Here is a 115,343-nt window from a genome sequence, read left to right as displayed (position 1 = left end):
CCTTTTGCGACGTGCCGACGTCCATGCCGATGTGAGAACCGGATATCAACGTGCCGATGCCCGATACCGTGCCTGCGGTAATGCGCGGGCGCACGACCCAGAAGCGGGTATCGTCGACGAGCATGCCGGCAGCGCCGCGAGTCATTTCAGCACGGGCAAGCACTGTCTTGTGATCGTCGGAAAGTGCAAGACGCTTGATTACGCCAACGTCGACGTTCTTGAACTTGATCTTTGTCTTGCCGGCCTCGATGCCCTCACCTGTGGCGAAGCGGATGGTGATAGTCGGGCCTCGTTGCATCAACGCCTGCACGGCCAGGCCGCCCGCAATCAAAACGGCCCCCACGGGCACAAGCCATACCATCCGTACCTGCCACCCCGACCGCTGCACGGCGACTGCCGTCGGAAAGTCTGCCGCGCCTTCGCTATTTTTCTGTCTCGACACCTTATTCACCTTCTGACTCCACAGCGTCCCATATCAGCCGGGGATCGAACGACAATGCAGCGAATAGGGTCAACACGACTACCGCTCCGAATGCGATCGCGCCAGGACCCGCATCGATCGTCGCCATCGAATCGAATCGGACGAGTGCGACCAGGAGGGTAATGACGTAGATATCGAGCATCGACCAGCGGCCCACGAGTTCGACCACCCGGTAGATCCGCGTTCGTTTTCGCGTGACCGCACGGGAGCGCAACTGCGTACTCCAGGCGAGATACGTGAGCGACAGGATTTTCAGCAACGGCACCACGATGCTGGCAATGAAAACGACCATGGCGAGCGCCCACGAGCCGGAGGCCCAGAGCAATACGACGCCGCTCAAGAGTGTGTCGGATCGAGTACCGAACACGGTACGAGTGACCATAACCGGCAGGAGAACAGCCGGGACGTAGAGAACCGTCGCGGCTGACAGAAATGCCCAGGTGCGCGCGAGACTCTGAGGTTTGCGCAGATGCAATATCGCGCCACATCGTGGGCAGATCCCGACATGGACACGAGCGAGCGGCTTGGACACGAGGCCGCAGTCGTGGCACACGAATAGACCGGCGCGAGCCGCGGTCAGGGCCGTTGTACCTGCCTCCGGCACGTGCGACGCGGGGTGATCACCTGACAAGCTGTGGATACGTGCCCTTATGTCAGCCGGATCGAACGAAACTGCCGCGGCTGCGAGCAGCACCATCACCGCACCGAACGCCCAGATCCCAAAGCCGGGAACGACGGTCGCGAAATACTCGAGTTTGACGAGCGCGACCAGCATGGCGAGCATGAGCACTTCGACCATTGACCAAGGCGCAACGTGCTTGAGCACACGCAGAACCAGCTCGAATCGCCAGGGCGAATGACCCAAATGCAACGGCAAAAGCAGATAGATCACTGCTGCGATGTTCACTGAAGGCATCAGGATCGTCGTCACGAACACAAGGCCGGCCAAAGGCCACATACCATCGTTCCACAGCGACGAAACCGCCCCGAACAGCGTCGCTTCGACAAATGCGCCCTCGACCCAAAGTGCGATGATCGGAAAGCAGTTGGCAACCGCAAACATGACAGCGGCAGCCAATGAAAGCGCAAGCGCCTGATCGTACGTTATCGGCAGGCTTCGATAGAGGGTCGCGCTGCAGCGTCGGCAGCGAGCCGTTCCGCGTTCGGATAAGGGGGCGTTCCATTGGAGCAAATCACATTCGTGACACGCGATCAGTTTCGCTTCATTCATCTTCGACATCCGGTGTTCGGGTACGCCCCTCGCTACGGACAGCACATTCGAGGCGTCAGATTGATATCGCAATTAAAATTAACAAACCGGGTAGACGGCTTGTTAATTGATCAAACGTTGGAGCAGACGGATTCCGTCCCCTCCAACCGCGCCGTTCGCCGGTCAGTCCGCGCGGCGCTTGGAACGACGTTTGGGAGGCGACGTCTGAGCCGGCCAACTTGCTTCGTCGAGGAGTCGGACGAAGAGTCTGTTGCGAGCCGATTCGCTCAACGGCGACGTACCCAACAGCGTGTGAAATGCGATACCGCTAGCAGCGAAGTATCGCAACAGCGATAAATCCGGGTCGGCCGCTTGGTCTTGCAACGCCTTGATGGTGACTGTGTCAGTCGTCTTGATGTCTTCTAGCAATGCCGGACTTTCGATCAGCGCGGCAAGACCGGCCCGTGCCACCGAACGCGGCTGCTTGATGGCTTCTCGGTAAATCGCGATGTGGGCCGCCAGAATCGGTTCGGCCTTGGTCGCGCCTTCCTTCTCCAGATAGTTCCGCCCAATCTGCTCGAACTGCTGCCGTTGGTAATCGAGCAGCGCACACAGCACACCGTGCCGCGTACGAAATTGATGCAGGAGTCCGCCCTTGCTGATGCCGCTTTCGCGCGCCAGCGAATCGAACGTCAGTCCGCCGACCCCCTCTCGCGACAGAATGGTCAGCGCGGCGTCAATGGCCTTCTTACGAGAAATCTCTGAACGGGTCTGGTTATCCATTATCGATAGTGATGATGTCGCGACGATTGCGGCCGGGAGTGTTGGATCTCACCGAACTGGGCAGGGAATTGTAGCGCGTCGGTCATTCAGAAAGCAAACCGGATAGACGGTTTACAAAAAATAGATGCGATGCTACTGTTCGGTCCCGTCGGCTCCGACCAGAACAGAGAGCCGCCCTGGCTCGAACTGCCCCTTACGGAAATGCAAAATGTCCAAGAAAAACGTCGCCCCGCTTCTTTTCACCGCTGCGGCGGTGCTGACCCTGGCCGCGTGCGCCGGTGTGCAGCCCGTCCCCTATGCGGGCATTTCGTCTTCCTCGCAGTTGCAGCAGAACCACGATGGCGATTCGGGCAAGGTGCCCTACCGATATACGGCCCCCGTGGTCTGGTCGCGATACACGCAGGTGCTACTGGACCCGGTCGTCGTGTACCAGGGCAGCGACAATCAGTTCGGCGACATGAAGAATGACGACCGGGCCGCGCTTGCCGAGTACATGGGAAAAACGTTTTCGGAGAAATTGGCCACGCGGTTCCAACTTGCGAAACAGCCCGGCTCTAACACGTTGCGCGTCAAGCTGACATTGACCGGCGCTGAAAAGACCACATTCCTTGTCGGACAGTTCATGCATTTCGACCTCGCGGGCAATCTCTACAACGGCGTGCAGTCGGTTCGCGGCGGCCAGGGCGCATTCAGTGGCTCGGTGTCCTATGCCGTCGAAATCTATGACAGCAGTAACGGCCACCTGCTGAAGGCCTATGTTTCGAAGCAATATCCGAATGCAATGAACCTCGCAGCAGCCTTCGGATCATTGGGTGCGGCGAAGACCGGCCTGGATAAGGGCGCTGACGGGTTGATCGCCCAGTTTCACTAAAACGAGTCGCGCAAACGCGTCAGCTAAAGGAAAAGCCTGGAGTCAGGCGGCACCCAATGCGCCTTTCGGGATATGCTCGCACCAACAAAAAACCCGCGGAGCGAATAGCCACGCGGGTTTCAGGGTGCGACAGCAGATCACAGTGGACCTGCTTGGAGCCATCTTGGGGCGATCTTGAAAGCCATTCGCGAACGATGGTGGGTGCTGAGAGGCTCGAACTCCCGACCTACGCCTTGTAAGGGCGCCGCTCTACCAACTGAGCTAAGCACCCGTTCGCGACGCTTTGCAGCTTTATTTCCTTGCCGCTTGCGAACGTCAGGACATTCGAACGTCAGGACATTCACTAGCTAGCGAGCCCGCTAGTTTAGCGCATCTTTCAGCGCTTTGCCAGGCTTGAATTTCGGCACCTTTGCCGCCTTGATCTTGATCGCCGCGCCGGTGCGCGGATTGCGGCCCGTGCGTGCCGTGCGTTTGCCCACGGCAAACGTGCCGAAGCCAACGAGCGTCACGGTACCGCCTTTCTTCAGCGCGCCTTTGACGCCGCCGAGCACGGCGTCGAGCGCCCGTCCCGCCGCCGCCTTCGATAGATCCGCTTGTTCTGCGATATGGTCGATCAGTTCCGTCTTGTTCATCCGAGTCCCCGATGATGAATGTTGGGCAATCGCGAAAGCGCCTGGAAGCGCCGGAAAGAAAGCGCAGTCCATGCTGCGCGTGCCCATTAAAAGTGGCCGAAACGGCAGTGTCAACAAGGGTTGCGCCTGATTCGGCCATCCGCGTCGCGTGCATGCGGGGACAAGCATGCGCTCGACGCCGTTCGATCGTCGTCTCTAGTCTTTGCTGGCGACCTTGGTGACCATCGCGCAACGGCGCAGATCCGATTCGCCTTCGCGCACTTCGGACAGCGTCGCGACGAATGCTTTCATGTAAGGCTGCTCGAAATGCGCCTCGAGATCGGATGGCGCCTTCCAGTTTTCGTAGAGAACCCAAACGTTCGGGTCATCGTTCGAGCGGTGCAAGTCATAGTTGATGTTGCCTGGCTCGGCGCGCGCGGGTTCGACCAAGCTGGCGAGACGGCGGCCCAGTTCATCGCTCAAACCAGGCTTGGCCCGAAGAAATGCAATGATAGTGAGTTGCGTACCATTCGCAGCAGGTGTTGCGTTAGACGCCGTTTGTGCAGTCATGTCGCTTTCCTCAAAACTTCAGGTCGTAGGTTGGAAGCGTTCTTTCGTGATGACATTGCGCTGCGCGCAGCGAAATGATGCCATCGCCCTGCGGATCTCGCTCGCAAGCGCGCGCCCACCGATCACGCAATCGAATATCCACCGTCGATGAGTAGGCCGTGGCCCGAGACGAATGAAGCGTCGTCCGACGCGAGGAAGGCGACGACCGCTGCGATCTCTTCGGGCGAGCCGGCGCGACCGGGCACGGTCGACGCTGCGAAGGCATTCTTCGCTTCGGCGCTCGGCCAGATGCGGTCTTGAAATGGCGTGTCGATGATGCCGGGATTGACGGCATTGACGCGCACGCCTTGCTTGAACAATTCGATCGACGCCGTCTTGGTCAGGCCGAGAACGGCATGCTTACTGGCAATATAGAGGCCCGCGTTGGCAAAACCGATGATGCCGCCCATCGACGCGTTGTTGATGATGACGCCGCCGCCTTGAGCCAGCATGGCCTTCGCTTCATGCTTCATCGACCAGAAAACGCCGCGCACATTGGCGTTGAAAATCGTGTCGTAGACTTCATTCGATTGGTCCACGAACGGCGTGAACGCCCCTTCGGTGCCCGCATTGTTGAAGGCCACGTCGATCCGGCCGTAAGTCGAAATCGCCTTCGCAACTAGATCAATCACGTCGCGTTCGATATTGATGTCGACGACGACGGCCGTGGCCTCATAACCCTCCTGCTTGACCTCGGCGACAAGCGCCTCGATTTCGGTTCGACGCCGCGCGCCGGCGATCACTTGGGCGCCACGACGGGCCAGCTCGATAGCCGCCGCGCGGCCGATACCGGAGCTCGCGCCGGTAACGAGTGCGACTTTTCCGGAAAGCGTTTGGGGCAAGACACAGCGATTCATTTATTTCTCCAGTTTCGATACGTTGGACTGCGGAAAGCAGTGGAAGAAATCCCCGCTCATTGCGTCTCAACCATTCTGGAGCCGTGCATTGATATGATAAAGTCGGCAATCTTCCTCAAAGTATTGAATAAGGCTCATCAATGGAAAGTGCCGAATTGGCTGAGCTTGCCGCGTTTACCGCGGTGGCCAAGCATCTGAGCTTTCGCCAAGCCGCTATCGAACGAGGTACCTCCGCCTCAGCAATGAGCCATTCGATACGCAGCCTGGAAACTCGCGTGGGCGTACGTCTTTTTCATCGCACGACCCGCAGCGTTTCACTGACGGAAGCCGGGGACATGTTGTTTGCTCGATTAGGGCCGGCACTCTCGGATATGCGCGCCGCCGTGGACGAACTGAATACGTTCCGCGCCACGCCGTTCGGTACGGTCAGAATCAATGTGCCCAACTCGATTGCCCCCTACGTCCTTGGCGATGCCATCGAGCAGCTACTGAAGCGAAATCCGGGTTTGAAGCTGGATGTGGTCGCTACCGATTCACTGGTCGATATCGTCGAAGAAGGCTTCGACGCGGGAATTCGCTTCGGCGAGCGTCTTTCGCAGGGCATGATCGCGGTTCGCCTCAAATCGAACCTGCGCTTCGCCGTTGTTGGCGCACCGAGCTACTTTCAGGACAAGGGGACGCCGACCACCCCGCATGAACTGCAACACCATACGTGCGTCCGATATGCGTTTCCCAGCGGAACGATCTTTAATTGGGAATTTTCGAAAAACGGCGAAAGCGTCCAAGTAGAAGTCGACGGTCCCTTGACCGTTGATAGCCAAGAGTTGATGGCGGACGCCGCGGCGCGCGGTCTAGGGCTCGCCTATGTCTGGGAAGACAGAGCCGCGCCTTATCTACGCGACGGACGACTCAAAGCCTGCCTTGAAGACTGGTGCGTCGTCGAAGAAGGTCTCTTTCTCTACTTCTCCAGTCGCAAACACCAATCGGCCGGACTGAGAACGTTAATCGCTGCAATGAAAGCGTGACAATAAAAAACCGCGAACGGCGTTTGTCGCATCGTTCGCGGTTTCATTGGCCGCCCGCGTCGGGCGACCCTTCTCGTCAATGCTTGACGACTTCGGACGTCGTAGCCGCATCCTTCGCCGCCTCGGCGACGGGCGTGGCTTTCGGCTCTTCCTCCACTAGCGGCTCGGGCACACGCTCGAGCGCGAGTTCGAGTACCTTGTCGATCCAGCGAACCGGTACGATCTCGATCGCGTTCTTCACGTTGTCGGGGATATCCGGCAGATCCTTGACGTTCTCTTCCGGGATCAGCACGAGCTTGATGCCGCCGCGGTGAGCTGCCAGCAGCTTCTCCTTGAGCCCGCCGATCGGCAGCACCTCGCCGCGCAGCGTGATCTCGCCCGTCATCGCCACGTTAGCGCGCACCGGAATGCCCGTTAGCACGGACACCAACGCGGACGTCATCGCGATACCGGCGGACGGACCGTCCTTCGGCGTCGCACCCTCGGGCACGTGGATGTGGATGTCCTGCTTCTCGAACGCTTCATCCTTGATGCCGAGACGCCGCGAGCGCGAGCGCACCACCGAACGCGCAGCTTCGACGGATTCCTTCATCACGTCGCCGAGCGAACCCGTGCGAAGGACATTGCCCTTGCCCGGCATCACCGCCGCTTCGATCGTCAACAGATCGCCGCCGACTTCCGTCCATGCGAGGCCCGTGACCTGACCGATCTGGTTTTCCTTCGCGGCCAGACCGAAATCGTACTTGCGCACGCCGAGGAACGTATCGAGATTGCTGCCGTCGACCTTGACCGCGCCGTCGGCCTTTTTCAGCAGCAGCATCTTCACGACCTTGCGGCAGATCTTCGACACTTCACGCTCGAGCGAGCGCACGCCCGCCTCACGCGTGTAGTAGCGAATGATGTCGCGGATCGCTTGTTCCATCACCACGACCTCGCCGTCGCGCAGACCGTTGTTCTTCTTCTGCTTGGGCAGCAGATAACGTTCCGCGATGCTGACCTTCTCGTCTTCCGTGTAGCCCGACAGGCGGATGACTTCCATCCGGTCGAGCAGCGGCGGCGGGATGTTCAGCGAATTCGACGTCGCGACGAACATCACGTCCGACAGATCGAAATCGACCTCGACGTAGTGATCGGCGAACGTATGGTTCTGTTCCGGATCGAGCACCTCGAGCAGCGCCGATGACGGATCGCCGCGGAAATCCATGCCCATCTTGTCGACTTCGTCGAGCAAGAAGAGCGGGTTGCGCACGCCGACCTTCGTGAGGCTTTGCAAAATCTTGCCCGGCATCGAGCCGATGTAGGTCCGGCGGTGGCCGCGAATCTCGGCTTCGTCGCGCACACCACCGAGCGCCATGCGCACGAACTTACGGTTCGTTGCACGAGCGATCGACTGGCCCAGCGACGTCTTGCCGACGCCCGGAGGCCCGACGAGGCACAGAATCGGCGCCTTCACCTTTTCCACGCGCTGTTGCACGGCGAGATACTCGAGAATGCGTTCCTTGACCTTTTCGAGGCCGAAGTGATCTTCGTCGAGCACGCGCTCGGCGTTCGAGAGGTCGTTGTTGACCTTGCTTTTCTTGCGCCACGGCAACGCGATCAGCGTGTCGATGTAGTTGCGCACGACGGTCGCTTCGGCCGACATCGGCGACATCAGCTTGAGCTTCTTCAATTCCGAATCGGCCTTCTTCTTGGCCTCCTTCGGCATGCGCGCGGCTTCGATGCGTTTCTCGAGTTCTTCGAGATCCGCACCCTCTTCGCCTTCGCCGAGCTCCTTCTGGATCGCCTTGACCTGCTCGTTCAGGTAGTACTCGCGCTGGCTCTTTTCCATCTGGCGCTTCACGCGGCCGCGGATGCGCTTTTCGACTTGAAGGATGTCGATCTCGGCTTCGAGCTGGGCGAGCAGATGCTCGAGCCGCTCCACGACCGGGAACATCTCGAGAATGTGCTGCTTCTGGTCGAGCTTGAGCGGCAGATGCGCCGCGATGGTATCGGCCAAGCGACCCGCTTCGTCGATCCCCGCGAGCGACGTCAGAATCTCGGGCGGGATCTTCTTGTTCAGCTTCACGTATTGGTCGAACTGCGACACGATCGCGCGGCGCAGCGCTTCCGTTTCGGCGCCGTCAGCGTGATCGGGTTCGAGCGGCATCACTTCGCAGGAAAATTGCGTCTCTTGCTCTTCGATCGAGAGCGTTTTCGCGCGCTGCAGCCCCTCGACGAGCACCTTCACGGTGCCGTCAGGCAGTTTCAGCATCTGCAGGATGTTGGCGATACACCCTACTTCGTACATGTCCTTTTCGGTCGGCTCGTCCTTGGCAGCGGTCTTTTGCGCGACGAGCATGATGTGCTTGCCGCCCTCCATCGCGACTTCGAGCGCCTTGATCGACTTGGGCCGTCCCACGAACAGCGGGATAACCATATGCGGGAAAACGACGACGTCGCGCAACGGCAGCAACGGGAGCGTAATGCGCTCCGAAGGAAGGAGTTGGGTTCCTGACATTTCATTTCCCCATGAGTGGAATCAGTTCGTTCGATAGTTGAGGCCCGCGGTACCGATTGCAAGCCTGCGTGTGTGGGAAAAGTTCGATGTATTCAGAAGCGGTCAGTGTTACCCACAAGATAAACGAAAAAAGCCGTTCACGTCTCCATGAACGGCCGTTCCTGGGAAAGCTTTAGGGTCAATCAATTCGAGCCTGCGACCTTGGGCGCTTCTTCATAGATGAGCAAGGGCTTGCCATCGCCGTCGATGACGTTGTCGTCGATGATGACCTTGCTGACCCCTTTCATTGCCGGCAGTTCATACATGACGTCGAGCAATGCCTGTTCCAAGATCGAACGTAGGCCGCGCGCGCCGGTTTTGCGGCGAATCGCCTTGCGCGCCACGGCTTGCAGCGCCGCGGGGCGGATCTCGAGCTCGACGCGCTCCATCGCGAACAGTTTGTTGTACTGCTTCACGAGGGCGTTTTTCGGCTCGACGAGGATCTTCATGAGCGCCACTTCATCGAGCTTGCCGAGCGTCGCCACCACGGGCAAACGGCCGATCAATTCGGGGATCAACCCGAATTTGATCAAATCCTCGGGCTCGACTTCGCGCAGCACCTCGCCTGCGTCGCGCTCCTGTTTGCTCTTCACGCTCGCGCCGAAACCGATCCCCGTTTTTTCCGTGCGGTCGGTGATGACCTTTTCGAGCCCGTCGAACGCCCCGCCGCAAACAAAGAGAATGTTCGTCGTGTCGACCTGGATGAAATCCTGGTTCGGGTGCTTGCGACCGCCCTGCGGCGGCACCGATGCCATCGTGCCTTCGACGAGCTTGAGCAGCGCCTGCTGCACGCCCTCGCCCGAGACGTCGCGCGTGATCGACGGGTTGTCCGACTTCCGGCTGATTTTGTCGATTTCGTCGATGTAGACGATACCGCGCTGCGCTTTCTCAACTTCGTAGTTACAGTTTTGCAGCAGCTTTTGAATAATATTCTCGACGTCTTCGCCGACATAGCCGGCTTCCGTGAGCGTCGTCGCATCGGCGATGACGAACGGCACGTTCAGCAGCCGGGCGAGCGTCTGCGCGAGCAATGTCTTGCCCGAGCCGGTCGGCCCGATTAGCAGAATATTGCTCTTGGACAGCTCGACGTCGTCTTTTTTGTCGAGATGCTTGAGCCGTTTGTAGTGGTTGTACACCGCCACGGCCAAAATCTTCTTCGCGCGCTCTTGCCCGATTACGTACTGATCGAGGATGTCGCGGATTTCTTGCGGGCTCGGCAGGTCGGATTTCGACAAGCCTACGTCCGTGCCAGCTCCCGCGGCTTCGTCGCGAATGATCTCGTTGCACAAGTCGATGCATTCATCGCAGATGAACACCGACGGGCCCGCAATCAGCTTTTTGACCTCATGCTGGCTTTTGCCGCAAAACGAGCAATACAGCAGCTTTTCGCTGCTCGAACCTTTCTTGTCCGCCATGGATATACGAGCCTCCGGACACTCGAATGACAGGCACGCCGCTTACCGCCCTACCACAGGGTCGGATCAAATCGGCCGGCCGGCGTAACGGGAAATGCACGTTGGCATCTCCGCCGTCGGCGCCCAGAACTATTATCGACCATTTATGACATCGCTTGAGTCGGGCGTCGCACCTATTGGACACAACGGACCGGCACGCGATGCTTCATGGACGCTTTTGCAGGACTTGATCGATGAGCCCATACGCCTGCGCGTCTTCACTCGACATGAAGTTATCGCGGTCGGTATCGCGCGCAATACGCTCGACCGGCTGCCCCGTGTGGTGCGCGAGGAGCTGGTTGAGCCGTTCCTTCAGGTAGAGAATTTCACGAGCTTGGATCTCGATGTCGGACGCCTGGCCGCGCGCGCCGCCCAGCGGCTGGTGAATCATGACGCGTGCGTTCGGCAATGCGAAACGCTTGTCCTTCGCGCCCGACGCGAGCAAGAACGCACCCATGCTGGCCGCAAGCCCCATGCAAAGCGTCGATACGTCGGGCTTGACGAACTGCATCGTGTCGTAGATCGCCATCCCCGCCGACACCGAACCGCCCGGGCTATTGATGTACAGGCTGATGTCCTTGTCGGGGTTCTCACTCTCGAGGAACAGCAACTGTGCCACAACGAGGTTGGCCGTCTGGTCGTTGACTTCCCCGACCATGAAAACGACCCGCTCCTTGAGCAGGCGCGAGTAGATATCGTAAGAACGCTCGCCGCGGCCGCTCGTTTCGACGACGATCGGAACGAGCCCCAGCGCTTGCGTCTCGAAATCGCGCGGCGCGTGAGAGGCCAACGTGTCCAATAATTGAGCACGAGAGATCATGCAATGGATCCTTGTTCGGAATGGGTCTTGAAACGGCCGGAAGGGGGCCTGCACCACCGCCGCGACGCGGTAAACGCGTACGACATGAAAAACGGCGTGCAGGCCGTCGCTTCGACAGCTCGCACGCCGTTTCGGGCAATGCCTTACGCTTGCGCCGAGGCGCTCGCCAGTGCTTCGAAGCTGACTTCCTTATCCGTCACCTTCGCCTTGCCGAGAACGAATTCGACGACGTTGCTCTCAACGACGTAGGCTTCCATCTCAGCGAGGCGCTGCTTGTCGGAATAATACCAGCGGATCACTTCCTTCGGGTCTTCGTAGCTCTTCGCGAATTCCTCGACCTCGGCGCGGATTTGTTCGGGCTTCGCCTCGAGGCCGTTTTCCTTCACGAGTTCGGCGAGCACGAGGCCGAGTTTCACGCGGCGCTCAGCCTGTTCCTTGAACATCTCGACCGGGATCGGCGCGTTTTGCGCGTTGGGCACGCCGCGCTGAGTGAGATCCTGACGCGCCATTTCGACCAGACGCTGTTGATCCTGCTCGATCAGCGCGTTCGGCACGTCGAGTTCCGCAACCTTCAGCAGCGCATCCATCACTTGATTCTTCACCAGCGATTGCGTGCGGCGCTTCGCCTCGCGCTCGAGGTTTTCCTTGATCTCGCCACGCATCTTAGCCAAATCGCCGTCGGCAACGCCAAGCGACTTCGCGAAATCGGCGTCGATTTCGGGCAGGTGCGGCCATTCGATCTTCTTCATCGTGATCGTGAATCGAGCCGTCTTTCCGGCAACGTCCTTGCCGTGGTAATCGTCGGGGAATTTGAGGTCGAACTCGCGTTCCTCGCCCACTGCGAGGCCCGTCGCGGCCTGTTCGAACTCGGCCAGCATGCGGCCTTCGCCGAGCACGAAGGCGAAGTCTTGCGCCGTGCCGCCTTCGAACGCGACACCGTCGAGCTTACCGACGAAGTCCACCGTCACGCGATCGCCGCTCTTGGCGGACGCGTCCGCGCCGCCGTCGCCGTGCTCGCCGGCTTCGCCGCGCGCGTGGTAATGCACGCGCTGCTTACGCAGGATGTCGAGCGTGCGGTCGACTTCGGCTTCGGAGATTTGCGTGACCGAACGCTCGAGCTCGGCGCTCGCCAAATCGCCGAGTTTCACTTCAGGGTACACCTCGAACGTCGCGTCGAACGCGTAGGCGTCGTCGGCCGCGTTTTCCTTCGGGCTGAAGCTCGGCTGGCCGGCCACGCGCAGATTTTCCGTGCGGCTGATGTCGAAAAATTGTTTGCCGACCTTGTCGCTCAGCACTTCGGCCTCGACCTGCCCGGCGTACTGCTGCGTCACCATCTTCAGCGGCACCTTGCCGGGGCGGAAGCCCGGCATGCGGACGTTCTTCGCGAGTTGGCGGATGCGCGAATCGATTTCCTTGCGCACGGTGTCCTTCTGCAGGGAAATCGTCACACGGCGTTCGAGCTTGCCGAGGTTTTCAACAACGTTAGCCATGACTTAAATCGTCCTAAATTATTCAAGCGAATCGGTTATCTTCGCCGTGCCCACGCCTTGCGCCGCGCCCTGGGGGGGCCGCAATCACCGCCCCAGGCTGCCTTGCGTCCACTGCCGACGGCACGGATCGGGTCGGAAGAATCGGACATTCTAGCAAACTATTGATCGGTACAACCCCGATTTGGCGACGCACGCGCGAGCGGCTCCATCGCGCCTCGCTCGCGCGGCGCATGCCGCGTTTCGAGGCGAGCGGCATCGGCGCGACGCGATGCCTGTCATGCGCTCGCATATATCCAACGAGGCGTGCGCACTGATAAGCTCGCATCCGAGCACACCGCGAACCACCGAGCGCCGGCCTCGCCGCCGAGCGCTCCCCTATCCGGAGACACCATGCCTGGCAGCACACCCACCGTCGTCATCGCCCCCGACTCGTTCAAAGGCTCGCTGAGCGCGCAAGCGGTCGCCATCGCCATCGCCGACGGCGTGCGGCGCGTGCTGCCCGCAGCGATCGTGCGCCTGTGCCCGATGGCCGACGGCGGCGAAGGCACGCTCGATGCGATGCTCGCGGGCGGCGGCGAGCGACGCCTGCTGCGCGTACGCGGAGCCAGCGAGGCCGAGCGCAATGCCGCCGTCGGCTTGCTGTCCGACGGCAGCGCCGTGATCGAAACAGCCGAGATCGTCGGCATCACCGATGCGGTTGCGATGCGCATCGATGTCGAGGCGCGCAGCACGCGCGGCATGGGCGAGGCCATCCGCATGCTGCTCGATGCCGGCGCGCGGCGATTCTTCGTCGCGCTCGGCGGCAGCAGCACGAACGACGGCGGCGCGGGGCTGCTCGTGGGCCTCGGCCTCAAGCTGTTCGACGCCGCCGGGCACGAGCTCGAGCCGACCCCCGAGGCACTTGGCGCGCTCGCGCGCATCGATGCGTCCGGGCTCGACGCACGGCTTGCGCAAGCATCGTTCGTCGCGATGTCCGACGTCGACAATCCGCTGACGGGCGAGCATGGCGCCACGGCCGTGTTCGGTCCGCAAAAAGGCGTTGCGGCCGAGCGCGTCGGCGCACTGGATGCAGTGCTCGCGCACTTTGCCGAACTCGCGGAAAGCGCGCTCGGACGACACGCTCGCGCGCTGCCGGGCGCGGGAGCAGCCGGCGGGCTCGGCTTCGCGCTGCACCTGCTCGGCGCACAGTTCGAACCCGGCGCCGAAGTCGTGGCGTCGCAAGTGGGGCTCGACGCCGCGCTCGACGGCGCCGACTGGCTCATCACCGGCGAAGGCCGATCCGATGCGCAGACGCTGCACGGCAAAGCGCCGTTCATCGCGTGCCGACACGCGCGCGCGGCCGGCGTACCGGCCACGCTGCTCTCGGGCGGCGTCGACCCGAGCGCGCTCGCCCGCCTTGGCGAGCACTTCAGCGGATGCTTCTCGCCGGCGCCCGGCCCGATCACGCTCGACGTCGCGATTCGCGATGCGGCGCGGCTCCTGGCCAACGAAGCCGAGCAACTCGCACGCTTGAAGTTCGCCTGAGCGAGGAACCGCGCCGGCCTGTGAGCCGGCGCGCACAAGCGCGAATGACCTCGTTGACCCTCGCGCCGGATGCGGCAACAATCGCGCGGATGCGTTTTTTCCCTCTTTCGACGAGATCGACAGGACCCCTATGAAGGCCGCAGCCAAAGCCGGGCTCGAGCAATTCTTGACTTACCGCATGCATGTGCTGAACAAGCTCTCGGATCGCGGGATCAGCGAGCGCTATCAGACCAAGCTCGACATCACGCTGCCCGAGGCGCGCGTCATCGCGTCGGTCGGCTCGTTCGGCCCGTTCTCGATCATGGACTTGGCCAAGCACGCGAATTTGGACAAGAGCCAAGCGAGCCGTGCGGCCGAGGCGCTGATCCAACGCGGGCTTGTCGGCCGCGAGCCGAGTGCCGAGGATGGCCGCGTCGTGCTGATCTCGCTAACCCCGGAAGGCCGCGCGCTCTTTCGCAAAGTAATGCCGATCGCACGCAAGTGGAACGCCGATTTGTTCGATTGTCTCGACGACGCAGAAAAGGAAGCGTTCGGGCACGCGCTCGACAAGGTCATCGCGCATGCGCTCGCCGATGACCGATGACCGATGACCAATAGCGCGCCGCATCGACACCGTGCGCCACCCGCAAACGATCCTCGACACAACGGCGCGCGAATGAGTTAGAATCTCGCGCTTACGCTTTCGATCGCATGACGCGCGCTGTCTCCCAGCGCCATGAAAGCAAGCCACACATCGAAGCGCGCGAAATGCGGTGCTTCGGCGCGAGGATGGCGAAATTGGTAGACGCACCAGGTTTAGGTCCTGACGCCAGCAATGGTGTGCGGGTTCGAGTCCCGCTCCTCGCACCATCTCACTCATCGGTTTTATACGACGCATTCCCACGGGAAGCCGCCACGGCGGCATCCTGTCGGCTTTCTGCCGCCGCGGGCGTTTCAGCCCTTTCTACGCGCATCGCCCATCGTCTCCGTAGTCGCACCGTTGCGCTGCGAGCGCGTGCCGCATCTCCGTCCGCTTCACACGCCAAATTGGTTGTGTGCACAACTAGTTTGAACTATGCTGACTTGGACGAACGCGCGCCGACGGCACGCAAGGAGACAGGCATGAGCGAGATCGAACGCGCGCTGCGCATCCAATTGGCCGGCACCTACCGCATCTTCGCGATGCTCGGCTGGACCGAGCTCATCTACAACCACATCACGCTGCGCCTGCCGGGTCCGCCTACGCATTTCCTCATCAATCCGTTCGGGCTTCACTACACGGAGGTCACGGCATCGAATCTCGTGAAGATCGACCTCGACGGCAATCTCGTCGAGCCGTCCGCTCATCGCGTGAATCCCGCGGGATTCGTCGTCCATGCCGCCATCCATCGCGCGCTGCCCGACGCCCATTGCGTCATGCACACGCATACGACGGCGGGGCTCGCCGTCGCCTGCTCGGAAGCGGGCCTCGAGAACACGAACTTCTACTCGGCGCAGCTTCACGGCATGGTCGCCTACCACGACTTCGAAGGCATCACCGTGCATGGCGACGAGGGGCCAAGGCTCGTTGCCCATCTCGGTGAGAAGCGGCTCATGATCCTGCGCAATCACGGCTTGCTCGCGGTCGGCCAGACGATCGCGCAGGCCTTCGCTCGCCTATGGACGCTCAATCGCGCATGCGAAATTCAGGTGGCAACGGCCTCGCTCGGCCGCGCGCGCGCTATTGCGCCCGACATCGCCGCCCGCTGCACGCGCGATTCGCTGCAATTCGATCCGGCCTACGGCGCGGGCCAAGACGTGCTCGATGCCCTGCTGCGTCAGATCGACAAAATCGACCCGTCCTACAAGGAGTAATGCGTTGAAGGTCGAAACTCAGGACAGCGCGCCCCGTGTGCGCACCACTGTCGTCGGAGCGGGCGCGATCGGTGCGCTGCTTGCCACGGCACTCGCGCGCGCAGGGCAGCAGGTATCGGTGCTCGCGCGCGGCGAAACGCTCTCAGCGGTCCGCGCGCACGGCCTACGAATCATCGCCGGTGATGCACCGGCCGAAACCGTGTCCGTCCAGGCGATCGAAGCGAGCGACGACGCGGCCGCGCTCGGCGAGCAGGACGTCGTCGTGCTCGCGCTGAAGTCACAGGCGCTGCCGGCACTCGCGGCTTCGCTGCGTCCGATGATCGGGCCCAGCACCCTCGTCGTCAGCGCCATGAATGGTCTGCCATGGTGGTTTCTGCAGGGGCTCGTCGGCATGGGGGCAAACGAGCCGGAGCCGCTCGAAGCCGTCGACCCCGGCGGCTGTGTCTCCGCCGTCCTGCCGGCTGCGCGCGCGATCGGCTGCGTCGTCCATCTGTCGTCGGCGTCCGTCGCACCCGGGGTCGTCAAACGCGGCCGCGGCAATCGCCTCATCGTCGGCGCGGCTCACACGCAATGCGCGAGCGCGGCGCGCGCGTTCGCCCATGCGCTGGCGCAAGGCGGCTTCGATGCCGAAGCGACCGACGATATTCGCACCGATATCTGGGCCAAGCTCTGGGGCAACATGAACATGAATCCGCTCAGTGCGCTGACAGGCTCGACGGCCGACCGGCTGCTCGACGACCCGTTCACTCACGCGCTCGCACTGCGGATGATGGAAGAAGCCGATGCGATCGGCCGTCGCCTCGGCCTATCGACAGGCATGTCGGCACCGCAGCGCGTGGCCGTCACGCGCGAACTCGGCGCATTCAAGACATCGATGCTGCAAGACGTCGAAGCGGGACGTCCGCTCGAGATCGATCCTATCCTCGGCGTCTTTCCCGAACTCGGACGCAGGCTCGGCGTGCCGACGCCGTTTTGCGACGTCGTGCTCGGACTATTGCGTCAGCGGGCCGCGAACAGCGGACTGTAATTGTCGCTCGGCGCTATGCGCCAAGGTACTCGTAGGCGTCGCGTCCGGCGCGCGCCAGGTCGCGCCACATCGCCGAGGGGCTGGCGTGGCCCGTCGCCCACCGCTCGAGCAGGTGGTCGCAAAGCGTAGACAAACGGCGAAACGCCGCCAACGTATCGCTCTCGCCGTCGTCATGCCCTGGCAGCGCGGCGCTCGCACTGCGCGCCGCGCTCGCAAGTGCTTGCCATTGGGCGTCTTGCACTTGCAAGCCGCTCGCACCGAGTTGCGCCGCGGCCCCGGACACGAGATACAACGCCTTGAACGCCGCGCGTGCCTGACCGGCAAGCGCAGCGTCCCGTTCCGTCCCGATCGATTGGGTAGACGATGTCGCGAGATGCATGGGATAGACGTAAGTGAGAGGCAGTCTCAGAGGCGCGCAAACGTTAGCGCGATCGTGCCGAGCCCGCCGGCCGCCGCAACTGCTCCAGTGGATTACGGCGTCAGGCCCCTTTACTTTATATAAGTGCAAACCCTAATCAACACCAGATTCGTCGCCCTCGCCATCCAAACCGTGACGCATCGCGTAGCGAATGAGTGCCGCATCGTTGGCCAGTGCGAGCTTCTCGAGAATGTGCTTTTTGTGTGTGCTGACGGTCTGCGGCGTGAGGTCGAGCACGTCGGCGATGCGCCGGCTCGTCTCGCCTGCCGCGAGATGACGTAAAACCTCTCGTTCGCGGCTGGTGAGCGCATCGTGCGGCTGCGGCGTCAACCGTTCGAGGCGTTGCGGGCTACGTTCCGCATGGCCAAGCCCTGCATACGCTTCGCCGTGCGCGACTTTGCGCACGGCGAGGACGAGGTCGGTACCCGCGCTCTCTTTCGTCAAATAACCATCCGCCCCGGCCTTGAAGGCACGCTCCATGACATGCGGCTCGGCATGCATGCTCAAAACGAGCACGCGAAGTCGCGGATTCGCGGCGCGGATGCGTTCGATCAGACCGATGCCGCCGCCCGCCGGCATCGTCAAGTCGAGCACGAGCACGTCGGCGTTCGTACTGCGCACGAGTGCGAGCGTCGATTCGCCGTCGCTCGACTGACCTGCAACGACGAACGACTGCGCAGCCTCCAGAATGTGCAGCAAGCAGTCGCGCATGACTGCATGGTCATCCGCCAGGAGCACGCGAATCATCTGAGGACTCCTAACCAATTGCCGCTCGGGCTTTTGCCTCCATTCTAGGTTTCGCGAAGGGAAAGCGGCGCGCTGCACGCCATCTACTGCGACCTTTTGACGGCGCAATGCGATAGAGCGCATAGATCCGATCGTACGACGACTCGAATGATTCCTACCGCCGACGGGAGAATTGCCGACGCAATGTCAGCCGACCGACCGATGGTTCGGCGCCGGCGTTTCGGAGACACTGCATCGACGCTTCGCTGAAAGACTGTTGCAAGGCTGGATAGCCGGCCCGAAGCGCCCTCTTCGCTTTCAGGAGTCCGCCCCATGCTGTCGCCGCACGAACTCGCTCAGCTCTTCGTCATCGTTCATGCACCCGAGACTGCCGATATCGAGAGCCCGGATCTCGAAGCGCTGGTCGAGCGCGATCTCGTCCAGTGGGTGGCACGCAGCGGCGACCGTACCGAGTTTCGTGTGACACCGCACGGTGCCGATGTACTCGCGCGTCTCATGCGTACCGGCTCGGGCTCGTGCGCGACGACTAAGCATGCGTAGCGAAGCGAGCGCCCGATTCCCGGCTAGATGGCGATGGGCAATAGACAGGCCGTACGTTCAGCGCCGATTGATGCGCGCATCGTAGCCCGCTTCGTATAGCGCGATCAGAAACTCCTCCGGATAAAGCCAGGAATCGACGTCGATCGTTCGAGCGCCCGCATCGACTGCGACCTGCGCTTGCGGATCGACACTGCTAACGGCAGTCGCAATCCGCCCCGTGTCGTCCGTTCCCGCCATCTCCCGCACCACGAATCTCATCACCGCTCCCTCGCATCGCGCGTCTGCCGCCCCGGATATGCGCATCCAGGGCATGCCTCACTCTATATCACGTTGTGATATAAACAAGCGACGCATCGACGCAGGTCATGCGTGACGCAGCAAGCGGCTCACCGAGCAACCGAACCACCCGCGAAGCAGCGGGGATCGACGCGTTCGCACGAGATCGTCGTACCGGCCGTTCCTTCGACGAGTCGCCCGACGTCGGCCAGTGCGCCGATGACGGCACGCCGCCCGGTGCGCTCGGCGAAGTGCGAAGCGGCCTGAAGCTTCGGTCCCATCGTCCCCGCTGCGCACGCGAGTTCGCGCAGCGCGCTCGGGTGTCCGTGGCGCAGCAGCTTGGAATTGGCGGTGCCCCAATCGAGAAAGACGCCGGCCATGTCGGTGGCGATCACGAATAGATCGGCTTCGATGGCCTCCGCCACGAGTGCCGCCCCGCCATACGGATCGATGATGGCCTCCACGCTATGCAGCGCCCCGTCCGCGGCGGACACGACCGGGACGCCCCCGCCCGCGCACATGACGATCGTGCCTTGCTCGATCAGCCTGCGCAACGGCTCCGATTGCAGAAGACGCATTGGGCGCGGTGCCGGGACGACGCGTCGATAGCCGACACCGTCGTAGGCCATGCTCCAATGCTTCGCCCGCGCCGCGGCGAGCGCACGCTCCCCCGCGAAGACGGTGCCGACGGGCTTGTCGGGGTGCTCGAACGCGGGGTCGGCGAGATCGACTTCCACCATCGTCAGCAACGTCGCGCACGCACGGACACTCGGTAGGCAGTTGCGTAATTCGAGCTCGAACCGACAGCCATGCCTCACGTGCGGCTCGGCATCGAGCACGCAGTGCGAATCGTCCGCATTCGCGCGCCGCCCCTGATCTTGCGACACTGGAATCACGGCTCGGTGCCCCTCGGCATGCATGATGACGAGATCGTTACCGTCCGCGACACCCGCCAATCGTGCAGCCGCCACCCGGACGCTGCGTGCCTCTTCGTCGGCGCTGGCCTTCTCTCCCCGCTTGTGCAGCGCGTTCTCCGCCAATGCGATCACGATGCGCATGTCTCGATTCCTCCCGCCATCGTTACGTCGTCCGTCACGGGTCGCCAAGCGCGCCCTTCGCTCGCCGACATCCAATCCACGATATAGAGGAAGTCGCGGGTCCTGACTGCGTCCTGGAGCACATCCGGCGGCGAGCGGTGCGCTTCATATCTGACGAAACGAAGGTGCAAACACGCGCAAAACCTTCATACCAACTTGATCCACGTCAAGCGAGAACCGACCGCGTAGTCGTTACCATGTGGGCTGTGCCGATCGTCCGACCGCGAACGGGTACGCCAACGCTTCGTCATGTCACCCTAACGAAGACCAGCATGAGCAACGCCCCCGTCCGACTCCCCGCCCGCGTGCGCCGCCGGCTGCCGCCCGACGTTCGCATCGGCCAAATCCTCGATGCGGCGTACGAGGCGTTTTCGACGCATGGCTTTGCGCACACGCGGATCGACGACATCGCCGCACTCGCGGGCCTGTCAAAAGGCGGTATCTATGCGCACTTCGCCAGCAAGGACGAAATCTTCCAAGCATTGCTCCATCGCTCGCTCCAGCCGATCGGCATCGGCAAGCGCGCCTTGCTGCGAGACCCGGTCACGATCGAGCGGATGGTCGATTTGCTCGCGTATCGTCTTTACGCTTGGGCCGTCAGCGAACCGGCCGTGGCGACGCTTCGCCTGCTGATCGCGGAGCGCGCGCGGGTACCCGATGCCGTCGAACAATGGCGACGCTATATGGAGCGAACCGTCGTTGCGTCGATCCGCAAGCTCATCGTCAAGGGGGTACGCGAAGGCACGTTGCGTGACGGGATCGCTGCGCAATCGCCGGCGCTGCTGATCGCGCCGATTGCTCATGCTTGTTTGCGCGAGGTATTGCGGACGACGGCGCAAAATGCGGCCGAAATCAATCGGGCACGCAGGGAATACGTGAGCCTGCTACGCGAGTTGCTCGCGACGCGTGAGATCTAGTTTCAAGAACGAGCGCCTATGGCCGCCCTTTGGCCGAATGCGGAGTCTTGCGCCTCATCGTCGATGCCGCCGCGGCCGGATTTTTGTGCAAAATCCTTCAGATCATACGGTTTGTTTTCACCAAATCGTCCTGACATGAGCATAGGCGCGAATCTTGTCGTCGCGCGTCACGAGTGGCGCGGCGAGCTTGCGTGCAGTTGCGACGATCATACGGTCTGCCGGGTCTTTGTGAAACTCACCAGGCAACTCGACCGATTTGATCGCTATTTCGGCATCTACCGGCGCAAAACGCACCGCGTCGATCTCGCCTACCATCGAAAGCCAACTACTGACGTCCATCGAAAGTACCAGCTTCTCACGCTCGACCAACATCGTCACTTCCCAGGCGGATATGCTTGAAACAACGATTTGACCGCCATCGAGTTCGCGCCCGATGGCGGCCTTCGCCTTTTTGCTTAATGCACTGTCGCCATTCACCCACCACACCAGCGCGTGTGTATCCAGGACGATCACTGCGCCGCCTCCCACTCCACGTCAACGGGAGCGGTAGGATCGTCATAGCGAACAACAGAGCCGCGTAGCACTTCCAGCGGGCTGCGCTCCACGCTTTTGTACCGTCGAACCTCCAGCGTAGGTCGGCCGTGATCAGTCACGACGACACTTTCGCCCGACGCCTCGACTTGCCGAAAGAACTCCAACGCCTTCGCCTTGAATTCAGACTTCGATACCTGATTTCCTTGCATATCGCACCATGGTCATTTGCCTATGGTCATCAAGGTATCATAAAATGACTATGCCTACAAGTCACATTGACTAAGACGATTCCTGCTTTGACGGCCTATTAACGTTAAGCAGACCTACCGACGCGTGCCCGCCGGCGCTATACCGCCGCGTACCTTCAAACCCCACGCCGCGCCCCGTTGCGCCGCGCCACTGGCCCCAAGCGACGCGAGCGTACGAGCTGATACGGCCGCAGCGCATAAGCCAGCGTACCGAAACCGCTCCAGATATGCACGAGGCGCGTGAACGGAAACAACAGAAACACCGTCATCCCCAATATCAAGTGCAGCTTGAACGGCCAAAGCACGGCGGCCATCGCGCTCGCATCGGGACGCAACGTCACGATGTGCTGCGCCCAATCGGCAAGGACCAGCATCTCGTGCGCATCGGCGCGCTGCGCATACGAGAACGGCAGCGTCGAAAGCCCCAGACACAATTGCACCCACAACACGATCAGAAGTGCGATATCGGTGCGGCGGCTCGTTTTGCGAATGCGCGGATCGAACAGGCGCCGATGCAGCAGCATTGTCAATCCGATGAAGCACAGCGTGCCGGCAAGGCCACCGGACACGATCGCAAGCATCTGCTTTTGCGACGCCTTAATGAACGCCGAGTAGACAACGTGCGGGGTCAACAAACCCACCGTATGACCGAACAGCAGAAACAGCACGCCGATGTGAAAGAGGTTGCTGCCCCATCGCAACTGCGCACGCCGCAACAACTGCGACGAATCGCTTTTCCACGTGTACTGCGCTCGCTCGAATCGCGCGAGGCTGCCGATCAGGAAGATCGAGAGGCAGATATACGGGTAGACGGAAAAAAAGAACGTATCGAGTGAGGTGCTCATGCCCGTTCTCCTCGTGCGGCGCTATGCGCTGCGTGTGAATCGACCGCGGGTGCGCGACGCACGACGTGCACCGGTTGTGCTTGTCCCGCTCCTTGCTGACCTTGGTTGCCGCAACCGTCGAAAGCGGCGGGCTCCTCCCATGCCGCGTCGAGATCGGGCTCCGGCTCGTGGGCGTGCCCGCCCGCCGTGTCGACGCGCACGCCCGCTAGATCGAGTAGCGCACCGAGCACAGCGGCATAAGCATTGCCGCGCTTGTCCACCGCGCCGTGAATGCGCTGCACGATATGCGCGACTTCGCCAAGCAAAGCGAGCGCCGCCTCGCGCGGTTGCGTCGACGCATATTCGAGCAATACCGTGAGATGGTCAGGCAATTCATCCCCCCGCAACGTCAGGCCGGCCTGCTCGTAAGTGGCAATCAGATCGAGCATGGCGGGCCCACGCTCGCGCGAATCGCCATGCACGTGCTCGAACAAATGCAATGCCGTGCCGCGTCCCCGGTCGAACAGTTCGACGTAGGCCGCCTCGGCATCGAGTTCGTCAGCAGTCCTAATCGTTTGCGCGAGCGATTCGATTTGCTCGAGACGATTGCCGCTGAGCACACGCGAATCGCGCAGCGTGCCGCAAACGTCGTTCAGATGCGCGCGCCACTCGGCGTCGGGGTAACGCAACAAGTAACCGAGCGCGCGCAGCGTCAGCGCGAAAGCGTGTTGTCGTCTGTCGAATTGCGCCATCTCAGCTCTCCACCTTGATCGGAATCGTGCGCTTGCCTTCGCCGCCGAACAGGCTCGGCTCATCACCGTGATGACAGCCGTTGCCGAAGCTGAAGCCGCACCCGCCGCGCAGGTCGAATGCGTCTTCGGCATACTCACGATGCGAAGTCGGAATGACGAAGCGGTCTTCGTAGTTGGCAATCGCCATCACACGGTACATGTGTTCCATCGTCGCGACGCTCAGGCCGACTTGTCGCAGCACCGTATCGTCGGTCACGCCGTCGACGTGCTTCGCGCGCTGATAGGCTCGCATGGCCAGCATCCTTTCGAGCGCGCGCACGACGGGCGCTTCATCGCCGGCCGTCAACAAGTTGGCAAGATATTTCACGGGAATGCGCAGTTGGTTCACATCGGGGATCGCGCCGTTTGCGCCGATATGTCCCGCTTGCGCCGCACCGGTGATCGGCGAGAGCGGCGGCACGTACCAGACCATCGGCAGCGTGCGGTATTCGGGGTGGAGCGGCAGCGCCACGCGCCATTCGACGGCCATCCGATACACGGGGCTGTTTCGCGCCGCCTCCAGCCAGTTCTCGGGCACGCCGTCACGGCGCGCCGCCTCGATCACGATCGGATCGTGCGGATCGAGAAAGACGTCGAGTTGCGCGCGGTACAGATCCTTTTCGTTTTCGACGCTCGCGGCCGCCTCGATGCGATCGGCGTCGTAAAGCAGCACGCCGAGATAACGAATACGCCCGACGCAGGTCTCGGAGCACACGGTAGGCTGGCCGGCTTCGATGCGCGGATAGCAAAAAATGCACTTCTCCGCTTTGCCCGTCTTCCAGTTGTAATAGATCTTCTTGTACGGGCATCCGCTCACGCACATGCGCCAGCCGCGGCACTTATCCTGATCGATCAGGACGATGCCGTCTTCCTCGCGCTTGTAGATCGACCCCGACGGGCACGAAGCAACGCAAGCAGGATTGAGGCAGTGCTCGCACAAGCGCGGCAGGTACATCATGAACGTGTTTTCGAATTGTCCGTAGATGTCCTTTTGAATCGCTTCGAAATTGCTGTCCTGTCCGCGCTTGGCAAATTCGCCACCGAGAATTTCTTCCCAGTTCGGGCCACCCGTGATCTTCTCCATCGGCTGCCCCGTGATGAGGCTGCGCGGCTTGGCCGTCGGCGCCGCCTTCATTTCCGGGGCGCTGTGCAAATGATCGTAGTCGAACGTATAGGGCTCATAGTAATCGTCGATCTCCGGCAAATTCGGATTGGCGAAGATGCGCGAAAGCACCTTGAGCTTGCCGCCCTGGCGCGGCTCGATCGAACCGTCTTTCTTGCGGACCCAGCCGCCGTTCCATTTCTCCTGGTTTTCCCATTGTTTCGGATAACCGACGCCAGGCTTGGTTTCCACGTTGTTGAACCAGGCGTACTCCACGCCGGGACGGTTCGTCCATACGTTCTTGCAGGTCACGCTGCAGGTATGGCATCCGATGCACTTGTCGAGATTGAGCACCATGCCGATTTGGGCGCGCACTTTCATTGTCCCGCTCCTTCCGTTTTTGCCGCGTTCACCGCGACAGCGGGCTCGTCGAGCCAATCGACACGCCGCATCTTGCGCACGACCACGAACTCGTCGCGGTTCGTGCCGATCGTTCCGTAATAGTTGAAGCCATAGCTCAATTGCGCGTAGCCGCCGATCATATGCGTCGGTTTGAGCACGATCCGCGTGACCGAGTTGTGAATGCCGCCGCGGACCCCCGTGATTTCAGAGCCCGGCGTATTGATGATCTTTTCCTGCGCGTGATACATGAGCACCATGCCTGGATTGACGCGCTGGCTGACGACGGCCCGCGCCGCAATCGCACCGTTGACGTTGAACAGCTCGATCCAATCGTTGTCCTCGATGCCTGCACGGCGCGCATCGTCTTCGCTGAGCCAGACGACCGGGCCGCCGCGATTGAGCGTCAGCATCAGCAGGTTGTCGCTGTAGGTGCTGTGTATTCCCCACTTTTGATGCGGCGTGATGAAGTTCAGCACGATCTCGGTGTTGCCGTTCGGCTTGACTCCTTTCATGACGTCCGTGGCTTTGAGATCGACGGGCGGGCGGTAGCTCGAAAAGCCCTCGCCGAACGCGATCATCCACGGATGGTCTTGATAGAACTGCTGACGGCCCGTCAGCGTGCGCCAAGGAATCAGCTCATAGACGTTCGTGTAGCCGGCGTTGTAGCTGACCGTCTCGCTCTCGATACCGCTCCAGGTCGGTGAACTGATGATCTTGCGCGGCTGCGCTTGGATGTCGCGATAGCGGATCTTTTCGTCTTCGCGCGGCAAGGCCAGATGAGAATGATCGCGGCCCGTCGCTTTCGATAGTGCCTCCCACGCCTTGACGGCCACGTGCCCGTTCGTTTCCGGCGCGAGCTGAAGAATGACTTCGCAGGCGTCGATGTCCGTGACGATGCGAGGCATCCCATGTGTTACGCCGGCCTCGGCCGTCAAACCGTTTAGCTCTCCTAACTGATCGACTTCGACCTGCGTTTCCCAGGCAATCCCCTTACCCCCGTTGCCGATCTTCGTCATCAGCGGGCCCAGCGCCGTAAAGCGCTTGTACAGATTCGGATAGTCGCGCTCGACCACATTCACTTGCGGCGCCGTCTTGCCAGGCACCGCCGCGCATTCGCCCTTGTGCCATTCGCGCACGTCGAACGGTTGCGCCAACTCGCCCGGTGTGTCGTGCATGAGCGGCGTCATGACGACGTCCTGCTCCATACCCAGATGACCGCCGCAAACCTCGCTGAACGCCTTCGCGAATCCCTTGTAGATCTCCCAATCGGAACGCGATTGCCAGACCGGGTCCACGGCCGCAGACAGCGGATGGATGAACGGATGCATGTCGCTCGTATTGAGATCGTTCTTCTCGTACCAGCTTGCCGTCGGCAGCACGATGTCGGAATACAAGCACGTCGTGCTCATGCGGAAGTCGAGCGTGACGAGCAAGTCGAGCTTGCCTTCAGGCGCGGCTTCGTGCCAATTCACTTCGTGGGGCTTTGCGTCACTCGGGCCGAGATCTTTGCCCTGTACGCCGTTGCTCGTGCCGAGCAAGTGCTTGCAGAAGTATTCGTGCCCCTTGCCCGACGAACCAAGTAAGTTCGAGCGCCAGACGAACATGTTGCGCGGCCAGTTCTCCGGCGCGTCGGGGTCTTCGCAGCTCATCTTCAGGCTGCCTTCCATGAGGCCCCGTGCGACGAAGTCGCTTATATCTTGCTCCGCCGCCGCTGCCATTTGCGCGAGATGCAGCGGGTTCGTCTTCAATTGAGGGGCGCTCGGCAGCCAGCCCATGCGTTCGGCACGAACGTTGTAGTCGATCATGCTCGACCCGAAGCGCGATGCATCGGCGAGCGGCGAGGCGATCTCGCTAGGGCTCAGCCGCTCGTAGCGCCATTGATCGGTATGCGCATAAAAGAAGCTCGTGCCATTCATCTGGCGCGACGGACGTACCCAGTCGAGTGCGAACGCGAGCGCCGTCCAGCCCGTTTGCGGACGCAGCTTTTCCTGGCCGACGTAGTGCGCCCAGCCGCCGCCGTTGCGGCCGATGCAGCCGCACATCATCAGCAAGTTGATGACGCCGCGATAGTTCATGTCGGCGTGATACCAGTGATTCATGGCCGCGCCGATGATGACCATCGACTTGCCGTGCGTTTTGTCGGCGTTGTCGGCGAATTGGCGGGCCAACGCGACGATCTGCGAGCGCTCCACGCCCGTGATCGATTCGGCCCATGCCGGCGTGTAAGCGGTGTCTTCGTCGTAGCTCGATGCACCACTGCCCAAGCCGCGATCGACACCGTACTGCGCGGCTTGCAAATCGAAGACGGTCGCAACGTACGCTTCGTGCGTACCGTTCTCGTCCGCGAGCGAAACGCGCACGGCCGGCACACGCGCGACGGTGATCTTGCCGCTTTGCTCGTTCGCCGGAAAATGCGGGTTGTGCGCGCCGCCGAAGTACGGAAACGCGATATCCACGATCTCGTGCGGCTGCGGCCCGTCTTCGATGACCGACAATTTCAGGCTCGTGTCTTGCCCGCTTTGCGCGTCCTTTTCCTCGAGATTCCATTTACCCGCATCGTCGCGGCCTTCGTCGCCCCAGCGAAATCCGATCGAACCGTTCGGCAACACGACGCGGCCTGCGCGATCGAACGCGACCGTCTTCCATTCGGGGTTGTTCGTCTGCCCCAGGTGTCCATCGAAGTCGCTCGCGCGCACGTAGCGATCGGGCACGAGCGTCGTGCGGCCGTCCGGCAATGTGCGCGGCTCGAGCATCACGAGCAACGGCATGTCCGTATAGCGGCGGACGTAATCGTCGAAATACGTGCTGCGTTTGCGGAAGAAGAACTCGGTCAGCACGACGTGGCCCATCGCCATCGCGAGCGCGGCGTCGGTGCCTTGCTTCGGATGCAGCCATTGATCGGCCAGCTTCGCGACTTCGCTGTAGTCGGGCGTGATGGCGACGGTTTTCGCGCCCTTGTAGCGCACTTCGGTGAAGAAGTGCGCATCGGGCGTGCGCGTTTGCGGCACGTTGCTGCCCCACGCGACGATGAACGTCGAGTTGTACCAGTCGGCCGATTCGGGCACATCCGTCTGCTCGCCCCACACTTGCGGACTTGCCGGCGGCAGATCGCAATACCAATCGTAAAAGCTCATGCAAACGCCGCCGATGAGGCTCAGATAGCGGCTGCCGGCCGCGTAGCTGACCATGCTCATCGCGGGAATCGGCGAGAAACCGATGATGCGATCGGGCCCGTGCCGCTTGATCGTATAGACGTTGGCCGCGGCGACGAGCCGGTTGACTTCGTCCCACGAACTGCGCACGAAGCCGCCCATGCCGCGCACCTGCTGATAGTCGCGCCGGGCATCGTCATCTTCGACGATCGACGCCCATGCGTCGACGGGATCGGCGTGCACGGCCAGCGCCGCGCGCCACCGCTTGAGCAGACGAGCGCGCACCATCGGGTATTTGACGCGGTTCGCGCTGTACAGGTACCACGAATACGAGGCGCCGCGCGCGCAGCCGCGCGGCTCGTGATTAGGCATGTCCCAGCGGGTGCGCGGGTAGTCGGTCTGCTGCGTCTCCCACGTCACGATGCCGCCCTTCACGTAGATCTTCCACGAGCACGAGCCCGTGCAGTTGACGCCGTGCGTGCTGCGCACGATCTTGTCGTGCGACCACCGATTGCGGTACGCATCTTCCCACGTGCGGTCTTCGCCCGTGGTCACGCCGTGGCCCTCCGAAAAGCGCTCGGACGGCAGCGCGAAGTGAATCAGTCGATCGAGAAAATGACCCATGGATGCTCCGAAATCAGCAAGGCATCGGTGCGTCGCGGCGTGCGTAGTGCCACCACGTGACCGCAATGCAGACGATATAAAAAGCGATGAAAAGATAGAGCGCCGCTTGCGGGCCGCCCGTCAGCGCGATCGCACTGCCGTAGCTCTTCGGGATGAAGAAGCCGCCGTAAGCCGCCATCGCCGCGGAGAAACCGAGCGCGGCTGCCGCTTCGGTATTGCCCTGCTTCGCGGCGCGCTCCATGGCCGTGCGATCACGCGGGTCGACTTCGCGCAGGTTCAACGCCAGAAAAATCACCGGGATCATGCGGAACGTCGAGCCGTTGCCGATGCCGGTTGTAAAGAAAAGGAAGAGGAAGCTCGCGAAGAAGCCGCCGAAGCTCCCGCCCGACGGGCCGGACGGCAGGAAGAACAGTACGCCGCCGACCGCCAGCGCCATCACGACGAAGTTCCACAACGTGACGCGCGCACCGCCGAGCTTATCGGCGAGCCAGCCGCCAAACGGCCGCACGATCGCGCCGATCAACGGTCCGAGCCAGGCGTACGCGAGCGGATTGACGCGCGGAAACTCGTTCTTGATCAGCAGCGGGAAACCGGCCGCATAACCGATGAACGAACCGAAGGTGCCCAGATAAAGCAGGCACATGAGCCAGTTGTGTTTGCGCCGGAAAATCGCCGCCTGCGCGGCGAACGAGGCTTTCGCTTGCGCGATGTCGTTCATGCCGAACCAGGCCGCCAGCGAAGCGGCCGCGATCCAGGGCACCCAGATGAACGCGGCGTTTTGCGTCCAGACTTGCGCGGTATGGCCCGCCTTGACGATCGTTTGCGGTGCGCCGCCGAAGATGCCGAGCACGCCCGCCGTCACGACGAGCGGGCTCAAGAATTGGACGACCGACACGCCGAGATTGCCGAGCCCCGCATTGACGCCGAGCGCGGAGCCTTTACGCTCCTTCGGAAAGAAGAAGCTGATGTTGGCCATGCTGGAACTGAAGTTGCCGCCGCCGAATCCGCAGAGCAATGCCAGTACGAGCATCGTCGTGTAAGACGTCGTATTGTCTTGTACGGCGAAGCCGATGCCGAGCGCGGGCACGAGCAACGACGCGGTAGAGATCGCCGTCCACCGCCGACCGCCGACGAGCGGCACCATGAACGAGTAGAAAATGCGCAGCGTGGCGCCGCTCAGCGCCGGTGCGGCGGCGAGCCAAAAGAGCTGATCGGTGCTGTACTTGAAGCCGAGCGAGGGCAAGCTTACGGCCACCACGCTCCAGACCTGCCAGATCGCGAAAGCGAGGAACAGCGCCGGCACCGAGATCCACAGATTGAGCTTGGCCACGGCCTCGCCTTCACGCTCCCAAAACGCCTTGTCTTCAGGTGTCCAGATTTCCAGCGTGTGGCCGCTTCGCTCAGTCAGCGAACGCAGGTTCATGACGTTCCCCTATCGATTCGGTTTGGCGTCGGCGCGACGCGTTCGAAGATTGGGTGTGAACGTTCGAGTGCCGACGGTTCACAAACTAACCGGTCCACCCGCTGGCGAGGTTGATGCCGATCAAGCACAGCACAGAGTGATATTTCCCGCGACAACGTGTCCGCTCGGCATGGGATCCGCGCTCGCATCGTGTTGATGTGAATCAACCACGAAGCACGTCGGAACCGGGAGAGTGGGAAAGGGGAAGAGAAGCCGGGAAGCGGTGGTAGGTCAACATCGATCGATGACGATCAATGTTGACCTAAAGCATTCATTGTCGACGAGCAAAAAAGATTAGCGACGCATCAACATGATCGCGGTCGGCTTGTCGGTATTGAGCTTGACTTTACGATGCACTGGCAAAACGAAATAGCAGCTCGACAAACCGGTGTCGTTGCTTGCCTCGCTGTCAAATCTGCCGAAAGCGATGACATGACCGGTAAAGCAACTGATCAGCGCCACGGTTCCGTCCGATTCGATCACGACATCGCCCATCTCGCGGGTAGCCTGCAGCGCGTACTCGGTGTAGGCCGGACCATACGTTGCCAGCAGCGCATTCATCAATAAGGGGCGATGCTGCAAATGCGTGCGTACGAACGTGTCGAGCCCGCGCCGGCCAAGTTTACCGTCGCCTTCAAATAGCGCTGCTTCAGCACCGTTCGGGCCGGGATTTTGCAATTGGACGAGGTTGAGCTGGATACCTAGTGCGCGCCACCACCACGCGGTTTCTTCGGGATAGGCTCCGGTCGAATTGCACACGTGCTTCTTGAAATGCTCCTCGTAGTTATCCTGCGGCGTGCCGTGATTACCCGGCCCCCAACGAGTGAAACCGGAAAACCGCCAACCGGGGTACTTGTTCTTGATCTTGATGAGCTCGGGTATCGAGGTAGGCAGAAGTCGCCCCAAGCGAGCGGTCGCTTTGACGCGGTCCGCTTGAGCGATCGGCGCAGTCGGCAGTTGAGCCGTCACCTCATCCAGCACGTCGAGTACGTCCGCCGCGTCGTTGTCCAGAAATAGTTCGACGATCCGCACGACACGTTCGATGTCGGCGAGCGGATGAACGACCTGCGCCGCGGCGAAAAAAGCCTGCAAGCGCAATTGATCCGGTTGCGGCAGGCGCTGTAGGTACAAGCACTTATTGGTTAGCCGCGGGGAGGTCAGCAGCCTGGACACATCGTCTATACGCCATAGATGCAGGTTGAAAACTTGGTTGATTGCCATCAGCACGTCGCCGCGCTGGTAGAGGGGAAATCCTTTGTCAAGAAACTGTAGCAATTCGCGCATTCGGCGAAACTGGCCACTGATGGCATTGGCCATAGCAGCTTGATTGCGCGTGGCGTAATTTCCCGTTGCGACGCGGATGGCTGCTAGGTGTGCCGGATGGACGGCATCGGTAAACACGAAGTTGGCGACGAAATTCTGTGCCTCGCCTAGGTTCATCTAGGTATCCCCGTAGAAAATGTTAATCGCTTCGATGTCATCCGGCCGTTGACCGTAGTCTGCCTGCCGACCTCGCGCTTTTCTGCGTACTTGAGCGTACCAAAGAAAAGTAGATTTCTTGGCTTGCTGCGGAAAATAGCTCGCCGCCGTACCAAATGCAACATTCATGATTCAAGAGGCGCTTCGATAAGCGGACAAACCGGGGAGCCCACCGCTCATAGCGAATAAAACACTACGCCCGCCCGCTATTCGGGCGGGTGAAACGGCTCAATGCGCTCGCGGCTGAAAGCCCGCGGCGCCGACTTGCCACAGCGCGAATGCCCATTCGTCGGCATAGCGATCGGCCGTCTGCGCAACGCTCGAGCCGATGCCGTGCCCCGCATCGTAATCGACCCGCAGCAGCACGGGATGCCCGCTCGAGGTCGCGGCTTGCACGCGCGCGGTCATCTTCAGCATGTGCCACGGCGAGACGCGCGGATCGTTCGCTCCCGTCGTGAACATGACCGCCGGATACGGCGTGCCGTCATGAATGTGCGCGTAGGCACTCATCGTGTAGAGACCATGGAAGCCGACCTCGTTCGACGTCGACCCCATCTCGGGCACGTTCGGCGGGCCGTTCGGTTCCGTCTCGAAGCGCAGCGTATCCGATACGCCCACATCGTCGAGCACGACGCGGAACAAGCCCGGATCGATCGTCAGCGCCCCGCCCATCACGATACCGCCCGCGCTGCGGCCGTTGGCCACCAGGTATTGGCTCTGCGTATAGCCGTGGTCGATCATGTAGTGCGCGCCGGCGAGGAAGTCGAACATCGTGTTGATCTTCCAGAGCTTCTGCCCGGCGCGATGCCATGCGTCGCCGTATTCGCCGCCGCCGCGCATGTGCACAACCGTCATGATGCCGCCTTGCTCGAACCAGGCCCGCCAAGCAGGCTGGTAGCTCGGATCCATCGAGAAACCGTAGCTCCCGTAACCGTAGATGATCGTCGGGTGTGTGCCGTCGAGCTTGATGCCCTTCTTCGAGATGATCGATACCGGTACGCGCGTGCCGTCGTAGCTCGTGGCAAACGTCTCTTGCGCTTGCAAATCGTCCGATTCGGTCTTCGACGGCGGAATCAAACTCGTATCGGTCGCCGCGGCCGCGCCTGGCGCGTAAGCGAGCTCGCGCGGCGACTCGACCCAGCCGTGCAGCTCGAACATCACGCCGGGCAACTTCGCGTCGGGCGCGAGATCGTGGATCGCCCCTGCGAACGGCAGCGAAATCGTGCGATCGTCCTTGCCGTCGAAACCGGTTCGATGCAATTCGAACGTGGCCCCGGCGCGCTCGGCCAAGTAGATGCCGTCGCTGCCGAGCGCGAACGAATCGATGACGTTGGCCCCCTCGGGCACGATCACGTCCGCTTGTGCGAGATCGGGATGCGCAAGCGGTGCCGAAACGACCTTGAAGCGCGAGGCATCCTTGCCCGTCAGCGCATACAGGCGATCGCCGTGCAATTGCACGTCGACGACGCCGTCCGCGGGGCTGGCGATTTTCTTCCACGGCGTATCGGCGCCGTGGATGTCGGCCAAGCGCGCGACGTAGAACGTGTTGGGGTTGTCGTCCATGTTGTGATTGGCCACCGCGACCGCATACGGCGAACCCGGCGACACGAGGACATAGGCGGCCTGCCCCTCGGGCACGTCGATCTTGGGCGAAACGCCTCGCCCGAACACCGCTTCGTCGCCGTCGCCGTCCACGTTCTGCCCGAGCACGTGAAGATGCGCCACGGCGTTGTATTCGCTTTGCGCAAGCGGCGTATCGGGGCCGACCTTCGGATAGCGCAGGTAGAAGAACGAGCGGTTGTCGCTGCGCCAGGACACGACGCACGAACTCGTGCGATCGATCGATTCGCTCAACCGACGCCCCGTTTGCACGTCGAGGACGTGCAATACGCTCTGCTCCGAGCCGCCCTCCGAAATGCCGTAGGCAACGTAGCGGCCGTCCCACGACGGCGCATACCAATCGAGTGCGAAATGACGCGTCGTATCGGTCGAGAGCTTTGCCGGGTCGACGAGCACGTGTTCTTGGCCGTCCACGCCGTCGCGGTAGGCCAGCTTGAGTAAGTTGTCGCCGGCGGCGGCCGTTTGATAGAAAAGACGATGGCCTCGGCGCGTGAAGTCGGTGCGCCGCAGATCGCCGCTCATCAGCGTTTCGACGCGCTTGGCGAGTGCGTCACGGCCGGGAATGGCGGCCAACACGCCGCGCGTGTAGCTGTCCTGGGCTTTCATCCAGGCCTGCACCTCGGGATCTTTGAGGTTCTCCATGTAGCGATAGTCGTCGACGACCGGTGTCCCGTAATAGACGGTGGTCACGGCGTGGACGGGAGCGACAGGGGGGTGATCGGCAGACCAGGAGGCACTCGAGGCAAGGCAGGACAGAAGCGCTACGGCTATCAGAGGCTTGTTTCGTTTCATTGTCGTGTTCGCTCCAAGTAACGACGCGCAAGATTAACGCGCTGCGCGAACGACGATAGTAGAGAACTTGCTCGAATATCGGCGCGAAGCGCGCATCGGCTCACGGCGCCTGCTCGAATTCGCGGGCGATGGCCTCGATAAATGCTTGAATGCGCGCCGTCTTGTACAAATCCGCGTGCGCCACGAGCCATACGTCGAAGCAATCGCGTCGATCACGCATCACGCGCACGAGCTCCGGCTCGGAGTCCGCCCTGAAGCACGGCAGTTCCGTGACCCCGAGGCCAGCGATCGCCGCTTCGAACAGCATCATCGTCGACGAGGTTTGGAACGCCACGCGCCCGCGTTGAGTCGGCTCGCCGCACAGCGCATCCCACATCGACGGCACGAGCGGCTGCTGGTACATGACGAGGTCGTGCCCCTCGAACGCCCCGCCTTCGCTCGGCTCGCCGCGCGCCGCCAGATACGCGCGCGAGGCATAGATGCCCGATTCGAGCTGGCCGAGGCGGCGCACGATCAGATCGGGCGATTCGGGCCGCAACGTGCGGATGGCGATGTCGGCCTCGCGCCGCGTCAGGTTCGCGATGTCGGGCGACGTGACGCACACGACGTCGATGCCGCGATGCGCGGCGCGCAGCTTCGCGATCGCGGGCACGACGAAACGCCTGCCGAGCGTATCGGTCGTGGCAATCCGGATCGTCCCGCACAGTTGATCGTCCATGCCGACGATGCGACGTTCGATTTGATGGACAGCCTGCTCCATCGCCTCGGCCGGCGCGATCAACGCCTCGCCGGCCGACGTCAGCACGTACATGGTTGGCGTGCGCAAAAAGAGCCGCGCCGACAATGCCTCCTCGAGCAAAGCGATGCGCCGGCCGACCGTCGCTTGATCGACGCCCAAACGCGTCGCAGCGCCACGCAGCGTGCCTGTGCGCGCGACGGCCAAGAAAAAACGTGCATTGTCCCAGTTAGTCATCGGCGTGCCTTCGGGTTCTCGTACGGATCGTCGCATGATGCATTTTTGCATCGGTGTCGTGCAGATTCACTGCTTTGACGCAACAGCACCAGTCTATAGACTTTGGGGATCCGCTGCGTTGCAGCATGCTAGAAAATAGGAGCCCGTCGTGACCGACTGCGCTGTCGAATCGCTTACCCCGAACCGTCTGCTCGAACGCCGCCAGGCGGCTCGGCAGCGGCTGACGCTCGTGCTCGTCGCCAGCGGCATGTTCATGGCGGTGCTCGATACGACGATCGTCAACGTCGCCCTGCCCGCGATGCGCGCGCATCTCGGCGCTTCCGTCGCGGGCCTCGCATGGATCGTCGATGCCTATACGCTCAGCTTCGCCGCGCTGATTCTTGCCGGCGGCGTGGCCTCGGATCGGTTCGGCGCGAAGGCCGTCTATCTCTGCGGCCTCGCGCTGTTCGTCGCGGCCTCAGCCGGATGCGGGGCGGCTCCGTCGGTCAGCACGCTCATCGCGGCGCGCTTCGTGCAAGGCATGGGGGCGGCCTTGTTCCTGCCCGCGTCGCTCGCGATCGTGCGCGCGACGTTCGACGATCCGGTGCAGCGGGCCAAGGCCATCGCAGCCTGGGCCGGCATCGCATCGGTCGCCGCATCGATCGGACCTGTGGCGGGCGGGCTGCTCGTGGACGGGTTCGGCTGGCGCAGCGCGTTTCTCGTCAACGTGCCGACGGGTGCGGTCGCATTGGTCGGGGCGTGGATCGCCGTGCGTGCCACGGCGCCCGCCCGCGCGCGCGGCTTCGATTGGGGCGGCCAACTCACGAGCACGATCGCGCTCGCAGCGCTGTGCTTTGCCGCGATCGAACTGCCCACGCGCGGAATCGCCGCGCGGGAAGTGCTTGCGGCCATTGCCGTCGCCCTCTTCGCGGCATTCGCGCTGATCGCCATCGAGCGTCGCGTGTCCGACCCGATGGTCCCGCTCGCGTGGTTCCGAAATGCGAAGTTCGTCGCGATGAATGCGAGCGGCACCCTCGTCTATGTCGGCTACTTCGCTTTGCTGTTCCTGTTGAGCCTGTACCTGCATGGCGTGCGCGGACTCGATGCGCGGCATACGGGACTCGCGATGCTGCCGATGGCCGCCAGCCTCTCGCTCGGCAACGTGCTGGCCGGCAAGCTGCACGGGCACATGAACGCGACGCGCTTGATGACGATCGGCCTCGGGATGGCAACGATTGCCGGCCCGGCGACGACGGTGCTGTTCGAATCGAACGCCGCGTGGGGATTCGTGATCGTGGCTATGGCGGCGTTCGGTGCCGGTACGGCCTTGTCGGTGCCGCCGATGATCTCGACCATCCTCGAGCAGGTGCCTGCCGAATCGGCGGGTGTCGCATCGGGCCTGCTCAATGCGCTGCGTCAATCGGGCAGCTTGCTCGGCGTCGCGTTTGCCGGGGCGGCCGCCATGCTCGCGACGCATTTGACGACGGCGCTCACCGCCGTGGGCGTCGTGGCGGGCATCACCTACGCCTGCGCCGCCTGGTTGGCCGCAAGATCGGCCGGCACTGCGCATCGTGAGGCACGCAGCGCAAGCATCGCATCTCGTTGAAGCGGCGATCGCGCCGTTACCTTGCCGCCCCAACCTTGCGCTGCCGCCACAGGCAAAGCAGGTCGCACGCCACGTGAGCCGCGGCGATCGCTGTGATCTCCGCGTGGTCGTAGGCGGGCGCGACCTCCACCACGTCCGCGCCGATGATATCGATCTCACCGAGCGCGCGCACGATCGCCAGTGCTTGCGCCGACGACAAGCCGCCCGCCACGGGTGTTCCCGTGCCGGGGGCGAATGCGGGATCGAGGCAATCGATGTCGAACGTCAAGTACGCGCGCCGTGCGCCAACGACGGTTTTGATGCGCTCGACGGCAGCGCGCGTGCCATGCTCGTGAATCGAAGGCGCATCGAGCACGTGCATGCCCATGAAGTTGTCGTTCCACGTGCGGATGCCGATCTGAACCGATGTGCTCGGATCGATGAGCCCGTCTTTCACGGCCTTGTAGAACATCGTCCCATGATTGAGGCTGTCGGGCTGGTCGTCGGGCCAGGTGTCGCAATGCGCATCGAAATGGATCAGCGATAGCGGCGCGCCATACTTCTGCGCATGTGCGATCAAGAGCGGATAGGTGATGAAGTGATCGCCGCCCAACGTGAGCATCTTCGCGCCGCTATGCAGAATCGTGCGCGCGTGCTCGATGATCGCCGGCTTGATCGTCAACGGACGATGCGCATCGAACCAGCAATCGCCGTAATCGACGACAGCGAGCGCGTCGAACGGATCGAAGCCCCACGGATACGGGTTGAGCTCGGCGAGCTGCACGCTTGCGGCGCGTACGGCCGCAGGCCCTAGGCGCGCACCTGAGCGAAACGTCGTCGCCAAATCGAGCGGCACGCCCGAGATCGCGACGTCGGCGCCCTCGAGCTCACGCGTATAGCGGCGGCGCATGAACGAAAGCGCGCCCGCGTATGTGTTTTCGATGGACGATCCGTACAGCGAAGAACGACGAATGGCGCCGTCGCCATAGAGCGATTCGGTCATGAGTAAAAGCTTCCTTTAGCGCGGGCCGACGAGCCCGACTTCAACTCGGTGGACTGCTCGAGCGTATGCAGCGACTTGTCGCGCCATTCTAATTACATCCCGATAATGCGACGAAGCCAAGCGAGCAGCGCCTCGCGCGCCTGCGCAAAGCGCATAGAGCGCACGACGCCGGCCGGCAAGGCTGACGCAGCCTCGATGGGTTACTCCGTCCGCCCTATCTTCAAAGGGGATTGACGGCGCTCTTGGCTGATATATGCTGACTGTTAGTGTTTCAGTTGTACAACCTCAACGTCACCGAGTCGAGTGTCATTGTGAGAGTCCGAGGCCCATTGGTCAGATGGAATCGCAGCCAAGTCGCGAGTCGTCTTCGCGCCGAGCGCGCCATCGCCAACGGCAGCACCGGCCAGCTTGCGTTCCGCCGGTTGCTGTCCGTCTTCACGATCCTATCCCGTCGTTCCGTTCGACGTCATAACGTCACGTCGGCGCGCGCGTACATCGCCGTCCCCATCGACGGCGTCGCTTCGCTGCTGCCGTAGCGCCTCTCCCCGCCCGTCACGCGCTTCAGCTCGATTCGGCGCCGCCATTGCGTCGGCGTCATCGCGTTCGTTGCGAGGCGCGTGCTCGCCCTATGCGCGCCGCGCAGGCGATACCTCGGCTGCAGAACGACGACTGCAACCGCTCGTCCATTCGCTCGGCACCCAGCAATCCATTTTTCAATTAGTTAGTTATGCTAAATAATTCACTCGTCGTCGAAGAATCGAGAAATCCCATGTGCGACATCGACGAATTTCTAAGGAAGCATCGCATCACCGAGATCGAGGCCATCATCCCCGACATGGCCGGCATCGCTCGCGGCAAAATCATTCCGCGCAGCAAGTTCGAATCGGGCGAATCGATGCGTTTACCGCAAGCCGTGATGATTCAAACCGTGACGGGCGAGTACCCCGACGACGGCAGTCTGACGGGCGTGACCGATCCCGATATGGCCTGCGTGCCCGATCCCTCGACGATCCGGCTCATCCCATGGGCCGTCGATCCCACGGCGCAGGTGATCCACGATTGCGTGCATTTCGACGGCACGCCCGTGGCCATCTCGCCTCGACGCGTTTTACGTCACGTGCTCGAGCTCTATGCCGCGAAGGGCTGGAAGCCCGTCGTCGGCCCCGAACTCGAGTTCTATCTCGTCGAAATGAACAAAGATCCCGACTTGCCGCTGTGCCCGCCCATCGGCCGCACCGGACGCGCCGAGACGGGACGCCAAGCGTATTCGATCGAGGCGGTCAACGAGTTCGATCCGCTGTTCGAGGACATCTACGAGTACTGCGAGATCCAAGAACTCGAGGTCGATACGCTGATCCATGAGGTGGGTGCGGCGCAGATGGAGATCAACTTTCTGCACGGCGATCCGCTCAATCTCGCCGACCGCGTGTTCTTGTTCAAGCGCACCGTGCGCGAGGCCGCGCTGCGCCATCGCATGTACGCCACGTTCATGGCCAAGCCGATGGAGGGCGAGCCGGGCTCCGCGATGCACGTGCATCAAAGCCTCGTCGATCTCGAGACGGGCCGCAACTTGTTCGCGGGACGCGAGGGCGAGCCCACGGAGTGCTTCTATCAATACATCGCCGGCTTGCAAAAATACACGCCGGCGCTGATGCCGATCTTCGCGCCGTACATCAACTCTTATCGACGCTTATCGCGCTTCATGGCCGCGCCGATCAACGTGCAGTGGGGCTACGACAATCGCACCGTAGGCTTTCGCGTTCCGCATTCGTCGCCGGCAACGCGGCGCATCGAAAACCGCATCCCCGGCGTCGACTGCAATCCCTACCTCGCGATCGCGGGCACGCTCGCGGCCGGCTATCTCGGCCTCACCCAGCGCCTCGCGCCGACCGAACCGCTCGTCGACGACGGCTACCGCATGCCCTATCAACTGCCGCGCAACCTCGAGGAGGGACTCACGCTGATGGCCGCCTCCGAGCCGCTCGCCTCGATCCTCGGCGAGGCATTCGTGAAGGCTTTCGTCACGTTGAAGGAAACCGAATACGACGCGTTCTTCCGCGTCATCAGTTCGTGGGAACGCAAGCATTTGCTGCTGCACGTTTGAAACCCGCATGCGACTCGATTCAATGGAGGCACACCATGAGCCACGATGTCGAACCGTTCATGTCCTCGCGAAGCGGCGGCGGCGAGCAATCGCTTAGTACTGCTGACTATCGCGCGCTCGACGCCGCGCACCATCTACATCCGTTTTCGGACATGGGCGCGCTCAACCGCGCCGGCAGCCGCGTGATCGTCAAGGCCCAGGGCGTCTACTTGTGGGACTCCGACGGCAATCGCATCATCGACGGCATGGCCGGGCTATGGTGCGTCAACGTCGGATACGGCCGAAAAGAGTTGGTCGATGCGGCTTGTCGTCAGCTGCTCGAGTTGCCCTACTACAACACGTTCTTCAAGACGACGCATCCCCCCGTCATCGAGCTGTCCGCGCTGCTGTCCGAACTGGCGCCGGCGCCGTTCAATCACTTCTTCTATTGCAACAGCGGCTCCGAAGGCAATGACACGGTGCTACGCATCGTTTATCGATACTGGGCGACGCAGGGCAAACCTTCGAAAAAGTACGTGATCTCGCGCAAGAACGGCTATCACGGGTCGACGATCGCGGGCGGCACACTCGGCGGCATGCAATACATGCACGCGCAAATGCCTTCGAAGGTCGAGCATATCGTTCACATCGATCAGCCGTATTTCTTCGGCGAGGCGCGCGATGCGCTCACGCCGGAAGCGTTCGGCCTAGCACGTGCCCGACAACTCGAAGCGAAGATTCTCGAACTCGGGCCCGAGAACGTCGCGGCATTCATCGGTGAACCGTTTCAGGGTGCCGGCGGCGTCATCTTTCCCCCTTCGAACTATTGGCCCGAAATCGAACGCATTTGCCGCCGGTACGACGTGCTGCTCGTCGCCGACGAAGTGATCGGCGGCTTCGGCCGCACCGGCGAATGGTTCGCCCACCAGCATTTCGGCTTCGCGCCCGATCTGCTGACGCTCGCCAAAGGCTTGACGAGCGGCTACGTTCCGATGGGTGCTGTTGCATTGCATGATCGAATTGCGAAATCGATCATCGAGAATGGGGAGTTCAATCACGGCCTGACGTATTCAGGTCATCCGGTCGCTGCCGCCGTGGCCGTGGCGAATCTCAAGCTGCTGCGCGACGAACGGATCGTCGAGCGGGTCAAGCATGATGCCGGGCCCTACTTTCAAGCGAGCCTGCGTCAGGTGTTCGACGCTCACCCGATCGTCGGCGAGGTAGCGGGCGCCGGCCTCGTCGCGGGCGTGCAACTCGCACAGGAGCCGCATGCACGCAAACGCTTCGCCAATGCGAGCGAGGTCGGCGCGATCTGCCGCGACTTCTGCTTCAACGGCAACCTCATCATGCGTGCCTCGGGCGACCGCATGCTGCTCTCCCCGCCGCTCGTCGTCACGCACGCGCAAATCGACGAAATCGTGGAAAAGGCAAAGCGTGCCGTCGATGCGACGGCACGGCAATTGGGGAGGATCGCTTAGGCTCAATGCGCAGGCCGCTCGTCCAGGCGCCTCGCCAGCTCGCGCAAGCCGTCGGAAACCGCCACGGGATACGGCTCGTCGACGTCGAGCGAGCGCTGAGCCGGCGGCAGCGCCCGCAGTTGTCTGCGCGCATGCTCGCGCGCCGCTTGCAGCGTCGCGGGCTCCGCGCAGCGCTTGCCGGCGCGCATGACGGGTTCGAGCAGCGGCTCGCCGTCGCGCCGCTCGTGGGCGAGCGTGATCCAATCGCCGGCCATCACGCCGTTGCGTCCGGCCAACCGATACACCGCTTTGCGTGCGGGCCACGTTGCCTTCCCTTCCGAGCGTTTGCGGCGAGGCTCGCCGGCGTACTCGACGAGCTTGTACGCGCAGTCGAGATACGGCGCGTCGGCTGAAGTAGTCATACGCGTCCCTATGCCGAATCCGTCGATCGGTGCTTGTTCGGCCACCAGTTGCCGGAGCCGGTATTCGTCGAGGTTGCCGCTCGCGAAGATCGTCACGGCCGTGAGCCCGCCTTCGTCGAGAATGTGGCGTACATGTCTGGCATGTTCGCCAAGGTCACCGCTGTCCAGGCGCACGCCGTGAACAGCGATACCGTCGCGGGCCAACCGTGACGCCAGCGCGACGACCTTTCGCGCCGCGGCTTCCGTGTCGTACGTATCGATCAATAGCGTCGCATTCGTCGGCTGCGAGCGCGCGAAACGCTCGAACGCGAGCGCCTCGTCGGCATGTGCCTGCACATACGAATGCGCCATCGTGCCGTAAGCGGGGATGTCGAACGCCAGCCCCGCCGCGAGCGTCGCCGTGCCGCTGAATCCGGCCAAATAGCACGCGCGAGCCGACAACCAGGCCGCCTCCGCCCCATGTGCGCGCCGCAGCCCGAAATCGACGAGCAGTTTGTCGGGCGCAGCAAGCACGCAGCGGGCCGCCTTGCTCGCGACGACGGTTTCGAAATGCGCCACGTTCATCACGCGGCTTTCGACGAACTGCGCCTCGCGCATCGGCGCAGTGATGCGCAGGATGGGTTCGTCGGGGAAAAACACAGTGCCCTCGCGCATTGCGTCGACGTCGCCTGTAAAGCGTAGATGCTCGAGCGATCGAAGAAACGGCGTCGAGAAGCGGCCCGTCTTAGACAGTGAGGACAGTTCGTCGGCCGTGAATCGAACGTGCTCGAGATAGTCGAGCACTTGCTCGAGCCCGGCCGCCATCAGGAAGTTGCGCTGCATCGGCAACGCGCGCACGAACAACTCGAACGACGCCGTGTCGTTCATGCACGCGTCGAAATACGCCTGAAGCATCGTCAATTCGTAAAGATCAGTCAGAAGCGTGCTGTGCAGCGATAGCTTCATGATGTCGTCTCCGCCGTGAAGGCCGGTGTCGCAGCGCGAACACCGCCGCCGTATCGGCGTTATGCAGCGGCATCATGCCTCACATAGCGCATGGCGCTCCGCTCGGTCGCGAACGCTTTTTCGTAAATGCTTTGACTGCGCCTATAACGCATGGTGGATGGATAGGCATTCAAGCGAGCAAAACAGATGGACACAGATGAACTGTGCGCTCGCCCGCGCGAAAACGCTACGCTAACCGATGGCGGAGACGGCGGCGGCAGGCTTCAACCGGGTTTGCCGTCGATGCGCGCCGAACTCAGATAGGGCGCGTAGCGAATCAGATAGACGACGAACGCCGCACACCAAAGACTGCCCGCCACATCGATCCATATGTCGGCCGCACCGGCGAATGCGATGGGCCCGAACACGCGCGCGAGCGCCGCTGCGATCATGAGCCAGTAACTCGTCATCTCGAACGGGCCCGCCACGAGCATTCGCCCAGTGTGCCCGAGCGCCGTGCGCGTGACCATTGCGATGATCGCACCGCCGATCGCGCCGACCGTCAGCGCATGAATCGCGATGGAATGCGAGACGAGGCCGAGCGCCGAACACGCAAGCAGCGCAAAGCCCACGGGGATCCACAGACATGCTGCGTGCAGAATCCAGAGAATCGGTCGCGGCCCGACTCGCCACGAACGCCATCCGGCCATACGGACGGCATGGATGACGGCGGTCGCCGCCGCGCACGCTGCCACGAGCGCCGCGGGCGCGCCGGCGGCATCGGCGATCAGCGCAATGAGCGGCGCGGGCGTTGCCCAGGTATCGACAAACTTCCAGCGTTTGACCGTGAAGCCCTTGATCGCGTTCGTCGTAAACATCGGCACGACGCGGCCGGTGATCACGGAGACGAACATGATGACAAGGCCTGTCGTCGCATACGCCACGCGCAATGCGAGATCGCCGCGCCCGTCCCAAGCGTACCAATGGAAGAGCGCGTCGAGGAGTCCGTACAGCCCCAGCGCCACGGGCAAGAAAATGTTATGACGATTCTTCGCGGCGATCAGCACGCGCAGCAACACGACGGCGGCGATCAGCAGAAATGCGACGTCGACGACCGCCGCAACGGGCTCCGGCCCCGTCCAAACCAGCACGCGCCCGGCGATCCACAGCAGCCACAGCGCGCCAAGCGATGCGCCGGTCGGCGTCGGACGCGATGTCCACGCGCGTACGGCGGTCAGCAGGAAGCCGACGACGATCGCGGCGACGAACCCGAACAGCATCTCGTGCACGTGCCAGAGAACGCCCGTCAGCCGCGCGTCGTGCCCCGCCGCGCCGGCGCCGTGCAGTGCGGCGAGCCAGAGTGCGATGGCAATGACACCGAAGGCCGCGCCGCCGAGGTAGAACGGACGGAATCCGAGCCGCAGCAGCGGCAGCCCCGATGCTTGCTTCGATGTGCCGCGCCCGAGCGGCTCGCTGATCTTCATCATGCTGTTTCTCCTCGGCGGCGCGTGCCGTCTGAGGCTTCCGTGTTAGGCGCCGCTTTTACCATTGCCGACGTCGACGCAACCCGCGCTTGCCCGAAATAGCTCACGTGGTGATACAAACGTCGCCAGCATAGCGCGCCCGGCGCACGTTTCGCGTTGCTGCGACAATTTGCGTATCGGCATGCAGCATTCGCGAGCATCCCCGCCCACTGAGCCTGTACGACGAAAGTGAGGTAGTATCCGCACCGAAGCGAGCCCGGACTCGCCGGCCCGGCGGTTGGAGCGGCAATGAGCGCCCACAGGCCGCGATCTGCTCGCCGATGAAACGCTTGCGCCTTCACACTGACTGCCTCACCGTTCGTTCGCCGTGCCACAGCCCACTCCCGCCCCACAGAACTTCGACGAATACTGCGCACGAAAAGCGGCGCCCGAGGGTTCGAGCGCCTACTATGCGTTGCGCCAAGCCCCTGCTGCACGCCGACCGCTTCTAACCGCGCTGTTCGCGTTGCGCCGCGAACTCGAAGAAACCGTCAAAGACACCAGCGACCCGACCGTCGGGCGCACAAAGCTCGCCTGGTGGCAAAAGGAAACAGCCGCGTTGACCGCCGGGCAGCCGTCGCACCCGGTCTCGCAGGCACTCGCCGCGCATTGCGACGACATCGAGGGCGAAGCGCCGATGCTGCATCGGCTCGTAGCCGGCTTCGAGATGGATCTCGACCAGGCGCGCTACCTCGACTTCGCCAACCTCGCGCGCTACATCGAACGCGTCGGCGGCGCATTCGCGTGCGCCGTCGCGCGCGTGACGGCGCACGAACCCCAGCGCACCGGCGAGTGGGCGCCTGCGCTCGGCAATGCGTTGATGCTTGCGCAATTCGTCCAAGAACTCGGCAACGACGCACGGCACGGGCGCATCTATCTACCGATCGACGAGTTGCAGCGCTACGGCGTGACGGCGGCGGAACTGATCAACCGCAAGTACAGCCCGGCCTTCTCCGAACTCATGCGCTTTCAGACGAATCGCGCGCGCGAAGCGCTGCGTGCGGCGCTCGCGGGGATTCCGGCGACCGAACGCGCTACGCAGCGCACGCTGCGTGCACAATCGGCGATGTCGCTCGCGTTGCTCGACGAGATCGAGCGCGACAACTTCCAAGTGCTGCATCAACGGATCGCGCTGACGCCGATCCGCAAGCTTTGGATTGCTTGGCGCGCGGCGCGCAAGCGCTGATCGCCACGAGCCGCGGCGCGCTAGGTTCGCACTCAAGCGCGCACGATCGGCAGCGGTGCGAATCGTCCGCGTAGAACGCCGGCCGCATCGAGCCCCCACCACGGGCCGAGCACGGTCGCATAGAGCTCGCGGAAATCGACGCCGACGGGCAAGTTACCATTGCCGTCGAGCCGCGCCAGTGTCGGCGCCACGCCATAAAGCCCGCCGCGCACGCGCCCGCCCGCGACAAAATGCGGCGCGACGGTACCGTGATCGGTGCCGTTACTCTCGTTCTCGCGCGGCCGTCGACCGAACTCGGCGTAGGTCATGATGAGCGTGTTGTCCCAACGGCCCAACTCGATCAACGCCGATCGCATCGCCGTCAAACCCTGTGCGAGTTGTCCGAGCAGCGCCGCATGTTGGCCGGGCTGATTTTGATGCGTGTCGAAACCGTTCAGTGTCAGACAAATCACGGCCACGCCCTGCCCTGCGATCGGCTGGCCGCGCGGGGTGTCCGCACCCGCGAGCGCTTGCATCGCCGTCTTGACCTGAGCGCCGAACGCGCCGCCCGGAAAAGCCGTCTGCAGCGCGAACTCGCCCGCGTGGGGCTGCAATCGAAACGCGGCGTGCACGATCTCGTTCTCGACATCGAGGATGTGCGCAAGCTCCGCGTTGCGCTCGCGCAGTGCAACCGGCTTGACGAGCCTCGACGCCTGCGCGAACTGTGCGGGGTTGACGAGTGCGACCGCGCGCGCGCCTCCGGTGAACGGCCCCATCTCCGCGCTGCCGATCACCAGTGCATCGGCAGCGAACCCGCTCGGCACGGGGGCCTGCGCGAACGCGCGCGTGAGCCATCCGTCGCTCAAGTATTCGTCGGCGCGCGAGGCGGTGTTCCAAATCTCGATCGAGCGAAAATGCGAAAGATTGGGTTGCGGGTAGCTGACGCCCTGCACGATCGCCAAATGCCCCTCGCGCCATAAGGGCTGCAGCGGCTGCAGCGCGGGGTGCAGGCCGGTGCGCTCGTCGAGCGCTAGCACGCGTTCGCGATCGATGCCGATATGCTTGCGTAACACACGGTAATTTGGATCGGCGTACGGAACGACGGTATTCAGGCCGTCATTGCCGCCTTTGAGTTCGACGAGGATCAGCAGATTTCTGTAAGGTACCGCACGCGTGGCCGCAGGCGCGAACAGCGACGCTGCCTGCGCGAACGCGCCTCGCGCAGGCAGCGAGAGCGCGGCACCGGCGGCGGTCATCGATGAAAGGAAGCGTCGTCGCCGCATGGGTTCAATCCAGTTGGTAAGCAGGATCCATCAGCAACGCACGCAAGTACGCCGAACTCGACACGCCCGCATCGATCGGATCGACCGGCGACATCGGCAACACGGCATGCTGCAATTGCAGCTCGACCGATAGGCTCGGGTGCTCGGCCGGCGCCGTACGGTAGCGCGCGAGCCAATCGTCGAGATCGAAACGCATGCCGTGCGCCCGCATGGCCGGCGCGGGTGCCATCGTCGTCCCCTCGTGGGTCGAAAGGGCTATGCGTTGACCGGACATCTCATGCGCGCCTACCGTCGTCATCGAATGCGACCCCGCGGCAGAGCCGGCCATCTTCGAGGACGCCGCGCTCGCATGGGCCCGGCTCGATTCGGTCGCGCGAAACAGTTGCTCGACGAATTGCTCGCGTGCGAGCAGCGTCGTGCTGTTGATCCACGTCGTACCGCCGGGCCATCCCTTCACGTTGGGCGGCGCGAACAAATTTTGACCGAGATTGCGAAGCGTACCCGCGAGCGGTGTCATATCGTTATCGTCCACGTCGAACGCGCGCAGCGTGCCGACGACGAATTGCGCCGGCGATTTCACCAGCGCGCCGCGATTGCGTTCGTTCCAAAACGCGTCGGTCAGAAAAAGCCCGCGCAACGCGACCGCGATGTCGTAGCCGCTCGCACGAAAGCGCGCGGCGATCGCCTCGATCTGCGCCGGGTCGGGCGTCTCGGAGACGAACTCGCGCCACAGCTCGGTGACGATGAACGTCGCCGTTTGCGGCTCGGCCAGCAGCAGATCGAGCACCGCATCGCCGTCGAACGTGCCGGCGTGCCCGAGCACCGTCTTTTCTCCCCCATCGTGCCAATCGGCTCGCCAAACGTACGCGCGCGTGTCGGGGTCGAGGCTCCAGCCTGTATAAGCGCGCGCCGCTTCGCTGACGTCGCGCTGGGTGTAATGTCCTTCGCCGAGCGTGAACAGCTCCATGACTTCGCGCGCGAAGTTCTCGTTCGGACGGCCCTTGCGATTGCCGGCGCCGTCGAGATAAAGCAGCATCGCCGGGTCCTTCGCCACGGCGTGCAGCATCTGCGCAAAGCTGCCGAGCGCATAGCGGCGCAGCAAAGCGTTTTGCCGCGCCATCAACTGCGGATACGGGACTTTGTCCTGACCCGACGTGAAGTGTCCGTGCCAAAACAACGTCATGCGCTCGGTCAGCGGCGAGGGCGTCGTGGCCATCTCGTGGATCCACCATCCGCGCAACCCTTCGTAGCGGCGGTTGCGCTCGGCCGCTTCGGCGCGGCGCACGTCCGGGTCGAGGGCGCGTTCCTGCGCGCGCGTCGGAATCGGCTCGTCGACCCAAACCGGCATCGGCGTCGCAGGCGCCGTGCGCGCCGTGGCGAGCAGTTTGTCGACGGCTTGGACGCGCGACAGGCCAACGTAAGGAGCGAGCGCCTGCTGGTCGGGCACGAACCCCGTGCGCGTGAGGAAATAGCGTGCGTCGTCTTCGTCGAGCGGCGCCTGCTCGGCATCGTCGTCTGCCGAGTGAAGCGTGGCATGCGCAGGTAGGGGGTGCCGGGAATGCGGGCGGTGGGAAGCGGCGTATGCGCCCGGAACGAGCGCGGCGAATAAGGCGGCAACGACCATTGGAGAACGGAGCAGACGTTTTCGCATCGCATTCGCCCAGACGTTGAACGATGATTACCGTTTATAAAGCTCGCGGACAGCGTCTTCGATATGCTGACGCAGCAAGCGCCGCTCCTCGGGCGTCATATGACCGTCGCGCTGATGATCGCCGAACTCGCCGGGCGCCGAAGCTGTCCGAAAGATGGAGGCTGGCGGCGCACTCGCGGGCGGCGGACGCGGGGCGCCCTCGCGCGCCGGCGGCAAGTAGCGGCGCTGGAATGGACGGAACGGATGCGGATGCTCGGCCCCGCGCTCGCGCAGCGGCGCTTGCGCCTGCGCATCGGCGGCAACGATCAGACTCGCGACAGCGCCGGCGACGGCGACCGCGACGATGCGCGCCCGCATGCGCGGCAACGCGCGTCCCACCGTCATCTTGTTCCCTTCGTCATGCGGCAACCGGCGACCTCGAATTACGTGTACTGATGCTCGACCCAACATCGAGCGCGAGAGAGTGGTGTTATTGGGATGAAGTATCCACCGAACAGCCGCTATCAGTGAAGGAGTTTATGTGCGGACGGTTTACGCCGTGCATCAACACGGGTAAATTTTGTAACTGTCTGTAACCCGAGAATTTTCACTTTCTCGCCCGTCTTTGCAATCGCGCTAAGATGCCGCCCATGGAAACGAAAAACCCTTCGAAGATTCTCGTCGTCGACGACGACCCCCGCTTGCGTGATCTGCTGCGCCGTTATCTCGGTGAGCAAGGCTTCAACGTCTATGTCGCGGAGAATGCGCCCGCGATGAACAAGCTCTGGGTGCGTGAGCGGTTCGATCTGCTCGTGCTCGACCTGATGCTGCCCGGTGAGGACGGCCTGTCGATTTGCCGTAGGCTGCGCGGCAGCAACGATCGCACACCGATCATCATGCTGACGGCCAAGGGCGAAGACGTCGATCGTATCGTCGGCCTCGAAATGGGCGCCGACGACTACCTGCCCAAGCCGTTCAATCCGCGCGAGCTCGTCGCGCGCATCCACGCGGTGCTGCGCCGCCAATCGCCGTCGGAGCTGCCCGGCGCGCCGTCGGAGACCACCGAGGTGTTCGAGTTCGGCGATTTCGCGCTCAATCTCGCCACGCGCACGCTCACGAAAGCGGGACAGGAAATCCCGCTCACGACGGGCGAGTTCTCCGTGCTGAAAGTATTCGCGCGCCATCCGCGCCAGCCGCTCTCGCGCGAGAAGCTGATGGAACTCGCGCGCGGGCGCGAATACGAGGTGTTCGACCGCAGTCTCGACGTGCAGATCTCGCGCCTGCGCAAGTTGATCGAGGTCGATCCCAGCAGTCCCCGCTTCATCCAAACCGTCTGGGGCCTCGGCTACGTCTTCATCCCCGACGGCGCCGCGTGACGCGCGCTCCCTCGTCTCCAGCGGTCCGCTAGGCCCTCATGCGCATCAATCGGCGATTTCTCGCCAATGCGTTCGGGGGCCTGTTCTGGCGTACCTTCTTACTGATCGCGCTGCTGATCGCGGTCAGCCTTGCCGCATGGTTTCAAAGCTTTCGCGTGATCGAGCGCGAGCCGCGCGCGCAGCGCGTGGCGCTGCAACTCGTTGCCGTCGTCAAACTGACGCGCACGGCGCTGCTCTACTCCGATCCCGATCTGCGCCGGGCGCTGCTGCAAGATCTCGAAAGCAATGAGGGTGTGCGCGTCTACCCGCGCGAAAGCACCGATAAATACACGCTGCAGCCCGACGAATCGCTGAACCGGCTCATCGAGCACGACATCCGAGGACGGCTTGGCGACGATACGGTGATCGCGCAGTCGGTGAACGACATCCCCGGCGTCTGGATCAGCTTCAAGATCGACGACGACGACTACTGGGTCGCGCTCGACCGCGATCAACTCGATAACGTCACGGGCCTGCAGTGGGCCGGCTGGGGTATCTTCGCGCTCGCGCTTTCGCTGTTCGGAGCGGCCTTCATCACGAGCCTCGTCAACCGGCCGTTCGCGCGCCTCGCCGCCGCCGCGCGCCGGGTCGGCTTGGGCCAAGCGCCGGAGCCACTGCCTGAGCGTGGGCTTGGGGTCGCGGCGGACACCAACCGCAGCTTCAACCAAATGGTGCGCGACCTCGAACAACTCGAGGCCGACCGCGCGCTGATGCTTGCCGGCATCTCGCACGATCTGCGCACCCCGCTCGCCCGGCTACGGCTCGAAACCGAAATGAGCCCGTCCGATCAAGCCACGAAAGACGCCATGATCGACGACATCGAACAGATGGATTCCATCATCGGACGCTTTCTCGACTATGCGCGCCCGCCGCAGCACTTCTCGCGGCCGGTCGATTTGTCGATGGTCGCGGGCGAAATGGCCGCGCGTATGGCGAGCGAGGACGGCGTGCGACTGACCATACGGCTTGCCGAGTCGGCCGTGATCGAAGCCGACGAAACCGACGTTCGTCGCGTGGTCGGTAATTTGCTGGAGAACGCGAAGAAGTACGGTTTGAGCGAAGCGGACGGTATTCCGCACATCATGGTCGAAACCCGCGTTTCTCATTCCCGTGCGGAGCTATCCGTGATCGACGAGGGCCCCGGCATCCCCGAGGACCAGATCGGCCTCGTCACGCGTCCGTTCTATCGCGTCGATACGGCGCGCACTCAGGCGAACGGTACGGGCCTTGGCATGGCGATCGTGCAGCGTCTCGTTAGTCGCCATCGCGGCACGCTGAAGCTGCGCAACCGCACGCCCAGCCCCGGCCTCGAAGTCACGATCGAGTTCCCGCTGGGCAAGAGCGCTTAAGGCTCGCCAAGACCGTCTCGGCCTGTCCCCAGCATCCTGCGTGGGCATGGGACGTGAGGCCGCGCACAAGCCGAAAGAAAAACCTATCGATCTCGTTGAAAAATACTATCCCCTTAATTAGATAATTTCTATTGATGAAAAAAGTTAATAGCGTTATAGTTGCTCCCATGTAACGCATTCGTTACAGCGAGCAGGTAGTTTTGGACAACGTCTTTCTCTTCTCAACCAGACTAGGAGTCACCGCATGAAAACCGTCGGCGATAAACTCGAAGCATTCACCGTCAGCGCCGCGAAGCCGGGCTTCAACCACCATGAAGAAAACGGCCAGTCGGCGTTCGAAGAGATCACCGAACAATCGTTCCCGGGCAAGTGGAAGATCATCTATTTCTACCCGAAGGACTTCACGTTCGTCTGCCCGACCGAGATCGTCGAATTCGGTAAGCTGCAGAAGGACTTCGCCGAGCGTGACGCGGTGCTGCTCGGCGGCAGCGTCGACAACGAATTCGTCAAGCTCGCATGGCGCCGCGAGCACAAGGATCTGGACCGCCTGAACCACTACGCGTTCGGCGACGTCAAGGGCGAGTTGATCGACCAGCTCGGCGTGCGCGACAAGGAAGCCGGCGTGGCCCTGCGCGCGACGTTCATCGTCGACCCGGACAACACGATCCAGCACGTTTCGGTGAACAACCTGAACGTCGGCCGCAACACGCAAGAAATCCTGCGTATCCTCGACGGCCTGCAAACGGATGAACTCTGCCCGTGCAACCGCGCGGTCGGCGGCTCGACGCTGTAATCGCAGCGCTGGCCCGAAGCCCGCTATGGTTCAAGCGAGCCAGCGGGCTTTTTTAACGACACCGCCATAGGAGAAAACAATGGATTTCTTGAATTCGATTAAAGAACTCATCCCCGACTACGCGAAGGACATTCGCCTGAACCTCGACGGCACGATCGTGCGGTCTTCGCTGGAAGGGAACGACGCTGTCGGCGTGGCGCTGGCCGCCGCGTTCGCGGCGAAGAGCCGCACGATCGTCGAGGCGATCCGCTCGGCTGGCGTGCTCTCGCCCGAAGAATTGAACGGCGCCCAAACGGCAGCCGCGCTGATGGGGATGAACAACGTCTGGTATCCGTTCGTCGAGATGGCCGACGACGCCGATCTGAAAACGCAGCGAGCCGAGCTGCGCATGGGCGCATATGCTTCGCATGGCGGCGTCGACAAGCGGCGTTTCGAAATGTATGCGCTGGCCGCGTCGATCGTCGGCAAGTGCCACTTCTGTGTCAAGTCGCACTTCGCGCTGCTCAAGAATGAGCAAGGGATGTCGGTGCAGCAGTTGCGCGACGTCGGCCGCATTGCAGCCGTGGTCAACGCCGCAGCGCAAGTCATCGCCGCCGAGGGCAAGTAGCACGCCGATGCACCGATAGGCCGACACGCAGTGTCGCCGGCCGGTCGACGCGCGTCTTGCAATGTCTGAGAGACGAGCCGCGCCGGGTGTGCGGTTCGCCTTCGTCACGCTCGGCCGCTGTCAGGCGCTCTCGCCCGCTGCGCTCAGGAGCACGGCGGCCTGCGCCTCGATCCCCTCGCCGCGGCCCAGGTACCCGAGCTTCTCGTTCGTCTTCGCTTTAACGTTCACGCTCGCTGGCGGCAGCGCCAGATCCGCCGCAATGTTGGCACGCATCGCTTCGATGTGCGGCGCCAGCTTAGGCGCTTGGGCGATGACGGTGCTGTCGACGTTGACGATCGCGAAACCCGCTTGCCTGATACGCGCCGCGCACTCGCGCAGCAACACGCGGCTGTCGGCGCCCGCGAAACGCTTGTCCGTATCGGGAAAATGGCGGCCGATGTCGCCAAGACCCGCGGCGCCGAACAGCGCGTCGGTAATCGCGTGCAACAGCACGTCCGCGTCGGAGTGGCCAAGCAGCCCGCGCTCGTACGGTACCGTCACGCCGCCGATGATGAGCGGCCGCCCTGCCACGAGTGCATGCACGTCATAGCCTTGTCCGATTCTGAAATTCATTTGCGTGTCTCATTGCAGTCGCAACCGAAGTTGCGGTTCGATGGGATGGCGCGCATGCGCCGGCTGTGTCAAGCGCTCGGCCGTTGCGCCAGGATGGCCTCGACCAGCTCGAAGTCTTCGGGGTACGTGACCTTGAAGTTGCGCAGGCTGCCTTGCACGAGCCGGGGAGCGTGGCCGAGCCATTCGATGGCGCTCGCCTCGTCGGTCAAATCGTGGCCGTCGCGCTCGGCCCGCGCGATCGCCTCGCGCAACATGCCGATGCGGAACATCTGCGGCGTTTGCGCCTGCCACAGCCCGTTGCGCGACTCCGTTCGCGCGATCCGATCGCCGCGCTCGAGGTCGACGCGCTTGAGCGTATCGGCCACGGGCAACGCCATGATACCGCCCACTTCGTCGGCCGCGAGCGTCGCGATGAGCGAGCGGATCAGCGCCGGCGTAATGCCCGGCCGAGCGGCGTCGTGCACGAGCGCCCAGTCGTCGTCGGTTGCGCCGAATTCGGTGAGCGCATCGAGCCCGTTGCGGACCGATGCTTGTCTCGACGCACCGCCGCAGCGGCGCACGGCAAAGCGCAGCGGCGCGAAGCGGCGCTCGTCGAAATGCGCGTCGTCGGGCGAGATGACGACGAGCGTCTGCATGAGTTCCTCGCAAGCGTCGAACGCGGCCAGCGTGAAATGCAGCAGTTCGCGCCCGGCTACGGTGCGATATTGCTTCGGCATCGGCGCGCCGGAACGGCTGCCCGTACCGGCGCAGGGAATCAGTGCAAAAAAGCGGGAAGTCACGAGGTCGAATCGGGCCGTGCAGGCCGCCAGTCAAAAATGGACGAGGGATTTTATAATAGGCGCTTTGCTCCGGGCACCCCATCCTTCGCCGATGTGGCGTCCGACGCTCGAAAGCCGGCTCCCGGCCGCATGCCGCACCGCCCACGCATGGCTTTCGTCACGCTCTCACGCAAGGCCGCACGCTCCTCCTCATGCCGCAATCCGCCACCTCGTCCGCCTCGTCCAATTTGCCACTCGCGCTCGTCAAAGCCGGTCAACGGTTCGCGTTCGACGGCACGCACGGCTCGTCCGATGCCCTGCTGATCGCGCGCTACAGCGAAACGGCGCGCGGACAGGCACAGCAAGCGCCACGAGGGCAGCCGCCGCTCGTCGCCGTCGTTTGCGCGAGCGCCGTCGACGCTCAACGCCTCGCGCAAGAAATTCCTTGGTTCGCGCCGAACGCGCGCGTGCGCCTGCTGCCGGACTGGGAAACGCTGCCTTACGACACGTTTTCCCCGCACCAGGATCTCGTTTCGGAACGGCTCGCGACGCTGCACGATCTCGGCGAAGGCCGCTGCGACATCCTGCTCGTGCCGGCCACGACGGCGCTGTACCGCATGCCGCCCGCCGCATTTTTGGCCGCCTATACGTTCTCGTTCGCGCAAGGCGAACGGCTCGACGAGGCCAAGCTAAAGGCTCAGCTCACGCTCGCCGGCTACGAGCACGTGAGCCAGGTCGTGCGCCCCGGCGAATATTGCGTACGCGGTTCGCTGATCGACCTGTTTCCGATGGGCTCGCCGCTGCCGTACCGGATCGACTTGTTCGACGACCAGGTCGACTCCATTCGCGCATTCGACCCCGACACGCAGCGCAGCCTCTATCCCGTGCGCGACGTGCGCCTGTTGCCCGGCCGCGAGTTTCCGTTCGACGAAGCCGCGCGCACGGCCTTTCGCAGCCGCTGGCGCGAGGTCTTCGAGGGCGACCCGAGCCGTTCCGCGATCTACAAGGACATCGGCAACGGCGTGCCGTCAGCGGGCATCGAGTATTACCTGCCGTTGTTCTTCGATGAAACGGCCACGCTGTTTCACTACCTGCCCGAGGGCACCCATCTCACGTTCGTCGGCGATCTCGACACCGCGATCCGGCGCTTCACGGCCGATACGAAGCAGCGCTACGGCTTCCTTTCGCATGATCGCGAGCGGCCGATTCTCGAGCCGCAGCGCTTGTTCTTGTCCGATGACGATTTCTACACGCTCGCCAAGCCGTTCGCACGCCTCGTGCTGCCCGCGGACGACAGCGGCGCGTGGGCCACGGCGCTGCCGGTGCTCGCGATCGATCGTCATGCCGACGATCCCGTCCTCTCGCTGCGCCGCTACATCGAGGCTGGCGAACGGCGCGTGCTCGTTGCGGCCGAGTCGGCGGGCCGGCGCGAAACGATCGCGCAGCTTTTCGCCGACCACGGCCTGCGGCCTGCGTCCGCCGACAGTTTCGACGACTGGCTGACGACCGATGAGCCTTTCGTCCTCGGCGTCGCACCTCTGACGAGCGGCTTCTCGCTGCCCGGTGAGCGCATCGCGATCGTCACCGAAACGGAGCTCTACGGCGCGCTCGCGCGCCGCGCCGGGCGCCGCCGCCAAGAGCAGGCCAGCAGCGTCGATTCGATGGTGCGCGATCTGTCGGAGCTCAAGGTGGGCGACCCCGTCGTTCATGCGCAGCACGGCATCGGCCGCTATATGGGGCTCGTCGCGATGGATCTCGGCGAGGGCGAAACCGAGTTCCTGCACCTTGAATATGCCGGCGACAGCAAGCTTTACGTACCCGTTGCGCAGTTGCACGTGATCTCGCGCTACAGCGGCGCCGATCCCGAAAGCGCGCCGCTGCATGCGCTCGGTTCGGGACAATGGGAGAAGGCGAAACGCAAGGCGGCGCAGCAGATTCGCGATACGGCCGCCGAACTGCTGAATCTTTACGCCCGCCGCGCCGCGCGCGAAGGCCATGCGTTCAAGCTCGAGCCGCGCGACTACGCGAAATTCGCCGAAAGCTTCGGCTTCGAGGAAACGCCGGATCAAGCCGCGGCGATCGCCGCCGTGATCGGCGACATGACGGCGGGCCGGCCGATGGACCGGCTCGTCTGCGGCGACGTCGGATTCGGCAAGACCGAGGTGGCGCTGCGAGCCGCGTTCATTGCCGTGATGGCCGGCAAGCAGGTCGCGCTGCTCGCGCCGACGACGCTGCTCGCGGAGCAGCACACGCAAACCTTCACCGACCGCTTCGCCGATTGGCCCGTGCGCATTGCGGAGCTCTCGCGCTTCAAGTCGACGAAGGAAGTCAACACGGCGATCGCACAGATCAATGAAGGCACGGTCGACATCGTCATCGGCACACACAAGCTGCTTTCGTCGGAGGTGCGCTTCAAACGGCTCGGCCTCGTCATCATCGACGAAGAGCACCGCTTCGGCGTGCGCCAGAAAGAGGCCCTCAAGGCCTTGCGCGCGGAAGTCGACGTACTGACACTGACGGCCACCCCGATTCCGCGCACGCTCGGCATGGCCCTCGAGGGCCTGCGCGACTTCTCCGTCATCGCAACGGCGCCGCAAAAACGCCTCGCGATCAAGACATTCGTGCGCCGAGAAGAAGACGGTGTCATCCGCGAGGCCATGCTGCGCGAACTCAAGCGCGGCGGCCAAGTGTACTTTCTGCACAACGAGGTGGAGACGATCGAGAACCGCCGCGCGATGCTCGAGGCGCTCGTGCCCGAGGCCCGCATCGCCGTCGCGCATGGCCAAATGCACGAGCGGGAGCTCGAACGCGTGATGCGCGATTTCGTAGCGCAACGGGCGAACGTGCTGCTTTGCACCACCATCATCGAAACCGGCATCGACGTGCCGAGTTCGAACACGATCATCATTCATCGCGCCGACAAGTTCGGCCTCGCGCAACTGCACCAATTGCGGGGACGTGTCGGGCGCTCGCATCACCAGGCTTACGCTTACCTGCTCGTGCACGATCCGCAGGGACTCACGAAGCAGGCTCAGCGGCGGCTCGAAGCGATTCAGCAGATGGAGGAACTCGGCTCGGGCTTCTATCTCGCGATGCACGACCTCGAGATTCGCGGCACGGGCGAAGTGCTGGGCGACAAGCAATCGGGCGAGATCCACGAGATCGGCTTCCAGCTCTATTCGGACATGCTCGCCGACGCCGTGAAGGCACTCAAGAATGGGCAGGAGCCGGACTTGACCGCGCCGCTGGCCGCGACGACTGAAATCAACCTGCACGCACCCGCGATTCTGCCGGCGGACTACTGCGGCGACGTGCAAGAACGCCTGTCGATCTACAAGCGGCTCGCGAGCTGCGAGACGAGCGATTCGATCGACGACATCCACGAGGAACTCATCGATCGCTTCGGCAAGTTGCCGCCACAAGCCCACGCGCTCGTCGAAACGCACCGTCTGCGGCTCGCGGCGAAGCCGCTCGGCATTTCGAAGATCGATGCCGGCGAAGCCGCGATCAGCCTGCAATTCGTGCCGAACCCACCGATCGACGCGATGCGCATCATCGAGATGGTGCAGAAGCACAAGCACATCAAGCTCGCGGGACAGGACAAGCTACGCATCGAAACGCGCAGCCCGGATCTGTCCGTGCGCCTGGCGACCGTCAAGGAGTCGCTGCGCGCGCTCGGAGCCCCGTCGCGGCAAGGCGCGGGCGCCACGGCGCGCTGAGCGCGAGCGGCGGCTGCCTCGATCGGCGCCCCGCCCCATAATAGGCATATGTCGCGTGTCACTCGGCGCGCCGGCATACCGTCGCGCGAGTGCGTCATCGCCATCCGCACCGCTACGATGACGCACTGCACAAGCGCGGTTGAGCGCCGGCATTTGGGTCCCTCTCCGATTTTTCGGTATGATGGCAGCCACTTAAAAGCTGGAGCGTCGCCATGTCGCAGGATGCTGAAACGGCACCGTTTTCCCTTCCTTCGTCGCCATCTCGGCAGGCTTTAGCTCCCCCGCTTTCCGATTCGCCGTCGCCGCTCGGCTTGTCCTGGGTCCAGCGGCTCGTATCGATCGATACGACGAGCCGCGTCCCGAATCTCGGCCTGATCGAGACGGTGCGCGATGCGCTGGCGTCGCTCGGCATCGCCGCTACCTTGACGCACGACGATCGAGGCCAATGGGCGAACCTGTTCGCGACGATCCCCGCGCACGACGGCGCAACGAACGGTGGTGTGGTGCTGTCGGGCCATACGGACGTCGTCCCTGTCGACGGTCAAGCATGGGACAGCGATCCATTCCAGCCGGTAGTGCGTGACGGCCGGCTCTACGGGCGCGGCACCTGCGACATGAAAGGCTTCATCGGCAGCGCGCTGGCGCTCGTGCCCGAGATGCAAGCCGTGCGACTCGCCAAGCCGATTCACCTTGCCCTCTCGTTCGACGAAGAGATCGGCTGCACCGGCGCGCCGTACATGATCGCCGACCTGGTGCGGCGCGGGGTGAAGCCCGACGGGTGCATCGTCGGCGAGCCGACCAACATGCGCCCCATCGTGGCCCATAAGGGCATCAACGCCTACCGCTGCTGCGTGCGCGGCCACGCGGCCCATTCGTCGCTAACGCCGAAGGGGCTCAATGCGATCGAGTACGCCGCGCGCCTGATCTGCCACATTCGCGATCTGGCCGACGCGATGCGTCGCGATGGCCCGTTCGACGAGTACTACGACGTTCCGTTCACGACGGCGCAGACGAGCACGATCGAAGGCGGCAACGCAATCAACACGGTGCCGGCCGAGTGCCGCTTCGCGTTCGAATTCCGCAATTTGCCGACGCTCGATCCGGAAGCGATCTTCGCGCGCGTCGAACGCTACGCGCACGAGACACTGCTGCCGCAAATGCGTCGAGAGCACCCGAACGCCGCAATCGAGTTCACGAAAATCGCCGCGGCGCCGGGCCTCGATGCGTCGGAGCAAACAGCGATCACGGCGCTCGTGCGGGCGCTGACGGGCAATCACGAGACGCGTAAGGTCGCCTACGGCACCGAAGCCGGGCTGTTCGCGCGCGCCGGCGTGCCGAGCATCGTCTGCGGGCCCGGCGACATCGAGCAGGCCCATAAGCCCAATGAGTATGTCGAACTGACGCAGCTCGCCGCTTGCGAAGACTTCCTGCACAAGTTCATCCGCAGTATGTCGGTCGGCGCGCAAGCCTAGCGCGCCCGCCTCTTTCTCGACGCGCTCCGAGCCATGTCCACCGCCATGCCGCAGCCCACCGATCGTACGATCGACACCGAGCCGATACCCACGCTCGATGCGATCGCCACGCAACATTTCGCGCTGACGCCTTGGGTGCTGCGCACGCCAGTGTTCGAACGACACGATTTCCCCTCTCTCGAAGGGACGTCGCTCAACTTCAAGTTCGAACTGCTGCAAGCGAGCGGCTCGTTCAAGGTGCGCGGCGCCTTCACGAACCTGCTCGCGCTCGATGCCGCACAGCGCAGCGTCGGCATCACGTGCGTCTCGAACGGCAATCACGCGGCGGCCGTCGCCTATGCTGCGATGCGGCTCGGCATGAGCGCGAAAGTGGTCTTGCTGCGCGCGACGAGCCCGGTGCGTCTCGCACTGTGCCGGCACTACCGCGCCGAAGTGGTCTTGGTCGATACGGCCGACGAGGCGTTCGACACCGTGCGCCGCATCGAAGCCGAGGAAGGCCGCTTTTTCGTGCATCCGTTCAACGGCTATCGAACCGTGCTCGGCACCGCGACGCTCGGTTACGAATGGGCTACGCAAACGCCCGACCTCGATGCGGTGATCGTGCCGATCGGCGGCGGCGGCCTCGCGGCCGGCGTCTCGACCGCGCTGCGCCTGGCCAATCCGCGCGTGCACGTATTCGGCGTCGAGCCCGAAGGCGCCGACGTCATGAGCAAGAGCTTCGCCGCGAACCATACGGTGAAGATGGGCCCGACGAACACGATCGCCGACTCGCTCGCGGCGCCCCATACCGAGCAATACAGCTACGAACTCTGTCGCCGGCATATCGATCGGCTCGTCACCGTCCCCGACGATGCGCTGCGCCACGCGATGCTCAAGCTGTTCACGCGGTTGAAGATCGCCGTCGAGCCCGCTTGCGCCGCGCCGCTCGCAGCGCTCATCGGGCCTCTGCGCGAAACGCTGCAGGGCAAGCGCGTCGGCATCCTGCTCAGCGGCTCGAACACCGATCCCGCTACGTTTGCTTCGCAAGTCGAGCCCTTGCCTGCCTAGGCCACTCAAGCCGCTGATATCGACGCTCGCCGAGCGTCGGCCTCGCGCAATCAGCGCGCATCGTTCCGAGGTTATCCCCAGTTTTTGTTGACAGACCTGTTGATAAGCTTGGGGCGATCGCGCTAAGCGGTTGTACGCGCAACGTTTTTCTTCCCGAGCCTCATTCGCGACAGACGCCGGCGACGAAGCGTTGAAATGCGCTCGGTCGGATCAGTCATTCGTCGTCGGATGCGGCCCGATGGACAGAGATTCCCTCCAGCGGATCCGTCGCCTCGCGCCACGGCGCGCGCGCGAGCATCTTGCGCGTGTCGTCGTAGCCGGCCGTGCGGCGGCGTTCGATTCCGCCCGGCGAGAAGTCGATATCCTTGTGAAGATCGTCTTCGCCGAAGCTCGGCGCATCGAGTTCGATCACTTGCATCGTCGTGCCGCAGCCCCAGGCGAGCAAGTCCCGCACGGCCTGCGTTTCGCGCATCGGTTCCGCGATGTATTGCTCGAGTTCGCGGATGACGTGGCGCAACCGATGAATCTGCCGCTGCCGCTCCAAATGGCTCTGCGCGCGGCTCGAATATTGGATGTCGCGCTGGCGCACCACGGCTTCGAGAATCGACTCGGGCTCGCGTCCGTTCGCGGGCCAAAGCTGAACGGCAAAGATGACCGAGCTGCGGCGCGGCCGATCGTCGAGCACGGCTTCGAGTGGCGTGTTCGAATAAATGCCCCCGTCCCAATATGATTCGCCGTCGAGCTGAACCGATGGAAAGCCGGGCGGAAACGCGGCCGACGCCATCACGTGCTCGACGGTGAGCGCAGCGTCCCGATTCGTGAAGTAACGCATGCGTGCATTGGCGACATGCACGGCCCCGACGGTCAATCGAACAGCGCAGGTATTGAGGTAATCGAAATCGACGAGCGCATGCAGCGTCTCGCGCAGCGGCCGCGTCGTGTAGAACGCGGCGTGCTCTTTGCCGAGCGGGACGTGCATACCGAGCCATGCATAGGGCGACGGCGCGAAAAACGCTGGAATGCCTTGGAGAAAAATCGAGGTGCGACGCCACCAATCGTCGAGCGCCGGCAGCCACCCCGAGGTCACGCTGCCAGCCGCCGCCACGCGCGACCAGAATGCGTCCAGTTGTGCGAGCCGCGTCTCGGGCGGATTACCGGCAATGATTGCGCCGTTGACGGCGCCAATCGACGTGCCGATTACCCAATCGGGCTCGATGCCCGTATCGTGCAGCGCCTGATAGACGCCTGCCTGATAAGCGCCGAGCGCCCCACCGCCTTGCAGCACGAGCACGATCTGGCCGACGATCCCGGCGCGCCCTGGTGGTTGGGGTTGGTCCTGCGGCGGCTCGTAGGCGCCGCCCGTCGCATTCTCGTCCATCTGCCTCTCCGTCGTGTCACGCGAAGCAATCTGTCCGACATACGCAGGCGTGCGCTACCTGGATGCATCGCGCCCTAGGGCCGATTGTCCTCGAAAAGGTTGAGGATCTGCTTTTGCTCTTTTTGCGTCACGTCGGGCGGTGGCGGCGCGGGTGCAGCAAGGCCTGCGGGACCGATCGACCCGACGGCGTCGCTCGCACCGCTGGCCAGCGCCGTACCCGAATCGATGCCGACGCTCGCGACGAAGCCGTCGCCCGGCACCTTGTCGGCCAGATAGAGCTCGCCGTTGATCGTCGCCACCCCCTCCGCCGGCATCGGCATCGGCTGATCGGGCACGCCGCGCAGCGCATGGCTCATATAGTCGACCCAAATCGGCAACGCGAGCTGCGCGCCGAACTCGCGGCTACCCAAACTCTTTGGTTGATCGTAGCCCATCCACGCAACCGCGACGAGCGTCGGCTGATAGCCCGCGAACCAGCCGTCCTTGGCATCGTTCGTCGTACCTGTCTTGCCCGCGAGATCGGAGCGATGCAGCACGTTGGTGCCCGCGCCCGTACCTGCCGTTGCCACCGAGTGCAGCAGACTGTTCATGATGTAAGCGTTGCCGGCGCTGATCGTGCGCGGCGCATTCTGGCCCGCGACGATCGGCTGCGCCTTCGAAATCGGCTGGCCGCGCGCGTCGTCGACTTCAGAGATCAGGTACGGATTGACGCGATAGCCGCCGTTGGCGAAAACCGAATACGCCACCGCCGATTGCAGCGGCGTGACGAGGCCCGCACCGAGCGCCATCGGCAAGTATGGCGGCGTCTTATCCGCGTCGAAGCCGAAACGCTGCGTGACGTAGTCTTGCGCGTACTTCGTGCCGACGAAGGACAGAATCCGGATCGAAACGAGGTTCTTCGATTTTTCGAGCGCGACGCGCATCGTCATCGGCCCTTCGGGCTGATCGTCGTCCTTCGGCTCCCACGGTTGGCCGCCCGGTGAACTCGGCGGGAAATACAGCGGCGCGTCGTTGATGAGCGTGGCCGGCGCGAGACCCTTTTCGAGTGACGACGAATAGATGAACGGCTTGAAGCTCGAACCCGGCTGGCGCCACGCCTGCGTGACGTGGTTGAACTTGTTCTTGTTGAAGTCGAAACCGCCCACGAGCGCACGCACGGCGCCGTCCTGCGGCGACAGCGACACGAGCGCGCCTTCGACCTGCGGCAATTGCGTAATCTGCCAGTTACCCTTCGCATCGGGCATCACCCGCACGATCGAGCCGGGGCGAATGCGTTGCGTCTGCGACGCGCGCGGGCCCACGGCGAACGCCGCGAAACGCAGGCCGTCGCCGCTGACCTGCGCCGTGTCTCCGTCGACGAACTGCACCGTCACTTGCTTGGGGCTCGCCGCCGTGACGACGCCCGCGACGAGTTCGCCGTCGTCCGGATGATCCGCGAGCGCGTCGTCGATCGCTTCGTCGCGGTCGTCGCCGGCCGCCGGCAACTCGACATACCCTTCAGGCCCGCGATAGCCGTGACGGCGCTCGTAGTCCATCACGCCCTTGCGCACGGCCGCGTAGGCGGCGGCCTGATCGGCCGAATCGATCGTCGTCGTGACCGTGAGGCCCCGCGTGTACGTTTCGTCCTTGTATTGCGCATACATCATCTGCCGCACCATTTCGGCGACGTACTCGGCATGCACGCTGTACTCGTTGCCGGCGACCTTCGTGTGGATCGGCTCCTTCACGGCCTCGTCGTATTGCGGCTGCGTGATATAGCCGAGCTCGAACATCCGCTTCAGGATGTACTCCTGGCGGATCTTCGCGCGCTTCGGATTGACGATGGGGTTGTATGCCGACGGCGCTTTGGGCAATCCGGCGAGCATCGCGGCCTGAGCGATCGTGATGTCCTTCAGATCCTTGCCGAAGTACACGCGCGCGGCCGCGGCAAAGCCGTAGGCGCGCTCGCCCAGATAAATCTGGTTCATGTAGAGCTCGAGGATCTGATCCTTCGTGAGCGCGCGCTCGATCTTATAGGCGAGCATCATCTCGTAGATCTTGCGTGTGTACGTCTTCTCGCTCGACAGGAAGAAGTTGCGCGCCACCTGCATCGTGATCGTGCTCGCGCCCTGCGAGGCGCCGCCGTGCATCAAATCGGCCGTGCCGGCACGCAAGATGCCGATGAAGTCGACGCCGCCATGCTCGTAGAACCGATAGTCCTCGATCGCGAGCACCGCCTTCTTCATGATGTCGGGGATGTCTTGGAAACGCACGAGGCTGCGCCGCTCTTCGCCGAACTCGCCGATCAGTACGTGATCGGCCGTGTAGACCCGCAGCGGCACCTTCGGACGGTAGTCGGTCAGCGCATCGAGCGAAGGCAGTTGCGGCGCCATGACGATGAGCGCGTAGCCGACGATCAGCGCACCGACCACCGCCAGCGCGGCTATGAGGCCCGCGAAGGTCAATGCGATGCGCGCGCCGACGGAGCGGCGAGGGGGAACGGTAGCGGGACGGGAGGAATCTCGGTCGTCGGCCGGGCGGTCGGCGGAAGGCGGTCGTTTAATGATAGGCATGACGGCATGGATGGCGCGGCTCTCAGCGCCTTTGCGCGCGGGCGGTATCCGCCGCGCAACTCGTAATCGTGTGGTCGGCCGTGTTCGGCAACGAACCGCCGGGTGCGGGCCAACAGCGCATTTTAATGAAATCGTCGCGAGCGCATCGGAATTTTTTTGTAAGAATTGACGCAAACCGAAGCGCAGACCGGCAGATTCGCCCGATAGCCGCGGGTTATCAACAGAAAATGTTGAAAGACCTGTGGAGAAGCTGCAGAAAACGCGTGCAAGTCATTGATCGCGCGCGAATATCGCGGCCGGGCACGTTTCGAGGCAGCGCGCACCGCTCTATGATGGAAGATGTCGTTGCCCCGCCCCGATTCTCCGGCCACGCCGTGCAAGCCGCACGGCGCGTCCAACGCCAGCGAGCCGACCATGAACCCGCGCAGCGAACGCCTCGTCGTCTTCCTTTCTCCTACCCAAAAGCGCGTGCTGGCGGCCCGTGCGGCACGCATGGGCATCAGTCTCAGCGAACTCGTGCGGCGCGCGGTGCTCGCGTTCGACGATACGGGTCAAGAGGTTCGCGCGGCGGGCCTCGTCGATCGGCTCAGCGCTGCGCAAAGCGAAGCCAGCCAAAACGACACGCTGCGCCGGCTCGCGGCTGGGCGCGAGCCGGTTTCGGCACCCGCGGCGCGCCACACGCGGCCCTGCGCGGGTGCGGCCGGCGAATCTGGGCACGCCGGCGCCCCCGCGCATGCGTCGGGCGCGCGCCCGGCCGATCAGCCCAACTCGCAGCCCGTGGTCGCGGCCGTCGCCCGAGCGCTGGCGTTGCAGGCCGAGGCGCGGCCCGACGAGCAAGCGGCAACGGACAACGAAACGCTCGTGGCCCGCGTCATCGCCAACGAGACGCGCCCGCCAACGGGCGAAGCCGACGGCCCCGAGCCTTTTCCGGCAACCGGGCGCCTCGATTGAGCCGCCGCCCTCGACACCGCGCCGAGCACCGATGGCCGAACGGGCATCGCTGCTCGACGCGTATGATTTAAGCGGGTTTTAACGATACGCTGATGTACTATCCCCGGGCGGCAAAAAATGGGAAGCGATGACGACGCGGCTCTTGCAATCGCGTTGCGCATCCCGACATTCGGCAGGCGCGTTGCGCCGCCGAACGCAACGCGGCGTAGCATGTAGCCATCGGAACCGATGCATCGCCGCGCGCCCACGCCCGGCACCGACTTCAATTCACGGAGGATTTCATGTCGCTATTCGACTCCATTTCGCGTACCGTCAAGGGTTTGCTCAACGATGCGGCCGAGTCCGTGCAGGACCCTTCGCGCGACTCGCGCCAGATCGTGCGCGAGCTCGACGACAGCATCGGAAAGGCCGAAAACGCGCTGATCGAGATCGAAGCCCAGGTCGCCACGCAGCAAAGCAAGCGTGACGCCGCCGCAGAAAAGGCGAAGAAGTACGAAGACGGCGCCAAGCGCGCACTGCAATCGGGCGACGAAGGCCTCACACGCGAAGCGCTGGCCGCGCAGGCGAACGCCGAAACGGAACGCGATGCGCTCGCGAAGGAGTTGGCGACGCTCGAGCCGTCCGTCGATCAACTCAAGAGCCAGATCGCCGACATGCGTCAGCGCCGCAACGACTTGAACGCCCGCTCGAATATCCTCCAGGCGAAGCAAGAAATCGCACAAGCCAAGGACGTGGCCGCGACCGCGCTCGGCGGTATCGGCGGCAAGAATCTGTCCGAAGACTTCCGCAAGCTCGAGGACAAGGTCGCGCTATCGAATGCACGCTCGGACGCGCGGCTGAACTCGGCCGATACGTCCTCGGGCAAGGCGCTCGAAGACAAACTCGCTGCGCTCGATCATGGTCCCTCGGTCGAGGATCGTCTCGAAGCGTTGAAAAAGCAATTGAACGCGAATACGAATACGCCGGCGCAATGATGCCGGGCGATGCGCGGCGCCGCCCGGCGTGCGCGCTCGAACAGGTCGATGGTTATGGAGACGGGCGCTTGCGCCCGGTTCAGTCAATGAAGACATTCCTCGCGGCCGTGGGCGCCGCCCTGCTCTTCGTCTCGAGCGCGGCCTTCGCCGTGCCGAGCACGAACCAAGTGGAACACGCGATGGCGCAAGGCAATTGGCAGCAAGCCGACGCCGAGCTCTCGCAGGTGATCGCCGCGCATCCGAACAACGCGCACGCGCACTACCTGTACGGTCAAGTCCTCGAGAACGAAGGCCGCTACGCGGATGCGCTCGCGCAGGTCGAGCAGGCCAAGACGCTCGACCCGCAAATCCGCTTCACGCGCCCGGACCGCTTCGCGCAAGTCGAGGCCCGGCTTCGTACGGCCGCCCAGCACGCGGGCGCCACGGCCGCAACGGCGCACGGCGCGGCGAATTCGCTCGTTCAAACGCTGCCGACCGCACCGACGCGCCACGGCCCGTCCATGGCCGCATGGATCGGCTTGGCGATCCTGATCATCGCTGTCGTGCTGATTCTGCGCTGGACGCTGCGCCGCGCGCGTTCGAACGATGACGGCCGCGCCGACGAAGAGCGCCGCGCGCAGCTCAAGCGCGTGACCGAACTGCTCAACGCGGCCCGCTCGCTCAAGCTCGATGCGCGCCTATCGAGCGCCCCGGGCCACGAGACGCTGGCCAGCGAGGTGGAAAACGTCGAGAACCAACTGCGGGCGCTCGTCGAAGCGCTGTCGAACAACGGCAATCCGGTCCCGGCCTATCAGATCGACGATCTCGCACGCCAGATCGATAGCCTCAGAGCGCGCGCCGAAGGCCGGCCCGATCCGAACGCGCAAGCGCCTGGAGCAGCCCCGTCGGCTTATGCGCAAGAAGCGGAACGTCTGCAGCAACAGGCCCCCTACGGAATGCAGCAACCGTATCCGCAGCAGCAGCCGGTCATCGTTCAGCAAGGCGGCGGCGGTATGGGCGGGCTGCTCACCGGCGTGCTGCTCGGCGAAGCGCTATCGCATGGCCGTGATCGCGTGGTCGAACGCGACGTCTATGTCGACGACGACGAAGCGCGCCGGCGCGCTGCCGAAGGCGGCAACGGAGGCGGCCTCGATTTCGGCCAAGGCTCCAGCGACTGGAACGATAACGGCGGCAGTGACGGCAACGTCGACTTCGGCAACGACGACTCGGGCGGATGGAGCGATAACTGAGCGTGGCACGTTCGTCCAAGATCCCGCTGCGGGTGGCGATCGTCGGCAGCGGGTTCTCCGGCATCGGCATGGCGATCCGGCTCAAACAAATGGGCATCGCCTCGCTAACGGTCTACGAGGCCGCGGTCGACATCGGCGGCACCTGGCGCGACAACGCCTACCCGGGCTCCGCCTGCGACATCCCCTCCCATCTCTACTCGTTCTCGTTTGCGCCGAATCCGTCGTGGTCGCGCACGTTCGGCGCACAGCACGAGATCCTCGCGTATTTGAAGCACTGCGCGCGCGAGCACGGCATCGAACCGTTGATCCGCTGTAACGCGCGCGTGGCAGCGGCGCGCTTCGACGACGACGCGCGCATCTGGCGGCTCGACGTCGTCACGACGCACAGCGAGCCGCGCGATGCGCGCCACCCTCTCGATGACGCAGCCATCTTCGCACCGCGCGCAACGCCCGTCGGCGCCGAAGCACCCGGTACCTCCCGCGAAACGGTCGAAGTCGACGTCGTGATCGCGGCGAGCGGCCCGCTTTCGCGTCCGGCATTACCTGAAATCGCGGGCCTCGAGCGCTTCCGCGGTGCACGCTTTCATTCGGCCCGCTGGGACCATACCTACCCGCTCGAAGGCAAGACGGTCGCCGTCATCGGCACCGGGGCGAGCGCCGTGCAATTCATCCCGCACATCCAGCAGCGCGTGGCGCAGTTGCACGTTTTTCAGCGTACGCCGCCGTGGATCATGCCGCGCCCCGATCGCGCGATCGGCAAGCACGTGCAGCGCGTGTTCCGCCACGTGCCGTTCGCGCAGCGGCTCGCGCGCTGGGCAATCTACTGGCGTCACGAAGCACGCGCGCTCGCCTTCATCGTGAACCCGAAGTGGATGCAAGCGCCGATGCGCTTCGGCCTGAGCTACTTGGAGCGCCGCGTGCCGGACCCGGCGCTGCGCGCCAAGCTCACGCCCGGCTACTTGCTCGGCTGCAAACGCGTGCTGCTCTCGAGCGATTACTATCCGGCGATCACGCAGCCGAATGTCGACGTCGTGACCGCGCCGATCCGCGAAATCGTCGCGGACGGCCTCGTGACCGAGGACGGCCGTCACTACCGCGTCGATGCGATCATCTGCGGCACGGGGTTTCAGGTGGCCGATGCTGGCGCGCCCTTTCCCATCATCGGCGCGCGCGGCGCCGACCTCGATGCGCGCTGGCGCAGCGATGGCCCTCAAGCCTACCTCGGCACGAGCATCGCCGGCTTTCCGAATTTCTTCATGATGGTCGGCCCGAACACGGGGCTCGCTCACAACTCGATGATCTATATGATCGAGTCGCACGTCGCCTATATCGCGAGTTGTCTGCGCACGCTCCGTCGACGCGGCGCGCGCACGATGGAGGTCCGAGCGGACGTCGAGCGCGCGTTCAACGAGCGGCTGCGGAACGCGTTTCGCGGGTCGGTCTGGATGAGCGGCTGCCGTAGCTGGTACCTGTCCAAGCGGGGCAGAAACACGGCGCTTTGGCCCGGCTTCACGTTCGCCTTCCGTCAGCGTACGCGACGCGTGCACGCCGACGACTATGAATTCGGCGATTAGCCCCTGCCGTTGCGGCTGCGCTGCTTCGCGCGAGAAGCCAAAAACGGGGCACAGCCCGAAGCTGCGCCCGCCCGCCTTCCACCTAGCCCTCGCCCCTGTTCGGCGTTCGCTAAGCCGTCATCAGCTCGCGAGTGCCGCATGCGCGCCAACCGGCTCGCGCAAGTGCCGGGGCGCGCTAGCCCGTTGCGACTGCTCGAGCGTGCGCACCTCGACGTGGAACGCGGCAACGGCCGCATCGAGCTGCGCCGCCTGCTCCTCGAGCGACGTCGCGGCGGCTGCGGCCTCTTCGACGAGCGCCGCATTTTGCTGCGTCACGGAGTCCATCTGCACGACGGCTCGATTGATCTGCTCGATGCCGGAGGATTGCTCGCCCGAAGCCGCGCTGATCTTGCCGATGATATCGGTCACGCGATGCACGGAGGCCACGACCTGACCCATCGTTTCGCCTGCGCGAGCCACGAGCGTGTTGCCGGTCTGAACCTTCTCCGCCGATGCCGCAATCAACGATTTGATTTCCTTGGCAGCGCTCGCGCTGCGCTGCGCGAGGCTGCGCACCTCGCCCGCCACCACCGCGAAGCCGCGCCCCTGCTCGCCCGCGCGCGCCGCCTCGACAGCCGCGTTCAGCGCCAGGATGTTCGTCTGGAACGCAATGCCTTCGATCACGCCGATGATGTCGCCGATCTGATGCGAGCTAGACGCGATGTCCTCCATCGTGCGCACCACATTGCCCACCACTTCGCCGCCGCGCGTTGCCGTATCGGACGCGTCGCGAGCAAGGTCGCTCGCCTCGAGCGCGTGAGTGGCGTTGAGCTTCACCGTGGCCGTCAACTGCTCCATGCTCGAAGCCGTTTCTTGCAGCGATGCGGCTTGCTGTTCGGTTCGCTGCGACAGATCGGCGTTGCCCGTCGCGATTTCGCGCGCGCCATGCATGATTGCTTCGGAACCCGTGCGCACGCGCGAGACCGTCGCGACGAGCGCCGCCTGCATGCGCTGCAGCCCAACCAGCAACCGTCCCATTTCGTTGTGCTGCTCGGCGGCTATCGTCCCCGTCAGATCGCCCGACGCGATACGCTCGAAATGGCGGATCGCGACGTCGATGGGTCGTATGACGGCCGAGACGAGCGCTGCGCGGGCGAACAAGCCGATCACGAATGCAATTGCGGCGATCACCGCCGCGCCTGTCGCCAGGCGATGGAACGTCGCCTGCGCATTGGTGTAGCGAGCCTCCTGATGCGAGACTTGCAACGCCTCGAGTTCGGCGATCGCCGTTTCGTAGCGCCCGTAGAGGTCGTTCGCGGTTTGCCCTTGAATCGTGCGGAACGTGTTGAAGTCGTTCTGCTCCAGCGCTTGGAACTCGGGATTGATCGCCTGCTGCACGAGCGCCGTGCGGGCCGCCCCGACCGCATCCGCCAAGCGCGATTCATTCTCGTCGCGCGGCTTTTTCAGATAATCGGCCCACTGCGCATCGCTGTCCTTCAAGACCACATGCGCCTTCGGAAGCAAGTCATCGCCGGCCTTGCCCATCGAAAATAGGGTTTCATAGCTGCCGAGCGCGAGCCGCACTTGCAGCATGCGCTCGGAACTCGTCTTTAGATGCGTGAGCGCAGGCGTATCGGTCGCATACATTTGTTCTAGCGCGTCGTTGCTTTTTTGGAGCCCCAACATGCCGGCGGCCATCGCCGCTATCAAAGCGAGCGTATAGCCCGCGATCGTGAGCGTAAGCCCACCGCGAATAGTGAAGCGTTTGAACATGATGGCATCGACGTGCGCGCGCTCATGACGAGGCGTCGCACGGTCCCCTCCGTGGTGGTGGTCAAGCAAGCACATGCGGCTCTCTGCGGAGCGTCGGATAAGGCCCGGCCTGCTGCGAGTGGTGTGATCGGGCGCGTCGTGCGTGCGAAGGTTCTCGCGCAATCTAAGCGTTTCGCGACGATTGCGCAATGGCTGGAAGCACTATCGCCATACTATCGTCATCCCCCCTCAAGTCGAGCCTCCCGTCGTCCGTTAACGCAAAGGAAAGCCCACCGGCAAGCAGGCGCGGCGGCTCGTCTTGACCCGGCGCAACACCGCGTAAGTGCCGCGTAAGCGAGTTCGGATAGATATGGGCCGCAAGCGCCGCCCGTTCGCGGCCGAAATCGACAAAACACCGTGCGCGACCGACTCGAGTCCGCGCGAAGGAGACCACCATCATGCGCTTAACCTTGCGCCGACCGCGTGCCGCGCGTTCGATCGTCGGCAACATCGCCGAACAAGCGGGCAAACTCGGCATCGAGATTTGCGACGTCTCGGGGCACGTCGAGGAAGTCGCGAGCCGCGTGGCGAAGAATGCGCACGTCTGCCGCTCGCTGCGCGAGTCGGCGTCGGTCACGATGCAGGGCAATCATCGGATCGCCGAGGCGGCGCGGCAGGTGCGCGTCGTCAGTAGCGAGGCATCGACCGCGGTCGAGCAGTCGCGGCAAACGCTCGATGCGTCGCTTGCCGACATCCACGGGCTCGTCGAAGGCGTAACGAGCATCGCCACCCAGATCGAGGCGCTGCGCGAAGCGCTCGATCACGTGAGCACCGTCTCCGAAGAAATCTCGCTGATCGCACGTCAAACGCATCTGCTCGCAATCAACGCGGCGATCGAGGCGGCGCGCGCCGGCGAGTCGGGCAAGAGCTTCGCCGTCGTCGCGGCCGAAGTCAAAAACCTCTCGAGCAAGACCGCGCAAGCCACCGCGCAGATCGAGGCGACGCTCGCGCGCCTGACCCAGCAGACGGAGCAGCTCATCGCCGACGGCGCCGAGAATACGGCACGCGCGCACCGCGTCAAGGAAGGTTCGACGACGATCGGCGACATCGTCGAATCGACGGGAACGGCGATCAACCAGCTCCATGAAGAGGCGCAGCAGATCGCGACGCTGACCGGCGACATCGAAACGCAATGCCATCGGCTGGAAGAACAAGTGGGCGACATGGCGAGTGGCGTCGAACACTCGAGCGAAAACTTCCAGCAAGCCAAAGATCGACTCGCCAGCCTCCTGTCCGTCTCCGAAACGCTGATCGAGCTGACGGCCGCGACCGGCGTCGAAACGCCCGATACACGCTTCATCGAAGCGGCGCAGCGCGCGGCGGCATTGATCGGCAAGCGCTTCGAACAGGCCCTCGCGCGCGGCGAGATCACCGAGGCTGCTTTGTTCGACGCCCACTACGCGCCGATCCCCGGCACCGCCCCCCAGCAATTCACGACGCAGTTCACCGCCTTTACCGATCGCGTGCTGCCCGAGATTCAAGAGCCGCTCTTGGCGTTGGACCCGCGCGTCGCGTTTTGCGCCGCCGTCGACGTGCGCGGCTATCTGCCGACGCACAACCGCAAGTTCTCGCAGCCGCAGCGCGCGGGCGACGCCGTCTGGAACACGGCCAACTGCCGGAACCGGCGTATCTTCCCCGATCGTGCCGGGCTCGCAGCCGCGACGCAGACCAAACCGTTCTTGTTGCAGACTTACCGGCGCGACATGGGCGGCGGCGCGTATGCGATGATGAAGGACGCGTCCGCGCCGATCTTCGTCAACGGCCGCCACTGGGGCGGCTTAAGGCTCGGCTACAAGAGCTGACGCACGCCCGCAGCGCGAAAAATCTTCCGCGACGATCGGCCGTTCGCTATCATGGCCGCGATGGCATGCGCCTTGCACCCCTCGATGCGTCTCGCATGCGCCTCGTCCCAAGCAAGGAGGAACAACAATATGGGCATCGTCAAGGAATTCAGGGAGTTCGCGGTCAAGGGCAACGTGATGGATCTTGCCGTCGGCGTCATCATCGGCGGCGCGTTTTCGACGATCGTCAATTCGATCGTCAAGGATCTCATCATGCCGATCGTAGGCGTCGCCACGGGCGGCCTCGACTTCTCGAACAAATTCATTCGCCTCGGGGACATCCCCCCTTCGTTCAAGGGCAATCCCGAATCGTTCAAGGACTTGCAAACCGCGGGCGTAGCCGCGTTCGGTTATGGCTCGTTCATTACGGCAGTCATCAACTTCCTGATCCTCGCGGTGATCGTGTTCGGTATCGTCAAGTTCATGAACTCGCTGCGCAAGCCGCAGGAAACCGCACCGGCCGCGCCGGCTCCGACGCCCGAAGACGTTCTGTTGCTGCGCGAGATCCGCGATTCGCTCAAGCAGCGCTGAAGCGCGCCGTCTTCGCACGGCGGCCTGCGTGCAGCGCGCCTAGCCGACGCGCTGCGGCGCGCCGCCTTGCGCTTTGGCCTCGGCCGCACGCTGTATCAGCACTTCGAGCTGCGTGAAATTGACCGGTTTGGTCAAATGAGCCGTGAACCCGGCGGCCAGGCAGCGCCGCACGTCCTCGTCCGAGCCGTATCCTGTCAGCGCGATCGCCGGCACCTGCGAATGGCGGCGCACCGTACTGACGAAGTCGAGGCCCGTGCCGTCGGGCAAACCTACGTCGCTGACGATCAAATCGAACGCGCGCGCATGCGTGGCCGCGAGCGCTTCGGCCACGGATGCGGCAACCGCTACATCGTGCCCCAGTGCGCGCATCAAATGCGCCATCACATCGGCCGTGTCCACGTGATCTTCGACGAGCAAGATGGCGATCCGCTCGTCGCCCGCCGCCTTCGCCGACGCCGCCGGCACGGGCTCGACCGCCGGCGCGGCCGTGGTCGGCAGCGCGATCGCGAACGTCGCCCCGCAGTGCGGGCCCGGGCTGCGCGCGCTCACCGAGCCGCCGTGCGCATCGGTCAATGCTTTCGTGATGGCGAGCCCCAGACCGAGCCCGCCGAACTGCTGCGTCATCCGCTGGCTGCCCTGCTCGAATGCATTGAACAGCTTACCGATCTGTTCGGGGGCAATGCCGATGCCGGTGTCCTCGATCTCGATCTCGATACGCATCCGGGCATCGCGCGTCCGCACGTAGATATGACCGCCATCGGGCGTGAACTTCGCTGCGTTGCGCACGAGGTTCCATAGCATTTGCTGCAGCCGGGCCGGGTCCGCGAGCACGTAATGGTGCTCGGCTCGCTTGTCCACATGCACGTCGAGCGCTTTGACTTGTATCTCGGCGCGAAAGAGCTCGAGCACGCTGTCGACGACGTCGTGCACGTCCACCGTTTCGAGCGCCAGCCGCAGCTTGCCGTTGGCCACGCGCGTCAGGTCGAGCAAGTCGTCGATGAGCCGCGCCTCGAGTTCGATGTTGCGCCGTATCATCTTCACGCTAGCCTGGGCGGCGGCCGGCAGCTCGGGCATCGTTTCGAGCACACGTGTGCCCGCCAGCACCGGCGTAAGCGGCGTGCGCAGTTCGTGCGAGAGCATGGCGAGGAACCTGTCCTTCGCACGATTGGCCTCCTCGGCCGTCTGCCGCGCGCATTGCTCGGCCGCGAGCAACCGCTCGCGCTCCTCCATCGCCTCGCGCTGCGATTGAATATCGGTACAACTCGCGAACCACTTGCCGACGCCCCCGCTCGCATCGAGCACGGCGGCAATGCGCATGTCGAACCAGCGATAGGTGCCGTCGGCCGCACGCAGCCGCAGCTCGTGCCGATAATCGACATCGGCTGCCCCACCCACGGCGTCGAGCCACGATCGACGTAGCGCATCGCGATCGTCGGGATGAACCGCATCGAACCAGCCGAGCCCGCGAGATGCCGCTTCGTCGAGCCCCGTGTAGGCATACCACTGCTTCGAAAAGAAGTCGCACTCGCCCTGCGCATTGCGGGTGAAAACGAGATGCGGCAACGCCTCGGACAAGCTGCGGTAGTGCGCTTCGCGGTCGCGCAGCAACAGCGCCTCGGCCGATGCGCGCTGCAGGCGAACCTGCGCCAGCACGCGCTCGACGGCCTCGGGCAAATAGTCGAGGTAGCCACCCGCTTTCGGCACGACGTCCGAGATACCCGCACGCAACGCCTCGATTACGCGCGATTCGTCGGTGAAACCTGTGACGAGAATCGCAGGCAGTGCCGTGCCTTCGGCCCGCAAGCGCCGGAAGAAATCGAGCCCGGTCTCGGCGCTGCCCAGCTGATAGTCGAGAACGAGCAGATCGGGGGCATCCGCTGCGAGCTGCGCATGCGCGGCCTTAGCGCTCGGATAGGCGAACACGCGGCAGCCAGCGCGTTCCAGCGACTTTCGTGCGAGTCGCAAAATACCCTCGTCGTCGTCGACGACGAGCACGCGGGCAGGCTCCTGGCGAGAAACGTCGATCATGCTGGTGGGTGTCGGCTCGTTCGCCCCGGGGCCTCGGGCATCAGGTCATCCGCAACGGCTGCTCGGGCAGCGTCACGTAAAACGTCGAGCCGACGCCCTCCGTCGATTCGACCCATGCGCGTCCGCCATGCCGCTCGCTCACGCGGCGCACGAGCGCGAGCCCGATGCCGTCGCCTTTGGCGCGGTCGCCGTGCAGCCTTTGAAATGCGCTGAACATTTTCGGCATGCAAGCGTCGGGAATCCCAAGCCCGTTGTCGCGAACATAATAGGTACGCATTCTAGGCGCTCGTTCGCCGCTTTCGCGCGGCGGCTGCTCGAGCGTGCCGATCTCGACGCGGCCCGGGCGAGACGGATCGACGTAATTGACGGCGTTGCCGATAAGATTGGCGAAGATCTGCTCGATCGCAGTTGGGTCGCCCCACACGGGCGGCAACTCGCCGACGGACACGGCGACGCCGCGTTCGACGACCGCCTGGTGCAGCGATTCGACGACGCGCGCCACCGCGCGCGCGACGCTCACGCGCTGCCACTGGTATTCGAGCCGGCCGGCACGCGAGATCCGCAGCAGTGCATCGATGATCGAGGCCGAGCGCGCGACGGCGGTGCGCAAATAGTGCAACGCCTCGCTCAAGTTACCGTCGAGCACGCCCGTGATGCGCGTGCGCTCGACTTCAGGCAACCGCGCCGCGTCGAGCATCGTACGCAAGTCGTCACACGAAACTTGCAACTCGCGCGAGAACCCTTGCAGATTGACGAGCGGCGAGCGCAAATCGTGCGACACACTATAAATGAACATGTCGTTGTCCTGCTTTTGCTGCCGCAGATTGTCGTTGACCTGCGTCAGCTCTTGCGCGCGCGTCTCGAGCGTCGCCTGCAGCGCGCCCTGATCGTGTTCCGATTCGGTCAACCGCACGCTCGTTCGATGCAGCGCGGCATCGAGGTCGGCAAGCTCGTCGTTGCCGGCGAGCGGCGCACCGAGCGCCTGCGACCGGCCGAGCCGCTGCGCGTTGGCCGTCAGCGTGCTCAGGCGCCGGCCGATATTGCCGACGAACGCGAGCGCCGCGATCGCCCAAATCAGCATCGAGCCTGCGATCGCGGCGATCAGCGCGTAGCGCTGCTGTTCGCGGGTCGCGGCGAGGTCCGCGCTCCGCTCGGTATCGAGCCGCGATTCATCGGCGACGAACGCGCTGAGCTCGTCGCGAAACGCTTGAATCGCGGGGGGCAGCGGCGCGTTGTCGAACGACGTAAGCTGCATGTGCTTGCCCTCGCGCAGCGCCGCATAGACCTGATCGGTCTGCGCGCGATACGTGTTGACCGCCGCGCGCATGCGCCGCACGCGCTCCACTTGCAGCGGATCGTCTTCGACGAGCTTTTCGAGCCGCGACAGCCGATCGCCGAGATCGACCCACACGACCTGCCGATCCACGAAGGACGCATCGCCGAGAATCAGACCGGCGCGAACGCGCGCAGCCTCCCGCAAGAGCGGATCGACGATGGCCGATGCCTGGTAGAGCACCTGCTTGCTGTGCGACGCCCATTGCGCCGCCTGCGTCACCTGCTCCTGCGTCTTCGACAACATGCCGACGAGCGCAAGTTCGACCAAGCTCGGCACGGCGATCAGCAGCAGCCCCTTCGTGAATAGTTTCATGCGTCCTTGGCGGCCTCATCGAGTCGCGCGCCTCGCACTGGCGCGGCACGGCGCTTGCATTGCACGACGTGCAAGAGTGAAGCCGAACCATTATCCGTGCTGTTTCGAGATATTTCAACGGACGATATAGAGGCGTGGGCGCGCACAGAAGTTGGCATTTTTTATGAGTTGGGTCAGCACGTCGGCGAAACTCGGGCCTATTATTGCCATAGATGTCGGGCGCGGTGCGACACGCGTCGTGCACCCGTTTCGGCATGACTGCATACGGGCGTCACGAATGCGGGCGAGGTGCGGCGCGGTCGTGAATACGACGATTTCGTATGCTATAAAAGATCGGACGTGCGGCGCGCGAAAGCCGGGAGTGCTCGCATGAGGACGCTGTGTTTCTTGCAATTTTTTTTCAGGCGAATGTTTATGTCCTTCCCGAGAAAGCGCAGGCGCGCCAGTGCGGACAGTAAGGAGTCGTTTCTCGCCGTGTTGCGCCAGTTCAAGCCTTTCGTCCAGCTCGATACGAAAATCGCCCGCGCTCGCGCACAGGACGAGCCCGTGCTCTACGAACACGTCCTGCCGGGGCTCGATGTTCTGCTGTGCACGGTCCGCGGCGCTCAGCCGCCCTATCCCGACGTCGACGAGTTGCGCCGGCGCTGCATCGAGTCGATCGCGAACGCGCTCGAGCAGCCGCTCGAGGGGCTGGAGAACGGCGGCTACTGGTATGAAACGAACGGCTTCGGCTTTCTCGTCTTCGCCAGCCGCGCACGGGCGAAGATCTTGCCCGAGTTCGGTGCAGGCGTGCCCACACGCGGCACTCGCCGGCAAAATGCGGGCGACGCCGCACCACGCTCGTTTCGCTAACGACAGACGGTGACGAGCGACGGCGGTCGTGCGTCCGTCGCACCCCGCACCCTCGCGTCTCGCACTCTATCGTCCGCCGCGCCCCACTGCGCTCGCCTGCGGCCGCACGATATCGATAAATGCCGCCAGATCGGCCTCACCGAGCCCCATCGCCGCCCCTAGCCGCAGCACCTGCTGCACCGCCCCCACCACCGGCATCACGGCACCGGTCGCGCGCGCCGCCTCGGCCACCGTGTCGATGTCCTTCTGAAACGTCCTCAGCGAGCCGATAGGCGCATGGCCGCTTTCGGTCATGCGCGGCACGAACGTGCGCAATAAGACTGAATCGGCCCAACCGCCCGCAAGCGCCTCGGGCAGCCGAGCCGCATCGATGCCGGCCGCCTGCGCGAGCCCGACCGCTTCGGCAATGCCCGCCACCGTCGCGCAAACGATCGCTTGGTTGCACAGTTTCGTCATCTGGCCCGCTCCCACGTCGCCCATCCGCGTGACGCGCGCGGCATAGGCGCCGATGAGCGGCTCGACGGCCGTGACGTCGGCCGCATTGCCGCCCGCCATGACGGCGAGCGTGCCGGCCTGCGCACCGGGCACACCGCCCGAGACGGGCGCGTCGACCCACCCGATGCCGTGCCGCGCTGCCCGCTGCGCGTAGTCGCGCGTCGCCGCGGGCGCGATGCTCGAATGATCGACGATCCAGCGCATGCGTCCTGCGCCGGCATCAGCCGTATCCTCGCCAAGCAAGCCGCCGAGACCGAAGACGACCTCCTCGACGGCGTGCGTGTCGGACACGCATAGAAACACCGCCTGTGCATGAGCGACGAGATCGCGCGGCGCGTCGACGATGCGCGCGCCGTCGGCCGCCAGCGGCTGTGCTTTCGCACGCGTGCGATTCCAGACCCAGACGGTATGCCCCGCGCGCAGCAAATGCTTGATCATCGGCGCGCCCATGAGGCCCGGTCCGCAAAATCCGATTTCCATCGTTCCATTCTCCTTCGACGAAAAGAGGCCCGTCCGCCCGCACGAGCGAACGATATCGGCGAAACGCCTCGCGCGGCGTCGGCATGCGCGAACGTCGTTGCCTATACTGGTCTATCCATTCTCGGCGAGAAACGGAGACGACTCATGAACGACCATGTCTACAAGTACATCGAACTGACCGGTTCGTCGACGAAATCGAGCGACGACGCCATCCGGTGCGCCATCGAGCGCGCCTCGAAAACGCTGCGCAATTTGAACTGGTTTCAGGTGACCGAGACGCGCGGGCACATCGAAAACGGCAGCGTCGTCCATTGGCAGGTGACGCTGAAGCTGGGCATGCGTCTCGAAGATTGACGGCGGGCGGCTCCTCGAAGCCGCACCGCCCTTACGCTCGAGCGGTCAGCGGCTTCAATGCGGCAACGCGCCGTCCACGCCTTCGACGTACCAATTCAGGCGCTGCAGTTCGGCATCGGAGAGCGTCTTGCCCGCCGGCACCTTGATCGCGCCCGATTGATCCTTGATCGGGCCCGTGAAGACGTCACGCTGACCGCTGGCGATCGCGTCGTGCGCCTTCTTTTCGTCGGCGCGCGCCGCCGCGGGCACCTTCGCATTCAAGTCCTCGAGATCCACGGCTTGCTGAGGCAGGCCCCACCAGATCGGGTCGTTCTTCCATTTGCCGTCGAGCACCTGCTGGATCACCGCCATGTAGTAGACGCCCCAATGCGCGACGACGGAGCCCAGCGCCGCGTCAGGGCCGAACTTCTTCATATCGGAGTCCCAGCCGAACGCATACACCTTCTTCTCTTCGGCCGTCGCGAGCGTGGCGCTCGAATCGGTGTTCTGCAACAGCACGTCGGCGCCCTGGCCGATCAGCGTTTCGGCGGCCTGCTTTTCCTTGCCCGGATCGAACCAGCTATTGATCCAGATCACTTTCGTATGCACCTTCGGGTTGACCAAGCGCGCACCGAGCGTGTAGGCGTTGATATTGCGCACCACTTCCGGGATCGGCACCGACGCGACGAAACCGAGCGTGTTCGTCTTCGTCATGTGGCCGGCAACGACGCCGGCCAGATACGCCCCCTGATACATGCGCACGTCGTACGTGCCGAAGTTCTTCGCCTTCTTATAGCCCGTCGCATGCAAGAAAACGGTATCGGGGAAGTCCTTCGCGACCTTGAGTTCGAAGTCCTGATAGCCGAAGCTCGTCCCGAAGATGATCTTGTTGCCCTTGCTCGCGAGATCGCGGAACACACGCTCCGAATCGGCAGACTCGGGCACATCCTCGACACGCGTGATCTTGATCTTGCTGCCGAACTTGGCTTCGACCTGCTTCGAGCCTTGATCGTGCGCGTAGGTCCAGCCGGCGTCGCCGGGGTTGCCCAGATACACGAACGCGACACCGGGCACATCGGCCGCTTGCGCGGCCGGCGCGAGCACGGCGCCCAGCGCGAGCGCCGCGCTTGCGGCGAGCAAGGTCAACGTTTTTCTTCTCATCGGACTTCTCCAGTGGTGTGGGTGAAACAGTCGATCGCGCGCCGGCATACCCGGTGTTCAGCTCGTCGCGAAGAACGGCTTGCCGAGCGACGCGGGTGCATTGAGCTTGATCGTGTTCGGGTTGCGCGAAATGATGGCCAGCACGACGATCGTCGCCAAGTACGGCAGCATGGCGAGAAATTGCGTCGGCACCGGCACGCCCACGGCCTGCGCATAGAACTGCAGCCCCGTCACGGCGCCGAACAGCAGCGCGCCGATGAGCAGCCGAGCCGGCCGCCAAGTGGCGAACACCACGAGTGCGAGTGCGATCCAGCCGCGGCCCGCCGTCAATTGCTCCTGCCACAGGTGCAAATAGACGATCGAATAGTAGCCGCCCGCGAGCCCGGCCATCCCGCCGCCGAACAGCGTCGCGCCATAGCGCACGCCAATCACGGAGAAACCGACCGAATGCGCGACCGAGGGCGATTCGCCGACCGAGCGCAGCACGAGCCCCGCGCGCGTCCGGTAGAGGAACCAAGCGACGAGACCGAACAACGCAAACGCGAGATAGCCGAGCGGCGTCAGCGCGAATAGCGCGGGCCCGAGCACGGGAATATGCACGAGCCCGGGAATCGGCAACGCATCGATCGTCGCGCTGACCGATGCCGACGTATAGCCCTTGCCGATATATGCCGACAAGCCGGTGCCGAAGATCGCGAGCGAGAGACCCGTCGCCACTTGGTTGGCGAGCATCGTCAGCGTGAGAAAGGCGAACAGTAGCGCCATCGCGGCCCCCGCGCCGATCGACGCGGCCACGCCGATCCAAGGGTGGCCTGTCTGAACGGTGACGGCGTAGCCCGTCACGGCGCCCATCAGCATCATGCCTTCGATGCCGAGATTGAGCACGCCCGACTTTTCGGTGACGAGCTCGCCGATGCCGGCAAGCATCAGCGGAATCGCGGCGACGACGGCGCTTGATGCAAGCGAGCCAGCTTGTTGAATGTCCATGAGTCGTTCTATTTCGTTTGTTTCGTTTGACAAGTCATTCGATAGCGCAATGCGGAGTCACCCACCTCACGCGCTCAGCCATGCGCGACGTCGGGCACGCGGCGCACGCGGTAATTGACGAACAGGTCCGCGCCCAGCAGGCAAAACAGCAGTAGCCCTTGGAAGACGCCCGAGAGGGCCTGCGGCAATTGCATCGACGTCTGCACGGCTTCCCCACCGAGATAGAGCAGCGCCATCAGCAAGCTCGCGAGCACGATGCCGACGGGGTGCAGCCGGCCGACGAAGACGACGATGATCGCCGTGAAGCCGTAGCCCGGCGACCACGTCGCCTGCAATTGGCCGATCGGCCCCGCGATCTCGCCCATGCCCGCCAGTCCCGCGAGCGCCCCGCTGATGAGCAGCGAAGTCCATACCGTACGCGAGTCGGAAAAGCCCGCGTAGCGCCCGGCGAGCGGCGCCAGCCCGCCGACGTTCATCCGAAACCCCGCGAAGCTTTTGCGCATGAAAAGCCACACCGCCGGGATAGCCGCGAGCGTCATGAAGATCGACGCATTGAGCCGCGTTCCGCGCAGCCAGTGCCAGTGCCAGTCGCCGCCGAACGTCGGATAGAGCGCGTCGCCCGAGAACATCTCCGAGAGCGGGAAGTTCATCCCTTGCGGGTCGCGCCAAGGTCCGCTCACGAGATAGATCAGTAGTTGGGTCGCCACGTAGGTCAGCATCAGGCTCGTCAAGATCTCGTTGGTATTGAAGCGCGTCTTCAGAAACGCCGGAATCGACGCCCATAGCATCCCGCCGACGATGCCCGCGCCCATCATCAGGAACAGAATCCACGCGCCGCTAGCTTGATCGAAATGAATCGCGACGCCACTCGCAGCGATGCCGCCCGCGAGCATCTGTCCCTCGGCGCCTATGTTCCACACGTTCGCGCGATAGCCGACGGCGAGGCCCAGGCCGATCAGACACAGCGGCGACGCTTTGAGCAGCAATTCCGACCAGCCGTTGACGTCGGCGAGCGGATCGATGAAGAACGCGCGCATAGCCTGCACCGGGTCGCGCCCGACGAGGCCGAAAATGAGGAAGCCGATCGCAAGCGTCAAGGCCGCGGCAATGACGGGCACGGCGAGCCGCATTGCGCGGGAAGGCGTAGGGCGTGCTTCGAGTCGGTAGGGAAAATGCATGGTCAATTCGAGCGTCGATTATTCAAGTGTTAGCGCCGGCATGGCGCCAGAGGCGCCGCGCGTCGATGTGGCGTCAAGCGTGCACGGGCTGCTCCTCGGACGGCGCGGCCCCCGAATCGCCGAACAAGCCCGCCATCCACAGCCCAATTTCCTCGGCGTTCGTTTCGCCCGTCTTGCGCGCCGGCGACAACCGCCCACGCGCGAGCACGGCGATGCGATCGCAAATGTCGAAAAGCTCGTCGAGCTCCTCGGAGATCACGAGCACGGCCACCCCCGTGGCCGACAAATCGAGCAGTTGCTGCCGAATGAAGGCGGACGCGCCGACGTCGACGCCCCATGTGGGTTGCGCGACCACGAGCACTTTCGGCGCTTGCAGCACCTCGCGACCGACGATGTACTTTTGCAGATTGCCGCCCGAGAGCGACTGTGCAAGCGCGTCCGGGCCACCGCAGCGCACGTCGAACGCCTCGATGCAGCGCATGGCGAACGCGCGCATCGCACGGGTTCCGATCCAGCCCTGGCGGACCATACCGGGCTGACGATGTGCGGTCAGCAACGCGTTTTCCGCGAGCGACATGGCCGGCACGGCGCCTCGTCCGAGCCGCTCTTCCGGTACGAAGGCGAAGCCGAGGCGGCGGCGGGCACCGGCCGAGAGCCGCGCGGCACGCTTGCCGCAGATCGTTACGGCGTCGGGCTGAGCGGCACAGCGCTTCTCGCCCGAGAGCGCCGCCAGCAATTCCGCCTGGCCGTTGCCCGACACGCCCGCGATCCCGAAGATCTCGCCCGCATGCACGTCGAACGTCACGTTCTCGAGCGAAGTGCCGAACGGGTCGTCGCTCGCCGCCGACAGGCCCCTGACGCGCAGCAACGCCTCGCCCGGCGCGTGCGCGCGCCGCGTGTAATCGGGCAGCGCATGGCCGACCATCAATTGCGCGAGCGAGGCATTCGTCTCCTCGCGCGGCTTCACGTGTCCCGTCACGCGGCCGCCGCGCATGACGGTGGCCGTGTCGCAAAGCTCGCGAATCTCGTCGAGCTTATGGCTGATGTAGAGAACGCTGCAGCCTTGGGCAGAAAGTCGCCTGAGCGTCTCGAACAACTTGCGCACCGCCTGTGGCGTCAGCACCGACGTCGGCTCGTCCATGATCAAGAGCCGCGGGTGCTGCAGGAGGCAGCGCACGATCTCGACGCGCTGACGCTCGCCGACGGTTAGGCTGTGCACGTGCCGCTGCGGATCGATGTCGAGCCCATACTCGGCCGACACCTCGCGAATGCGCTTGCCGAGCGAGGCGAGATCGAACGGCTCGTCGAGCGCGAGCGCGATGTTCTCGCCAACCGTCAACGTCTCGAACAGCGAGAAGTGCTGAAACACCATGCCGATGCCGAGCTTGCGCGCCTGCGCGGGGCTCGCGATCTCGACGAGATCGCCTTCCCACCGGATCTCGCCCGCATCGGGCCGCACCGAGCCGTAGATGATCTTCATCAGCGTGCTCTTGCCGGCGCCGTTTTCGCCGAGCACGGCATGGATCTCGCCCGGTGCGACGACGAGGTGCACGTCGTCGTTCGCTTTGACCGCCGGATATTGCTTGCTGACACCCGTCAATGCGAGCCGCGGCACGATCGGAGCGCTTGTGCCGGCCGTGCCGTCGAGAATTGAATGATTGCCCATGAGATCCGTCGTCAAACCTGATTGCCGCCTACTACGACGCGACGTGCTCGACGCCCGTCGCGCTCCCCGTCCACTCGTTGCCATTTGGCTTGCATTGCCCCATCCGCCGCCCCGCCGTGGCCCGACGATACCCAATTCGTCGGCGAGCGTCGAGCCGAGAATATCGTGCCGACACTCGATTTTGCCGATGCGCCACAGGGGTATGTGCGACCTTGACGTGTATCGACGCACATATTAAAAGTCTGATATCCCTCCCCCTGTTCGATCAGCCTAAACATATATCGGAGCAATTCATGAGTCAGCAACGCGAGGCGATCGACACGTATCTTTTGCGCGTCTTGCACACCCTCTTGATGGAACGCAGCGTCACGCGCGCGGCCGTCAAGTTGAACCAATCACAGCCCGCGATCAGCGCGGCGTTGCGTCGCCTGCGCGACATCACGGGCGATCCGCTGCTCGTGCGTGGAAAATCCGGCATGGTGCCGACCGAGTACGGCCTGCGCCTGCTCGAACCGGTCCAAAATGCCCTGCGCGAAATCGAGCGGATTCGCTTCCAGCAGCACAATTTCGATCCCGCCACGTCGATCCGCTGCTACCGTATCGGCTGCCCCGATTACCTGAACGTCCTGTTCGTGCCGACCGTCGTCGAACGCTTCCGTCAGGCGGCACCGAACGCACAGCTCGAATTCCACTCGCTCGGCCCGTCGTTCGATTACGAACTCGCGCTCGAGGACGGCAAGCTCGACGTCGTCGTCGGCAACTGGCCGGAACCGCCGGAGCAGTTGCACCTGTCGAACCTGTTCGTCGACGAGATCGTCTGCTTGATGAGCAATACGCACCCGTTCGCCAAGCGCGGCGGCATCACGCTCGATCAATATCTGAACGCCCCACATCTGGCGCCCACGCCGTATTCGGTCGGTCAGCGCGGCGCAATCGACGTTCATCTCGCGCGCGAGCGGCTCAAGCGCCACGTCGTCGTCACGTTGCCGTACTTCAATCTCGCGCCGTACGTGCTCATCAAGTCGGACCTCCTCTTCACGACGACGCGGCTGTTTGCCGATCATTACGCCAAGTACCTACCGCTGACGGTCCTGCCCGCCCCGCTCGATTTTCCGCCGATGCAGTACTACCAACTCTGGCACGAGCGCTGTCACTACTCCGACGAAGTGCGCTGGCTGCGCAGCCTCGTGGCCGATGCAACGCGTACGCTCGTCGACCGCGCCTGATCGGCTGCGGGCGCAACGGCCCAAGCCGGCCTCGCTCGCGCCACGCCAAGCGCATTCGTTGCGCCTTCCTCTTACGCGGCTGCCCGCGCCGCCTCACCGAGCGAACGCGCGAGCGCATTGTGACGCTCGAGCAAGGGCGTAAGTTCGAGCGTCGTCAAGCGGCCGTCCTGGACGACGACCTTGCCGTTGATGACGCTCAGCGAAACCTGCGACGGCGCGCAAAACACGAGCGCCGCCACCGGGTCGTGCAGCGCACCCGCGAAATTCGGCTGACGCAAATCGAATGCGACGAAGTCGGCCGCCATCCCTGGAGCGAGCGCGCCGATGTCGTCGCGCCCGAGCACGGCAGCGCCGCCGAGCGTAGCGAGTTCCAGCGCCTCGCGCGCACTCATCGCATCGGGCCCGAACCCGACGCGCTGTAGGAGCATCGCTTGCCGCGCCTCGCCGACGAGATGCGCACCGTCGTTCGACGCCGAACCGTCCACGCCGAGCCCGACAGGCACGCCGGCATCGCGCATACGCCGAATCGGGGCAATGCCCGATGCGAGCCGCATGTTCGAGCACGGGCAATGCGCGACGCCGGTGCGCGTGCGAGCGAACAGTGCGATACCGGGCGCGTCGAGCTGTACGCAGTGCGCATGCCAGACGTCAGCCCCGACCCAGCCGAGATCCTCGGCATATTCGGCGGGCGTCATGCCGAACCGCTCGCGGCTGTAAGCCACGTCGTTGACGTTTTCGGCCAGGTGAGTATGCATCGAGACCCCATATTCACGCGCGAGCACGGCCGATTCCCGCATCAAATCGCGACTGACCGAAAACGGCGAGCATGGAGCCACGACCACACGCAGCATCGCGTAGCGGCCCTTGTCGTGATAGGTCTCGATCAATCGCTGCGTGTCGGCGAGGATGTCGGCCTCGTTCTCCACGAGCGAATCGGGCGGCAACCCGCCGTCCTTTTGCCCGACGCTCATGCTGCCGCGGCTCGCATGAAAGCGCATGCCGATTCGCGCAGCGGCCGCGATGCTGTCGTCGAGCCGGCTACCGTTCGGATACAGATAAAGATGATCGCTCGAGGTCGTGCACCCCGAAAGCAGCAGCTCGGACATTGCCGTAAGCGTCGATACCTCGATCATCTCGGGCGTCAAATGGGCCCAGATCCGATAAAGACTCGTCAGCCAGCCGAACAGTTCGGCGTTTTGAGCGGCCGGAACCGCGCGCGTCAAGCTTTGATACATGTGGTGATGCGTGTTGACGAGGCCTGGCATCACGAGATGTCCGCGCAGGTCGAGCACTTGGTCCGCCGTGCTCGGCAATTCGCTCGTCGGGCCCACAGCCGCGATGCGGTTGCCTTCGATGAAAAGCCCCGCGTCGCGCAATTCCCGGCGGGCGCCGTCCATGGTCACGAGCACGTCGGCGTGCTTGACGAGCAGCGTTCTGGGGCGAGTCGCACCGGTTGCATGCGTGGGCTGTTCAGTCGTCATTCGATTCTTCCGCGTTGAGATGTCGGCGTTAATGTGTCGGCGTCGATATGTCGATGTCGATATGTCGGCATAGCCGTTGATGTATTGACGTAACGATCAGGAGCCAAAATAGTGCTGGCAATGTACAACGACGCGATACTCGCCCTCACTGTTTCGATATATTGGTCCCATTTTCGAGGAGTGCGCCTCGGCGGCAATGGCGCCAGGCATGCCCCCTTGCCTTATGCGGCGGCCCTTATCTTTCCTATCGCGTGCGCCGAGCCGTCGGCAACTTCTTAGAATGGCGATACGGCGCTCGCAACAACTCGCCGACGGGTATGTAGCCACTGACGTGGAGCCTCGATCCGCCGATTGCGCATTGGATCGAGTCGCCCTCGTCACTTTTCGCGTTCATCAAAAGGAAAACTGCGAATGGGAAAGCTAACTACCCACGTCCTGGACACGGCGCACGGCCGCCCGGGCGCCGGCATCGCGGTCGAGTTGTTCAAGCTCGACGGCGACGCACGGCGCTCGATCGCGCGCACCGTCACGAATGACGACGGCCGCTGCGACAAGCCGCTTCTCGAAGGCGACGCAATGGCCGTCGGCGAATACGAGCTCGTCTTCCACGCGGGCGACTACTTCGCCGCCGTCGGCGTAAGCGTGCCGCAGCCGCGCTTCGTCGATCGCGTCGTCCTGCGCTTCGGCATTGCCGATGTCGCCGCGCACTATCACGTGCCGCTCCTGGTCTCGCCGTGGGCTTACAGCACCTATCGCGGCAGTTGAACGCACATACCAACGACTATCAGGAGCTTGGAGGCATTTCATGGAAGGTTTCATCACTGACTGGCTGAATCTCACGATTCGCTGGCTGCACGTTATTGCCGCAATTGCATGGATCGGCGAATCGTTTTATTTCGTCGCGCTCGACAGCAGCTTGAAGAAGCCGAAGGACCCCGTGCTCGTCGAGCGCGGCGTGTTCGGCGAGCTGTGGCACGTACACGGCGGCGGGTTCTACAACATGCAAAAGTACATGGTCGCGCCGGCGCAAATGCCGGAGGACCTGCACTGGTCGAAATGGCCGTCGTACACGACATGGATGTCCGGTTTCGGTCTCTTCACCGTGCTGTATCTGTGCTCGCCGAGCACGTACCTCATCGACCCGAACGTCCTCGATATGGGGCCGGTTGTCGCGATCGCGGCTGCGCTCGGCTTCCTGGCCGCGGGCTGGATCGTCTACGACTCCCTGTGCCGCCTGCTCGTCGGCAAGGATCGTTTGCTTGGGATCATCGTCGGCCTATACGTCCTCGTGGCGGCCTGGCTCGCCTGCCACATTTTCTCCGGTCGCGCTGCCTACTTGATCGTCGGCGCCATGCTGGCGACGATCATGTCGGCCAACGTGTTCTTCGTCATCATTCCGGGGCAGCGCAAGATGGTGAACGCGATGCTCAAGGGCGAATCGCCGAATCCGATCTACGGCAAGCGCGGCAAGCAGCGCTCGGTGCACAACACCTACTTCACGCTGCCGGTCGTGTTCGCGATGCTGTCGAATCACTACGCGATGACGTACACGCACGCCTACAACTGGGCCATTCTGGCCGTCATCATGCTCGCGGGCGCCCTGATTCGTCAGTTCTTCGTCATGCGCCATCGTGGGCAGGTGCTCTGGTATCTACCGGTAGGCGGGGTGGCGTTGCTTGCCGCCGCGCTGGCCGTCACGCTGCCCAAGCCCGTCATGCCGCAGGCGCAAGCTGCCAACGCACCCGTCGTGAAACTCGCCGACATTCAGCCGATCTTGCAGCAGCGGTGCGTCGCCTGCCACTCGGCACACCCGACGCTGATGGGCAGCGCGCCGGCCGGCGTGCTCTTCGACACGCCCCGGGAGATATCCACGAATGCGCAACGGCTATATCAACAGGCTGTCGTGCTGAAAGCGATGCCGCTCGGCAATGTCACGAAAATGACGCCGGAGGAGCGCGAGAAAATCGCAGCGTGGTTCAACTCGCGCACCCAGCCGTAACGGAGTATCGGACCGGCAGACGCCGGACGAAACAAAGCCCCTTGCGCCAACGGCCCAAGGGGCTGAAACAACCGGACAGGCTAGGCTAGACATTGCCTGGCCTCCGCGGCTTTTATCGTTTATTTCAATATGGCCGCTGCCATCAACGCGGCGGCGGTGAGCCAAATGGATGCGCTGACCGTCGCTCCCGGCAGACGCCTGGCCAACGCCGGCCGCGATTTCGAACCGCTTTTGCCTACCCGCCCGGCCGACGCAAGCGTTCGCTTGTCGTGATGCTTGAGGGTGACGATCATCACGAGGATCGAACACGCGAACGCAAGTCAGCTACGCTGCTTGCGCGACCAGCGCTTCGACTTGGGGCACGCGTGCGGCGGGCGTGGACAGCGCGGAGAGCATCGACCGGTCGTTGAACCGGAAGAAGCAAACGAGCTGATCGCATCCGGCGAGCTTGAGTAGCTGCGGCCCCGAGAGATCGGCGATGATCTCGGCCACTTGCGTCGATAGTCCGAGCCGCTGCATGCCGCCGGCGCGGTCGGTGCGCAACAAACGCTGCGCGAGCGAAAGGTACGACAAGTTGATTTCGCGGATCGATTCGAGCGTTTCGCAACCGTTCATGACTGTCTCCGCCAGGGGTGTTGTGGTTCGAACTGAAAATCAACGGGTGAGCCGGTCATTCCGAATAAGGCCAAGCGCTCTTCCGTCATCGAAAATGCCGTGGAGCGGCAAACGTTTGCTTGAATCCGAGGGGGAAATCAGCAACCGTCGCGCTCGTCGGCCACGCCGGCAGCGATCAGGCTGCAGGCGATCTCGCGCAGCAAATGCTGTGTAAGCGCACCGGAGCCGCCGAGGCAAAGGCGTTGAAGCTCGAGGAGGTCTTTAGCGAAGCGGCTCATGACGATCTCTCCGTGACTCAAGTTTGGAAACGTCCGTGCCGTCAATGCGTCGTACGAAACGTTTTCCTGTGACGAAAGTATCGGCGAGCATCGCGCGGAAACAAATCAGCGGCCGCTGAACCTTGCGTAATACCTGGCAGCCCGCGTGTCAGCGTTTTCCTACGTACGGGGTACGCAAGGGCTACGCCCGGAGACGAAGCAAAAACGCCCGCTTGGGTTCAAGCGGGCGTTCGAATGACGAAGCGAAGCGAAGCGGTCGCGCTAGAGGCTAGCGGCGGCGAGCGCCTCGGCAGTCAGCCACAGCGATTCGGGCAAGGTTTGCTCGTCGCAGTTGTGCCCCTCGCCGCCGCGATCGACGACGATGAAATCGCTGACCACGTCGAGAGCGATCAGAGGATGGTGCCAGACCCCTTTCGCATAATTGACGCCCTGCCACCCACGCGTGACGAACGCGCGAATGGCATCGGGCGCAAGCTCGCCGGCCGGGGCGACGACGACGAGGTAAGGCTTGTCGTTCATCGGGACGAACGCCTGCGAGCCGAGCGGATGGCGTTCGAGCATCGCCACCTCGAACGGCAACGCGCGGGGCTGGCCGCGGAACAGGTTGACGAGCGGCCGTCCGCCCGCCTCGGCCACGTCGACGCTCGCGAGATCGTGATAGCGCGTCGTCGTGCCGAGGTTGATCGGAATCTGACGCGCGCCCTCGAGTTCGATGACGTCGCCGAACGGCGCGAATGCCGCCCGCGTGAGCGGCTCGATCCTCAAAATCTTCATGCGCGCGCCGTTCACTCGAGCACACCCCACGCGCGCAAGCGCGAAACGCCGCCGTCGGGAATGATGTTCAGCCGCAGATGCGTCACGGGGCCGAGCGCCGCGACTTCGGCCTCGAAGAAATGCTGTTTGTCCATTTGCAGCTTTTGCTCACCGAGCAGCGTCGGCCAGAACATCGCCTGCGTGACCAGCGAGCTGTCGGTGCCGCCCTTGACGTAAGCGGCCTGGATCGAGCAGCGATCGGGGTAGTTGCCTTTGAAGAACGCGGTGTCCACTTCGATCTTCGTGATCGTACCGGGTCGCGCGAGCGCGATGATGGTCCAATCGTTGCCCGGTTCGCGCCGCCGGCGCGTCTCCCAGCCATCGCCCATGTTCACGCCCCGGCCGGGCATCAAGAGGTTCGACGCCGCACCGAAGTGCTGATTGTTGACCGCGACGATATAGGCGCCGTTTTCCATCGCGGCCAGATCGGCCGGCGTGCTGCGGCTCGCGCGAGTCCAGTCGACTTGCGGCTGCCCGTACACGCGTAGGCGCGCAACGCCACCGTCGGGGTATAAATTCAGGCGAATGTGCGTGTACGCCTCGCCGTCCGCGACCTCGAGATAATGGTGGTGATTGCCTTGCAGGGTCGTGGAAGGAACAATCTCCTTCCATTGCGTCGATGCGCCCGGCTGCTCGCCGGCCGGCACACGAGCGGCCTCGACCGATGCGGCCGGCGGGAAGTTGCCGGTGAAGTGGCTCGTATCGATGTCGAGCCCCTTCACGACGCCCGAGCGCGCCAGTTTCACGATGCACCAGTCGTACCCCGTCGTACGCTTGCGGCGCGTTTCCCAGCCGTCCATCCACTTACCGTTGTCGTCGTACTTGCCGGGAATGAACACGGCAGCCTCGGGACTCAACATGCGGTCCTTCGGCGCGAAAAATTCATCGCTCGCCTCGAGTGCCTGCGCGCCCAAGCGTGGATCGGCCAGGTTGACGTAGCGGCGCGTGAACTCTGGGGCGTTGGGGTCGAGAATCGGAAGAGCCATCGTTGTCGTCCTTCGTGTCTGTCAATTCGTTCGTACTACGGATGAAACGTCATATCGACGTATCGCGGCATCGGCATGCATCTTCTGTGCGGACATATCCGATACGTCCATACGTCCGCACTCAAGCGTTCATGCCGTCACGAGATCGTCGATGCGAAACCGTGCGATGCGGTAAATCTGCTCCAGGCTAGTACGCAACTCTTCATCGCGCGAGTTATTCACGCGCGCTTCGAAATTGCCGATGATGCCCGCGCGATCGTGGCCGCGCACGGCGAGAATGAACGGGAAACCGAACTTCTCGCGATAGGCTGCATTCAGGCGCTGCAGCTTGTCGAACTCTTCCTGCGTGCACTGCGCGAGGCCGGCGCCGCTCTGCTCGCGCGTCGATTCGGCCGTCAGTTCGCCCCGCACGGCGGCCTTGCCCGCGAGTTCCGGGTGAGCATTGATGAGCGCGAGCTGGCGTGCGTCGCCCGCCTGGGCGACGATGTCGCGCATCGTCGCGTAGAGGGTATCGATGGTCGCGAACGGCCGGGCCTGCGCCGCTTGCTCCGCTACCCAAGGCGAATGCTCGAAGATGCCGGAGAGCGCCGCCGCGAACGCATCGAGCGGCATCGAATTCAATTGTTCCAGCGAATATTGCATCGGCTTCATGCGCGAGAGCTGTCCGTTTTTGGCTGATAGGGATGATGCGCGCGCCAGTGGCGCGCGATATCGACGCGGCGCGTCACCCAGACGCGGTCATGTCGTTCGATATGATCGAGAAACCGTTGCAGTGCGCGAAAACGTCCGGGCCGCCCGAGCAGCCGGCAATGCATGCCGATCGAGAGCATCTTCGGCACTTCGGCGCCCTCTTCGTACAACACGTCGAACGCATCGCGCAAATACGTGAAGAAGTGGTCGGCCGTGTTGAAGCCTTGCGGCGACGCGAAGCGCATGTCGTTCGTGTCGAGCGTGTACGGCACGATCAATTGCGTACGCGTCTCGCCGCCCGCCACCTCCACTTCGGTCCAAAACGGCAGATCGTCGCCGTAGTAGTCCGCGTCGTAGAGAAAGCCGCCGTACTCCGCCACGAGCCGGCGCGTATTGGGACTATCGCGCCCCGTATACCAGCCGAGCGGCCGTACGCCCGTCACGCGTTCGATCGCTTCCATGCCGAGCCGCACGTGCTCGGCCTCGCGCTCGGGCGTCATGTCTTGGTAGTGGATCCAGCGCCATCCATGACAAGCGATTTCATGCCCGAGTTCAACGAAAGCGCGCGCAACCTCGGGGTGGCGTTCGATCGCCATGCCCACGCCAAATACGGTCAACGGCAATCCGCGTTTCTCGAATTCGCGCAAAATGCGCCAAACACCGGCGCGCGAACCGTACTCGTAGATCGACTCCATGCTCATGTGGCGAGCCGGATAGGCGGCCGCGCCCACGATCTCGGACAGGAATTGCTCGGAGGCCGGATCGCCGTGCAAAACGCAGTTCTCGCCGCCTTCTTCATAGTTGAGAACGAACTGCACGGCGACGCGCGCGCGGCCCGGCCAATCGGCCTGGACCGGTTGCCGGCCGTAGCCGATCAGATCGCGCGGATAGCGGGAGTCGGATGTCATGGCAAAGATTCGGGACAAGCGTTGAATTAATGCCGATGCGGCGCCGCGACATGCACACGGTCTGCTGCAACGGTTCAAATCGGTGAAATCAGTGTATAGAAAACGCGCGCGCGCGCCCATACGAGCAGGCCGATAGCGGGGGTTAGCGCTCGCGTATGTCCTGAGCGCACCCATACAGCCGTAGCGCCCGCCGGCGCCTTAGTCGTTGCGCGGACTGAAATCGGCCAACGGGCCATCGTAGCGCTTGGCGAGCGGGCGGGCGTACTCCCCTCGCTTGGCCGTCGCGAGACCCAGCGCCGCCAGCACCTCCGCCCATTTGACCGCGGCGCTCACGCCCTCGATGACCGGCACCCCGATCGCGTCCTCGATCGCGCGACCGAGATCGGCCATGCCCGCACAGCCGAGCACGATCGAATCGGCGCCGTCCTCCTCGAGCGCGCGGCGGCATTCGTCGACGATCAGGCGCCGCGCCGTGCCGTCGGGCCGGTCCAGGTCGAGCACCGCGATGTCGGTCGCGCGTACGCTGCGGCAAAACCGTTTCATGCCGTAGCGTTCGGCCAGATGCCACGCCATGCCCGCCGTGCGCGCGAGCGTCGTCACCACGGAAAAGCTCGGCGCGATTACGCTCGCGGCATGCATTGCCGCCTCGGCGATACCCACGACAGGGCCACGCGCAAGCTCGCGCGCGGCGAACAGGCCCGGATCGCCGAAGCAAGCGATCACGTAGCCGTCGACGCCCTCGCGCTCGCCCGCCGCTACTTCGGCGAGCAGCCCCGGCAGCGCCAGCGATTCGTCGTACCAGCTTTCAATCGAAGGGGGCCCCATCGTCGACGTCGCGGCGACGATCTCGGTATCGACCGCGGCAACGGCACGTGCGCAGTTTGCCATCGTGTCGGTCATGCGCGCGGTCGTATTGGGATTGATGAGCTTGATCTTCATCGTACGTTCCTTCCAATGCGTAAATGCTCGCGTATCCGCTACGCGTGCTGGGTGCCGCGCGCTGCGAGCCAATAGAACACGCCCGCGAACCCGACGCCGATGAACCACGAAAAGTTCGCGAGCGATGCGAATGCCGGCGTCATGACGCACACGACGGCAATCGCGGCAGCCGGCAGCACGGCTGCAACGGCGCGCCAGTTCACACCGCCTCGATACCAATACGAGCCCGATTCGGACATCGAATAGAGATCGTCCCGCACGACGCGCTGCCGTTTGACGATGAAGTAGTCGACGATCAGGACGCCGTACAGCGGACCGATGAACGAGCCGAGCACGTCGAGCGTGTAGTGAATCACCGCCGGGTTGTTGAATAGATTCCACGGCGTGATGAACACCGAGGCGGTGGCGGCGATCATGCCGCCCGCGCGCCAACTGATGTGCTTCGGCGCTACGTTGGAGAAGTCGAACGCTGGCGAGACAAAGTTAGCAACGATGTTGATGCCGATCGTCGCGATCATGAATGTCAGCGCACCGAGCACGACGGCCATCGGATGATCGATGCGGCCGACCGTGGCGACGGGATCGGTGATCAATTCGCCGAAGACGGGCAGCGTCGCCGACGTCGTGATGACGGTGACGAGCGAGAACGCGAGAAAGTTGACGGGCAGCCCCCAGAAGTTGCCGCGTTTCACGCTCGTATAGTTCTTGCAGTACCGCGAAAAGTCGCCGAAGTTCAGCATCGGCCCGGAGAAATACGACACCACGAGCGAGATCGCCGTAATCGTAACGGGCAACGCCTCCCAGCCGTGATACTTCACGCTGCCGAGATTGAGACTGATGTTCGAAAACCCGGCGCGCGCCACCATGTAGCCGGCCAGGATGAACATGACGACATAGACGGCGGGACCGGCGAAGTCGATGAACTTCTTGATCGTTTCCATACCGTTCCAGAACACGATCGCCTGTAGTACCCAGAGCATCATGAAGCCGCCCCAACCGAGCATGGACAACCCGAGCCAGCCATGGCGATGGACGTCGGCGTACGGCATCAGTTGCGGTGCGAACTTCAGTAGAACGATGACGAACGCGCTCGATGCGAGATACGTTTGGATGCCGTACCACGCAACGGCGATCAAGCCACGAATCACGGCCGGGATATTGGCGCCCAGCACGCCGAACGTGGCACGGCAAATGACGGGATAGGGCACGCCGTTGCGCTGGCTCGATTTCGCGATCAAGTTGGCGAAGACATTGACGATGCCGATGCCCACGAGCAACGCGATCAACACTTGCCAACTCGTCAGACCGAGCGCGAACAGACTGCCGGCAAAGACATAGCCTCCAACGCTATGCACATCCGACATCCAAAACGCGAAGATGTTGTAGGTGCCCCAGTGCTGATCGCGCAGCGGCGCCAGATCGGCATTGCACAAGCGTTCGCTGTAGCCGGCGGGCAAACCGGTGTCGATATGGGCGGGCGATGGGCCGACGGCGCCGGCGTCGGTGGGTACAGTCAACTCAGGCATGAACGTCTCCGGTAAAGGACAAGAGCGTTGCCGCGCGGCACCTTCCATGCCTTCGCGCAACCAAGCGCCTTCTTCAACCGGTCGCAGTCGGCGCAATCTGCGGCCTTCTCCCCGAAAATAGTTAGTTGTCCTAAACGATTGAACGGGACCATGAATCCGTACGGCATCGCCGGCGCAAGCGTTGCTCAGGCGCCGAAGACTTCCCGCAAATCAGCCGCACCGCGCGCAGGCCGATCGAGCATCTTCAATTCGACCGCTTGCAGGTGCCTCACCATCAGTTCCGATGCGCGCACCGTGTCGCCGGCCTCGATCGCATCGACTATCCGAGCGTGCTCGTCGAATGAGCACGGACTGCGTCCAAGCGACTCGTAGAGCGCCGAAATCAACGTCGAGCGTGCAACCAGGCCCGCCAAGCAATCGCACAGCACACGGTTGCCCGTCAACGCGGCAAGCTCGGTGTGAAATTCGCCCGAGAGCCGAATCCAAGAGCGGAAATCACGGTGCTCGAACGCGCCGCGCTCCCGCTCGATCATCTTGCCGATCACCTTCAAATGCGCCGCGCCCTGCCCGCCCTGATTGCGGCAGACGCGTTCGATCACGGCGCCCTCGATGATGCGGCGCATCTCGAACACCTCGTGCACTTCCTGAAGCGACGGGCTTGCCACGAAGGCGCCACGATTCGGCTCCAAGTCGACCAGATGTTCGGTGGCGAGCAGCGACAGCGCTTGACGTACCGTGCCGCGCTTGACGGCGAACACGTCGCACAACTGCGCCTCCGTGAGCTTCGCCCCAGGCTCTAGCCGATGTTCGAGAATCGCATCGCGGATGCGCTCGGCAACCGCTGCGGGTGTTGCTGGCTCGGACAATTTCGGCGTCGACATAGTGGGTATAGTAGATTCGACATAAAGATTGTCAACAATTTCTTTTGCAAAAATCGATTCGTCACGGCGTTGAATTCTTCTGATAAATCCATGACTTGGCGCACTTATGCGCCAAATAAGCGCATTGCAGGCCATTCGACGCGCTAGATGTCAGCATCGAAGTGCTTTCAAATTGTCAACAATCTTAGAAGAACACTCGAGCGCAGCGTCAGATGCTTAGCGAAGTGTGGGATGTCCGGTGACGGTCAACGCGAAGCCCTCGCGCCCTGCTTGCAGCCGGGCGTGTGCACCAAATGGAAGCGTGACGAGATCGGCACCGTGACCGAAACGCAGCCCAGTGACGACGGGCAGCCCCGTAACCATGCCGATCTGCTCGAGGACCGCCGAGAGGTCATAGCCGTTATCGTAGGGCGCGAGCTTGCCGCCGGTGAAATCGCCGAGCACGAGCGCCCGCTGGCGCGCGAGGACGCCGGCCAGATGAAGCTGATAGAGCATTCGTTCCACGCGGAACGGGTGTTCATTGACGTCTTCGATGAAGAGGATGCCGCCCTCGATCTGCGGCATATAGCGCGTGCCGACGAGCGCGGCGATCATCGCCAGATTGCCGCCCCAGAGCGTACCGCTCACGTCCACTTCGTCCGCCTGCGGAACAGACTCACGCACCGTGAATTCGGGCGATTCGAGCGCGCACCAGAAACGTTCGGCCGTAAATGCGCTAAGCGTCTGCGCACCGAAGTTGGCCGTCAGCATGGGGCCGCCGAACGTCACCAGGCCCGCGCGCGCGAACAGCGCCAATTGGACCGCCGTGAAATCGCTGTGCCCGCAAATGGCAACGGGCGCACCGGCGAGCCGGCGCTGGAGCCCGGCATAGTCGAGCGAGTCGAGAATCCGCACGGCGCCATAGCTGCCGCGCAATGCAAGGACGATGTCAGGCAGCGGGTGAGCGGCATCGGCGAGCCGGTTCAAGTCGTCCGCGCGCTGCGCATCGGTGCCGCTGAAACGCAGGTATCGGCGCTCTGCCACTTCGGTGCCGAGCACGTGGTGACCGTCCGCGCGCAGCCGAGCGATGCCCCGCTCGACTGCTGCCTCATCGGGCGGATATCCGGAAGGAGCGACGATCTCGATGGTACGCGGACGGATCATGGTGAGTGTTGGAAACGATGCACGTGGCGGTGGGCGCTGCGCTCAGATCGGTTGTTCGGGCGCGCAGGCTCGAGCATCGGCCGCGGCGGCCGTCCGCTCCGCACGAATGGCCTGCCGCCGATGCGCGAAAAACGACCTGAGCGCGTCGCCGCACTCGGTCGCGAGCACACCACCCGTGACATGCGTATGGTGATTGAGTTGACGATTGGCGAATGCGTCGACGACGCTGCCGCAGGCGCCCGTTTTAGGATCCCGCGTGCCGAAAACGACGCGTGCAATGCGCGCGTGCATGATGGCACCCGCGCACATGAGGCAAGGCTCGAGGGTCACATACAGTTCGCAGCCGGGCAGCCGGTAGTTCTGCAGCGACTGCGCGGCCGCGCGCAGCGCAACCATCTCGGCGTGGGCGGAAGGATCGTGGGCGCCGATCGGATGATTGAAGCCCGTCGCCAACACGTCATCGCCGCATACGAGCACCGCTCCGACGGGTACCTCGCCCGCCGCACGAGCCGATTGCGCGGCGTCCAGCGCCAGCGCCATGTATCGACGATCGCGCTCGGACGCGACCGCTTCCTCATTCAGGTGCGCCGAACCGGCCGCGTCGTCGGACTCCAGCGTTTGCACTGCGGTTTCCGCGGCCGGCGGCGCAAGCGGTCCGCTCACGAAAGTCCCGCCTGGTTGCAGGCGTGCATACCGCCATCGTCTGCAAGTACGCGCTCCGAGAGCCGCTCCGCGATGCGGCGACAGTAGTCGCGCGGCACGATCGTTGGCTCGCCACGCAGCGATTCGAGCGCCATATCGAGCGCAAGCAGCTTCGCTTGCAGCCGGCAACGCGTTGCGTGGTCGCCCGCAGCATTCAGTTCGTCTTGCAGGTGGCGCAGCGAACGCAACTGCTCGACCGCCGGCGGCACGAAGCCTGCGTTTTTCAATATACGATTGGCGACGCGGACTTCCTCGGGCACGAGCATGTCGTCGTCGAGTTCCAGCGGCGCCCCGGCACCCGGCAAGTCGTCGAACTCGCCGCGTGCAGCGGCGGCGGCAATGCGTTGTTCGACCAAGGCATCAAGCAATTTCATCTGCGGATCCACTACATGGCGGCGAGCGCATTTTAGCAGGGAGTCCGATCCGGTTTCCTGGAGCCCGCACTCGGGAACCCGCGGCACGGCCATGCGCGGCGAGGCTCGGTGCGCCAACAGCCATGCCAGCCGGGCACGCCGCGCGAAGCGGCGCCCTTTGCGCTGGGCTCGCGCACCCGTCACTTACCGACTTTCACGCGCAGTTCCCGGGCCGTCTCCAACAGGCCTTCGTAGCCCGCGCGGCTGTGCTCGGGAAGGTCTGGATCGCCGACCAGCGCGCCGAGCGTCTCGATCAGGCTGTACAGGATTCCCTTTGCCGCGCTGACGGCAATATTGCCCGACGACAGCAGCGTATCGACGTAGGTCAGCGCGTCGTTGAGGTGTTCGACGTCAGGATTCGAGGACTCTTCTTTCGGCCGGTTCTGATCGGGGGTCATGGTGAGCGTTCCTATCGATCTGTTCTTGGGGGAAGCAATGCGCACGCGCAACAGCCCTAGCCTCCTCCAACTCTTATATACCGGGCAAGCGCCAGCGTCCACTACCCAGCGCCGGCGGCACGCCGAGTTCTCGCTTCGACAGCTCGAACGACGGCAACCATGTCCGCACCGCCCAGCCCGAGTTCGAGGGTCTCGCGGTACAGGTCATGGCAGACGTCGAGCAGCGGCGAGGCGATTCCCGCCGCACGCGCCGCGGCGGCGACGAGCCGATTGTTGTCGAGCACGTTCTCGATGCTCGCCTGCACGTCGAAGTTTTCGTGCAAAAGTTTTGCGGCCTTCACGCGCGACACGTCGCTCGCCATCGGCCCCGCATCGACGATCGAAACGAACTGCGCAAGGTTCAAGCCCTGCCGTTTCGCGAAATGCGCGGCTTCCGCTAGACCCGTCACCATCGTGATGAGAAAAAGGTTGACGGCGAGCTTCATCGTCAACGCCGCGGGTACCTCGCCGCAGTACTCCGACTGCCGGCACATCGCCGCGAAGAGCGGCCCAACGGCTTCGACCGCTTCGCGCTCACCGGCCAGCATGGCCACGAGTTGGGCGGCTTCGGCCGGCTTGCGCGACCCCGACACGGGCGCTTCGACGTAATGGCCTCCCGCCGCGCGCACGGCCTGTTCAAGCCCTTTCGAATAACCCGGCGAGGTCGTGCCCATATGGACGATCGTCCGTCCCCGTGCACGCTGCCTGAATGCGGGCTCGCCGCGCGCGAGCATCAAGTCGATCGCCTCGGCATGGGCCAACATCAAGAGCACGATCTCGCAGCGCGCGAACACTTGCGCGGCATCGTTCGCGACGCTCGCTCCCGCTCGTGCCAGCAAGGCTCGCTTGGGCGCCGAGCGATTCCATACCAAGAGCGGAACGCCCGCTTTCCGCAGATTGAGCGCCATCGGCTCGCCCATTGCGCCCAAACCGATAAAGCCCACCGGCGTCTGCCACACAGTCATCGCATCGTCCTTTTCGTCGCATCGGAATAAGTCGAACCGCACACACGCTTGGCAGCGCCAAGAACGCGATGAACAACCTAACGTGCCGCAATTCGTCGATTCGGCTCATGGTAGGAATTTGCTATTGTTTTGAAAATCGCAAACTTTGGAATCGCCACTTCAGGAAATCGAAAATGACGCATCCTCTCAATTTCGACATGGACGCACTGCGCACGATGGTCGTCGGCGTTGAACTCGGCGGATTCGCGCATGCCGCGACGCGGCTTCATCGATCGCCGTCGGCCGTCAGCATGCAATTGCGCAAGCTGGAATCGCAGGCCGGTCAACGACTGTTCAAGCGTCGGGGTCGTGGGCTCGCGCTGACGGACTCGGGCAGCGTCTTGCTGCAATACGCTCGCCGCGTGCTCGCACTCAACGACGAACTCGGCACCGCGCTCGGCGCCGTCGACACGCGCGCCGCCGTGCGCGTGGGCATCCCGCAAGACTTTGCGGATGTGATGTTGCAGGATCTGTTGACGCGTTACGCCAATACGCGGCCGCACGTCCAGGTGGAGGTCAAGGCTGGCCGAAATTTCGAGCTTGTCGCCGATCTCGAGAGCGGCAAACTCGATGCCGCGGTCGCCTTTGCCGTGCCGGGAACGAACGGCGGCGAACGGATTGCGACGATTCCCGCCGTTTGGCTCGGATGCACGCCGATGTTGCGCCGTTACGGCGTGCAGTCGACGGTGCCGCTGACCGTATTCGACGGGCCATGTTTGTTCCGCGACATGGCGATCGATTCGCTCTCGCACGCCGGCGTCGCATGGCGTCTCGCGATGACCACGCCAAGCCTGGCCAGCCTATGGTGCGGCACGCGCGCAGGGCTCGGTGTTACCGTGCGCACGGCGCTCGCCGTACCAAGGCACCTGTCCGTCTTGGCCGGCGCTCCCGCACTTGGCACCATCGACGTCGTCCTACATCGCGCCGCGCGCTGCACCGACGACGCGCATGCGCTCGCCGATCTGCTGAGGCAAACGGTCGCCGCGCGCTGCGGCTAATGCGCGATCGCGATCTTGCCGAAATGCTGCCCGCCCTGTGCGAGATGCGCATAGGCCTGCGATACTTCATCAATGCCGAAGATCTCGTCGACGATGGGCACGACCTTGCTCGCGGCAATGGCACGCGCGACGTCGCGCAAGTCCGCAACCGATCCCGTATTGTTGCCTTGGACGTTCAACGCCTTCGTCATGATCGTCATGAGATCGGCCGACGCCGTTCCCCCAGTCACGAAGCCGATGACGAAGACGGTGCCCCCCACTGCTGCGGCGTTGACCGAACGGCCAAACGTCTGCGTGCCGCCCGTTTCGATCACCAAGTCGGCGCCGTTGCCGCCCGTGATCTCGAGCACCGCCTCGTCCCAGGCCGGTATGCGGCGATAGTTGATCGTGTGATCGGCGCCGAGCGCCCTGGCCCGCTCGAGCTTCTCGTCGGACGAGGATGTGATGACGACCGTCGCGCCCGCCGCCTTGGCGAGTTGCAACGCGAATACGCTGACCCCGCCCGTGCCGATCAACACAACGACGGAGCCGGGGCGGACGTTCGCCGAGCGCAGCCCGCGCCAAGCGGTCGTGGCCGCGATCGGCAACGTTGCCGCGGCCTCGTCGCTCAGATGCGCGGGCGTCGAGACGAGCGCGCTCGCCGGCAGCGCGACATATTCAACCAACGAGCCGGGCAGCACGACGCCACGCGTCGCCGCGCTGACTTCGGCACGTGCCGGTCCGCCCACCCAGAGCGGCTTCGAGTGCGGAATCACGCGATCGCCGACAGCGAATTCGGTCACCCCGGCACCGATCTCGGCAACATCGCCCGCCCCATCGGCAACGGGAATCACCGGAAAACCGGGCACGGGATACCGGCCCGTGGCGACGGCCAAATCGATGAAATTCAGGCTCGCCGCGCGCATCCGCACGAGCACCTCGCCTGGGCCGGGATGCGGTTGGGGCAACGTCACGGCGCGCAAGGCGTCGAGGGAAGGTGCGAAAAGTTCGATGGCCTGCATGGCTGAGCTCCTTGGGTTAGTGATTACAGATTACTCATGCACGAACGCCTGATAAACTGATTCAATCACACGACACTCATGCATCCCATGCAGCAATGGCCTGACGCAAATCACATCGCTGAAATCGCGGCATTTGTCGCGGTAGCGGAACAAGGCTCGTTCACTCGGGCTGCGACGGTACTGGGCCGCGACGCCACGGTTCTGTCGCGGCGCGTGCAATCGCTCGAGCGAACACTCGGCGTGAGGCTGCTCACGCGGACCACGCGCCATGTGGCATTGACCGAAGCGGGAGCCGGCTTTCTCGCGCGAGCGCAGGCGATCGCCGCCGCATTGGCCGATGCGCAGGAAGAAGCGTCGACGCACGGCCAGGGGGAACCGCGAGGTACGCTACGGCTGGCGCTGCCCGCGACGTTCGGACGAATGTGGATTGCCCCCTACCTGCCGGAATTCATGGCGACGTACCCTCAGGTGCGCGTCGATGCATCGTATTCGAACCGATTCGCCGATCTCGTGGCAGAAGGGTTCGATGCGGCCATTCGCCTGGGGGAACTCACCGATTCGAGGCTCGTGGCTCGTCGGATCGCCCCTCGCCGGCGGCTCCTGTGCGCCGCCCCGGCGTTCCTCGATCGGCACGGCGCCCCGGTACACCCTGAAGCGCTGAGGCAACTGCCTTGCCTGGCATTCACGGGCCTCGCCTCTCATCCGAATTGGACGTTCGGCAATACCCAGGGCGAGCGCATCACGGTGCGCGCCGATGGGCCGCTCGCCTCGGACGATGCCGAAGCGCTCGTGCACGCGGCAGTTCGAGGATTGGGGATCATGTTGAGCACGGATTGGCTCGTCGGCCGCGAACTTGCGGCCGGCGCGCTCGTGCCCGTGCTGACGGAATGGTTGCCGCAGGACGAGGGCGCGATTTACGCGGTCGTACCTTCAACCCGGCTGCTGCCGGCGAAAACGCGTGCGTTCATCGATTGGATCTCGAATCGATATTCACCGATTGCGCCTTGGCGCGGTGGGTAGGCCGCGGGCGGCCACCCACCTATCGATCGCGCTCGTACTAGCGGAAACGGCGATCGAGATCCGTCCCCGGCGTGAACGACACCCCGCGCAACACTTGCGCGAACCCGGCATTGCGCAGCGTAATGAATCTCTCCTGCGCCGCGCCCGCGACACGCTTGTTCTTGAGCACGTCGCGAATTGCGACGAGCTTGTTCGGGTCGGCGCCCGTATCGCCGTTGCCGCTGATGGTCGACGTCGTCGCCCAGATCGTGACCGTGCCGTCGTCGGCGACGCGGCCCGTCAAATTGCGCAGGCCGTCCGTTGCCGGGGCCCATGGTAAGCCCGTCGCCGAGTTGTAACCCATCGGGTAGCCCGGCACCGAGTATTGCGTACCCAAATTCAGGCCTGCCTGCAAGGTATAGGCGAGCGTCCAGCTTTTCGTCGCCGCGTCGTACACCCACTTCTGCAGACCGGCCGTCGTCTGTGCCGCTGCGTGCGCGTACAGATCGGCGCCGCCGGTATAGCCATCGCCCTCGTCGGCGACATAGAGCGTATTCGCATCGGCGAACCAAAGACCGAACGGATAGGACAGCGTGGTAGCCGATTTATTGGGCGTAGAGGGGAAACCCGCAAGAACGCACAGATTGCTCGGCAGCCCGGACGTCTGCAGCGTCGCCGGATCGTAGGCAAGCGGTGCCGCGGGCAGCGCCACCTTAGCCGACGGCACACCAACGCCATTCGGGCAGGCGGTGCCCGTGGTGTCGAGGAAATAGACCGTGTTGACACCGTTGCTGCCGCTGCCTTTCGTGAAGTACAGCACGTTGTCATGCACGGCCATGCCGCGGAAGTTGTCGTCCTTGCCGATCTTGTCCGCCTTCGCGCCGAGTTCCGTCACGGAGAAGCTGCCCACCGGTGTCGGCGCGGCGGGATTTTGCTGCGCTTCGGGCTGATCGGACGGAACGGCGAACTGCGCGCCGGCCCCCAGAATCACGCCGTTCGGCTGCGGGTTCGCGCCATTGCCCGCGTTGCCTGCGGTATACAGCACGTCCTTGCCGAGGCTATCGTTCAGAATCGCACTACGTCCGTTGTTGCCGCTGTAAGCATTGGTCTCCGTGAACTGAAAGTGCCCGTCGCGATCGACACGCGCGATCGCGCGGTAAAACCGCTGCCCGACCGGATTGGTCGGATCGACCGCACCCGGTGTATTCGAGTTCGAGGCATCGAGCGTGTCGACCGGTGCAACGTAGCCCATGAAGGTCAAATACTTGCGATCGGTCGACAGATGCAGCGCAAGTTCCGATTTCGAGCTGAAGCTCGTGACGAGTTGGTCGTGCGCCGACCCGGCCTGCGCGCTGTTCGGCACCTCGAGCGTGCTGACTAGGTCCCCGGCCGGCGTGATTTGGTCGAGGAAGATGCGCGACGTAATGCCGAAGCTGCCGTCATAAAGGTCGTTGTTCCACACGTACGGATAGGTACCGTCCACAGGGGCACCGGTCGATGCGCTGCAGCCGCCTTGGGTCGCGGCGCAGTTCGGCGGAAGGATTTCGCCGACTTGCACGTTGCTCGAACGATTGTCGTAGACACTCCGGCTCACCACCAAAAGATCGGGGTAAAAACGATAGCCGCTGCGGGAGTCGAATTGCTGGGCGTGAGCGCAGAGGCTCGCGGCGATCAACGTAAGTGCAAAAAACGAGGTACGACCGGCACGGAACCGGCGGTGACGCGTGAGACCAAACGACGCGGTTTGCATATGCAGTCTCCGGACAAATTCGAAGGGTTTTATGAGACAGGCCTGCATGAAACTCGCGCTAGCGTAGTGGCCGCAAATGACGGCTTGATTGCTGTTTCCCGAAAATTCAGTCCTCCCAAGGATCGATTACGGCAATGCCGCAGTCGACGAAGTCTTTTACGTTTCGCGTCGCCAGCGTTGCCCCTCTGGATCGAGCCACGGCGGCGATCATGGCGTCGAACTGGCTGATCTGCCTTCCGGCATTTCTGCGTGACACGGCAATCTCGGCATAGACGTGAGCGGCGTCGGTGTCGAAATTCAAGAGCCTGCCCGCGAAGTCTTCTTCGAAGATGGCATCGATGGCGCTCGACAGCGTTTGCTTGCGCGCCCCGTCCGCCAACAACCGGAGGCCGTAGGCGATCTCCGCGCGCGTGATCGTGGTCGTGAACAACGCGGCACGCCGCTGAGCGCGAAACCAGTCGATCACGCGCCGATCCGGCACCGACCTCAACGTTTCCGACAGAACGTTCGTGTCTAGAACGATCATGCGCCGAAATCCACTCGATTCGAGATCGCCTCGCGTGCCGGCAAATCCAGATCGATGCCACCAAGCGGCGAAATGCGGCGACGGATCGACTCGATTAGGCTTTGCCGACTGCCTTCCGATTCCGTCGACAGTGCCGCGCGCAGGATGTCGCGCGCCTCGTCCTCCATCGAACGCCCGTGACGCGCCGCCTGCACGCGCAAACGGGATTTGAGTTGGTCGTCGATGTTGCGGATCGTCATACTCGCCATGTCGGCCCCCGTCATTAATCATTGATTGCATTTTAATCAATGATTGCAAATCGAGCAACGGACCGAACCGCCACCGATCGTCGAAGCGCGCTTCGTGAACCGCGCAGGATGGCATCTCGACCGGCGACCGCTCGGATCGTCGGGGCGACCGTACACGGATCAAAGCGTCCGCGTTCGCTGCTGGGTTACGTGTCTCGACTACTACCGCCTTTACGTCGTGTTTCATCACCGAATGGATCCTTGCCGATTTTTGTATCGCCATAACCGGCCGTTGGCGTACGAATCGAATGAGCCGGCAGTCGATTTTCGGGGTCCGCACGGTCAGGCCGATAGCTGTCCAAATGGCTAACGGCGCACAGCATATTCGGCACTTCTTGCCGACTTCGAGCTACGCCTTGAACCCGCTCACCTCGGCAGACAACGTAGCGGCGTAATCCTGCAACGACCGAGCGGAGGCGGCTACCTGCTCGACGAGCGTGGCATTTTGCTGGGTGACGGTGTCGAGTTGGGTGACCGCTTTGTTGACCTGCTCGATCCCCCTGCTCTGCTCCCTGCTGGCCTCCCTCACCTCCGTCATGATGGTCGCCGCCCCCGTGGTCGACTGGATTATTTCTCCCATTGCCTCGCCAGCCTGCTGGACGAGCAGATTGCCCGCCTGCGCATTGCTCGCGGCGGTTGCGATCAACGCTTTGATCTCCTTTGCCGACGCTGCCGCGCGCTGCGCCAAGCTGCGCACCTCGGCCGCCACGACCGCAAAGCCTCGACCCTGCTCGCCCGCACGGGCCGCTTCCACGGCGGCGTTGAGCGCCAGAATGTTGGTCTGGAAGGCAATGCCGTCGATCGTGCCTGTAATGGCTGCGACCTTTCGCGAGGACTGATCGATCGAGTCCATGGTCGATACGAACTGCGCGATCACTTCTCCCCCTCGCTCGGCAGCGCGGAACGCTTCCGTCGCGAGCCTGTGGGCGCCGTCCGCGTTTTCCGCATTCTGTTTGACCGTCGCCGTCAACTCCTCCATGAAAGCCGCGGTCTCCTGCAAGGAGGCGGCCTGGGCTTCCGTTCGGGCCGACAGATCGCGGTTACCGGTCGCAATCTCCCGTGACGCCGATTCGAGCTGGGCCGCGTTCGTTGTGACATTGCGCACGAGCCCCTGCAGCCTTTCGATGAACACATTGAAACTGAGCGCGACTGCCGCGAACTCCTGCCCGCCGGTCTCTTCAAGACGCCTGGTGAGATTGGCCTCTCCTGATGCAAGGTCATCGATATTGGATTTGAGGTCGTTCACCCGGTGCATCAGCATTCGTATGCCCAAAACCACCAGAGCCAGAAGCACGACACTCATCGGGATCTGCACGAACGCGAGACGACTGAGAATGCGGTCGCTGTTCGCCGTAAGCGTCGCATCAGGCAGGCTCGCGGCGATAATCCAAGGGCTGTGAGGAATCGCGGTCATGAATAGGATGCGCTTCTCTCCGTCAACGTCGTATGCCGTCCGGGCATTCATCGTTTGTCCGTCATGCGCCAGCACGCGTTGGATCTGCGCGGCCATCGGCGCGATCCGAGCAATATCGCTGAGACGCTTGAGCACGAGATCGCCCTGGATCCGGCTGCTGTTGCTGACAATCGTGCCATCGGCCTCAATGATCAAGATCCGTGCACCGATTCGGCGCTCCATATCGGCCACCAACTGGTTAAAAAATTCTAGCGAAACGTTGATGGTCGACACGCCATAAAGCTCGTTTCCTTTGTAAATCCCCATTGCGCAGGCGGTTCGCGGCTGTGGGCTCGCGTCGTCACGAAACGCCTTGGACCAGCCGCATGCGCCCTTCGGTGCCGCGGTGCCGTTTTCGTACCATGCCTGCTCCCAATACTTCAACGAGTCGGGCTGATTCCAATACGTATTCACCTCCAGCTTGCCCGTCGATGCATTCCGTACGAGAAAGCTGCTGAATCGGTCGCGGCCCGTCTCCCGCTTGTTAGGCAAAGGCCAGACGCCTCCGCCTGCCACGTTTGGGTCGCCGTACTGGTCGATCAGTCCCGGCAGTATCTGATCGATTTGGTCACTGCCCACCAGCGCAACCGTCTGTGTGAGAGCGCGTTGCTGCGCCTCCACCCTTCTGAGCTGATCGCTAACGGCGACTGAAATCTGGCCGACCTGGTTTTGGACCAGTTTGCTCTCCAGCGTTGCCAGATCCGGCTCGACAAAAAAACGGATCATTAAAAAAGTGACCAATGCAATCGCCAAAAGCGCCGCACATCCCGCCACCGTAAACCGGGACCCGACAGATGACAGAAATTTCATGCTTCCCTCTTAGGCAGCACAGTCCCGCTTTGACAGGTGCAACGCATAGCGTCGCATCGCGCGCTGGAGTCTCGTGGCGAGACAGTCAGAGTATGAAACCCGTGTTAATGAAGGTTGACCGACGATCTTGCACAATCGCATCGAGGAGTTCTTTGTTCGCCCCCGTCTGCTTGGCTGCCACCATCGATCGAATTGAAAATGCTCGGAGTGCGTCGGCAACGGACAGGGTGCCCTCCGCCGAGTCCTTGCGACCGGCAAAAGGGAATACGTCTGGTCCGCGCTGACACTGACTATTGAGATTGACACGGCAAACTTGATTCACAAGCGGGTCAACCAGCGCGCCGATCGTCGCGGGATCACGACCGAATATGCTCACCTGTTGGCCGTGATCGGAGGTAATGACGTATTCGAGTGCCTCGCCTATTTCGTCGTACGCCATAACGGGAACAAGCGGGCCGAACTGCTCTTCGCGATACAGTTTCATGCCCGCGGAAACCGGATAAATCACCGCGGGCTTGTACAGCGTGGCACTGAAAGCACCACCACCGTCATTCACGATTCGCGCACCTTTCACAACCGCGTCTTCGATCGCCTCCTTCATGTAAGCCGTTCGATGAAGCCCGGGCAACGGCGTGATCTTGACGTCCTTCTCCCAAGGCATCCCGATCTCAAGGCTATTCAAAGCCTCGCAGAAGCTTGACAGGAACCGGTCGACGAGCGATCGATGCACAATGAGCATCTTCAGGGCCGTACAACGCTGCCCATTGAATGAAAGCGCGCCCGCCATACATTCCGCCACCGTCAGGTCGAGATCGGCATCAGGCAGCACGATCGCGGCATTCTTGGCATCCAATCCCAGAATCGCTCGCAGTCGATGGGATTTTGGGTGCTGTTTTTTCAGGTGATCCGCGACCTTGCTGGACCCGATCAGCGCCAGAACATTCACTTTCCCGCTCGCAAGCATGCGCGGGACGACCAGCGCGCCAGGCGCATAGATGACGTTGACCACGCCAGGCGGAAACGCTTCATGAAAAGCGGCGAGCAACGGCTCAAATAGCAGCGCACCGTACTGAGGTGGTTTCAGCACCACGGTATTGCCCATCAGCAGCGCGGGGATCAACGTCGCAAAAGTTTCATTGAGCGGATAGTTGTACGGGCCCATACACAAGACGACGCCTAATGGCGTGCGTCGTATCTGCCCGATCGTCGATTCCGCAACTTCAAAGCGCGAAGACCGATTGTCCAGGTCCTTGAGCGCATCGATGGTCTGACGGATATAGTCGACTGTTCGATCGAATTCCTTCGCGGAATCAGCCGCCGATTTCCCGATTTCCCACATCAAGGTTTTCACGACTTTCGGCCGGACTGCAATCATTCGGCGCATAAAGATTTCCATGCAATCGATACGACTTGCGACCGTCATCACGGGCCATGTCCCTCGACCGCTGTCATAGGCCACTATCGCCGCTTCGAGCGCCGCGTCGCTTTCCGGCTCCCCCATTCTCGGGAAGCTGCCGATCTCGAGTTGACGAAGATCCCCCGATACGGCGTCGCGGATACACACCGGAGAAAGAACCAAATCGTTCGGGCCTTCCCATGTTCGCAACTCCCCGCCAACCAGCCACACTCGCTGGTCGATACGGCCTTCGAGGCGATGCTCCGCCGGCACTTCATCTGCACTAGGGAAACGCAGGGAAAGGTCGTTATCCTGACTTACGATCATTGCAAATTGTCTCGCGTAAAGAAGCTCGGCAATCGATTCCGCTCGCAGGTCTTGGTGTTCCAAGAGAAGCGGATAATCTCGACGCCAAATACGGGGAAATGCTGACTACGGCGATGTACGGCTACGCACCCGCATGGTTTGCCGCCAGACGGATAATGTCGAGAAACGGTCCCGCTTCAAGAGAAGCGCCGCCCACCAAGGCTCCGTCGATGTCGTTCTGCGCGAACAGATCTGCGGCGGCGGCAGGCTTCACGCTGCCCCCGTAAAGGATCGTTGTGTCAGCCAGTGATTCTGATCGCGTTCGCAACAACCTTCGAAGAAACTCATGCATTTCCTGCGCCTGCCGAGGGCTTGCGCTGCGCCCTGTTCCGATTGCCCAGACCGGTTCATAGGCGAGGACGAGGCTATGCATCTGATCGGCCGGAAGCGAGTCGAGTACGGCTAGCAATTGTGTTTCCACGGTTTCCCTGGCGGCCCCGTCCTCTCGCTCTCGAAGCGTCTCGCCAACACAGACGACAGGCGTGATACCCGCCTCGATGGCTCGAAGTGCTTTTGCCCCGACTGTCGTCAGCGCCTCGGCGTGATGCGACCGACGTTCGGAGTGCCCGACGATTGCATACGTCGCGCCGAACTCCGCCACCATGTCTGCGGAGATTTCACCGGTGTAGGCGCCTTCGCGAAACGCCGAAATGTCCTGCACCCCCCATTTAAGTGCGGTGCCCGTCAAAATCCTTTGCGTCTCGGAGACATGGAGGAACGGAACGCACACAGCCGCATCGATCGTCAACGCTGCAATCGCCATATCGTCCTTGATTTCGCGCAGCAAACGGGCATTGGACGCAATCGTCCCGTTCATTTTCCAGTTACCGATCACCCGCTTCCTTGGCATTGTTCTCTCTTGATTCCAACGGCTCGCTAACGTGCGGCGATGTACGGTTGTAAAGCCTTCAGCCAACAGGCGACCGCGACGGCCCCACCATCAGGAGAGCCGATCGCACGTGCCCCCAGATAGCTTGCCCGTCCCGCGCGTGGCGTCATATGTGCCGTCTCTTGCGCCCCCGACTGAGCAGCGCCCACTGCAACCGCCCATGCTTTAGCGACATCCTGTCCGGATTTCAGCGCACGCTCGAATGCGGCGGCGGCGGGTACCAAAGCATCGAGCATGGTGCGATCGCCAGGTTTCGCGCCTCCCAATTCACCGATGGCGTCGGCCGCGCTGGCCATCGCCGCAGCCCAATCGAGTGCAGTCGGGTTCGGATGATCCGCCAGCGTGCGGGCGGCCCGAAGCAGGGCCGTGGCATAGAACGGCCCCGAACTGCCCGCGATCGCTCTGCGCAACGCCATGCCAAGGGCAGCAAGCGCTTTGTCGGGGGTGACAAGCGCCGCGGACGGAACGGCAAGAATGGCTTCCGCCGCGCGCCTCATGCTGGCCCCGAGATCACCATCACCGGCCTTCGTGTCGAGTTCTGTCAGGATGGCTTCCTTCTCGATCAACGCGTGCGCGACTGCCTGCAATGCCGGTCTGAGCCTATCGGACCATCCGTGGCTGCCATCGCCCACGTCCGGCTTGCCGGTCGCCGAATCAGGCGCCGTGCTCGCGGGCTCGAGACGGATATGGTGATTGACGGTCCCGACGCCGGGCCATGCATGCGCTTCGGTATCGGCATCCAGCAACGCCAGCATTTCATCATCCAAGCGCAGCAGCGAGATGGAGCAGCCGGGCATATCGAGGGCCGACAGGAATGTGCCTGCCCACGCCCGCTCGACGATGAGGCTTCGGCGATTCAGGCTCTCGAATGCATCCCGCAAAACGATCGACAACTCCATCTGCGGCGTGGCGCCCAGCCCGTTCACCAGCAGTGCGACACGTTCGCCGGCTTTCAATGCCAAGTCTTCGATAATGTTGGCGAGGAGCGTTTCCGCCAGTTCGCCGGCTTGCATCGGAGCGGTACGCTCGACTCCCTTCTCGCCATGAATGCCCAGACCCAATTCAATCTCGTCGTCCGCGAGGTGGAAGCCTGCCTTTTCCGCGCCAGGTAACGTACATCCGTTGAGCGCGACGCCCATTGTTCCAAGGTTGGCAGACGTCTTCCGTGCAACCGCGGCCACCTGATCCAAGGATTGCCCCTGAGCCGCAGCAGCCCCCGCAATCTTATGGACCAACACGGTACCTGCGATACCTCGACGCTGATGGCGCTCTATGCGACCGCGTAGCGACACGTCGTCGGCTACCGTCACGATTTCAACCGGGATTCCCTCGGATCTCGCCAACTCGGCGGCGAGACCGAAATTGAGACGGTCACCGGTGTAGTTCTTCACGATAAGCAGGACACCGTTCTCTCCACCGGTCGCGTGAATTGCCGCAAGCACTGCGTCGGTGGGGGGGGAGGTGAAAACCTCGCCGCACACGGCTGCACTGAGCATCCCATTGCCTACGTATCCACCATGTGCCGGCTCATGCCCACTGCCGCCGCCCGAGATAAGCGCAACGGGTCGTTCCGACGCAATAGGCAGCCCATGCCGAACCAGGACGTTCTCGTCGCCCAGAATAGCGACGTGTGGAGCCTGTCGTGCTATCCCTTCAAGCATCTGGCGAACAACTAAGGACGGATCATTGATAAGTTTCTTCATTTGCAATCTCTTGCTAGCGTTTCAGAGGCGATAGCCGTAGCCCATGAGGCATCCAAACTCATGTAGCGTCACTCACTGAGGCGTGCGCATGAGAATCACGCGCACATGCGGATCTGCTTCTATTTCTTATGCATAGGAATCTTCGGGGCACGGAATCGAAGGTCCATCGAAAGGCTTCCCGGTGCGATCACATCATCCCGGCGAGTCTGGCGACCCCGATTGCGCTGATACCGCCAAGAATCGGACCGACGACAGGCACCCAGGCATATGACCAATCAGACGATCCCTTGCCGGGAATCGGCAAGATCGAATGAGCGATGCGCGCCCCGAAATCGCGAGCCGGATTGATCGCGAAGCCGGTCGGGCCGCCAAGCGAAAGTCCAATGCCGTACACGATCAGCGCCACCGTCAGCGGGCCAAGCACGCCGGTCGTCCCCACCGACTTGTTGAAAATCGCGACGACCAAAAAGACCAAGACAAACGTGCCGATGAATTCAGTGAGCATGTTGGCAAACGGCGCGCGGATTGCGGGACCGGTCGAGAAACAGGCGAGCTTGATTCCGGCATCCTCGGTGTTTTTCCAATGCGCGAGATAGGCCAACCAAACCAGCACGGCACCTAAAATGGCTCCGATGAGTTGCCCAGAGAGATACGGCAGAAGCTCATCTTTCGGGAAGTGCCCCAACGCGAAGAACGCGAGGGTTACTGCCGGGTTGAGGTGGCCCTGACTACCGAGTGCCACGGCAGTCACCACGCCGGCGAGCACCGCGAAAGCCCAGCCGGTGGCAATGACGATCCAGCCTGAGTTTTGTCCTTTTGACTTCGTCAACAGCACGTTCGACACTACGCCGTTTCCCATTAAAACGAGGATAGCGGTCCCAATCAGTTCTCCAACAAATCCGTTTTCCATTGTCTCTCTCCATCCTTTAGCTTGAAATTATCTCCAGTTCAGCGCCGCGGTATGAACCGGCGCATCCCAGAGCCGTGCAAACTCACTATCGAGTTCTGTCAGCGTAATCGAGCAGCCCGCCATCTCTAGTGAAGTCACATAATTGCCGGTCAGGAAACGGCTAACCGAAATACCTCGGCCGCGCAGAATTCGCGTAGCGGCGTTCACCATCAAATAAAGCTCTACCAACGGGGTGCCGCCGAAGCCATTGACGAGCAGCAGGCAATCGCGCCCGTTGCGTGGCTCGAGATCATGGACAATCGACTCGACCAACTCGGCTGCGATCGCGTCCGCGCTTTCCAGTTTGACGCGGCGACGGCCGGGTTCCCCGTGAATGCCCACGCCCATTTCCATTTCGTCGTCGCCGAGCGTGAACGTCGGGGTACCTGCGGCGGGCACGGTGCACGAGGTCAATGCAACGCCCATCGAGCGGGTGCGGCTATTCACAGCCTGCGCCAGCGCATGAAGCTCTTTAAGCGTCCGCCCCTCTTCGGCTGCGGCACCCACGAGCTTCTCCACCACGAGCGTGCCGGCCACACCGCGGCGACCCGTGGAGTAAGTGGACTTCTCGACGGCAACGTCATCGTCCACCAAAACGGTTAGAACCTTCCCATTGGCGAGTTCAGCCGCCATCTCGAAGTTCATCACGTCGCCTTCATAATTCTTGACGATGAGCAAGCTGCCCGCACCGGTATCGATAGCATCGATTGCTGCCGCGATCTGGTCGGGGGTCGGCGACGTGAAGATCTGGCCCGGGCACGCGGCATCCAACATGCCGGCGCCGACGAACCCGGCATGCAGCGGCTCGTGTCCTGCCCCGCCCCCCGATATGAGGCCAACCTTGCCTGGCTTGAGCGTTTTGCGGCGGACGAATTTTTTCTCGGCACCGAGCGTGACGATGTCCGCATGAGCGGCAGCAAAACCATCGAGCGATTCCGAAAGCACCTTCTCAGGCGCGTTGATCAGCTTTTTCATTACGTCTCCTCCTCGTGTTGTCGCGGCGAAGCAAGTGTGTTCGCCATTTGTGCAAGTGTTCGGGCGAAATCGGCAACCAGGTGATCCATCTTGAGATTCAGCTCGGCATCGTCGAGATCGGGCAATGTCACGCTGATCGTACGAGTCCTGTGCGCTGTGTCCGTGCGCACATGGCGTCGAGGATGGGCCTGGCGATAGAGATCGAGAAAAGCACTCCGTTCCGCGGCAGAAAAATGGCAGACGGAAAATATCGTGTTCAGATGGTCAACCGGAATCGGCGTCGTGTACGCAGGATTAGTAATCTGCGAGACGAATGAACGATGTTTTCCCAGCGCCTGAGCCAAGTGTTGGCGCGTGCCCGAAGGACGATTGTCCAAAACACCCGTCAACACGCGCTTATATTCGGCTACCAGATCTTGCCGTGCCGGAGGCTTCTCGTCGTTCATAAAGAGCTCTAGATTGTGTTTTCGATGAATGCAGCCTGATGCGGCAGGTTTAACGCGCTTAAGTCAATCTCCGCGATGGCGGCTTTGACCCGCCCAACGCTTGCAATGCCCACCGAGATCGATCTCAGTCCACACGCGAGAAATTGCGGCAGTACCTTCGGATCGGTGGCCGCGTCTCCGCACAAGCTCACGCTAATGCCGGCGGTTTCGCCGTATCGAACCACGTTCGCGATCAGGCATAACACGCCGGGATTGAGCGGGTCGGCAAGTTCGCTAACCGCCTCGTTGTCGCGTCCCGCCGCCGTCACATATTGCGTGAGGTCATTCGAGCCGATGGAAAAGAAATCCGCCTTGAACACGTCCGGTGCGATCGCAGCCGCAGGCACCTCGATCATCATGCCTAGTGCAGGAACCTTGGCTGCGACCCCTGCTTGCTTCAGCAACCGCACTTCCTCATGGAACATCGATCGCACCGCCTCGAGCTCGGAAGGCACCGTCACCATTGGCACCATGACCTTCAGATTGCCGTGCACAGCGGCCCGAGCGAGCGCACGTAGCTGAGTGCGGAACGGCTCCGGACGGACGAGCGACAGACGCACACCGCGCACGCCGAGAAACGGATTGCGCTCGCCGTCGATGGTCAGCCCGGCAATCGGCTTGTCTCCGCCGGCATCGAGGGTTCGTACGATCACGGGTCGCCCGGCCGCCCAATTCAGAATGCGGCGATAGGCGCCGTACTGAAAATCTTCGGTTGGCTGCGCGGGCTCGTCGGCAAACAGCAGTTCAGTGCGCACTAGACCCACGCCATCGCAAATCTCAGCGTCGAGCTTATCGAGCTCCGCAAGATCGGCGACGTTGATCGATACGGCCACGAAGACACCATCTCGGGTGACAGCAGCTCGATGTGCCGATCGTTCGATCACCACGCGCTCCGCTGCGTCACTTTCCATATGCAGACAAAACTGTTTCCGTTCGTCATCGGTCGGCGCAACGATCACACAGCCGCCAACGGCGTCAACGAGAATCTCGCTCGCGTCGGCGGGGATGCTGCCTTGGAGAGCGACGATCATCGGCACGCCTTTGGCACGCGCCAACATGGCAACGTGGCTGGTGACACTGCCTTCGGTCAGCACGATGGCGCTACAACGCG

General features: G+C 63.3%; 103 protein-coding genes and 2 tRNA genes (2 of these 105 running past the window's edge). 34 read left to right on the top strand and 71 right to left on the bottom strand.

All coding sequences use genetic code 11. From position 1 onward, the window contains the following. The 3 genes from J3485_RS09200 to J3485_RS09190 form a co-directional block, all read right to left on the bottom strand. Positions 1-442 carry the 5' end (the start) of a PqiB family protein gene (locus J3485_RS09200; protein ID WP_309476998.1) on the bottom strand. Its footprint begins 1,178 nt before the window's first position, so the window shows 442 of its 1,620 coding nt (coding positions 1-442); its start codon is at positions 440-442; the stop codon falls past the left edge of the window. Position 443: 1 nt separating this feature from the next. Further along, positions 444-1,712, bottom strand: a complete 1,269-nt coding sequence (locus J3485_RS09195; RefSeq protein ID WP_206952176.1) for a paraquat-inducible protein A — start codon at positions 1,710-1,712, stop codon at positions 444-446. Between the two features lie 162 nt (positions 1,713-1,874). Then, positions 1,875-2,474, bottom strand: coding sequence for a TetR/AcrR family transcriptional regulator (locus J3485_RS09190; protein ID WP_206952175.1), 600 nt, complete (start codon positions 2,472-2,474; stop codon positions 1,875-1,877). 208 nt (positions 2,475-2,682) lie between these two features. Between J3485_RS09190 and J3485_RS09185 the strand changes: the two genes are divergently transcribed. Continuing rightward, positions 2,683-3,345: a DUF3313 domain-containing protein gene (locus J3485_RS09185; RefSeq protein WP_206952174.1), complete on the top strand. Its 663-nt coding sequence runs from the start codon at positions 2,683-2,685 to the stop codon at positions 3,343-3,345. A 195-nt stretch (positions 3,346-3,540) separates the two neighbouring features. On the opposite strand, the gene J3485_RS09180 is transcribed toward J3485_RS09185, so the two are convergent. The 4 genes from J3485_RS09180 to J3485_RS09165 all read right to left on the bottom strand — a co-directional run bounded on the left by J3485_RS09180 (position 3,541) and on the right by J3485_RS09165 (position 5,422). Further along, positions 3,541-3,616: transfer RNA gene (locus J3485_RS09180), tRNA-Val, on the bottom strand. Between the two features lie 88 nt (positions 3,617-3,704). Next, the gene (locus tag J3485_RS09175) at positions 3,705-3,977 is read right to left on the bottom strand and encodes an HU family DNA-binding protein (protein WP_206952173.1); all 273 of its coding nucleotides are present in this window, start codon (positions 3,975-3,977) and stop codon (positions 3,705-3,707) included. Positions 3,978-4,172: 195 nt separating this feature from the next. Continuing rightward, the gene (locus J3485_RS09170; RefSeq protein WP_277991599.1) at positions 4,173-4,526 is read right to left on the bottom strand and encodes a putative quinol monooxygenase; all 354 of its coding nucleotides are present in this window, start codon (positions 4,524-4,526) and stop codon (positions 4,173-4,175) included. A gap of 122 nt (positions 4,527-4,648) precedes the next feature. Continuing rightward, positions 4,649-5,422 carry an SDR family NAD(P)-dependent oxidoreductase gene (locus tag J3485_RS09165; protein WP_206952171.1) on the bottom strand — a complete coding sequence of 258 codons (774 nt, stop codon included), beginning with the start codon at positions 5,420-5,422 and terminating at the stop codon, positions 4,649-4,651. A gap of 140 nt (positions 5,423-5,562) precedes the next feature. Here J3485_RS09165 and J3485_RS09160 point away from each other — a divergent pair, with 140 nt between their 5' ends. Then, positions 5,563-6,447 carry a LysR family transcriptional regulator gene (locus J3485_RS09160; RefSeq protein WP_206952170.1) on the top strand — a complete coding sequence of 295 codons (885 nt, stop codon included), beginning with the start codon at positions 5,563-5,565 and terminating at the stop codon, positions 6,445-6,447. Positions 6,448-6,523: 76 nt separating this feature from the next. Here J3485_RS09160 and lon read toward each other — a convergent pair whose 3' ends face one another. The 4 genes from lon to tig all read right to left on the bottom strand — a co-directional run bounded on the left by lon (position 6,524) and on the right by tig (position 12,747). Next, on the bottom strand, positions 6,524-8,944 hold the full coding sequence (lon, locus tag J3485_RS09155) for an endopeptidase La (RefSeq protein WP_206952169.1): 2,421 nt from the start codon (positions 8,942-8,944) through the stop codon (positions 6,524-6,526). Between the two features lie 182 nt (positions 8,945-9,126). Next, positions 9,127-10,398, bottom strand: coding sequence for an ATP-dependent Clp protease ATP-binding subunit ClpX (clpX, locus tag J3485_RS09150; protein ID WP_206952168.1), 1,272 nt, complete (start codon positions 10,396-10,398; stop codon positions 9,127-9,129). A gap of 205 nt (positions 10,399-10,603) precedes the next feature. Further along, positions 10,604-11,257 (bottom strand): ATP-dependent Clp endopeptidase proteolytic subunit ClpP, encoded by a 654-nt coding sequence (gene clpP, locus J3485_RS09145; RefSeq protein WP_206952167.1) that lies wholly within the window; start codon positions 11,255-11,257, stop codon positions 10,604-10,606. Positions 11,258-11,400: 143 nt separating this feature from the next. Next, on the bottom strand, positions 11,401-12,747 hold the full coding sequence (gene tig / locus J3485_RS09140; RefSeq protein ID WP_206952166.1) for a trigger factor: 1,347 nt from the start codon (positions 12,745-12,747) through the stop codon (positions 11,401-11,403). A gap of 390 nt (positions 12,748-13,137) precedes the next feature. Between tig and J3485_RS09135 the strand changes: the two genes are divergently transcribed. The 5 genes from J3485_RS09135 to J3485_RS09115 all read left to right on the top strand — a co-directional run bounded on the left by J3485_RS09135 (position 13,138) and on the right by J3485_RS09115 (position 17,131). Next, entirely contained in the window at positions 13,138-14,271 is a 1,134-nt protein-coding gene (locus tag J3485_RS09135) for a glycerate kinase family protein (RefSeq protein WP_206952165.1), read from the top strand. Positions 14,272-14,401: 130 nt separating this feature from the next. After that, positions 14,402-14,854, top strand: coding sequence for a MarR family winged helix-turn-helix transcriptional regulator (locus J3485_RS09130; RefSeq protein ID WP_206952164.1), 453 nt, complete (start codon positions 14,402-14,404; stop codon positions 14,852-14,854). A gap of 179 nt (positions 14,855-15,033) precedes the next feature. Continuing rightward, positions 15,034-15,120, top strand: a tRNA-Leu gene (locus tag J3485_RS09125). Beyond that, positions 15,091-16,104: a class II aldolase/adducin family protein gene (locus tag J3485_RS09120; protein ID WP_309476997.1), complete on the top strand. Its 1,014-nt coding sequence runs from the start codon at positions 15,091-15,093 to the stop codon at positions 16,102-16,104. Before J3485_RS09125 ends, J3485_RS09120 begins: the two co-directional genes overlap by 30 nt. 37 nt (positions 16,105-16,141) lie before the next feature. Then, the gene (locus tag J3485_RS09115; protein WP_374192439.1) at positions 16,142-17,131 is read left to right on the top strand and encodes a 2-dehydropantoate 2-reductase; all 990 of its coding nucleotides are present in this window, start codon (positions 16,142-16,144) and stop codon (positions 17,129-17,131) included. A gap of 13 nt (positions 17,132-17,144) precedes the next feature. Here the strand turns inward: J3485_RS09115 and J3485_RS09110 are convergent, their stop codons facing one another. Both J3485_RS09110 and J3485_RS09105 read right to left on the bottom strand, forming a co-directional pair. Further along, positions 17,145-17,510, bottom strand: a complete 366-nt coding sequence (locus tag J3485_RS09110) for a hypothetical protein (RefSeq protein ID WP_206952161.1) — start codon at positions 17,508-17,510, stop codon at positions 17,145-17,147. A gap of 132 nt (positions 17,511-17,642) precedes the next feature. Next, positions 17,643-18,296: a response regulator gene (locus tag J3485_RS09105; RefSeq protein WP_206952160.1), complete on the bottom strand. Its 654-nt coding sequence runs from the start codon at positions 18,294-18,296 to the stop codon at positions 17,643-17,645. 312 nt (positions 18,297-18,608) lie between these two features. Between J3485_RS09105 and J3485_RS09100 the strand changes: the two genes are divergently transcribed. Then, positions 18,609-18,836: a hypothetical protein gene (locus J3485_RS09100; protein WP_206952159.1), complete on the top strand. Its 228-nt coding sequence runs from the start codon at positions 18,609-18,611 to the stop codon at positions 18,834-18,836. A 57-nt stretch (positions 18,837-18,893) separates the two neighbouring features. Here the strand turns inward: J3485_RS09100 and J3485_RS09095 are convergent, their stop codons facing one another. Both J3485_RS09095 and J3485_RS09090 read right to left on the bottom strand, forming a co-directional pair. Then, a complete protein-coding gene (locus tag J3485_RS09095) occupies positions 18,894-19,094 on the bottom strand; it encodes a copper chaperone (protein WP_206952158.1) in 201 nt (66 codons plus the stop codon). 128 nt (positions 19,095-19,222) lie between these two features. After that, the gene (locus tag J3485_RS09090) at positions 19,223-20,170 is read right to left on the bottom strand and encodes an amino acid kinase family protein (protein ID WP_206952157.1); all 948 of its coding nucleotides are present in this window, start codon (positions 20,168-20,170) and stop codon (positions 19,223-19,225) included. Between the two features lie 311 nt (positions 20,171-20,481). On the opposite strand from J3485_RS09090, the gene J3485_RS09085 reads away from it, so the two are divergent. After that, positions 20,482-21,126: a TetR/AcrR family transcriptional regulator gene (locus tag J3485_RS09085; protein WP_206952156.1), complete on the top strand. Its 645-nt coding sequence runs from the start codon at positions 20,482-20,484 to the stop codon at positions 21,124-21,126. 117 nt (positions 21,127-21,243) lie between these two features. On the opposite strand, the gene J3485_RS09080 is transcribed toward J3485_RS09085, so the two are convergent. The 10 genes from J3485_RS09080 to J3485_RS09035 form a co-directional block, all read right to left on the bottom strand. Next, positions 21,244-21,639, bottom strand: a complete 396-nt coding sequence (locus J3485_RS09080) for a type II toxin-antitoxin system VapC family toxin (RefSeq protein WP_206952155.1) — start codon at positions 21,637-21,639, stop codon at positions 21,244-21,246. Continuing rightward, positions 21,636-21,869 (bottom strand): type II toxin-antitoxin system Phd/YefM family antitoxin, encoded by a 234-nt coding sequence (locus J3485_RS09075; protein WP_206952154.1) that lies wholly within the window; start codon positions 21,867-21,869, stop codon positions 21,636-21,638. The genes J3485_RS09080 and J3485_RS09075 overlap by 4 nt, the downstream gene beginning before the upstream one ends. Positions 21,870-22,024: 155 nt before the next feature. Beyond that, positions 22,025-22,753, bottom strand: a complete 729-nt coding sequence (narI, locus tag J3485_RS09070; protein ID WP_206952153.1) for a respiratory nitrate reductase subunit gamma — start codon at positions 22,751-22,753, stop codon at positions 22,025-22,027. Continuing rightward, positions 22,750-23,484, bottom strand: coding sequence for a nitrate reductase molybdenum cofactor assembly chaperone (narJ, locus tag J3485_RS09065; RefSeq protein WP_206952152.1), 735 nt, complete (start codon positions 23,482-23,484; stop codon positions 22,750-22,752). The genes narI and narJ overlap by 4 nt, the downstream gene beginning before the upstream one ends. A 1-nt stretch (position 23,485) precedes the next feature. Beyond that, a complete protein-coding gene (gene narH, locus J3485_RS09060; protein WP_206952151.1) occupies positions 23,486-25,006 on the bottom strand; it encodes a nitrate reductase subunit beta in 1,521 nt (506 codons plus the stop codon). Then, positions 25,003-28,803 (bottom strand): nitrate reductase subunit alpha, encoded by a 3,801-nt coding sequence (locus J3485_RS09055; protein ID WP_206952150.1) that lies wholly within the window; start codon positions 28,801-28,803, stop codon positions 25,003-25,005. Before J3485_RS09055 ends, narH begins: the two co-directional genes overlap by 4 nt. A 13-nt stretch (positions 28,804-28,816) precedes the next feature. Continuing rightward, positions 28,817-30,226 (bottom strand): NarK family nitrate/nitrite MFS transporter, encoded by a 1,410-nt coding sequence (locus J3485_RS09050; RefSeq protein WP_206952149.1) that lies wholly within the window; start codon positions 30,224-30,226, stop codon positions 28,817-28,819. Between the two features lie 333 nt (positions 30,227-30,559). Beyond that, positions 30,560-31,705, bottom strand: a complete 1,146-nt coding sequence (locus J3485_RS09045; RefSeq protein WP_206952148.1) for a hypothetical protein — start codon at positions 31,703-31,705, stop codon at positions 30,560-30,562. A 267-nt stretch (positions 31,706-31,972) separates the two neighbouring features. Next, on the bottom strand, positions 31,973-34,156 hold the full coding sequence (locus J3485_RS09040; RefSeq protein WP_206952147.1) for a prolyl oligopeptidase family serine peptidase: 2,184 nt from the start codon (positions 34,154-34,156) through the stop codon (positions 31,973-31,975). A 100-nt stretch (positions 34,157-34,256) separates the two neighbouring features. Next, positions 34,257-35,129 carry a LysR family transcriptional regulator gene (locus J3485_RS09035; RefSeq protein ID WP_206952146.1) on the bottom strand — a complete coding sequence of 291 codons (873 nt, stop codon included), beginning with the start codon at positions 35,127-35,129 and terminating at the stop codon, positions 34,257-34,259. A 148-nt stretch (positions 35,130-35,277) separates the two neighbouring features. On the opposite strand from J3485_RS09035, the gene J3485_RS09030 reads away from it, so the two are divergent. Continuing rightward, on the top strand, positions 35,278-36,714 hold the full coding sequence (locus J3485_RS09030) for an MFS transporter (RefSeq protein WP_309476996.1): 1,437 nt from the start codon (positions 35,278-35,280) through the stop codon (positions 36,712-36,714). A gap of 16 nt (positions 36,715-36,730) precedes the next feature. Here the strand turns inward: J3485_RS09030 and speB are convergent, their stop codons facing one another. Beyond that, positions 36,731-37,696, bottom strand: a complete 966-nt coding sequence (gene speB / locus J3485_RS09025) for an agmatinase (protein WP_206952145.1) — start codon at positions 37,694-37,696, stop codon at positions 36,731-36,733. Positions 37,697-38,025: 329 nt separating this feature from the next. On the opposite strand from speB, the gene J3485_RS28880 reads away from it, so the two are divergent. The 3 genes from J3485_RS28880 (at position 38,026) to J3485_RS09015 (ending at position 41,257) form a co-directional block, all read left to right on the top strand. Next, entirely contained in the window at positions 38,026-38,232 is a 207-nt protein-coding gene (locus J3485_RS28880) for a hypothetical protein (RefSeq protein WP_242538528.1), read from the top strand. Positions 38,233-38,465: 233 nt separating this feature from the next. Then, positions 38,466-39,800: a glutamine synthetase family protein gene (locus J3485_RS09020; RefSeq protein ID WP_206952144.1), complete on the top strand. Its 1,335-nt coding sequence runs from the start codon at positions 38,466-38,468 to the stop codon at positions 39,798-39,800. Positions 39,801-39,835: 35 nt separating this feature from the next. Next, entirely contained in the window at positions 39,836-41,257 is a 1,422-nt protein-coding gene (locus J3485_RS09015) for an aspartate aminotransferase family protein (protein ID WP_206952143.1), read from the top strand. 2 nt (positions 41,258-41,259) lie between these two features. Here J3485_RS09015 and J3485_RS09010 read toward each other — a convergent pair whose 3' ends face one another. Together J3485_RS09010 and J3485_RS09005 are read right to left on the bottom strand one after the other, a co-directional pair. Further along, entirely contained in the window at positions 41,260-42,603 is a 1,344-nt protein-coding gene (locus J3485_RS09010; protein WP_206952142.1) for a nicotinate phosphoribosyltransferase, read from the bottom strand. Positions 42,604-42,866: 263 nt separating this feature from the next. Next, positions 42,867-44,066 carry an NnrS family protein gene (locus tag J3485_RS09005; protein ID WP_206955728.1) on the bottom strand — a complete coding sequence of 400 codons (1,200 nt, stop codon included), beginning with the start codon at positions 44,064-44,066 and terminating at the stop codon, positions 42,867-42,869. Between the two features lie 367 nt (positions 44,067-44,433). Here J3485_RS09005 and hpnD point away from each other — a divergent pair, with 367 nt between their 5' ends. Beyond that, positions 44,434-45,291, top strand: coding sequence for a presqualene diphosphate synthase HpnD (gene hpnD, locus J3485_RS09000; RefSeq protein ID WP_309476995.1), 858 nt, complete (start codon positions 44,434-44,436; stop codon positions 45,289-45,291). Positions 45,292-45,323: 32 nt separating this feature from the next. Here hpnD and J3485_RS08995 read toward each other — a convergent pair whose 3' ends face one another. Genes J3485_RS08995 through J3485_RS08985 form a run of 3 tightly spaced genes read right to left on the bottom strand, consistent with a single transcriptional unit; the run spans position 45,324 to position 48,561 of the window. Then, positions 45,324-46,553, bottom strand: a complete 1,230-nt coding sequence (locus J3485_RS08995; protein ID WP_206952141.1) for a DUF1501 domain-containing protein — start codon at positions 46,551-46,553, stop codon at positions 45,324-45,326. 4 nt (positions 46,554-46,557) lie between these two features. Then, complete coding sequence (locus tag J3485_RS08990; RefSeq protein WP_242538527.1) at positions 46,558-48,204, bottom strand: DUF1800 domain-containing protein; 1,647 nt, start codon at positions 48,202-48,204, stop codon at positions 46,558-46,560. Between the two features lie 27 nt (positions 48,205-48,231). Beyond that, on the bottom strand, positions 48,232-48,561 hold the full coding sequence (locus tag J3485_RS08985) for a hypothetical protein (RefSeq protein WP_206955725.1): 330 nt from the start codon (positions 48,559-48,561) through the stop codon (positions 48,232-48,234). Between the two features lie 263 nt (positions 48,562-48,824). On the opposite strand from J3485_RS08985, the gene ompR reads away from it, so the two are divergent. The 4 genes from ompR to J3485_RS08965 all read left to right on the top strand — a co-directional run bounded on the left by ompR (position 48,825) and on the right by J3485_RS08965 (position 52,347). Further along, positions 48,825-49,559, top strand: coding sequence for an osmolarity response regulator transcription factor OmpR (gene ompR, locus J3485_RS08980; protein WP_374192415.1), 735 nt, complete (start codon positions 48,825-48,827; stop codon positions 49,557-49,559). Between the two features lie 38 nt (positions 49,560-49,597). Continuing rightward, positions 49,598-50,947, top strand: coding sequence for an ATP-binding protein (locus J3485_RS08975; RefSeq protein WP_206952139.1), 1,350 nt, complete (start codon positions 49,598-49,600; stop codon positions 50,945-50,947). Between the two features lie 244 nt (positions 50,948-51,191). After that, entirely contained in the window at positions 51,192-51,740 is a 549-nt protein-coding gene (locus J3485_RS08970) for a peroxiredoxin (RefSeq protein ID WP_206952138.1), read from the top strand. A gap of 79 nt (positions 51,741-51,819) precedes the next feature. After that, the gene (locus J3485_RS08965; RefSeq protein WP_206952137.1) at positions 51,820-52,347 is read left to right on the top strand and encodes a carboxymuconolactone decarboxylase family protein; all 528 of its coding nucleotides are present in this window, start codon (positions 51,820-51,822) and stop codon (positions 52,345-52,347) included. A gap of 120 nt (positions 52,348-52,467) precedes the next feature. Here the strand turns inward: J3485_RS08965 and ispF are convergent, their stop codons facing one another. Together ispF and ispD are read right to left on the bottom strand one after the other, a co-directional pair. Then, complete coding sequence (ispF, locus tag J3485_RS08960) at positions 52,468-52,959, bottom strand: 2-C-methyl-D-erythritol 2,4-cyclodiphosphate synthase (RefSeq protein WP_206952136.1); 492 nt, start codon at positions 52,957-52,959, stop codon at positions 52,468-52,470. Between the two features lie 68 nt (positions 52,960-53,027). Further along, complete coding sequence (gene ispD, locus J3485_RS08955) at positions 53,028-53,738, bottom strand: 2-C-methyl-D-erythritol 4-phosphate cytidylyltransferase (RefSeq protein WP_206952135.1); 711 nt, start codon at positions 53,736-53,738, stop codon at positions 53,028-53,030. A 191-nt stretch (positions 53,739-53,929) separates the two neighbouring features. Here ispD and mfd point away from each other — a divergent pair, with 191 nt between their 5' ends. The 3 genes from mfd to J3485_RS08940 all read left to right on the top strand — a co-directional run bounded on the left by mfd (position 53,930) and on the right by J3485_RS08940 (position 59,955). Then, positions 53,930-57,436 carry a transcription-repair coupling factor gene (gene mfd, locus J3485_RS08950; protein WP_206952134.1) on the top strand — a complete coding sequence of 1,169 codons (3,507 nt, stop codon included), beginning with the start codon at positions 53,930-53,932 and terminating at the stop codon, positions 57,434-57,436. 212 nt (positions 57,437-57,648) lie between these two features. Next, positions 57,649-58,908, top strand: a complete 1,260-nt coding sequence (gene argE / locus J3485_RS08945) for an acetylornithine deacetylase (RefSeq protein ID WP_206952133.1) — start codon at positions 57,649-57,651, stop codon at positions 58,906-58,908. Between the two features lie 33 nt (positions 58,909-58,941). Continuing rightward, positions 58,942-59,955, top strand: a complete 1,014-nt coding sequence (locus J3485_RS08940) for a threonine/serine dehydratase family protein (protein WP_206952132.1) — start codon at positions 58,942-58,944, stop codon at positions 59,953-59,955. A 214-nt stretch (positions 59,956-60,169) separates the two neighbouring features. On the opposite strand, the gene J3485_RS08935 is transcribed toward J3485_RS08940, so the two are convergent. The 3 genes from J3485_RS08935 to J3485_RS08925 form a co-directional block, all read right to left on the bottom strand. Beyond that, positions 60,170-61,333 carry a patatin-like phospholipase family protein gene (locus J3485_RS08935; protein ID WP_206952131.1) on the bottom strand — a complete coding sequence of 388 codons (1,164 nt, stop codon included), beginning with the start codon at positions 61,331-61,333 and terminating at the stop codon, positions 60,170-60,172. A 74-nt stretch (positions 61,334-61,407) separates the two neighbouring features. Next, a complete protein-coding gene (locus tag J3485_RS08930) occupies positions 61,408-63,885 on the bottom strand; it encodes a penicillin-binding protein 1A (protein ID WP_206952130.1) in 2,478 nt (825 codons plus the stop codon). Positions 63,886-64,007: 122 nt separating this feature from the next. Beyond that, complete coding sequence (locus J3485_RS08925; RefSeq protein WP_206952129.1) at positions 64,008-64,301, bottom strand: hypothetical protein; 294 nt, start codon at positions 64,299-64,301, stop codon at positions 64,008-64,010. On the opposite strand from J3485_RS08925, the gene J3485_RS08920 reads away from it, so the two are divergent. The 4 genes from J3485_RS08920 (at position 64,300) to J3485_RS08905 (ending at position 68,613) form a co-directional block, all read left to right on the top strand. After that, positions 64,300-64,836 carry a hypothetical protein gene (locus J3485_RS08920; protein ID WP_206952128.1) on the top strand — a complete coding sequence of 179 codons (537 nt, stop codon included), beginning with the start codon at positions 64,300-64,302 and terminating at the stop codon, positions 64,834-64,836. The genes J3485_RS08925 and J3485_RS08920 overlap by 2 nt on opposite strands. A gap of 281 nt (positions 64,837-65,117) precedes the next feature. Beyond that, entirely contained in the window at positions 65,118-65,810 is a 693-nt protein-coding gene (locus J3485_RS08915) for a PspA/IM30 family protein (RefSeq protein ID WP_206952127.1), read from the top strand. An 86-nt stretch (positions 65,811-65,896) separates the two neighbouring features. Next, positions 65,897-67,039 (top strand): tetratricopeptide repeat protein, encoded by a 1,143-nt coding sequence (locus J3485_RS08910; RefSeq protein WP_206952126.1) that lies wholly within the window; start codon positions 65,897-65,899, stop codon positions 67,037-67,039. A gap of 2 nt (positions 67,040-67,041) precedes the next feature. Continuing rightward, a complete protein-coding gene (locus J3485_RS08905) occupies positions 67,042-68,613 on the top strand; it encodes a flavin-containing monooxygenase (RefSeq protein WP_309476994.1) in 1,572 nt (523 codons plus the stop codon). Positions 68,614-68,733: 120 nt separating this feature from the next. On the opposite strand, the gene J3485_RS08900 is transcribed toward J3485_RS08905, so the two are convergent. Beyond that, positions 68,734-70,365, bottom strand: a complete 1,632-nt coding sequence (locus J3485_RS08900) for a methyl-accepting chemotaxis protein (RefSeq protein WP_206952125.1) — start codon at positions 70,363-70,365, stop codon at positions 68,734-68,736. 437 nt (positions 70,366-70,802) lie between these two features. Between J3485_RS08900 and J3485_RS08895 the strand changes: the two genes are divergently transcribed. Both J3485_RS08895 and mscL read left to right on the top strand, forming a co-directional pair. Continuing rightward, positions 70,803-72,206 (top strand): methyl-accepting chemotaxis protein, encoded by a 1,404-nt coding sequence (locus J3485_RS08895; RefSeq protein ID WP_206952124.1) that lies wholly within the window; start codon positions 70,803-70,805, stop codon positions 72,204-72,206. A gap of 129 nt (positions 72,207-72,335) precedes the next feature. Continuing rightward, complete coding sequence (mscL, locus tag J3485_RS08890) at positions 72,336-72,776, top strand: large conductance mechanosensitive channel protein MscL (protein ID WP_206952123.1); 441 nt, start codon at positions 72,336-72,338, stop codon at positions 72,774-72,776. Between the two features lie 39 nt (positions 72,777-72,815). Here the strand turns inward: mscL and J3485_RS08885 are convergent, their stop codons facing one another. Together J3485_RS08885 and J3485_RS08880 are read right to left on the bottom strand one after the other, a co-directional pair. After that, a complete protein-coding gene (locus J3485_RS08885; RefSeq protein ID WP_206952122.1) occupies positions 72,816-74,804 on the bottom strand; it encodes a hybrid sensor histidine kinase/response regulator in 1,989 nt (662 codons plus the stop codon). 40 nt (positions 74,805-74,844) lie between these two features. Further along, positions 74,845-76,452 carry a sensor histidine kinase gene (locus J3485_RS08880; protein ID WP_206952121.1) on the bottom strand — a complete coding sequence of 536 codons (1,608 nt, stop codon included), beginning with the start codon at positions 76,450-76,452 and terminating at the stop codon, positions 74,845-74,847. A gap of 369 nt (positions 76,453-76,821) precedes the next feature. On the opposite strand from J3485_RS08880, the gene J3485_RS08875 reads away from it, so the two are divergent. Then, positions 76,822-77,304 carry a hypothetical protein gene (locus tag J3485_RS08875; RefSeq protein ID WP_206952120.1) on the top strand — a complete coding sequence of 161 codons (483 nt, stop codon included), beginning with the start codon at positions 76,822-76,824 and terminating at the stop codon, positions 77,302-77,304. Between the two features lie 66 nt (positions 77,305-77,370). Here the strand turns inward: J3485_RS08875 and J3485_RS08870 are convergent, their stop codons facing one another. Further along, a complete protein-coding gene (locus J3485_RS08870) occupies positions 77,371-78,279 on the bottom strand; it encodes an NAD(P)-dependent oxidoreductase (protein ID WP_206952119.1) in 909 nt (302 codons plus the stop codon). A gap of 144 nt (positions 78,280-78,423) precedes the next feature. Here J3485_RS08870 and J3485_RS08865 point away from each other — a divergent pair, with 144 nt between their 5' ends. Next, positions 78,424-78,633, top strand: coding sequence for a dodecin (locus J3485_RS08865; RefSeq protein ID WP_206952118.1), 210 nt, complete (start codon positions 78,424-78,426; stop codon positions 78,631-78,633). A 54-nt stretch (positions 78,634-78,687) separates the two neighbouring features. Here J3485_RS08865 and J3485_RS08860 read toward each other — a convergent pair whose 3' ends face one another. From J3485_RS08860 to J3485_RS08845, 4 genes are all read right to left on the bottom strand, one after another. Continuing rightward, a complete protein-coding gene (locus tag J3485_RS08860) occupies positions 78,688-79,773 on the bottom strand; it encodes a BMP family ABC transporter substrate-binding protein (RefSeq protein WP_206952117.1) in 1,086 nt (361 codons plus the stop codon). A 57-nt stretch (positions 79,774-79,830) separates the two neighbouring features. Beyond that, positions 79,831-80,760, bottom strand: coding sequence for an ABC transporter permease (locus J3485_RS08855; RefSeq protein WP_206952116.1), 930 nt, complete (start codon positions 80,758-80,760; stop codon positions 79,831-79,833). 74 nt (positions 80,761-80,834) lie between these two features. Then, positions 80,835-81,938, bottom strand: a complete 1,104-nt coding sequence (locus J3485_RS08850; RefSeq protein WP_206952115.1) for an ABC transporter permease — start codon at positions 81,936-81,938, stop codon at positions 80,835-80,837. A gap of 73 nt (positions 81,939-82,011) precedes the next feature. Then, on the bottom strand, positions 82,012-83,604 hold the full coding sequence (locus J3485_RS08845) for an ABC transporter ATP-binding protein (RefSeq protein ID WP_206952114.1): 1,593 nt from the start codon (positions 83,602-83,604) through the stop codon (positions 82,012-82,014). Between the two features lie 293 nt (positions 83,605-83,897). On the opposite strand from J3485_RS08845, the gene J3485_RS08840 reads away from it, so the two are divergent. Beyond that, complete coding sequence (locus J3485_RS08840) at positions 83,898-84,830, top strand: LysR substrate-binding domain-containing protein (RefSeq protein WP_206952113.1); 933 nt, start codon at positions 83,898-83,900, stop codon at positions 84,828-84,830. A 71-nt stretch (positions 84,831-84,901) separates the two neighbouring features. Here the strand turns inward: J3485_RS08840 and J3485_RS08835 are convergent, their stop codons facing one another. Then, on the bottom strand, positions 84,902-86,311 hold the full coding sequence (locus tag J3485_RS08835; RefSeq protein WP_206952112.1) for an 8-oxoguanine deaminase: 1,410 nt from the start codon (positions 86,309-86,311) through the stop codon (positions 84,902-84,904). A gap of 411 nt (positions 86,312-86,722) precedes the next feature. Here J3485_RS08835 and uraH point away from each other — a divergent pair, with 411 nt between their 5' ends. Continuing rightward, positions 86,723-87,076 carry a hydroxyisourate hydrolase gene (gene uraH, locus J3485_RS08830; protein WP_206952111.1) on the top strand — a complete coding sequence of 118 codons (354 nt, stop codon included), beginning with the start codon at positions 86,723-86,725 and terminating at the stop codon, positions 87,074-87,076. 40 nt (positions 87,077-87,116) lie between these two features. After that, positions 87,117-88,310, top strand: a complete 1,194-nt coding sequence (locus tag J3485_RS08825; protein WP_206952110.1) for a urate hydroxylase PuuD — start codon at positions 87,117-87,119, stop codon at positions 88,308-88,310. A 324-nt stretch (positions 88,311-88,634) separates the two neighbouring features. Here J3485_RS08825 and flhD read toward each other — a convergent pair whose 3' ends face one another. The 14 genes from flhD to J3485_RS08755 form a co-directional block, all read right to left on the bottom strand. Then, a complete protein-coding gene (gene flhD, locus J3485_RS08820) occupies positions 88,635-88,925 on the bottom strand; it encodes a flagellar transcriptional regulator FlhD (RefSeq protein ID WP_206952109.1) in 291 nt (96 codons plus the stop codon). A 137-nt stretch (positions 88,926-89,062) separates the two neighbouring features. Next, positions 89,063-89,203 carry a hypothetical protein gene (locus tag J3485_RS08815; RefSeq protein WP_206952108.1) on the bottom strand — a complete coding sequence of 47 codons (141 nt, stop codon included), beginning with the start codon at positions 89,201-89,203 and terminating at the stop codon, positions 89,063-89,065. Positions 89,204-89,464: 261 nt separating this feature from the next. After that, the gene (locus J3485_RS08810) at positions 89,465-89,977 is read right to left on the bottom strand and encodes an ureidoglycolate lyase (protein WP_206952107.1); all 513 of its coding nucleotides are present in this window, start codon (positions 89,975-89,977) and stop codon (positions 89,465-89,467) included. 11 nt (positions 89,978-89,988) lie between these two features. Next, positions 89,989-91,002, bottom strand: coding sequence for an allantoicase (gene alc, locus J3485_RS08805; RefSeq protein WP_206952106.1), 1,014 nt, complete (start codon positions 91,000-91,002; stop codon positions 89,989-89,991). A 129-nt stretch (positions 91,003-91,131) separates the two neighbouring features. After that, complete coding sequence (gene uraD / locus J3485_RS08800; protein WP_206952105.1) at positions 91,132-91,653, bottom strand: 2-oxo-4-hydroxy-4-carboxy-5-ureidoimidazoline decarboxylase; 522 nt, start codon at positions 91,651-91,653, stop codon at positions 91,132-91,134. After that, entirely contained in the window at positions 91,650-92,600 is a 951-nt protein-coding gene (puuE, locus tag J3485_RS08795) for an allantoinase PuuE (protein ID WP_206952104.1), read from the bottom strand. The genes uraD and puuE overlap by 4 nt, the downstream gene beginning before the upstream one ends. A gap of 198 nt (positions 92,601-92,798) precedes the next feature. Next, complete coding sequence (locus J3485_RS08790; RefSeq protein WP_206952103.1) at positions 92,799-93,539, bottom strand: aspartate/glutamate racemase family protein; 741 nt, start codon at positions 93,537-93,539, stop codon at positions 92,799-92,801. 38 nt (positions 93,540-93,577) lie between these two features. Beyond that, on the bottom strand, positions 93,578-95,065 hold the full coding sequence (locus tag J3485_RS08785; protein ID WP_206952102.1) for an NCS1 family nucleobase:cation symporter-1: 1,488 nt from the start codon (positions 95,063-95,065) through the stop codon (positions 93,578-93,580). Positions 95,066-95,250: 185 nt separating this feature from the next. Continuing rightward, a complete protein-coding gene (locus J3485_RS08780; RefSeq protein ID WP_206952101.1) occupies positions 95,251-95,946 on the bottom strand; it encodes a GntR family transcriptional regulator in 696 nt (231 codons plus the stop codon). Positions 95,947-96,162: 216 nt separating this feature from the next. Then, positions 96,163-97,089 carry a muramoyltetrapeptide carboxypeptidase gene (gene ldcA, locus J3485_RS08775; RefSeq protein WP_206952100.1) on the bottom strand — a complete coding sequence of 309 codons (927 nt, stop codon included), beginning with the start codon at positions 97,087-97,089 and terminating at the stop codon, positions 96,163-96,165. Positions 97,090-97,131: 42 nt separating this feature from the next. Then, the gene (tadA, locus tag J3485_RS08770; protein ID WP_242538717.1) at positions 97,132-97,704 is read right to left on the bottom strand and encodes a tRNA adenosine(34) deaminase TadA; all 573 of its coding nucleotides are present in this window, start codon (positions 97,702-97,704) and stop codon (positions 97,132-97,134) included. A 44-nt stretch (positions 97,705-97,748) separates the two neighbouring features. Next, entirely contained in the window at positions 97,749-98,165 is a 417-nt protein-coding gene (locus tag J3485_RS08765) for a DnaJ family domain-containing protein (RefSeq protein ID WP_206952099.1), read from the bottom strand. A 179-nt stretch (positions 98,166-98,344) separates the two neighbouring features. Next, positions 98,345-98,602 carry a hypothetical protein gene (locus J3485_RS08760; RefSeq protein WP_206952098.1) on the bottom strand — a complete coding sequence of 86 codons (258 nt, stop codon included), beginning with the start codon at positions 98,600-98,602 and terminating at the stop codon, positions 98,345-98,347. A 101-nt stretch (positions 98,603-98,703) separates the two neighbouring features. Then, positions 98,704-99,606, bottom strand: a complete 903-nt coding sequence (locus J3485_RS08755; RefSeq protein WP_206952097.1) for an NAD(P)-dependent oxidoreductase — start codon at positions 99,604-99,606, stop codon at positions 98,704-98,706. 173 nt (positions 99,607-99,779) lie between these two features. Between J3485_RS08755 and J3485_RS08750 the strand changes: the two genes are divergently transcribed. Continuing rightward, complete coding sequence (locus J3485_RS08750) at positions 99,780-100,643, top strand: LysR family transcriptional regulator (RefSeq protein WP_206952096.1); 864 nt, start codon at positions 99,780-99,782, stop codon at positions 100,641-100,643. Here the strand turns inward: J3485_RS08750 and J3485_RS08745 are convergent. Next, complete coding sequence (locus J3485_RS08745) at positions 100,640-101,644, bottom strand: zinc-dependent alcohol dehydrogenase family protein (RefSeq protein WP_206952095.1); 1,005 nt, start codon at positions 101,642-101,644, stop codon at positions 100,640-100,642. The genes J3485_RS08750 and J3485_RS08745 overlap by 4 nt on opposite strands. Before the next feature lie 87 nt (positions 101,645-101,731). Here J3485_RS08745 and J3485_RS08740 point away from each other — a divergent pair, with 87 nt between their 5' ends. Then, positions 101,732-102,664 (top strand): LysR family transcriptional regulator, encoded by a 933-nt coding sequence (locus tag J3485_RS08740; protein WP_206952094.1) that lies wholly within the window; start codon positions 101,732-101,734, stop codon positions 102,662-102,664. Positions 102,665-102,701: 37 nt separating this feature from the next. Here the strand turns inward: J3485_RS08740 and J3485_RS08735 are convergent, their stop codons facing one another. From J3485_RS08735 to ptsP, 11 genes are all read right to left on the bottom strand, one after another. Then, the gene (locus J3485_RS08735) at positions 102,702-104,393 is read right to left on the bottom strand and encodes a hypothetical protein (RefSeq protein ID WP_206952093.1); all 1,692 of its coding nucleotides are present in this window, start codon (positions 104,391-104,393) and stop codon (positions 102,702-102,704) included. 106 nt (positions 104,394-104,499) lie between these two features. Then, the gene (locus J3485_RS08730) at positions 104,500-104,919 is read right to left on the bottom strand and encodes a type II toxin-antitoxin system VapC family toxin (protein WP_206952092.1); all 420 of its coding nucleotides are present in this window, start codon (positions 104,917-104,919) and stop codon (positions 104,500-104,502) included. Continuing rightward, complete coding sequence (locus tag J3485_RS08725; RefSeq protein ID WP_206952091.1) at positions 104,916-105,167, bottom strand: FitA-like ribbon-helix-helix domain-containing protein; 252 nt, start codon at positions 105,165-105,167, stop codon at positions 104,916-104,918. Before J3485_RS08725 ends, J3485_RS08730 begins: the two co-directional genes overlap by 4 nt. Before the next feature lie 388 nt (positions 105,168-105,555). After that, positions 105,556-107,469, bottom strand: coding sequence for a methyl-accepting chemotaxis protein (locus J3485_RS08720; RefSeq protein ID WP_206952090.1), 1,914 nt, complete (start codon positions 107,467-107,469; stop codon positions 105,556-105,558). 85 nt (positions 107,470-107,554) lie between these two features. Beyond that, positions 107,555-109,192 carry an NADP-dependent glyceraldehyde-3-phosphate dehydrogenase gene (locus J3485_RS08715; RefSeq protein ID WP_206955722.1) on the bottom strand — a complete coding sequence of 546 codons (1,638 nt, stop codon included), beginning with the start codon at positions 109,190-109,192 and terminating at the stop codon, positions 107,555-107,557. Between the two features lie 121 nt (positions 109,193-109,313). Beyond that, the gene (gene tpiA / locus J3485_RS08710; protein ID WP_206955721.1) at positions 109,314-110,081 is read right to left on the bottom strand and encodes a triose-phosphate isomerase; all 768 of its coding nucleotides are present in this window, start codon (positions 110,079-110,081) and stop codon (positions 109,314-109,316) included. A gap of 26 nt (positions 110,082-110,107) precedes the next feature. Next, on the bottom strand, positions 110,108-111,823 hold the full coding sequence (locus J3485_RS08705) for a dihydroxyacetone kinase family protein (RefSeq protein WP_206952089.1): 1,716 nt from the start codon (positions 111,821-111,823) through the stop codon (positions 110,108-110,110). Positions 111,824-112,010: 187 nt separating this feature from the next. Further along, positions 112,011-112,733, bottom strand: a complete 723-nt coding sequence (locus J3485_RS08700) for an MIP/aquaporin family protein (protein WP_206952088.1) — start codon at positions 112,731-112,733, stop codon at positions 112,011-112,013. Between the two features lie 27 nt (positions 112,734-112,760). Further along, positions 112,761-113,747 (bottom strand): dihydroxyacetone kinase subunit DhaK, encoded by a 987-nt coding sequence (dhaK, locus tag J3485_RS08695; RefSeq protein WP_206952087.1) that lies wholly within the window; start codon positions 113,745-113,747, stop codon positions 112,761-112,763. Then, entirely contained in the window at positions 113,747-114,193 is a 447-nt protein-coding gene (locus tag J3485_RS08690; protein ID WP_206952086.1) for a hypothetical protein, read from the bottom strand. The genes dhaK and J3485_RS08690 overlap by 1 nt, the downstream gene beginning before the upstream one ends. A gap of 8 nt (positions 114,194-114,201) precedes the next feature. Further along, positions 114,202-115,343, bottom strand: partial view of a phosphoenolpyruvate--protein phosphotransferase gene (ptsP, locus tag J3485_RS08685; protein ID WP_242538716.1) — the 3' portion only. Its footprint extends 505 nt past the window's final position; the window shows 1,142 of its 1,647 coding nt (coding positions 506-1,647); its start codon lies beyond the right edge, outside the window; the stop codon is at positions 114,202-114,204.

It is taken from the genome of Trinickia acidisoli (genome assembly GCF_017315725.1).
In the GTDB taxonomy this organism is placed as follows: Bacteria; Pseudomonadota; Gammaproteobacteria; order Burkholderiales; family Burkholderiaceae; genus Trinickia; species Trinickia acidisoli.
The sequence above is the reverse complement of the archived record's forward strand: the minus strand, read 5'-3'. Positions and strand labels throughout refer to the sequence as shown.

Coding starts and splice junctions, on each gene's coding strand:
- J3485_RS09195 (WP_206952176.1), bottom strand. CDS start 1,712: ATGAATGAAGCGAAACTGATCGCGTGTCACGAATGTGATTTGCTCCAA.
- J3485_RS09190 (WP_206952175.1), bottom strand. CDS start 2,474: ATGGATAACCAGACCCGTTCAGAGATTTCTCGTAAGAAGGCCATTGAC.
- J3485_RS09185 (WP_206952174.1), top strand. CDS start 2,683: ATGTCCAAGAAAAACGTCGCCCCGCTTCTTTTCACCGCTGCGGCGGTG.
- J3485_RS09175 (WP_206952173.1), bottom strand. CDS start 3,977: ATGAACAAGACGGAACTGATCGACCATATCGCAGAACAAGCGGATCTA.
- J3485_RS09170 (WP_277991599.1), bottom strand. CDS start 4,526: ATGACTGCACAAACGGCGTCTAACGCAACACCTGCTGCGAATGGTACG.
- J3485_RS09165 (WP_206952171.1), bottom strand. CDS start 5,422: ATGAATCGCTGTGTCTTGCCCCAAACGCTTTCCGGAAAAGTCGCACTC.
- J3485_RS09160 (WP_206952170.1), top strand. CDS start 5,563: ATGGAAAGTGCCGAATTGGCTGAGCTTGCCGCGTTTACCGCGGTGGCC.
- lon (WP_206952169.1), bottom strand. CDS start 8,944: ATGTCAGGAACCCAACTCCTTCCTTCGGAGCGCATTACGCTCCCGTTG.
- clpX (WP_206952168.1), bottom strand. CDS start 10,398: ATGGCGGACAAGAAAGGTTCGAGCAGCGAAAAGCTGCTGTATTGCTCG.
- clpP (WP_206952167.1), bottom strand. CDS start 11,257: ATGATCTCTCGTGCTCAATTATTGGACACGTTGGCCTCTCACGCGCCG.
- tig (WP_206952166.1), bottom strand. CDS start 12,747: ATGGCTAACGTTGTTGAAAACCTCGGCAAGCTCGAACGCCGTGTGACG.
- J3485_RS09135 (WP_206952165.1), top strand. CDS start 13,138: ATGCCTGGCAGCACACCCACCGTCGTCATCGCCCCCGACTCGTTCAAA.
- J3485_RS09130 (WP_206952164.1), top strand. CDS start 14,402: ATGAAGGCCGCAGCCAAAGCCGGGCTCGAGCAATTCTTGACTTACCGC.
- J3485_RS09110 (WP_206952161.1), bottom strand. CDS start 17,510: ATGCATCTCGCGACATCGTCTACCCAATCGATCGGGACGGAACGGGAC.
- J3485_RS09105 (WP_206952160.1), bottom strand. CDS start 18,296: ATGATTCGCGTGCTCCTGGCGGATGACCATGCAGTCATGCGCGACTGC.
- J3485_RS09100 (WP_206952159.1), top strand. CDS start 18,609: ATGCTGTCGCCGCACGAACTCGCTCAGCTCTTCGTCATCGTTCATGCA.
- J3485_RS09095 (WP_206952158.1), bottom strand. CDS start 19,094: ATGAGATTCGTGGTGCGGGAGATGGCGGGAACGGACGACACGGGGCGG.
- J3485_RS09090 (WP_206952157.1), bottom strand. CDS start 20,170: ATGCGCATCGTGATCGCATTGGCGGAGAACGCGCTGCACAAGCGGGGA.
- J3485_RS09085 (WP_206952156.1), top strand. CDS start 20,482: ATGAGCAACGCCCCCGTCCGACTCCCCGCCCGCGTGCGCCGCCGGCTG.
- J3485_RS09075 (WP_206952154.1), bottom strand. CDS start 21,869: ATGCAAGGAAATCAGGTATCGAAGTCTGAATTCAAGGCGAAGGCGTTG.
- narI (WP_206952153.1), bottom strand. CDS start 22,753: ATGAGCACCTCACTCGATACGTTCTTTTTTTCCGTCTACCCGTATATC.
- narJ (WP_206952152.1), bottom strand. CDS start 23,484: ATGGCGCAATTCGACAGACGACAACACGCTTTCGCGCTGACGCTGCGC.
- narH (WP_206952151.1), bottom strand. CDS start 25,006: ATGAAAGTGCGCGCCCAAATCGGCATGGTGCTCAATCTCGACAAGTGC.
- J3485_RS09055 (WP_206952150.1), bottom strand. CDS start 28,803: ATGGGTCATTTTCTCGATCGACTGATTCACTTCGCGCTGCCGTCCGAG.
- J3485_RS09050 (WP_206952149.1), bottom strand. CDS start 30,226: ATGAACCTGCGTTCGCTGACTGAGCGAAGCGGCCACACGCTGGAAATC.
- J3485_RS09045 (WP_206952148.1), bottom strand. CDS start 31,705: ATGAACCTAGGCGAGGCACAGAATTTCGTCGCCAACTTCGTGTTTACC.
- J3485_RS09040 (WP_206952147.1), bottom strand. CDS start 34,156: ATGAAACGAAACAAGCCTCTGATAGCCGTAGCGCTTCTGTCCTGCCTT.
- J3485_RS09035 (WP_206952146.1), bottom strand. CDS start 35,129: ATGACTAACTGGGACAATGCACGTTTTTTCTTGGCCGTCGCGCGCACA.
- speB (WP_206952145.1), bottom strand. CDS start 37,696: ATGACCGAATCGCTCTATGGCGACGGCGCCATTCGTCGTTCTTCGCTG.
- J3485_RS09020 (WP_206952144.1), top strand. CDS start 38,466: ATGTGCGACATCGACGAATTTCTAAGGAAGCATCGCATCACCGAGATC.
- J3485_RS09015 (WP_206952143.1), top strand. CDS start 39,836: ATGAGCCACGATGTCGAACCGTTCATGTCCTCGCGAAGCGGCGGCGGC.
- J3485_RS09010 (WP_206952142.1), bottom strand. CDS start 42,603: ATGAAGCTATCGCTGCACAGCACGCTTCTGACTGATCTTTACGAATTG.
- J3485_RS09005 (WP_206955728.1), bottom strand. CDS start 44,066: ATGAAGATCAGCGAGCCGCTCGGGCGCGGCACATCGAAGCAAGCATCG.
- J3485_RS08995 (WP_206952141.1), bottom strand. CDS start 46,553: ATGCGGCGACGACGCTTCCTTTCATCGATGACCGCCGCCGGTGCCGCG.
- J3485_RS08990 (WP_242538527.1), bottom strand. CDS start 48,204: ATGCGAAAACGTCTGCTCCGTTCTCCAATGGTCGTTGCCGCCTTATTC.
- J3485_RS08985 (WP_206955725.1), bottom strand. CDS start 48,561: ATGCGGGCGCGCATCGTCGCGGTCGCCGTCGCCGGCGCTGTCGCGAGT.
- ompR (WP_374192415.1), top strand. CDS start 48,825: ATGCCGCCCATGGAAACGAAAAACCCTTCGAAGATTCTCGTCGTCGAC.
- J3485_RS08975 (WP_206952139.1), top strand. CDS start 49,598: ATGCGCATCAATCGGCGATTTCTCGCCAATGCGTTCGGGGGCCTGTTC.
- J3485_RS08970 (WP_206952138.1), top strand. CDS start 51,192: ATGAAAACCGTCGGCGATAAACTCGAAGCATTCACCGTCAGCGCCGCG.
- J3485_RS08965 (WP_206952137.1), top strand. CDS start 51,820: ATGGATTTCTTGAATTCGATTAAAGAACTCATCCCCGACTACGCGAAG.
- ispF (WP_206952136.1), bottom strand. CDS start 52,959: ATGAATTTCAGAATCGGACAAGGCTATGACGTGCATGCACTCGTGGCA.
- mfd (WP_206952134.1), top strand. CDS start 53,930: ATGCCGCAATCCGCCACCTCGTCCGCCTCGTCCAATTTGCCACTCGCG.
- argE (WP_206952133.1), top strand. CDS start 57,649: ATGTCGCAGGATGCTGAAACGGCACCGTTTTCCCTTCCTTCGTCGCCA.
- J3485_RS08940 (WP_206952132.1), top strand. CDS start 58,942: ATGTCCACCGCCATGCCGCAGCCCACCGATCGTACGATCGACACCGAG.
- J3485_RS08935 (WP_206952131.1), bottom strand. CDS start 61,333: ATGGACGAGAATGCGACGGGCGGCGCCTACGAGCCGCCGCAGGACCAA.
- J3485_RS08930 (WP_206952130.1), bottom strand. CDS start 63,885: ATGCCTATCATTAAACGACCGCCTTCCGCCGACCGCCCGGCCGACGAC.
- J3485_RS08920 (WP_206952128.1), top strand. CDS start 64,300: ATGAACCCGCGCAGCGAACGCCTCGTCGTCTTCCTTTCTCCTACCCAA.
- J3485_RS08925 (WP_206952129.1), bottom strand. CDS start 64,301: ATGGTCGGCTCGCTGGCGTTGGACGCGCCGTGCGGCTTGCACGGCGTG.
- J3485_RS08915 (WP_206952127.1), top strand. CDS start 65,118: ATGTCGCTATTCGACTCCATTTCGCGTACCGTCAAGGGTTTGCTCAAC.
- J3485_RS08910 (WP_206952126.1), top strand. CDS start 65,897: ATGAAGACATTCCTCGCGGCCGTGGGCGCCGCCCTGCTCTTCGTCTCG.
- J3485_RS08900 (WP_206952125.1), bottom strand. CDS start 70,365: ATGTTCAAACGCTTCACTATTCGCGGTGGGCTTACGCTCACGATCGCG.
- J3485_RS08895 (WP_206952124.1), top strand. CDS start 70,803: ATGCGCTTAACCTTGCGCCGACCGCGTGCCGCGCGTTCGATCGTCGGC.
- mscL (WP_206952123.1), top strand. CDS start 72,336: ATGGGCATCGTCAAGGAATTCAGGGAGTTCGCGGTCAAGGGCAACGTG.
- J3485_RS08885 (WP_206952122.1), bottom strand. CDS start 74,804: ATGATCGACGTTTCTCGCCAGGAGCCTGCCCGCGTGCTCGTCGTCGAC.
- J3485_RS08880 (WP_206952121.1), bottom strand. CDS start 76,452: ATGAAACTATTCACGAAGGGGCTGCTGCTGATCGCCGTGCCGAGCTTG.
- J3485_RS08875 (WP_206952120.1), top strand. CDS start 76,822: ATGAGGACGCTGTGTTTCTTGCAATTTTTTTTCAGGCGAATGTTTATG.
- J3485_RS08870 (WP_206952119.1), bottom strand. CDS start 78,279: ATGGAAATCGGATTTTGCGGACCGGGCCTCATGGGCGCGCCGATGATC.
- J3485_RS08865 (WP_206952118.1), top strand. CDS start 78,424: ATGAACGACCATGTCTACAAGTACATCGAACTGACCGGTTCGTCGACG.
- J3485_RS08860 (WP_206952117.1), bottom strand. CDS start 79,773: ATGAGAAGAAAAACGTTGACCTTGCTCGCCGCAAGCGCGGCGCTCGCG.
- J3485_RS08855 (WP_206952116.1), bottom strand. CDS start 80,760: ATGGACATTCAACAAGCTGGCTCGCTTGCATCAAGCGCCGTCGTCGCC.
- J3485_RS08850 (WP_206952115.1), bottom strand. CDS start 81,938: ATGCATTTTCCCTACCGACTCGAAGCACGCCCTACGCCTTCCCGCGCA.
- J3485_RS08845 (WP_206952114.1), bottom strand. CDS start 83,604: ATGGGCAATCATTCAATTCTCGACGGCACGGCCGGCACAAGCGCTCCG.
- J3485_RS08840 (WP_206952113.1), top strand. CDS start 83,898: ATGAGTCAGCAACGCGAGGCGATCGACACGTATCTTTTGCGCGTCTTG.
- J3485_RS08835 (WP_206952112.1), bottom strand. CDS start 86,311: ATGACGACTGAACAGCCCACGCATGCAACCGGTGCGACTCGCCCCAGA.
- uraH (WP_206952111.1), top strand. CDS start 86,723: ATGGGAAAGCTAACTACCCACGTCCTGGACACGGCGCACGGCCGCCCG.
- J3485_RS08825 (WP_206952110.1), top strand. CDS start 87,117: ATGGAAGGTTTCATCACTGACTGGCTGAATCTCACGATTCGCTGGCTG.
- flhD (WP_206952109.1), bottom strand. CDS start 88,925: ATGAACGGTTGCGAAACGCTCGAATCGATCCGCGAAATCAACTTGTCG.
- J3485_RS08815 (WP_206952108.1), bottom strand. CDS start 89,203: ATGAGCCGCTTCGCTAAAGACCTCCTCGAGCTTCAACGCCTTTGCCTC.
- J3485_RS08810 (WP_206952107.1), bottom strand. CDS start 89,977: ATGAAGATTTTGAGGATCGAGCCGCTCACGCGGGCGGCATTCGCGCCG.
- alc (WP_206952106.1), bottom strand. CDS start 91,002: ATGGCTCTTCCGATTCTCGACCCCAACGCCCCAGAGTTCACGCGCCGC.
- uraD (WP_206952105.1), bottom strand. CDS start 91,653: ATGAAGCCGATGCAATATTCGCTGGAACAATTGAATTCGATGCCGCTC.
- puuE (WP_206952104.1), bottom strand. CDS start 92,600: ATGACATCCGACTCCCGCTATCCGCGCGATCTGATCGGCTACGGCCGG.
- J3485_RS08790 (WP_206952103.1), bottom strand. CDS start 93,539: ATGAAGATCAAGCTCATCAATCCCAATACGACCGCGCGCATGACCGAC.
- J3485_RS08785 (WP_206952102.1), bottom strand. CDS start 95,065: ATGCCTGAGTTGACTGTACCCACCGACGCCGGCGCCGTCGGCCCATCG.
- J3485_RS08780 (WP_206952101.1), bottom strand. CDS start 95,946: ATGTCGACGCCGAAATTGTCCGAGCCAGCAACACCCGCAGCGGTTGCC.
- ldcA (WP_206952100.1), bottom strand. CDS start 97,089: ATGATCCGTCCGCGTACCATCGAGATCGTCGCTCCTTCCGGATATCCG.
- J3485_RS08765 (WP_206952099.1), bottom strand. CDS start 98,165: ATGAAATTGCTTGATGCCTTGGTCGAACAACGCATTGCCGCCGCCGCT.
- J3485_RS08760 (WP_206952098.1), bottom strand. CDS start 98,602: ATGACCCCCGATCAGAACCGGCCGAAAGAAGAGTCCTCGAATCCTGAC.
- J3485_RS08755 (WP_206952097.1), bottom strand. CDS start 99,606: ATGACTGTGTGGCAGACGCCGGTGGGCTTTATCGGTTTGGGCGCAATG.
- J3485_RS08750 (WP_206952096.1), top strand. CDS start 99,780: ATGACGCATCCTCTCAATTTCGACATGGACGCACTGCGCACGATGGTC.
- J3485_RS08745 (WP_206952095.1), bottom strand. CDS start 101,644: ATGCAGGCCATCGAACTTTTCGCACCTTCCCTCGACGCCTTGCGCGCC.
- J3485_RS08740 (WP_206952094.1), top strand. CDS start 101,732: ATGCAGCAATGGCCTGACGCAAATCACATCGCTGAAATCGCGGCATTT.
- J3485_RS08735 (WP_206952093.1), bottom strand. CDS start 104,393: ATGCAAACCGCGTCGTTTGGTCTCACGCGTCACCGCCGGTTCCGTGCC.
- J3485_RS08730 (WP_206952092.1), bottom strand. CDS start 104,919: ATGATCGTTCTAGACACGAACGTTCTGTCGGAAACGTTGAGGTCGGTG.
- J3485_RS08725 (WP_206952091.1), bottom strand. CDS start 105,167: ATGGCGAGTATGACGATCCGCAACATCGACGACCAACTCAAATCCCGT.
- J3485_RS08720 (WP_206952090.1), bottom strand. CDS start 107,469: ATGAAATTTCTGTCATCTGTCGGGTCCCGGTTTACGGTGGCGGGATGT.
- J3485_RS08715 (WP_206955722.1), bottom strand. CDS start 109,192: ATGATCGTAAGTCAGGATAACGACCTTTCCCTGCGTTTCCCTAGTGCA.
- tpiA (WP_206955721.1), bottom strand. CDS start 110,081: ATGCCAAGGAAGCGGGTGATCGGTAACTGGAAAATGAACGGGACGATT.
- J3485_RS08705 (WP_206952089.1), bottom strand. CDS start 111,823: ATGAAGAAACTTATCAATGATCCGTCCTTAGTTGTTCGCCAGATGCTT.
- J3485_RS08700 (WP_206952088.1), bottom strand. CDS start 112,733: ATGGAAAACGGATTTGTTGGAGAACTGATTGGGACCGCTATCCTCGTT.
- dhaK (WP_206952087.1), bottom strand. CDS start 113,747: ATGAAAAAGCTGATCAACGCGCCTGAGAAGGTGCTTTCGGAATCGCTC.
- J3485_RS08690 (WP_206952086.1), bottom strand. CDS start 114,193: ATGAACGACGAGAAGCCTCCGGCACGGCAAGATCTGGTAGCCGAATAT.